This window comes from Paracoccus aeridis, from assembly GCF_004923205.2.
GTDB lineage: Bacteria > Pseudomonadota > Alphaproteobacteria > Rhodobacterales > Rhodobacteraceae > Paracoccus > Paracoccus aeridis.
The window spans coordinates 55090-158954 of record NZ_SELD02000037.1; the positions used below are offsets into that span (position 1 = coordinate 55090).

Consider the following 103865-nt stretch of genomic DNA (forward strand, 5'->3'; position numbering starts at 1 on the left):
GCGCCGCCCAGCAGCGTGTCGCGTCCGGCGTTGCCGGCGAGCAGGTCGTTGCCCGCTTCGCCCGCCAGCAGGTCGTTGCCGCCGCCGCCGGTCAGCACGTCGTTGCCTGCCCCGCCCGCAAGCTGGTTCGCGGCATCGTTGCCGATGATGGTGTTGGCAAAAGCGTTCCCCCCGATGTTCACCGCGCCGGTGCCGATGACGTAGGCGGCCTCGATGTTGGCCTGCATCCGCATGTGGCCCAGGGCGCGGACGGCGTCGTAGCCGCCGTTCGCCGCCTCGATGATGATGTCCTGCCCGTCCCAGACATAGACGTCGTTGCCCATCCCGCCGGTCAGCGTGTCCAGGCCCATGCCGCCGGTCATGGTGTCGTTCCCGATCTCGCCCGCGAGCAGGTCGTTGCCGGCGCCGCCGTTGATGACGTCGTTGCCCGCGCCGCCGAACAGCTGGTTGGCGGCGGTGTTGCCGGTGATCGCGTTGCTGGCCGCGTTGCCGCGGATCCAGACGGCGGCGGCGCCGATGGCGGTCGCCGCCTCGATCTCCGCCCCCATGGCGTAGCTGGCCGAGGTCTGCACGCTGTCATAGCCGCCCGCCGCCGCCTCGACGATCTCGTCGGCGCCGTCGGTCACGTAGACGTCGCTGCCGCCGCCGCCGACCAGGCGGTCGCGGCCGGGGCCGCCGATCAGCACGTCGTTCCCGGCAAGGCCCAGCAGCGTGTCGTTGCCCGCCATGCCGTGCAGCACGTTGGCCGCGTAGTTGCCGACGACGCGGTCGTTGCCGCCGCCGGCGTTCACGTTTTCGATCACCGTGCCCCGCTCGATCGACAGGTTGCCGAGCCGGCCGTAGACGTCCGAGATGGCCCCGGGCATGAGGTCGATCCGCATCGCGGCGGCGGCGTTGCGAAGGTCCAGCGTATCGACGCCGCCCTGGTCGAAGATGGTCATGCCGACGGCGCGTCCCTGCGTCAGCAGCGCCATCGCCGTGCCGAGCGCCCCCCCCACGTTGCCGTTCCAGCCCCAGATGCTGGCCCCTGCGAACAGGCCGGAGCGGACCCCGTAGAGGTCCTGCACGGCGAGATGATCGGCGATCATCGGGGTGATGACGTACACGCGCGACGCGTCCACGATCGTGTTCTGGGTCTGGTCGAAATACGACATGACCGTCGCCTGCCAGCTGTCGTTGCCGTAGAGGTTGTCCACCCCCCAGGTCGCGCTGCCGTTGTAGTTGCCGGCGTGGCCAAGCCCCAGCGCGTGCCCGATCTCGTGCAAGAAGGTCTGGTAGCGATAGCCGCCGAACCCCTCTGACGGGTTGTAGAACCAGTCCGGCGGGATGTTCACGACCGACTGCAGGATCGTCGCGCCCGTCATCCGGGTCGCACCGGCATAGGCGCCCTGCCCGGACTGCTGGAACACGATCTGCGCGCCCGCGCCCAGGCCCGAGTTCGTGTTGAAGTTGATGCCCGTGACCTGCGTCCAGGCGCCCAGCGCCATGCGCGCGTGCTGCTGCGCTTCCGCGTTCAGGCCGCCGAGATCGACCGTCAGCGTTCCACCCGGCTCGACATCGAAGGCGCGGCGGGTTTCGCCATTGCTCTGATGATAACCGTCCGTCAGCTGGTGGGCGATCTGGTCCATCGTCCAGATCGCCGTGCTTCCGCCGCCGGGTGGCGAGGTGACCGGGCCGCTCGTGCGCTCGTAGCCGACCACGTAGTCGCCCGACGAGCTGCCGTAGCCGCCGGCGCCCAGGTAGAACGTGCCGCTGCGGCCGGCCGTGAAGGTGAAGTACGACAGGTCGAGCTGGTCGCCGTAGTCGTCGTTCTCGGCAATCAGCGTGCCGGCCGCGTCGTACAGCTGAAGGACCGTGTCGGGCAGCGGGTTGCCGCCGTTCCCCGTCATCGTGAACCCGTAGGTCTGCCCGGCCACCAGCGTGATCGCGATCGAATCGGCGTCGCCCGCGGTGATCGTGCCGCCGAAGACCTGGCCTGCGGAGATCCGGTACGGGGTCGCGACCCCGAACGGCGCGTCCGCCGCCTCGGACACGTCGGGGACGATGTTCACCGCGCCGGGCGCGACATGGTGCAGCGGTTCATCCAGGGGCGGCAGCCCGGTTGCACGGAACGGGGCGGGAACGGCGGTCATCGGTTCACCTCACGGATCGTCGGGGGCGCGCAGCGCCGGGCAGGCATCGGCATGCGGCCGGGAGTGGGTTCGGCCTTCTAACTGCCTATCCGATGCAGGTTACCGATCTGTCAAAGCTTCGCTGCGAAATGCCGAAAAGTTTCCTTAGTTCCCCGCCGGGCGCGTTCACCTTTCCTGAACATCTTTCACCTAGTCAGGCCATCAACGGAATGACTGCAAGGACCCGCCGCCATGAACCTGACGCTCGACATGCTTCCCGACCGCGCCGTGGTGCGCATCGACGAGCCGCGGCTGGATGCGGCGATGGCGCTGTCGTTCAAGGAACGCATGCGCGAGATCGTGGCGCAGGCGCCCGGGCTGGTGCAGGTCGACATGGCGCAGGTGCAGTTCATGGACAGCTCGGGCCTGGGCGCGCTGATCGCGATCCACAAGGCGCTGCCGGGCGGCACGCGGATGGCGCTGTCCTCGGTCCACGCGAACGTCATGCGGGTGCTGCGGCTGACGCGGATGGACACGGTGTTCACGATCGTCGAGCGGCCCGAGGCAGCGGCGGCCGGGACGCAGGGGGATGACGAGGCGGCGCAGGCTCCGGGGCGCGCGCCCGCACCGGTCGCCGCCCGGGACACCGCCCCAGAAGCCGCCGCAGCCCAGGCCGCGGGTGGCGCGTCGTGACCGAAGCAGCGCTCGGCGTGCGGGCGCCCGAGCCGGCCGCGGCCGAGGCGCTGTTCAACCGCGTCCTGCCCGCCGACCATCTCAGCGTCCGCGGGGCGCTGACCGACCTGCACGCGCGGCTTTCGCCCCATGTCTCGGCCGACGTGATGGGCCGGCTGGAACTCGTCTTGGCCGAGGTGATGAACAACATCGTCCGGCACGGCGCCGATGCCGCGCGCCGCGACGGCCCCGTCCGGCCCCGACGCATCCACCTGTCCGCCGCCTGCCACCGCAACGGCGTCGCCTGCGCGGTGACCGACGACGGGATCGGCCTGCCGCCCGCCTGCCTCGTCGCGCCGCCGTCGCCCGCGCACCCCGCGGGCGAGCCCCTGCCGGAAGGCGGCTTCGGCTGGCTGATCATCCACGGGCTCACCCGCTCGCTGGTCTATTTCCGCGAGGACACGCGCAACCTGCTCGCCTTCAACATCCCCGCGATGGACGAGGCGGAGGGATGATGGGACTGCCTCCGTCGCCCCCGTCCGGGCGGCCCGTCGCGCGCGGGGCTGCGGCGCGACAGGGTGATGCGCGGCGGGACCCGGCTGCGCGCGTCCCGGCGATCCCGCAGCTTCAGGTCAGCGCCGGGCCGATCCCCGGATCGGGCTGCGAGGCTCCGGCAGGCCGGGATTGTGGCGGACGGCCGGGCGCGCGCAGACGACATGGTCGATCCGCCGAACCGCCCCCCTGCCAGCGACGCCTCTGGCGCTCACGCCACTGCGGGCGCTCGCGCGCCCTCTGGCGCACGCGTGATTCCCATGACAGGCTTGCCCGCATGCAGATCGGACCGCTCACCCTCGACCTTCCCGTCATCCAGGCGCCCATGGCCGGAGTCTCGACGCCCGAACTCGCCGCGGCGGTGAGCAACGCGGGCGGGCTGGGCTCGCTCGGGCTCGGCGCCAGCACCGTGGCGCAGGCCGAGGGCGACATCGCCCGCACCCTGGCGCTGACCGACCGGCCGTCCGGGGTGAACCTGTTCTGCCACCGCGCGCCGCGCCGCGACGCGGCCGTGGAATCCGCGTGGCTCGACCGGCTTTCGCCGCTGTTCGCGGGCTTCGGCGCGACCCCGCCCGCGACGCTCAGCGACATCTATCCCGGCTTCACCGGCGCCGGGCCGATGCTCGACGTGCTGTGCACGACGCGCCCTGCGCTCGTCAGCTTCCACTTCGGCCTGCCCGACGCCGCCGCCCTGTCGCGGCTGCGCGAGACCGGGGCCGTGCTGGCGGCCACCGCGACCTCGCGCGCCGAAGCCGACGCGATCGCGGCGGCGGGCCTCGACCTGGTGGTGGCGCAGGGATGGGAGGCGGGCGGGCACCGCGGCATGTTCGACGAGAACGCGGCGGACGACCGGCTGGGCCTGATCGACCTGCTGGCCGCGCTGCGCGGCACGAAGCTGCCGGTGATCGCCGCCGGCGGTATCATGGAGGCGGCCGACGTGCGCGCGGCGCTCGCCGCGGGGGCGGTCGCGGTCCAGTGCGGCACGGCGTTCCTGCGCGCGCCCGAGGCCGCGACGACCCCGGCCCATCGGGCGGCGCTGTCGTCGGGGCGAACGGCGATGACGCGGGCGATCTCCGGGCGGCCGGCGCGGTCGGTCGAGAACCTGTTCACGGCGATCGACGACCGGGCCGCCCCCGCCTATCCGGTGACCTACGACGCCGGCAAGGCGCTGAACGCGGCCGCGGTCGCGGCGGGCGAAACCGGCTACGGGGCGCAGTGGGGCGGCACCGGGGCCGCGCGCGCGGTCGCGCGTCCCGCGGCCGAAACGGTGGCCGCGCTTGCCGCCGGCGCCGCCTGAGGCGCGATCCGGTCAGGCGCGCACGAACTCGTCCTCGCCGTAGCCCTGCAGGTACAGGAGCGAGGTCAGGTCGCCGAAGTTGATCCGCAGCGGCGCCTGCGCCGCCACCACCGGCTTTGCGTGCAGCGCGACCCCAAGGCCCGCCGCCGCAAGCATGCCCAGGTCGTTCGCCCCGTCCCCCACCGTGATCGCGTCGGCAGGCGTCACGCCGCGCGCGGCGGTGATCGCCTCCAGCGCCTCGACCTTGGCCTCGCGCCCCAGGATCGGCAGCGCGACCCGGCCGGTGAGCTTGCCGTTCTCGGCCAGAAGGACATTCGCGCGCTGTTCGTCGAAGCCCAGCAGGTCGGCCACCGGCCCGGTGAAGTCGGTGAAGCCGCCCGACACCAGCGCCGTCCACGCGCCCTGCGCCCGCATCGTGGCGACCAGGGTGCGCCCGCCGCGGGCCAGCGTGATCCGGCTCGCCAGCACCTCGGGGATGACCGAATCGGCCAGCCCTTCCAGCAGCGCGACGCGCGCGACCAGCGCCGCGTCGAAGTCGAGTTCGCCGTTCATGGCGCGGGCGGTGATGGCCGCGACCGGCTCGCCGAACCCCGCGACGTCGGCAAGCTCGTCCAGGCACTCCTGCTCGATCATGGTCGAATCCATGTCCGCCAGCAGCACCGACTTGCGCCGTCCCGCAGTCGGCACGATGGCGAGGTCGAGGCCGTCTTCCTGCCATTCCTCCCACATTTGCTCGAAATCGGCGGGCAGCGCGGCCACCGGGAACTCGGCCGCCACCCCGTGCGACAGCCACAGCGCATGGCCGCCGTCCCAGCGCGACTTCAGCGCCGTCACCCTGTCGTCGACGAGGTCGGCGCGGTCGGGCGCGGCGAGCATGCAGACGGTGAACATCGGATCCCTCGCATTCGATCTTTCCGGCGGGCTTAGGGCCATTTCCGCGCTTGCGCCAGATCGTGCGCGGGCGTATCCACGCAAGTGGGACACCCCTCCCCAACGAGGGGCTATTTAGCTGGAAGGCTAACCATGCTCGATGCGACGACCCCGGCGACGCGGCCGGTCAATCCGCGTTTCTCCTCTGGCCCCTGCGCCAAGATCCCCCATTTCTCGCTGGACATGCTTGCAGGCGCGCCGCTGGGCCGCTCGCACCGCCACGCGGTCGGCAAGACCAAGCTGGCGCAGGCCATCGACCTCACCCGCGAGGTGCTGGGCGTTCCGGCCGACTACCGCATCGGCATCGTGCCCGGTTCCGACACCGGCGCGGTCGAGATGGCGATGTGGACCATGCTGGGCGCGCGCCCGGTCGAGATGCTGGCCTGGGAAAGCTTCGGCGAGGGCTGGGTCACCGACGCCGTCAAGCAGCTGAAGCTGGACGCGACCGTCCGCAAGGCGGATTACGGGCACATCGTGGACCTGGCGCAGGTCGATTTCGACCGCGACGTGGTCTTCACCTGGAACGGCACCACCTCGGGCGTGCGGGTGCCGGACGGCGACGCGATCCCGGCGGACCGCGCCGGCCTGACGATCTGCGACGCGACCAGCGCGGCCTTTGCGATGGACCTGCCGTGGGACAAGCTCGACGTGGTGACGTTCAGCTGGCAGAAGGTGCTGGGTGGCGAGGGCGCGCACGGCGTCCTGATCCTGTCGCCGCGCGCCGTCGAGCGGCTCGAGACCTTCACCCCCGACCGCCCGCTGCCCAAGATCTTCCGCCTGACCAAGGGCGGCAAGCTGATCGAGGGCATCTTCAAGGGCGAGACGATCAACACCCCCTCGATGCTGTGCGTCGAGGACTACATCGTCGCGCTGGAATGGGCGAAGTCGATCGGCGGCCTGAAGGGCCTGATCGCGCGGGCGGATGCGAACGCGCAGGCGGTGGCCGACTTCGTGGCGCGGCATGACTGGATCGAGAACCTCGCGGTCGATCCGGCGACGGCGTCCACGACGTCGGTCTGCCTGCGCTTCACCGACGCGCGGATCAGGGACGGCGAGGCCTTCGCCAAGGCCGTCGCCAGGCGGCTGGAAAAGGAAGGCGTGGCCTTCGACATCGGCGCCTATCGCGACGCCCCCGCGGGGCTGCGGATCTGGTGCGGATCGACGGTCGAGACCGCCGACGTGGCCGCGCTGATGCCGTGGATCGAGTGGGCCTTCCAGGCGGAACTGTCCGCCCAGGGCTGACCGCCGAGCGGGGGCCAGCCCCCGCACCCCCGGGATATTTCCAGACAGAAGACGGCCGCAGGCGAGCGCCGCCGTGCCCTGCCGTCCAGGAGAACACACATGGCACAACAGACCACCGCACCCAGGGTCTTGGTTTCCGACGCGCTGAGCGAGACCGCCGTCCAGATCTTCCGCGACCGCGGGATCGAGGTCGACTACATGCCCGACCTCGGCAAGGACAAGGACAGGCTGGCCGAGATCATCGGCAACTATGACGGGCTCGCGATCCGGTCGGCGACTAAGGTCACCGAGAAGCTGCTCGACCGTGCCGACCGGCTGAAGGTCGTGGCGCGGGCCGGGATCGGGGTCGACAACGTGGACATCCCCGCCGCCTCGAAGAAGGGCGTGATCGTGATGAACACGCCCTTCGGCAACAGCGTCACGACCGCCGAGCACGCCATCGCGCTGATGTTCGCGGTCGCGCGGCAGCTGCCCGAGGCGTCGGTTTCCACCCACGCCGGCAAGTGGGAAAAGAACCGCTTCATGGGGGTCGAGCTCTTCAACAAGACGCTGGGGCTGATCGGGGCGGGCAACATCGGCTCGATCGTCGCCGACCGGGCGCTGGGGCTGCGGATGAAGGTCGTGGCCTACGATCCCTTCCTGTCCGAGGAGCGGGCCGAGAAGATCGGCGTCACCAAGGTCGAGCTGGACGAGCTGCTCAGGCGCGCGGACTTCATCAGCCTGCACGTGCCGCTGACCGACAAGACCCGCAACATCCTGTCGGCCGAGAACATCGCCAGGGCGAAGCCCGGCGTCCGCATCGTCAACGCCGCCCGCGGCGGGCTGATCGACGAGGAGGCGCTGGCCGCCGCGCTGAAGTCGGGGCACGTGGCGGGCGCCGCGCTGGACGTGTTCGCGACGGAACCGGCGACGGACAGCCCGCTCTTCAACCTGCCGAACGTGGTGGTGACGCCGCATCTCGGCGCTTCGACCAGCGAGGCGCAGGAAAACGTGGCGCTGCAGGTGGCCGAGCAGATGGCCGACTACCTGCTGACCGGCGCGGTCCAGAACGCGCTGAACATGCCGTCCGTCACCGCCGAGGAAGCGGCGGTGATGGGGCCGTGGATCAAGCTCGCCGCGCATCTGGGCGCGTTCGTGGGCCAGACCACGGACGAGCCGATCAAGGCGATCAACATCCTCTACGACGGGGTCGCCGCGGGGATGAACCTGAATGCGCTGAACGCCGCGGTGATCGCGGGCGTCATGAAGGCCGCGAACCCGGACGTGAACATGGTGTCGGCCCCGGTGGTCGCGAAGGAACGCGGAATCCAGATCGCCACCACCACCCAGGACAAGGCCGGGGTCTATGACGGCTACATCAAGGTCACGATGGTGTCGGGCGACCGGGAACGGGCGATCGCGGGCACCGTCTTCAGCGACGGCAAGCCGCGCTTCATCCAGATCCGCGGGATCAACGTGGATGCCGAGATCGGCAGCCACATGATGTACACCCGCAACCGCGACGTGCCGGGCGTGATCGGGACCCTGGGCGTGACGCTGGGCGGCATGGGCGTCAACATGGCGAACTTCACGCTGGGCCGGACCCAAGGCGGGGGCGACGCGATCGCCATCACCTACCTGGACGAGCCGCTGCGCGAGGACGTGCGCCAGGCGCTGCTCGCCACCGGCAAGTTCGAGCAGGTGCGCGCGCTGCACTTCGAGGTCTGAGCGACGCGCGTCCGCAAGGAACCCCCGCCCCGGCCGATCCGTTGGCCGGGGCGGCAGGCAGAGGACAGGCGGCAGATGCGGATCTATGCGATCGGGGACGTGCACGGGCAGCTCGACATGCTGCGGGGCGTCCACGACCTGATCGAGCGTGACGGCGGCGCCGGCGCGCAGGTGGTCCACGTGGGCGACCTGATCGACCGCGGGCCGGACAGCGCGGGCGTGGTGCGTTTCCTCATGCAGGGCCAGGCCGAGGAGCGCGACTGGATCGTCGTCAAGGGCAACCACGACCGCGCGCTGCCGAACTTCCTGCGCGATCCGCACTGGATCGATCCGCGCGCGTCCGACCGCAAGCCGTGGACCCGGCGCGACGTCGGCGCGGGCGCGGCGCTGCAATCCTGGGGCATCGAGAACGCCGAGACCCGCCCCATCGACGAGGTCCACGCCGAGGCGCTGGAGAAGGTTCCGGCCGACCAGGCGCGCTGGCTGGACGGGCTGCCGATCTGGCACCTGACGCCGTGGGCGCTGTTCGTCCACGCCGGCATCCGTCCCGGCATCGACCTGCGCGCGCAGGTCGAGGATGACCTTCTGTGGCTGCGCAAGCCGTTCCTCGACGACACCCGCGACCACGGCGTGCTGGTCGTGCACGGGCACACGCCGGTCAAGAAGGTCCAGCATCGCGGCAACCGGATCGACATCGACACGGGGGCCGCGCATGGCGGCCCGGTCAGCGCGGTGCGGCTGGACGACGACGGGGTTTGGCTGCTGACCGACAGGGGCCCGAAACGGGTGGAGCCGCCGAAGCATGCTTGAGCGGCTCAGCCGGTCCCCCGCCGGCGCCTTCGCGATGATCGCGGGTATCGTTCTCGTCACCGCGTTGCTGCTGGCGGCGATGGGCCATTCGCTGGTCTGCAGCTGCGGCACCCTGCGGCTGTGGGACGGCCAGATCACGACCGCCGAGAACTCGCAGCACCTCACCGACTGGTACAGCTTCTCGCACCTGCTGTACGGGCTGATCCTTTACGCGTTCCTGCGCCTCGTCGCCCCGCACTGGACGCTGAACAAGCGGCTGGTGGTCGCGGCGATGATCGCGGCCGGGTGGGAGCTGGGCGAGAACACGCCCTTCCTGATCGAGCGTTACCGCGATGTCACCGTGTCGGTGAACTACCACGGCGATTCGATCGTCAACGCGGTGACCGACATCGTGGCGGCGCTGGCAGGCTTCGGGCTGGCGGCGGTCCTGCCGGTGTGGGGTAGCATCGCGTTGTTCCTGGGGACCGAGGCGTTAACCGCGTGGGCGGCCCGCGACGGGCTGGTGCTGAGCGTCGTCATGGTCACCGCGCCGCTCGAGGCGCTGCGCGACTGGCAGCTCGCCAGATGACGACAATGCGACCATTTGGCCGCCCGCGACACGATTTACTCGCGCCGCGCCGGGGTTTAGAAGTCCGACATCTGCAGGACCGGGGGGACGCCATGCGAATGGCAAAATTCAACATCGGGCAGGTCGTCCGGCACCGGAAGCATCCGTTCCGCGGCGTCGTCTTCGACGTGGATGCCGAGTTCGGCAACACCGAGGAATGGTACCAGTCCATCCCCGAGGAAGTGCGCCCGTCCAAGGACCAGCCCTACTACCACCTGTATGCCGAAACCGAGGTCAGCTACTACGTGGCGTACTGCTCGGAACAGAACCTGCAGCCCGATCCCTCGGGCGAACCGCTGGAGCATCCCCAGCTGATCGCGATCTTCGGCGAGTTCCAGGACGGCCGCTACCCGCCGCAGCACGGTCTGAATTGACCCGGGCGGCCGCGCGCCGGACCCGGCCGGAACCGATGTTCCAGTCGCCCCCGCGATCCTGATGTTCGATCTGGGTCTCGATGTCGTGGCGATTCTCGCCGCGACGGCCGCCGCTGCGGGTTTCATCGATTCGATCGCAGGCGGCGGCGGGCTCATCACCGTGTCCGCGCTGATGCTGGCGGGCCTGCCGCCCGACCAGGCGCTTGCCACCAACAAGGTGCAGGGCAGCTTTGGCGCCGGGACCGCGGCGATCGCCTATGCGCAAAGCGGGCTGGTGGACCTGCGCCAGCAGTGGGGCACGGCGCTGATCGCCTTTGCCGCCGGCGCCGCGGGCGCGGCGCTGGTGACGTGGCTGCCGACGCAGGCGCTGCGGGTGCTGCTGCCCGTGATCCTGCTGGGGATCGCGGCGTTCTTCGCGTTCCGCAAGGGCTTGGGCGACGCCGACCGGGCGCAGAGGATGGGCCCTGCCCTGTTCGCGGCGACGCTGGTCCCTGCCGTCGGCTTCTACGACGGGCTGATCGGTCCGGGCGCGGGCGCGTTCTACATGCTGGGCTTCGTGACGCTGGCGGGGTTCGGCATCCTCAAGGCGACGGCGCATACGAAGCTTCTGAACTTCTCGTCGAACCTCGGCGGGCTCGCGGTCTTCGCGCTGACCGGCAACCCGCTGTGGCTCGTGGGGCTGGTGATGATCCCCGGCCAGATTTTCGGCGCGATGCTGGGGTCGCGCATGGCCATGCGGGTCGGCGCGCGCGTCATCAAGCCGCTGCTGGTCGTCACCTCGACGGCGCTGGCGCTGCGGCTGCTGTGGCAGATGATGTGAGACCCGGGCCTTGAGGGAACGCCTCAGGCCGGGAACCCTGCGGCGGTCCGGAGCTCCGCCACCTCGAGCCCGCGCCAGTTCGTGAGGGGCGCTGTCAGCAGGCGGCGCGCGACGGGGTGGTCCGCGTCCAGCAGGCCCGCGTCGATCAGCAGCGCCGTGATGGCGGCTTCCGACGCGCGGGTGCCGCCATCCGCGATCTTCAGCGCGATGCCGATGCCGCGGTCGGGGGCGATGGCCACGAACACCGCCTCGGCCCCCGTCTTGACCGCGACACGCCCGCCCATGGCGCGCATCAGGTCGGTGCAGGCCCGCGTCTCGCCCGCGACCAGCTCCGGGTGCGCGACCATGGCCGCGACCAGCCGCCGCATGGCGTCGCCGCGCCCGCCGCCCTGCGGATTGGCGAACGCCGCCATCGCGCGCGCCAGCCCCTTGACCGAGGTGGCGAAGTTCGGGGCCGAGCAGCCGTCGATCCCGTAGCCGGGCGAGGGTTCGTCCGTCACCTCCTCGAACGCCGTGCGGACCGCCTGCTGCAGCGGGTGGTCGGGCAGCACGTATTCCGCGTCGGCCCGCATGTGCCGGTTCAGCGTCAGGAACCCCGCGTGCTTGCCCGAGCAGTTGTTGTGGATCTGGCAGGGCGCGGTGTCGGAACAGGTCAGGCGCCGGTGCTCGTCCTTGTCCTGCGGCATGTGGACGCCGCAGCGCAGGTCGGCTTCGGCAAGCCCCAGCCCGTCCAGCCACGCCTGCACCCGCGTGACGTGGATCGCGGCCCCGCTGTGGGACGCGCAGGCGAGCGCCAGCTGTTCGGTCCCCAGCCCGGCCGCGTCCGCCGCGCCGCTTTCGACCAGCGGCAGCGCCTGGATCATCTTGCACGACGAGCGCGGGAAGATCACCGCGTCGGGGTCGCCCCACGCCGCCACCATCCCGCCCGCGTCCCACACGACCGCATGGCCCCGATGGACGCTTTCCAGCATCCCGCCGCGCCACAGTTCGATCAGTTCCACGGTCGGCATCGGCGGCTCCTTTGACAAATTCGCGATTGTTCCTGCACGGGCTTTTCGGCGCGCGGGCTTTTTGGTTATCTTCCCGCTGCCGGTGTGACCTACACCATTCAATCGGACAACCCCGAAACGGGGACCAAGCAGGAGGCTCGAGCATGACCATCCTTTCGATCCGCGGCGCCGCAGTTGCCGCCCTGATGGCGGCGCTCGCCGCGCCGGCCGTCGCGGCTGAATCGCGGCTGCTGGGAAGCGAGGGCGACTGGTCGGCCTTCGGCGGCGACGACCCCAAGGAATGCTGGGCGGTGTCGCCCCCCAAGTCGACCCGCAACACGCAGGAAGGCAAGGAAGTCCAGGTCACGCGCAGCGACATCCGCCTGTACATCGCCTATCGCCCCGGCCAGGCCGGCGAGGTGTCGTTCCAGGGCGGCTATCCCTTCGCCCCCGACAGCACGGTCGAGGTTGACGTCGGCGGCACCAAGTTCCGCCTGTTCACGGAAGGCGAGAACGCCTGGGCCGGCTCGCCCGAAGAGGACACCCGCCTCGTCGCCGCGCTGCGGGGCGGATCCAGCGCGGTCGTGACCGGGCGCTCGGCCCGCGGCACCACGACCACCGACACGTTCTCGCTCGCGGGCGTCACCGCCGCCACCAACAAGGCGCGCGAGACCTGCAAGTAAGGGGCCGGAACCGGCCCTTCGGGGGCGGTTTTTCGGATTTCCCTGTTGATCGACGCAAAGCCGCCCCATATTAGGGCGGCTTTCACTTTTCCGCCCCAGCCTTCCCCATGCGCGGCAACGCGCACGGATCGCCCGCAATCGACCCGGACCGCGCCCATGAACGCCTTTGACAGCCCCGAACGCACCCTTCCCTCCGCGGGCCCGGCGCCGGTCGTGCAGGACGTGCTGACGATCCCGCGCAAGCTGCCCGCGTCCGACAAGGTCAACATCGTCGGCCTGACGCGCGAGCAGTTGAAGGACGCCCTGATCCAGGCGGGCACGCCCGAGAAGCAGGCGAAGATGCGCGTGGGCCAGGTCTGGCAGTGGGTCTATCACTGGGGCGTGCGCGATTTCGCGCAGATGACGAACCTCGCCAAGGACTACCGCGCGCTGCTGGCCGCGCGGTTCGAGATCGCCCTGCCCGAGATCGTGACCCGGCAGGTCAGCGAGGACGGGACCCGCAAGTACCTGCTGCGGATCGCGGGCGGCCACGAGGTCGAGACCGTCTACATCCCCGAGGAAGGGCGCGGCACGCTGTGCGTGAGCTCGCAGGTCGGCTGCACCCTCACCTGCACCTTCTGCCACACCGGCACCCAGAAGCTGGTCCGCAACCTGACCGCGGGCGAGATCGTGGGCCAGCTGCTCGTCGCGCGCGACGATCTCGGCGAATGGCCCCGGCAGGGCGCGCCCAAGGATGAAACCCGGCTCGTGAGCAATCTCGTGCTGATGGGGATGGGCGAGCCGCTCTACAACTTCGACAACGTGCGCGATGCGATGAAGGTGGTGATGGACCACGAGGGGCTGACCCTCTCGCGCCGCCGGATCACCTTGTCGACCAGTGGCGTGGTTCCGGAAATCGCGCGGACGGCCGAGGAGATCGGCTGCCAGCTGGCGATCAGCTTCCACGCCACGACCGACGAGGTGCGCGACAAGCTGGTGCCGATCAACAGGAAATGGAACATGGCGACGCTGCTGGATGCGCTGCGGGACTATCCGCGCCTGTCCAACAGCGAGCGGATCACGTTCGAATACGTCATGCTCGACGGGGTCAACGACAGCGACGAGGACGCGCGGCGGCTGGTCAGGCTGATCCGCGGCATCCCCGCGAAGATCAACCTGATCCCGTTCAACGAATGGCCCGGCGCGCCCTATCGCCGGTCAAGCTGGGACCGGATCGAGCAGTTCGCGGACATCATCTACAAGGCCGGCTACGCCTCGCCGATCCGCACGCCACGCGGCGAGGACATCATGGCCGCCTGCGGGCAGCTGAAATCCGCGACCGAACGGGGCCGCAAGTCGCGCGCCGAGGTGGCGGCGGAAGCGGGGCTGTAGGGGCCCGTCTCGTCTCCGTCGCGCTCAGTTGACCGCCACGACCGGTTCGCACGGCCGCGGCCCCTGCCGTGCTGGTCCCTCAGCATCGCAACCGGCTTGATGTCACTGGCAGTCCCTTACGGCCTGCTGCCAGTCCTCGAACGGCGGCCATCTGCTTGATGGCCGGAGCGCCGGACGCCGATCGTTCATCGGTACGCCTGCGGTTGCCGGTCTGGCCGCCGGGCGTTGCCGGAACAGCAACCCGTCCGCTTCAAAGCCGTGACATCACCCCCGCGTCAGCGACGCGACCCGCCGCAGTGCCAGCAGGTAGCCTTCCGTCCCGCATCCGGCGATCACCCCGTCCGCGCGCAGGCTGACGAAGGAATGGTGGCGGAAGTCCTCGCGCTTGTGGACATTTGAGATGTGGACCTCGATCACCGGCCCGTCGAACGCCGACAGCGCGTCCAGCAGCGCGACCGAGGTGTGGGTGTAGGCGGCCGGGTTGATGACGATGCCCGACGCGGAACCCCGCGCCTCGTGGATCCAGTCGATCAGCTGCCCCTCGTGGTTCGACTGGCGGAAATCGACCTCCACCCCCAGCTCGGCCGCCAGCGTCGTGCAGGCGCGATCGACGTCGGCCAGCGTCTCGCGGCCATAGACCTCGGGTTGGCGCTGGCCCAGCAGGTTCAGGTTCGGGCCGTTCAGGACAAGGATCTTGCGGGGCATGGGTGTTCCTGCGTGTGGGGGCGGCACCGATCATGCAACGCTTCGGCGTACCGGGCCAGATGCCGCGTTCGTTCCACATTCTGGATCATCTCAATCCATTCCGTCGCAGTTCTGCGAAGGCTCCGGAGCGGCTAGATCAGGGCCAGACGTTTTGCACGGCAACACATTCCACGAAAGGAACGCCACATGGCCAAGGTTCTGGTCCTTTATCACTCCACCTACGGGCACACCGAGGCGATGGCCGAGGCTGTCGCCGAGGGGGCCCGCAGCGCGGGGGCCGATGTCGACATCCGCCGGGTGCCCGAGACCGTCCCCGAGGACGTCGCCCGCAGCTCGGGCTACAAGATGGACCAGAAGGCGCCCATCGCGACGGTCCAGGAACTGACGAACTACGACGCGATCATCGTCGGCGCGGGCACCCGCTTCGGCCGCCTGCCCTCGCAGATGGCCGCGTTCTGGGACACCGCCGGGGGGCTTTGGGCCACGGGCGCGCTGAACGGCAAGGTCGGCGGGGCGTTCAGCTCGACCGCGACCCAGCACGGCGGCAACGAGCTGACGGTCATGTCGCTGATCCACAACCTGATGCATTTCGGGCTGACGATCGTGGGCCTCGACTACGGCTATGGCGGGCAGTCGGGCGTCGACCGGGTCCGCGGCGGCTCGCCCTACGGCGCGACGACGATCACCGACAGCGACGGCAGCCGGATGCCGTCCGAAGATGAACTCGGCGGCGCCCGCTACCAGGGCCGCCGCATCGCCGAGGTCGCCACCAAGCTCTTTGGCTGATGCGGTCCGCCCGCAGGGGCGGCCTTGCCGAAAACGTGGTTCCACCGGGGCCGGGCGCAGTGTTCAATGCGCCCGGCCCCGCCCGTTCCGGGGCGATGCGAAAGGACCGCCTCATGATCCCGCCCGACGTTTCCGGCCACCCCGTCTTCGACGTGCCGCTTGCCGCGCGGATGGGCGCGGTCAAGCCCTCGGCCACCGTCGGCATGACGCGGATCGCGAACGAACTGCGCCGCGCGGGCCGCGACATCATCGGCCTGTCGGTGGGCGAGCCCGACTTCGACACGCCGGAACACATCCGCGACGCCGCCAAGGCCGCGATCGACGCGGGCCAGACCCGCTATACCGACGTGGACGGCACGCCCGAGCTGAAGCGCGCGATCGCGGACAAGTTCGCGCGCGAGAACGGGCTCACCTACGGCACCGACCAGATCACGGTCGGGACCGGCGGCAAGCAGGTGCTCTACAACGCGCTGATGGCGACGGTCGAGGACGGCGACGAGGTGATCGTCCCCGCGCCCTACTGGGTCAGCTATCCCGACATGGTGCGGCTTGCGGGGGGCACGCCCGTCATCGTGCCCGGCGGCGAGAACCGGGGGTTCCTGCTGTCGGCGGACGACCTGCGCGCCGCGATCACGCCCCGGACGAAGTGGCTGATCCTGAATTCTCCGTCCAATCCCACCGGCGCGGCCTACCCGGCCGAGGCGCTGCGGGCGCTGGCGGACGTGCTGCTGGATCACCCGCACGTCATGGTGATGACCGACGACATGTACGAACACATCCTCTACGACGACGCGCCCTTCGCGACCATCGCCGCCGTCGAGCCGCGGCTGGCGGACCGGACGCTGACGGTCAACGGCGTCAGCAAGGCCTACGCCATGACCGGCTGGCGGATCGGCTATGCCGGGGGTCCGGCGACGCTCATCAAGGCGATGGCGACGATCCAGGGGCAGAGCACGACGAACCCCAGTTCCGTCAGCCAGGCGGCGGCGGTGGCGGCGCTGGACGGCCCGATCGGCTTTCTCGCCGAACGCAACGCCGTGTTCCAGGCCCGCCGCGACCTGTGCCTGCGGGAACTCAACAGCATTCCCGGCCTGGGCTGCCGCACCCCGGACGGGGCGTTCTACCTGTTCCCGTCCTGCGCGGGCGTGATCGGCCGCACGCGGCCCGACGGGCGCGTGATCGAGACCGACACCGACTTCGCCACCTACCTTGTCGAGGAGGCGGGCGTTGCCGTCGTGCCCGGATCGGCCTTCGGGCTGTCGCCGTTCTTCCGCATCTCGTTCGCGACCTCGACCGAGAACCTGCAGGCTGCCTGCGACCGCATCCGCGCCGCCTGCGGGAAGCTCGGGTGAGCGGCTAGTCCCGCAGGCGCCAGCCGGTCGCGAAGATCCAGCGGATGATGCCCATGCAGACGACGATCATCGCCGCGACGGCCAGCAGCGACACCGTCACCGGCACGTCGGCCAGGCCGAAGAACGACCAGCGGAACCCGGATATCAGGTAGAGCACCGGGTTCAGCTTCGCCACGCTTTCCCAGAACGGCGGCAGCATGTCCGCCGAATAGAACGCGCCGCCGAGGAACACGAGCGGCGTGACGACCATCAGCGGCACGACCTGCAGCTGCTCGAACGACTTCGCCCACAGGCCGATGATGAACCCCAGGAGGCTGAAGGCGAGCGCCGTCAGGAACAGGAACGCCAGCATCCACAGCGGGTGCAGGACGTGCATCTCGACGAAGAAATAGCTGGTGGCGAGGATCAGGAACGCGATCAGGATCGCCTTGACGGCGGCCGCGCCGACGAAGCCCAGCGTGATCTCGACCCAGCCCACGGGCGAGACGAGGTATTCGTAGATCGTGCCGCTGAACTTCGGGAAGTAGATCCCGAAGCTGGCGTTGCTGACCGACTGCTGCAGGACCGTCAGCATCATCAGGCCGGGAACGATGAAGGCGCCGTAGGGCACCCCCTCGACCGACTGGATCCGCCCGCCGATCGCCGACCCGAACACGACGAAGTAGAGCGCGGTGGACAGGACGGGCGAGGCGATGGACTGCCAGATGGTGCGGAAGAAGCGCGCCATCTCGTGCCGGAAGATCGCGGCTGCGCCGTGCCGGTTCATGCGGACACCCGCGGCGTCTCGGACACGAGGTTCATGAAGATCTCTTCCAGGCTGGACTGGGTGGTCGAAATGTCGCGCACCCCGACGCCGTTCTGGGCAAGGTCGCCCAGCAGGCGCGCGATCCCCGTCCGCTCGGCCTTGGTGTCGTAGTCGTAGGCGAGGCTCGCGCCGTCGTCCGACAGCGCGAGGCCCGGCCGCGCCAGGCCGGCGGGCAGCGCGGGCAGCGCCGTGTCCAGTTCGATCACCAGCGTCTTGCGACCGAACTCTCCCATCATCTCGGCCTTGGTCTGGATGAGGGCGAGCTTGCCCTTGTCGATGACGCCGATGCGGTCGGCCATCTCCTCGGCCTCTTCCAGATAGTGGGTGGTGAGGATGATGGTGACGCCGCTGCGGCGCAGGTCGCGCACGACATCCCACATCTCGCGGCGCAGGACCACGTCCACGCCGGCGGTGGGCTCGTCCAGGAACAGGACCTTGGGGCGGTGCGACAGCGCCTTGGCGATCAGCACCCGGCGCTTCATGCCGCCCGACAGCTCGCGCGTGGCCGCGTCGCGCTTGCCCCACAGCGCGAGGCTGCGCAGCACCGCCTCGACATGCGCGTCGTCCGGCGGCTCGCCGTAAAGCGCGCGGGTGTAGCGGACGGAATCGATGACGCTCTCGAACGGCTCGAGCGCGATTTCCTGCGGGACGAGGCCGATCAGCCTGCGCGCCGCGCGCCAGTCGGTGCGGATGTCGTGGCCGCCCACGCGCACGGTGCCGCTGGTCGGCACCACGAGGCCGCAGATGATCGAGATGAGCGTGGTCTTGCCGGCCCCGTTCGGGCCGAGAAGCGCGAGGATCTCGCCCTCGCGGATCGACAGCGACACGTCGTCGAGCGCCCTGGTGCCGCTGCCGTACTGCTTCGACAGGTTCTCGATCTCGATGATGCCGGACATGCGGAGAATCCTTCTGAAGGCGGCAGTCAGGTCAGCCCCGCCCTTTGGGCCATGACATAGGTGCGGGGCCGCGCGGGGTTCAAGGCGCGCATCGCCTAGCGCGGGGCGAAGGGCGCGGGGCACGGCCGGCCCGCCCGCGTCGCCCGTCCGGCGGACGGCGACGGGGCCGTGCCGATCCCTGCCCCTCAGCCCCAGTCCATCACGACCTTGCCCGCCTCGCCCGAGCGCATGGCGGCGAAGCCCGTCCCGAACGCCTCCGCGCCGATGCGGTGGGTGATGAGCGGCTGCAGGTCGAGGCCCGACTGGATCAGCGCGATCATCTTGTACCAGGTCTCGTACATCTCGCGCCCGTAGATGCCCTTGAGCGTCAGCATCTTGAAGATGACGAGATTCCAGTCGATCTCGAACCCCGCCGGGGCGATGCCCAGGATCGCGATCTTGCCGCCGTTGTTCATCTTGTCGATCATCTGCCGGAACGCCGGGGCCGCGCCTGACATCTCCAGCCCGATGTCGAACCCCTCGCGCATCCCGATTTCCGCCATGACCGTGCCGAGGTCGGTGTCGGCCACGTTGACCGCGTGCGCGATCCCCATGCTGCGGGCAAGATCCAGCCGGACCGGGTTCACGTCGGTGATGACGACCTTGCGCGCGCCTGCCGCCTTCGCGACCATCGCCCCCATGATGCCGATGGGGCCCGCGCCCGTCACCAACACGTCCTCGCCCACGCAGTCGAAGCTGAGCGCGGTGTGGACGGCGTTGCCGAAGGGGTCGAAGATCGCCGCGATCTCGTCGGGGATGTCGTCGGGGACCGGGATCACGTTGCTTTCGGGCAGGCACAGATAGTCTGCGAACGCCCCCGCGCGGTGGACGCCCACGCCCAGCGTGTTGCGGCAGAGATGCCCCCGCCCGGCGCGGCAGTTGCGGCAATGGCCGCAGGTGATGTGCCCCTCGCCCGACACGCGCTGCCCGCGCCGGAAGCGGGTGACGGCGCTGCCGGTTTCCGCGACGGTGCCGCAGAACTCGTGCCCCGTCACCATCGGGACGGGGATCGTCCTGGACGCCCATTCGTCCCAGTTCCAGATATGCACGTCGGTGCCGCAGATCGCGGTCTTGTTCACGCGGATCAGCACCTCGGTCGGGCCGGGCTCGGGGACCGGCACCTCTTCCAGCCACAGGCCGGGTTCCGGGCGCGCCTTCACCAGCGCGCGCATCATGTTGGTCATCCGATCACCTTCAGCTCGCGCCCCGTCTCGATGAAGGCCGCGATGGCGGCGGTGAGGTCGGCGTCGTCGTGGCCCGCCGACATCTGCGTGCGGATCCGCGCCTGCCCGCGCGGGACGACCGGGAAGGAAAAGCCGGTGACGTAGACGCCGCGTTCCAGCATCCGCGCGGCGAAGTCGCCGGCGAGCCGCGCGTCGCCGATCATCACCGGGATGATCGGATGCCCCGCGCCGCCCAGGGTGAAGCCCGCCGCGCCCATCTCGGCCCGGAACCGGGCGGCGTTCGCGTCCATCCGCGCGCGCAGGTCGTCGCCCGCCTGGGCGAGGTCGATCGCGGTCAGCGAGGCGGCCGTGATCATCGGCGCGAGCGCGTTGGAAAAAAGATACGGCCGCGACCGCTGCCGCAGCATCGCCACCACCGCCGCGGGCCCCGCGACATAGCCGCCCGACGCGCCGCCCAGCGCCTTGCCGAGCGTGCCGGTCAGGATGGCGACACGGTCGGCGACCCCGTGCAGCGTGGGGGTGCCGCGCCCCTGCGGCCCGGTCAGGCCGACCGCGTGGCTGTCGTCCACCACCACGGTCGCGTCGTATCGCTCTGCCAGATCGCAGATCGCGGGCAGGTTCGCGATGATCCCGTCCATCGAAAACACGCCGTCCGTCACGATCACCCGCGTCCGCGCGTCGCCCGCCTGCTGCAGGCAGCGTTCCAGTTCGCCCATGTCGTTGTTGGCATAGCGCAGCCGCCTGGCCTTGCAGAGCCGCACCCCGTCGATGATCGAGGCATGGTTGAGCGCGTCCGAGATGATCGCGTCCTCCTCGCCCAGGATCGTCTCGAACAGGCCGGTGTTGGCGTCGAAGCACGACGAATACAGGATCGCGTCCTCGGTCCCGAGCCAGCGGGCGATGCGCGCCTCAAGCGCCTTGTGGTCCTCCTGCGTGCCGCAGATGAAGCGGACCGAGGCCATGCCGTAGCCATAGCGGTCCAGCGCCGCCTTGCCCGCGGCGATCAGGTCGGGGTGGTTCGCAAGCCCGAGGTAGTTGTTGGCGCAGAAGTTCAGCACCGACCCGCCCGGCGCGACCTCGATCCGGCCGGCCTGCATCGAGGTGATGACCCGCTCGGGCTTCCACAGCCCGTCCTCGCGGATCTGGTCGAGCTCGGCAGACAGCCTGTCGGTCAGGGACATCGTTGCAACCTCGCATGGGGGCGCGGCACGGGGTCCGCGCGGCTGGCGCCAACTTCTGCGCGTTGGCCGCGACGGGCAAGCCGATTCCCTGCGGGGTTGCTGTCAGCGGTTACCCCGGGGGGCGTCGGCCGTGCCCGCTGCCGGACGGCTCGATGTTCAGCGGCTGGTGCGAGCCTCGGGATATTTCCGCATCTCCAGTTCGCAAGCGGCGGTCCCGCCGTTCCGCTCCCCCTCCGTCGCAGTGGGCCGACCCCGCCTCACCATCCATCGGCAAGCCCTCCCGACAGCGCCTGTCAGGAGAGGTCGGCCCCCACACCCTGCGGCCCCCGCCCTTCCAACCGCCCCGCCCGCTTCCTAGATGGAACGGGGGAGGAGTCGCGATGCGCCGGCTGTTCGCCCTGCTGATCCTGTCGGTCCCGCCCGTGGTCGCGCCGCCCGCCGTCGCCGTGGCCGAGGACCGCCCGCGCGCCGGGCTCATGTGGAACCGCAGCGGGCTGCCCGCGACCTTCCCGCTCGTCGTCAAGACGCCGGCCGGCGACGACTACGTGCTGTTCGTGGCCGACCCGCAGGACGGCCGCGCGGTCATGGCGGGTTACATCCGCGGCGGCGAGTTCTTCCGGCTGCTGCTTCCGCCCGGCGAATGGCGCCTGCGCTTCGCCCATGGCCGCGACTGGCAGGGAGAGGACGACCTGTTCGGCGCCGGGACGGCGTGGATCGAGCCGCCGCAGCCCCTTGATTTCCGGCTGCTGGGCCTGGACCGCCGCCGCGCCTATGTGGTCACGCTGGGCGAAGGGGACGACGGAACGACCGTCGCCGACGCGCGCGCGGACGCCGAATGCCAGCTGGTGCTTTGGGACAGCAGGAACCGCGACTGGCCTGCGGACGGGCCCGAGGACAGGCCCGGCACGAGCCCGGGCGACCTGGACCTGCTCGACCGCGAGCGGTCCGACGATCCCGGCCGCCCGCGCCTGCGCTACCTCGACCGCGAGTTCGGGATCCACACCCGGCTGTGCGGTTGAACGGCTGGCGGCGATGCTGTTACGGGCAGGCCTTGCGCGTGCCGTCCGGTGGGGTTGTCGCAGCAAAAGGGGGGATGAATGGCGATATTCGTGGATGCGGATGCCTGCCCGGTCAAGGCCGAGGTCGAGCGCGTGGCCACCCGCCACCGCCTGCGCGTCTGGATCGTCTCGAACGGGGGGATCAGGCCGTCGGCAAACCCGCTGATCGAGACGGTGATCGTGCCGGAAGGCCCGGACGAGGCCGACAAGTGGATCGCCGACCGCGCGGGCCCCGGAGACGTGGTCGTGACGGGCGACATCCCCCTTGCGGCGAGATGCGTGGAAGCCGGGGCGCAGGTTCTCAAACATGACGGCGCCTCGCTGAACGCGGGCAACATCGGCAACATCGTCGCGACCCGCGACCTGCTGGCGGACCTGCGCGCCGCCGACCCCTTCAGGCAGGGCGGCGGGCGCGGGTTCACGAAAGCGGATCGCTCGCGCTTCCTCGATGCACTGGAACTGGCGGTCCGCCGGGCGTCCCGGTAGATCGTGCCACGGGCCGTGTGGACGGTCGAATGTGAAGGCCGCCACGCCTCGGCTTCACGATGGCTTGGTCGCTCGGCCGCGCTCCACCGCCACCAGCGCCGCGCCGTTCAACCGTGGCGCTGCTGCACTATCCCCGGATGACGGCGCCGAAAGGGCTTCACATTCTTCGTCGTGATCCGACAGCGCCGTGGCCGCCATCCGGACGTCAGGCCGGCTGCCCCAGGTCATTCAGCGACAGACAGGCTCCCCGCCCCCAGCATCGGCGCAGCACGCTCCAACCTGAGGCTGCTGCGCGAAAAGCTGATCGGGGTGCGCAGGCCGGGGATGCCGTCCAGCTCGATCTCCAGCCGGCGCGAAACGATCTGGGGTTCGGCCAATGCATCGCCGACAGTGTTGATCGGACCGGCAGGGACGCCCGCCCTCTCCAGGACGGAAAGGATATCGGCTCGGGTCCGCGCGGCAGTGGCGGCGGCAATCCTCGCGCAGAGAGTGGCGCGGTTGCCGACCCGCGCCGGGTTGGTCGCAAATGCCGGGTCGGCGGCCAGATCGCCAAGATCGAGCGCCTGGCACAGGGCGGCGAACTGCCGGTCGTTGCCGCAGGCGATGATCAGGTGCCCGTCGGAAGCGGGGAAGACCTGATAGGGCACGATATTGGGATGCGCGTTCCCGAGCCGCTGGGGGACCGTCCCGCCGATCAGGTAGTTCATGGCCTGGTTGGCCAGCACGGCCACGCCGACATCCAGCAGCGAAAGATCGACGTGCTGGCCCTTGCCCGAACGTTCACGCTCGGCCAGCGCCGCCTGGATCCCGATGACGCCGTAAAGCCCGGTGAAGATGTCGATCCATGCAACCCCCACCTTCTGCGGCTCACCCCCCGGCTCACCGGTCAGGTCCATGATCCCGCTCATGCCCTGCACCAGGAAGTCGTATCCCGGCTGGGTCGCGCGCGGACCCGTCTGGCCGAAGCCGGTGACGGAAGCATAGACCAGACGCGGGTTCAACGCGGCGAGGCTGTCGTAATCAAGTCCGAAGCGCTTCAGGCCGCCAACCTTGAAGTTCTCGACCACCACGTCGGCCGTCGCGATCAGGTCCTTCAGCCGGGCCAGATCATCGGCGTTGGTGAAGTCGCACGTGATCGACGTCTTGCCGCGATTCGCCGCGTGGAAATATGCGGCGACGCGCTCGGTCGTACCATCTGGCCGCGGCCGGTCGATGAACGGGGGGCCCCAGCGACGCGTGTCGTCCCCCTCGGGCGCCTCGACCTTGATCACCTCCGCGCCCAGATCGGCAAGGGTCTGGCCGATCCACGGGCCGGCGAGGATGCGCGCCAGTTCGACGACGCGCAACTTCTGCAGGGGCGCCGCCCCGGTCATGCGAAGGCCTGCAGCCCGGTGATGGCGCGGCCCAGGATCAGGGCGTGGACGTCGTGCGTCCCCTCGTAGGTGTTGACCGTCTCCAGGTTCGCGGCGTGGCGCATGACCTGGAACTCCTCGGAGATGCCGTTGCCGCCGTGCATGTCGCGGGCCATGCGGGCGATTTCCAGCGCCTTGCCGCAGTTGTTGCGCTTCACCACCGAGATCATCTCGGGTGCGGCCTGCGCCTCGTCCAGCAGCCGGCCCACGCGCAGCGAGGCCTGCAGGCCAAGCCCGATCTCGGTCAGCATGTTGGCCAGCTTCAGCTGGAACAGCTGGGTGTTCGCCAGCGGCCGGTTGAACTGCCTGCGGTCGAGGCCGTACTGGCGCGCGGCGTGCATGCAGAACTCGGCCGCGCCCATCACGCCCCAGCTGATCCCGTAGCGGGCGCGGTTGAGGCAGCCGAACGGACCCTTCAGCCCCTCGACGCCGGGCAGCAGCGCGTCCTCGCCCACCTCGACGTCCTGCATCACGATCTCGCCCGTGACCGAGGCGCGCAGGCTCAGCTTGCCCTGGATCTTGGGCGCGGACAGGCCCTTCATGCCCTTGTCCAGCACGAAGCCGCGGATCCTGCCGCCATGCGCGTCGGACCTGGCCCAGACGACGAACACGTCGGCGATGGGGCTGTTCGAGATCCACATCTTCGTGCCGTTCAGCACGTAGCCGCCCGCGGTCTTCCGCGCCGTCGTCTTCATGCCGCCGGGATCGGAGCCCGCGTCGGGCTCGGTCAGGCCGAAGCAGCCGATGAACTCGCCGGTCGCGAGCTTCGGCAGGTACTTCATGCGCTGCTCTTCCGACCCGTAGGCGTAGATCGGGTACATCACGAGGCTCGACTGCACCGACATCATCGAGCGATAGCCCGAATCCACCCGCTCCACCTCGCGCGCGACAAGGCCGTAGGCGACGTAGGACGCGCCGAGGCCGCCGTACTCCTCGGGGACGGTCACGCCCAGAAGGCCCATCGCGCCCATCTCGCGGAAGATCTCCGGGTCGGTGCGTTCCTCGCGGTAGGCGTCGATCACGCGCGGCTGAAGCCGCTCCTGCGCGTAGGCGCGGGCCGCGTCGCGCAGCATCCGCTCTTCCTCGGTCAGCTGGTCGTTCAGGCGGAACGGGTCTTCCCAGTCGAACCGGTTCAGGTCGGGCGCGTCCTTGGGCTTCAGGGCCATTCTTTCCTCCTGCGTTGCAATCCCGGATAGAACGTCGGCCCCGGGGGTTCAATGGCACGGGGGCCGTTTCGCACGCCCGGCGCGCGCGGATCACGCCGCTGTCACGCAGTTGTCGGGAACGGCATCGGCCCGAGCCCGTTACGGTTGCAAGCCGGAAAGGCCACGACCCGACCGGATCATGCTGTCACGCGGAGGAACCATGCGTCGCATCTTCAACAACTCGACGGCCATCGCGGTGGGCGTGGCCCTGCTCATGCCCCACGCCGGGATCGCGCAGGCTGCCGTCTCGCCCACGCCGAACGCCGAGGCCGCGCAGGCGGCAAGCGACCGCGCGACCGAGATGCCGGACCTGCAGAAGGCGCTGCAGATGGAACTGGACGCGGGCCTGACCGCCGAACAGCTGACCTGCCCGATGAACGCGCCGACCCCCTGCCCCGCCGGCCTGCGCTTCACCCCGCGCGGGGTGGCGGTGGAAGTGGCCGAGGACGGCACGATCTTCCTCGCCCCGAAGATGATGCAGACGCACCAGGCCGACGCGCAGGGCAACCTGACCCTCGACCCGGATGCGGTCATGTTCTCGGCGCCCCGGCCTGGGACGGACAAGACGAGCGCCGCGGATCCGGTGGCGGTGCTGGCCCAGAACGAGGCCACGCCGCCCGCGACCGCGACCGACGCGGCCACGGTGCCGCCGGTCCCGGCTGCTGACCCGGCTGCTGGCACTGCGGCACCGGCCGAGCCCCCGGCGGCGGACGAGCCTGCGGCGGACACCCCCGCCGAGCACGCGGCAGAGACGACGGCAGAACCCGCCGCCGAAGCAGCGCCCGAACCTTCGGTCGAGCCCGCCGCGGAACCGGCCGCAGCCCCGGCCGATGCAGCGCCGGAAGCCCCGGCGGCCCAACCCGCGGCCGAGGCCCCCGCCGCATCCGACGCCGACGCTGCCGGCGATGCCGCTTCCGATGCCCCTGCCGACGACGCGCCTGCGGCGGATGCGACCGCGACTGACCGGCCCGACGCCGCCGCGCTGGAACGTGCGCTGAGCGCGGATCAGCAGGACGACGCGGCCGGCACCACTGATGCCGACAGGGGCAATGACGCGGCGACCGATGCGCCTGCGGCGTCCGATGCCGCGCCGGTTCCCCCCGCCGCCGATGCACCGGCGGCCAGCGACTCCGCAGCCGACACCACCGCGGCCGATGCCCCCGCCGCAGGTGAAGAACGCCCGGACGCCACCGAACTGGAACGCGCGTTGAGCGCGGACCAGGCGGATGATGCCGCGGCGCCGTCCACCGACGCAGCGACCCCCGCGACCGAGCCGGCAGATGCCGGCGCCGCCGGTCCGGCAAGCGTTACCCCCGACACTGCGCCGGAAACCGCGCCGGGCGGCTCCACGGACGGGTCGGCCCCGGCCACCCCCGCCACCCCGCCCACGGCGGGCACCCCCGGCGCAGCGGCCACGGCGCCCGGCGCCGCCGCACAGCCCGGCCAGCCGGCCGGCACCGCCTCGACCCCGACAGTAGACCAGCTCCGCGACGCGCTCGGCGCCGGCAGCGCGGCCGAGCCCGTGCCGGAGACCCGCGCGGCCGTGACGGAAGCCGCCAAGGAGGCCGCAACCGAGACCGCGCCGCCGACCGCCGCCGCGCTGGAAGCGCCGGCGGAGCCCACGGGCGAGGTGGTTGAAACCGTCGTCATGAACGAGAACGCGCGGTCCTCGGCCGAGGACTTCACGACCAGCATCCGCGACGCCGCCGCAGCGGCGGCCGCGGGCGCGGCGGCCGGTGCAGGTGCGGGCGCTGCGACCCAGACCACCGCCGGGCAAGGCACCGCCACTGCCGCCGCCGGGGCTGACGACGATGACGATGACCGCAACGACCTGGCGCGCATGGCGCTCGCCGGCGTGGCGGGGCTGGTCGTGGGGCAGATGCTGTCCAACAACCGCCAGGTCGCGCTGAACACCGGCGACCGCGTGATCGTCACCCGTCCCGACGGCAGCCAGGAGGTCATCAAGAACGACAACGCCCTGCTGCTGCGCCCCGGCTCGACCGTCCAGACCGAGAACTTCGCGGACGGGTCCAGCCGCACCAGCGTGCTGCGCGAGGATGGCAGCCGCGTCGTGACGATCCGCGACGCCGACCTGCGCGTGCTGCGCCGGTCGCTCGTCCGGGCCGACGGGACGGTCACGACGCTGATCGACGACACCGTCGAGGTGGAGCCGGTGGACGTGGCCGACCTGCCGCCGCCGGCGCGCCCCGTGCTCGACACCACCCGCCCGTTCACCGAGGACGAGCTGCGCGAGGCGCTGCGGCGCGAGGTCGGCGTGGACCGCCGCTTCACGCTGAGCCAGATCCGCAACATTCCCGCCGTGCGGGCGCTGGTCGCGCCCGTGGACATCCAGGCGATCACCTTCGACACCGGCTCGGCCGCGATCGCGCCCGAACAGGCGCAGCAGCTTGCGGTGCTGGGCAACGTGATCGCCGACGCGGTGCGCGACAACCCGAGGGAGATCTTCATCGTCGAGGGTCACACCGACACCGTCGGCTCGGACGCGTCGAACCTCGCCCTGTCGGACAGGCGCGCGGAATCGGTGGCGCTGGCGCTCACCGAATACTTCCAGGTGCCGCCGGAAAACATGGTCGTGCAGGGCTACGGCGAACAGATCCTGCGCGTCCCGGTCGAAGGCGACGTGCGCGAAAACCGCCGCGCCTCGATCCGCCGGATCACGGACCTGCTGGCGCAGCCGCAGCAGTAAGCCGGCCGCGTCGAGGACAACGGGGCCGCGGGGAAACCTGCGGCCCTTTCCCGTGACCGTTTCCCGTCACCCTTCCCGAAGGCGGATCAGCGCCGCCGCCAGACCGTCCGCACCGTTTCGACGTCCGGCCCGCCGTCCAGCGCCTGCGCCGCGGCTGCCATGTCGAAGCCGGGCAGCACGGCAAAGGCATCGGCCAGCGTCTCGGCCCCCGCCGCCTCGACCGGGATCAGCAGGGCCTCGCCGTCGGCGCTGCGAAGCCGCCAGTGGGGCTGGCCGCGCAGCGTCAGCAGCCGGACCTCGACCAGGTCGCGCAGCGCGATCTCGCCCCCCAGCGCGCGGGCGCCGTAGTAGCGGATCGCGCCCTCGATCAGCTCGACCACGCCGGGCGCGGCGATGTCGCGGCGGAACCGCATCCGCCGCCGCGCGTCGATCCCCCAGACGGCCGCGACCGCCAGCACGGCCAGCCCCGCGGGCTCGAACACCAGCCCGCCGAGGGTGAAGACCCAGGCCCCGAACACCCCGACCGCCGCCGCCGCGATGACCTCGCGCCAGGGGCGGAGGCGGGCGGCAAGCTCGGGCCGGATCAGCGCCACCGGATCACGTCAGAGCGGCCGCGTCATGTCGCGGTGCGGGATGCCCGCATCGTCGTAGACCGGCCCGAAGGCGGTGAAGCCCAACCGTTCGTAGAACCCCAGCGCATGCACCTGCGCGCCCAGCTTCGCGGTCGTGACCCCGGGCACGGCGCGCAGCTCGTCCAGCGCCGCCCGGATGAGCGCCGCGCCCAGCCCCGTGCCGCGCCGGTCGGCCAGCACCGCGACCCGGCCGATCTTGCCGACCTCGTCCCGGAGCAGCAGCCGCGCGGTTCCCGCCGGGCGGCCGTCCACGGTCGCGAGAAGATGGATCGCCTCGCCGTCGAGGTCGTCCATCTCCAGCTCCTCGGGGACGGCCTGTTCGTCGATGAACACGACGCGGCGGATCGCGTGGCAGGCGGCGAGGTCGTCCGTGCGGGTGATCTGCGCGGTCATCCGAAGTACCTCTGCAGGATAGTCTGGTAGATGTCCTTCAGCTGCCGCACCTGCGCCTGGGGCACGCGCTCGTCCACCTGGTGCATGAAGGCGCCGACGAGGCCGAATTCCAGAACCGGGCAGTGGTTCTTGACGTAGCGCGCGTCCGACGTCCCGCCCGAGGTGGACAGCACCGGCACCCTGCCGCACGCCTCGGCCACCACGTCGCGGACGAGATCCACGAACGGCCCCGGCGCGGTCAGGAAGCTTTCGCCCGAGACGTGGAAGTCAAGCTCGAACCGCACGCCGGTCCGCGCCTCGACCGCCGCCGCGCGCTCGCGCAACATCGCGGTCAGGCTGTCGCCCGAATGCAGGTCGTTGAAGCGGATGTTGACCGTCGCGCGGCCCTTTTCCGGGATCACGTTCGACGCGGGGTTGCCCACGTCGATGCTCGTGACCTGCAGGCCGGTCGGCTGGAAATGCTCGGTGCCGTCGTCCAGCGGCGCGGCGGTCAGGTCGGCCAGCAGTTCGATAAGCGGGTGCAGCGGGTTCAGCGCCTTGTGGGGATAGGCGGCGTGGCCCTGCTTGCCGTGGGCGGTGATGTTGACGGTCAGGCTGCCGCGGCGGCCGATCTTGATCATCTCGCCCATCACCTCGGGGTTGGACGGCTCGCCGACGATGCAGACGTCCATCCGCTCGCCATTGGCATCCATCCAGTCGAGGATCGCGGGCGTGCCGTCGCGCGACGCGCCTTCCTCGTCGCCTGTGACGGTCAGGATCACGGCGCCGTCGGGCGGGGTCTGCGCGACGAAGTCGATGGCGGCGGCGACGAAGGCCGCGACGCCCGACTTCATGTCGGTTGCGCCGCGCCCCCAGATGGTGCCGTCGATGACCGCGCCGGAAAACGGCGGATGGGTCCAACTGGCCGGATCGCCCGGCGGCACCACGTCGGTGTGGCCGTTGAAGCCGAAGGTCCGCGCCCCCTTGGCCCCCCAGCGGGCGAACAGGTTCGGGGTGCCGTTCCGGTCGACGCGGGTGCAGGCGAAGCCCGCGGGCTCCAGCAGCGACTGGATCAGGGTCAGCGCGCCGCCTTCCTCGGGCGTCATCGAGGGGCAGCGGATCAGGCGGGCGGTCAGGTCGGCGGCGTCGGTCATCAAGGTCATCCTGCTTGGCGGGGGCCTGGCCGCCGCCACGCGAACCTGCCCCCATGCGCGGGACGCGGCAAGGGGTTGCGCGGGACGCGGCAGCAGACGACGCGGGACGCGGCAAGGGGCGGCGCGGTTCCTGCCGGACGCGCCTCCGGTCCGGCGCTCGGCCGGATCGGCCGCGTCCCGCGTGACCCTTCTGCCACGACGACGCGTCCCCTTGACAAGATCGGGAACGCACGCCTTCACCGCGCGTTCGGCCAAGACGATGTTTCACCGGGGAAATTCAGCCATGAAGACTGCCATTCGCATTGCCGCGGCCGCTGCCGCCGTGGCGGCCATCTCTGCCTGCGACCAGCCCGCCGCGACTGGCGCCAGCACCGGCTGGGAAGGCGGCATTCCCTACGGCACCTACACCGTCGTGGGCTTCGGGAAAGAGGCGGTGCCGACCCGAGACGGCAGCATCCGCCTTGGCCCGGGCACGATCTCGGGCAGCGGGCCGTGCAACACCTTTACCGCCACCAACACCGCGACCCTGCCGCAGATCCACATTTCGACCATGAACTGGACCGACATCGCCTGCGGCCACAAGGGATTCGAAGGGCGGCTGTTCGAGGCGCTGACCCAGGCCCAGCAGGCGCAGTGGGAAGGGGGCGTGCTGAAGATCATCGGCCCGACCTACATCACGCTAGAACGCACCGGGAACTGACCCGGGCGCAGGACCGGGCGGCGCGGGGTCAGGCCCCGGATGACCCCTGCGCCGCCCGGTCCTGCGTCGTCCCGCCCCCGACAGCCGCCCGCGACAGCCGCCGCACCAGCCGGTCCCGCGCGGCGGGAAGCGGCTTGCCGATCTGCGACTCGGCGAGGTTGGCGTTCAGGAAATGCCCGGTCACGGCCAGCGCCTCGGCCAGCCCGCCGCCCGTCCCGCCCAGCAGCGCCGGCAGCGGCAGAAGGCGCGGCGCCCACTCCCCCGCCCCCTTGGCGGTGACGGCGTGGCCCGTGCGCGGGCTGACATAGGCCAGCCCCTCGGTCGCGCCGGTCACGGCGCAGCGGTCCAGCACCAGCCCGAAGCCGAGTTCATCGAGCAGCGTCAGTTCCCAGCGCAGGTAGCGCGCAGGCCAGTCGCCGCCTGCCTGCATGGCGTCCAGCAGGTCCTCGGTCCGGTCCCACAGATGGGGGTGGGGATCGCGCTCGGGCAGCGCATAGGCCAGCAGAGCCGTCACGGCGTTCAGCCCCGCGAGTGTAGCCGGGTCGTCCATCAGCCCCGCGCGCGACGCCAGCGGCTCGGCCGTGAAGGTGCCGAGCTGGTCGGCCAGCCGCGCCCGCCAGCGCAGCAACAGGCGGTTTCCCGGCTGCAGCATGGGACCGCGCCGCGCCCCGCCCGGCACGACGCCGTTGATGACGCCCGCGTCGCGCGCGAAGACGGTCAGGATCACCGCACTCTCGCCATGCTTGCGCCGGGCCAGAACGGTCGCGTCGCCCTGCCAGTCGAGCATCGCCGCGCCTCAGGGCAGCGTCAGCGCCCCGTTCGGCGAAAGCGGCCAGCCGGGGTTGTGCGCGATTTCCCAGACATGCCCGTCGGGATCGGCGAAGTAGCCCGAATAGCCGCCCCAGACCGCCTTCCCGGGCCGCTTGAGTTCGGTCGCGCCCGCATCAAGCGCGGCCTGGAACACGGCGTCCACCGGTTCCACATCCTCGCAGTTCTGCGCCAGGGTCATCGCGCCTGTGCCCAGGTCGCCTTCCGCGCGGTTCTGGTCGGCGGCAAGCTCAGCCCGCGAAAACAACGCAAGCGCCGCGCCCTGCATCTGGAACAGCGTCAGCCCGTCGGGCGATGCAGGATAGGGCACCCAGCCCCGTCCGGCATAGAACCTTGCCGAGGCGTGAATGTCGGCAACGCCCAGGGTGATCAGCGTGACGCGGTTGCTCGGCAGCATCTTCGGCCCCTTTTCACTCGGCTTCGGCGGACGATGCGCCGCCGTCACGGCGAACGTGGATGAACTCGGCCCGCCCGTCCAGCGCGGCGAACAGCTCGCGCCCCGTCCCGGTCAGCAGCGCCTGCGCGGGAAGCGCCACGATCTCGTCGTAAAGCGCGGCCCGGCGGTCAGCGTCGAGATGGGCCGCGACCTCGTCCAGCAGGAGGACCGGACGCGCGTGGGCGAGCGCGCGGGCGTTGGCGAGGACCAGGGACAAAAGCAACGCCTTCTGCTCTCCGGTCGAGCTCAGCGCGGCGGGCATGTCCTGCGGCCCCCAGTGCGCGCCAAGATCGGCGCGGTGCGGGCCGGTGAGCGTGCGCCCGGCGGCCATGTCGCGCGGGCGCGTCGTGGCCAGCCGCCCGGCGATCGACCCTTCGTCCGTGTCATCCGCCTGCCCGTCGCCCGCCAGGAGCGTCAGCGTCGCGGCCGGGAACGCCGTCTCGGCCCCGCGCTGCGCGTCGGCGATGCGGCCGATGGCGTCCAGCCGGTGCCGCGTGATCGCCGCCCCCGCCTGCGCCATCCGCGCCTCGAGCGCACGGTACCACCCGCCGTCCGCCACCGCGTCGCGCAGAAGCCGGTTCCGTTCGCGCATGGCCTTGTCATAGGCGAGCGTCTCGTCGGCGTGGCCGGGATGGAAGGACAGCGTGATCCGGTCGAGAAAGCGGCGCCGCGTCTCGGGCGCGTCGGTCCACAGCCGGTCCATCGCGGGCACGATCCACACCACCCGCATCAGCGCGCCCAGCGCCACCTGCGGCGCGGCCTTGTCGTCGATCAGGACGCTGCGCGATTCACCGGGCAGCGCCCCGGTTTCCACGGGCCGACCGCCCACCACCGCGCGGATGCGCCAGCCCGCATCGCGCCCCTGCCGCGCCTGATCGCCGGGCGCGGCGCTCCGCAGCCCCCGCCCCGGCGACAGCATCGAGACGGCTTCAAGGATGTTGGTCTTGCCCGCGCCGTTCGCGCCGTGGATCGCCAGCGGCTGCCCGCCAAGATCGAGGTCGAGCCGCGGCCACGACCGGAACTGCGCCAGCGACAGCCGCGTCAGCGTCACACGCGCATCGGCATGACGACATAGACGGCGGATTCGTCGCCGCCCTCGCGGATCAGGGCCGCGTCGCCCGAGCCGTTGAACAGGAACACCGCATTCTCGCGGTCGACCTGCTGGGCGATTTCCTGCAGGTACTTCGCGTTGAACCCGATCTCCAGCGGCTCGTCGGCATAGGCGACCGCCAGCTCCTCGTCGGCCGCGCCCGCGTCGGGGGCGTTGACCGACAGGACCAGCCGGTCCTCGTCCAGGGCAAGCTTCACCGCGCGCGACCGCTCCGAACTCACCGTGGCCACCCGGTCCACGGCGCGGGCGAAGTCGCTCGCGTCGACTTCCAGCTTGCGGGCGTTCGACTGCGGGATGACGCGGGTGTAGTCGGGGAAGGTGCCGTCGATGACCTTCGAGGTCAGCATGATCGTCGGCGTGGCGAAGCGCACCTTGGTCTCGCTGACCGACACGGCGATCTCGGTCTCGTCGCCGTCGAGCAGCTTCTTGAGCTCCGCCACCGTCTTGCGGGGGACGATCACGCCCGGCATCTCCTCCGCGCCCTCGGGCAGGCCCGCGTCGATCCGCGCGAGCCGGTGCCCGTCCGTCGCCACGCAGCGCAGAACGCGGCCGTCGGCGCCGTCGGCGACGTGCATGTAGACGCCGTTCAGGTAGTAGCGCGTCTCCTCGGTGGAAATCGCGAAGCGCGACTTGTCGAACAGCCGCCGCAAGAGCGGCGCGGGCGCCGAGAAGTTGGCGCTGTATTCGCTGGACGCCATGACCGGGAAATCCTCGCGCGGGAGCGTCGCGAGGCTGAAGTTGGACCGTCCCGCCTGCACGTTCAGCCGCCCCTCGGCGCCGTCGGTGGAAATCGACACCAGCGCGCCGTCGGGCAGCTTGCGCGCGATCTCGTTCAGAAGCGCCGCCGACACGGTCGTGGCGCCAGGGCGTTCGACCATCGCCGGGGCCTTGTCCACCACCTCGGTATCCAGGTCGGTGGCGCGGAAGCTGACGCCGTCGCCCTGCGCCTCGATCAGGACGTTGGACAGGATCGGGATCGTGTTGCGGCGTTCGACGACGGATTGCGCCTGGGCCACGGCTTTCACGAGCACCGCCCGTTCGATCGAGAATTTCATGGGTTCAGCCCTTCGCTGTCGTCGCACGCGCGCCGCGCCGGCGCGCGTCGGGGGACAGTTTGATCAATAGGTTGCGGCGGTCAAGCCCGACGCGCCCGTCCCTTGCGGCGCTCACGCCTCGAGCGTGCGGCGCAGCAGGTCGATGTCCTCGGCAAGGCTGCGGTCCTGGGCGCGCAGCTCCTCGATCTTGCGGACGCCGTGCATGATCGTGGTGTGGTCGCGCCCGCCGAAGCGGCGGCCGATTTCCGGCAGGCTGCGCGAGGTCATCTGCTTGGCGAGATACATCGCGATCTGGCGCGGCCGGGCCAGCGTGCGGACCCGCTTGGGCCCGATCATGTCGGACAGGCGGATGTTGTAGTGCTCGGCCACCTTGCGCTGGATTTCCTCGATCGACACCTTGCGGTCCGACGCACGCAGGATGTCGGCGAGGCATTCCTGCGTCATGTCCAGGTCGATCTCGCGCCCCATCAGGCTCGCGAAGGCGAACAGGCGCTGCAGCGCGCCTTCCAGCACCCGCACGTTCGAGGTGATGCGGTGGGCGAGGAACTCCAGCACGCCGTCCTTCAGGATCAGGCCGGGATAGGTCTGGCGGAACAGGTCGGTCTTGGACTGCAGGATCGACAGGCGCAGCTCGTAGTCGGTGGGGTGCAGGTCCACGATCAGGCCGCAGGACAGGCGCGACCTGATCCGCTCCTCCATGTCCTTGATCTCGCCCGGCGCGCGGTCGGCCGAGATGACGATCTGCTTGCCCTGGTCGACCAGGGCGTTGAACGTGTGGAAGAATTCCTCCTGGGTGGAATCCTTGCCGGCGATGAACTGCACGTCGTCGACCATCAGCAGGTCCACGGTGCGGAACAGCTCCTTGAAGTCCATGACGGTGCGTTCGCGCAGGGCCTGGACGAAGCGGTACATGAACTGCTCGGCCGAGAGATACAGGATCCGCGCCTGCGGGTCGCGCGCCTGCCGCTCGCGCGCGATGGCGTGCATGAGGTGGGTCTTGCCCAGGCCGACGCCGCCATAGAGGAACAGCGGGTTGAACGACACGGGGCCGCCTTCGGCCACGCGGCGGGCGGCGGCGTGGGCCAGCTCGTTCGGCTTGCCGACAACGAAGTTGTCGAAGGTGAACCGCGCGTCGAGCGTCGAGGTCAGCTCTTCCTCGGGGCGGCCGACGCGGGCCGGGGCGGGCTGGCCGGGTTGGGACGTGGTCTGGGGCGCGGCCTGCGGGGCGGGCTGCGGCGCCTCGGGCGCGGCCGCGGCACGGGCACCACCGGCGACGGCCGGATCGACGCGGAAGGTCAGGCGCTCGACCTCGCAGCCGTGGCGCACCAGCACGCTCAGGATCGGGTCGGCATAGTGGCGCGCGACCCAGTCGGACAGGAACTTGGTCGGCCCGACCAGGTCGGCCGTGCCGTCGCGAAGCGAGGCGAGCCGCAGCGGCTGAATCCAGTTGGCATAGTTGTTCGCGCCGACCAGGCGCTCCAGCTCGCTTTTCGCCTGGCTCCAGATTCCGTCCATCATCGTCCGTCCTTGTCCCCGATTCCCCGCCGGCAGGCCCGGCGGGGCAGCGAATCGCACGCCGTCAAGGGGATCACGAGGAAATGGTCATTCGCCCGGCAAAGCGCCGGTGAGATAGGGGCCGCGATGCGACCGATGACCATTCAACCCCGACCGAACGCTGGCAGACCGCTGGCAGGCGGTCGCATCGCATTCCCGGCAGCGGTCTTTCAACCTTGTCTGCCGGTCGCCCCGTCCCGGCGGCAGAACCGGGTGCGGGCGATCTGATCCCCTGATTAACAGCGCGACGTGAATCGCTTCGCCAAGCTACGCGCAAGGCCGGAACCCCCGCAACTCATCTTCGCGCTTGACAGCTTCTTTGCCCGGCCGAATCTGCGACGCGCGATGCAGGCGTGAAAACCGAACGAAAACAACACATTGCAACGAGAAAAGGCGCGCCTTGCGGCGCGCCTGAAACAGGTCGGAAAGTCATGGACGCGGTGGCGTTCACGCCGCCCGGCGTGCGCAGATCAGGCCGCCGAAAGCGCCTTCACGCGCGACGACAGGCGCGAGATCTTGCGGGCTGCGGTGTTCTTGTGGACGACGCCCTTCGACACGCCGCGCATCAGTTCCGGCTGCGCGGTCTTCAGCGCATCGGCCGCGACCTGGGCGTTGCCGCCGGCGATCGCTTCCTCGACCTTGCGCAGGAAGGTGCGGATGCGCGAACGACGCGCCTTGTTGACGGCGGTGCGGCGCTCGATCTGGCGTGCGCGCTTCTTGGACTGGGGCGAGTTGGCCATGTCTTGTGCGATTCCGTAGCGACTGGATAATTCTTGAAGACGTGCTTGTATGGGCGCGGACGCCGCTAGTCAAGCGCCTGACGGCATATCCCGGACGACGAGTTCGGGCCGGCAGGGCCTTGCGCGCCGGCGGGCGGGCGCATCCGCCCATCCTGCCGGGCCGGCGTCAGCGGTCGCGGAACTGCGCCTCGCGCTTTTCGAGGAACGCGCTCATCCCTTCCTTCTGGTCCTCTGTCGCGAACAGCGAATGGAACGCCCGCCGTTCGAACAGCAGCCCTTCGCGCAGGGTCGTCTCGAAGGCGCGGTTCACGGCCTCCTTCGCGACGCGGGCGGCGATGGTGGACTTGTTCGCGATCTTCCCGGCGGCGGCCCGCGCCTCGTCCAGCAGCCGGTCGGTCGGGACGACCCGGCTCACCAGCCCCGACCGCTCGGCCTCGGCCGCGTCCATGAAGCGGCCGGTGAGGTTCATGTCCATCGCCTTCGACTTGCCGATGAAGCGGGTCAGTCGCTGGGTGCCGCCGATCCCCGCGACGACGCCCAGGTTGATTTCCGGCTGGCCGAACTTCGCGTTCTCGGCCGCGATGATGAAGTCGCACATCATCGCAAGCTCGCAGCCCCCGCCCAGCGCATAGCCCGACACCGCGGCGATCACCGGCGTGCGGGTCCGCGCGATCCGGTCGATGTCGGCGCCGAACAGGTCCTCGTCCGAGACGTCCACGAAGGTCTTCTGCGCCATCTCCTTGATGTCGGCGCCGGCGGCGAAGGCCTTTTCGCTGCCGGTCAGGATGATGCAGCGGACCTTGTCGTCGACATCGAGCGCGCCCAGCGCGTCGGCCAGTTCGCCGATCAGCTGGCCGTTCAGCGCGTTCATCGCCTCGGGCCGGTTCAGGCGGACCAGCGCGATCTTGTCTTCGACCTCAACGATGAGCGTCTGGTAGGCCATGGCATCTCTCCCTCATGGATGGGCTGTGGTTAGCAAACGGCAGGGCCGGGCGGAACCCCGAAGCGCGGCGGCCCGCCGCCTGCCGGGTCAGCGCTGGCAGGCGGGGCAGTACCATGTCGATCGGCCGCCCTGCACGATCCGGCGGATGGTGCCGCCGCAGCCCTGCCGCCGGCACGGCTGCCCCTCGCGCCCGTAGACGCGGAAGCTGTGCTGGAAGTAGCCGAGCTCGCCCGACGCCTGGCGGTGGTCGCGCAGGCTCGATCCCCCCGCCTCGATCGCCTCCGCCAGCACCTCGCGGACCAGGCCGTGCAGCAGCGCGATGCGGTCGCGCCCGATCCGCCCCGCCGCCCGCGCCGGGTGGATGCCCGCGCGGTGCAGCGCCTCGCAGACATAGATGTTGCCCAGGCCCGCGACGATCCGCTGGTCGAGCAGCGCGGCCTTGATCGCGGTGCGCCGCCCCGCCAGCGCCGCCGCCAGCCGAGCGGGGGTGAAGGCGGGATCGAACGGCTCCGGCCCCAGCGCCGCCAGCAGCGGGTGATCCTGCCCCTCGCGCACGAGGTCCACCGCCCCGAACCGGCGCGCGTCGTTCAGCGTGATCGTCGTGCCTTCGTCGGTCGTCAGCACCAGATGGTCGTGCTGCGGCAGGATCGGCGGATCGTGGTGGAAGTCGCCCAGCTGCGCCCCCTCGACCCGCACCCGCCCCGACATGCCCAGGTGCAGCAGCAGGCAGCCGCCCCGGTCGAGGTCCGCAAGGATGTATTTCGACCGCCGCCTCAGCGCCGTGACCCGCGCGCCCGTCAGCACCTGCACCAGGTCCTCGGGCATGGGCCAGCGCAGGTCGGGCCGCCGCTGGTCCACCCGCGCGATCACGCGGCCTTCCAGGTGCGGGGCAAGGCCGCGGCGCACCGTCTCGACCTCTGGCAGTTCTGGCATTCCGGCCCCGTTCGTCGCATTGTGCCGCCCGAAACAGGCGACCGGACCCAGACCTATGAACGACGACGAGCCCAGGCAAACCCATTTCGGCTTTCGCGACGTGGCCGAGGACGAAAAGGCGGGGCTGGTCCACGGCGTCTTTTCCCGCGTCGCGTCGAAGTACGACGTGATGAACGACCTGATGAGCGTGGGCGTCCACCGGCTGTGGAAGACCGCGATGATGGACTGGCTCGCCCCGCGGAACGGCCAGCTCCTGCTGGACGTGGCCGGCGGCACGGGGGACATCGCGTTCCGGTTCCTCGACCGGGCGCCGGGCGCGCGCGTCACCGTCTGCGACATGACCGAATCGATGCTGGTCGAGGGGCGCCGGCGGGCCGAGGCCGGACGCCTGGAAGGTCGCCTCGACTGGGTCACGGGCGACGCGATGGCCCTGCCCTTCGCGGACGCGAGCTTCGACCGCTACACGATCAGCTTCGGGATCCGCAACGTGACGCGCATTCCCCAGGCGCTGGCCGAGGCGTTCCGCGTCCTCAGGCCCGGCGGGCGGCTGATGGTGCTGGAATTCTCGCAGCTGCCGGTGCCGGCGATGCAATGGGCCTATGACCGCTATTCGTTCAACGTCATCCCGCCCCTGGGCCAGATGGTGGCAGGCGACCGCGACAGCTACCAGTATCTCGTCGAATCGATCCGCCGCTTTCCGGACCAGGAAACCTTTGCCGGCATGATCCGCGACGCGGGCTTCGACCGGGTGCGGTTCCGCAACCTGTCCATGGGCATCGCCGCGCTTCATTCCGGCTGGAAGCTCTGAGACTTGCGCGGACCGCACAACATCTGGCGGCTGATCCGCACCGGCGCCACGTTCGAGCGCACGGGCGCGATGGGCGCCGCGCTTGACGCGATGGCCGCCCCGCCCCGCGTCCGCCTGGCGGCGCGGGTGCTGGGGTGGCCCTTCGCATGGCTGGGCTACCGTGGCGATCCGGCGCTGCCGCCGGTCACCCGCGCGATCACGGCGCTCGGCCCCGCCTACGTCAAGTTCGGCCAGATCCTGTCCACCCGCCCCGACGTGGTCGGGGTCGGGATGGCCGAGCAGCTGCGCGTCCTGCAGGACAGCCTGCCGCCCTTCCCGACCGCCATCGCCCGCCGCATGATCCGGGCCGAGCTGGGCCAGCCGGTCGAGGCGCTGTTCACGAGCTTTTCCGATCCGCTGGCGGCGGCGTCGATCGCGCAGGTCCACCACGCGCGCCGCGCCGATGACGGGGCCGAGGTCGCGGTCAAGGTCCTGCGCCCCGGGATCGAGGCCGCGTTCCGCCGCGATATCGACGCGTTCCACCTGGCCGCAAGCCTGATCGAGGGGCTGTCCCCCGCCAGCCGGCGGCTGCGGCCGCGCGACGTGGTGGCGCATTTCGAATCGGTCGTGATGGGGGAACTGGACCTGCGGCTGGAAGCCGCGTCCGCGTCGCTGTTTGCCGACAACGTCAGGAAGGACGCGGGGTTCACCGTGCCGCATCCGCACTGGCCGCTGTCGTCGCGCCGCGTCATGACCAGCGATTGGGTCCACGGCACGCCCATGGCCGATGTCGGTGCCATCCGCGCCGCCGGCCACGACACCGGCGCGCTCGCCTCGCGCATGATCCAGCTGTTCCTGTCCCACGCGCTTCGCGACGGGTTCTTCCACGCCGACATGCACCAGGGAAACCTGCGCGTGGCCCCGAACGGCGACATCGTCGCCTTCGACTTCGGAATCATGGGCGAGATCGACGAATACACCCGGCGCACCTACGCCGAGATCATCCTGGGCTTCATCCAGCGCGATTATCACCGCGTCGCCCGGGTCCACTTCGAGGCGGGCTACGTGCCCCGCGACCAGAACATGGCCGAATTCGCGCGCGCGCTCCGCGCCGTGGGGGAGCCGATCTTCGGCGCCGACGCCAGTCGCATCTCCATGGCGAACCTGCTGTCCTACCTCTTCGAGGTAACGGAGCGGTTCGGCATGCAGACCCGGACCGAACTGATCCTGCTGCAGCGCACGATGGTCGTGGTCGAAGGCGTCGCCCGCTCGCTCGACCCGCAGATCAACATGTGGCAGGCGGCGCGCCCCGTGGTGGAAGACTACGTGCGCGACAATCTCGGGCCCCGCGCCGCGGTCCGCGACATGCTGCGGGTCGCGCAGACCGTGTCGCGCTTCGGCCCGCTGCTGCCGGACATGATCGACACGAAGCTTCGCGACCTAGCCCGGACGGGGACCGTCGTGCGGGTCGAACGCGACCGGGGCACGATGAGGTGGCTCGCGGCTGCGGCCCTCGTCGTCGCCGGCGTCCTGGTGGGAGCGGCGCTCGGCTGATCGGGCGGCAGCTGGCCGCGTCGTCGCAGGGCCATGCGCGGGCCGGGGACACGCATGGCCGCGCAAGCCGCCAGCGCGACGATCCGGTTCCGCAAGCCGGCCGGACGAGAGCCGAAGCAGCAAGGCGAGCCATCGCATGACGGCGCTTACCACCTTGCGCCTGATCGCTGATGCCGCATCCGGGCCGCGCCTGTTCATCCGTCCGTGTCGCGCAGTGCCGTGACGTCGTCCTCCATCGTGCTGGCCCCGCCTTCCAGGGACAGGCGGACGCCGTCGGCCGTGATTTCGGCCCCGATCACGCGCGAATAAGCGCCGACATTCGCCCGGTCGATTACCGTTCCCGCCTTCAGGCTTTCAAGGCGGAAGCTGTAAAGACCGTCGGGCAGCACCGCCCCCGACGCGTGCCGGCCGACCCAGTCGACCTCGCCCTCGCCCAGGCCCACGTCCTCGCGCGAGACCTCCGCCCCGCGCGCATCCAGCGTCACGAGCACGACCTGATCGGCATCCGGCGCGTGGTCGATCGTGAGCGTCAGGGGGCTGCCGTCGAACGACACCGGGGCAGTCGTCCGAACCTCCTTCCCGATCCACTGCGACACCGCCGACAAGCTTCCCCCCGACTGCGCGGCGATCTGCGCCAGCAGGTCGTTCGTCCGCACCTGCTGCTCGACGCCCGAGAACGTCGCCAGTTGCACCGCGAAGTCCGACCCTTCCATCGGGTTCAGCGGATCCTGGTTCTTGATCTGCGTCGTGAGCATTTTCAGGAACGTCTGGAAATCGCCGCCCGAAAACGAGGCGGCGGGTGCCCCGGCGGCCGATCCGGTGACCGGCGGCGTGGCGGTGCTGACTGCATTGACCATGTCGTTCCTCATATCCTGATGTCGATGCGGGTGCCGTCGGTCCGCCCGCGCTGCGTCGCAGGTCTGGCGGGCTCCGCGACAATCCCCGCGGCCGACCCGCCGTGAACACCCCTGTCATGCTGGTCGGCAAACTGTGCCGCCTGCCGGCCGGCCGATTGCCCTCCGCTGCCCTGCGGATCGCCCTGCGCCATGAAGTCCAGCAGCGGCTGCTCGACCCCGCCTTGCCGCAGTTCCCTGACGAGGAGATCCGCGTGACGCCGGACGAGATCCAGCGTTTCGGGCCGCTCGACGACCAGCCCGACATGCAGAACGGCGCTGTCGCCCGAGATCGTGACCTTGACCCGCCCGAGCTCGTGCGGGTTCAGCATGATCTCCGTCGAGCCCTCGCGCTGCGCGACGATCACGTCCGCGATCTGCACGAGCGGCGCATGGGCGGCGTGAGCCGCGGCGCGCAGAGGGATGGCGGCGGGAGACGCTTCGGACGGCGCGACTGGCACCGCGAAGGACAGCGCGGCCGCGGCGAGCGGCTGGTCCGGAAGGGGAACGTTCCTGACCTCTGCCAAAGGCTCGGCCACAGCAAGGTCGCTTGGGTCCGGCGGCGTGGCAGCAACCACGTGCAGCCTCGGCCGGGCCGCGTCGAGCCGGTCCCGGAGTACCCGGCGATCAACAATCGCGTCGTCCCTATCGTGCGTTTCACTGCCGTCCCCCGGCGCGTCGCCACTTTGAGGCTTGCGTGCGGGATTGCCGATCTGTTCCAGCAGCCGAAGCTCCGCCTGTCGTGCTGCTGGTTCCCACGCCGGTATCTTGCCGGCCTCCTGCGTCAAGCCGGAACCCTCTGCCGCCACTTGCGTCGCGGAACGAACGGGCGCTGTTTCCCGCTGTGGAATCTCGGCCACAGGCTTCATCGACGTTTCTGCAGCCCGAGTCTCACGCGCACTAGGGCGGGTGGGGGCCAGATCCCGCTGCACGAAATCCGTCGTAGCAGCCGCCGCAGCCGCATTGAGAACCAGCGCGGCGCCGCCCTCACCAGAGGGCGCGGACCTTGCTGCGCCATTGGAGTTCACCTCCTGCGCCGGTAGCGAACTGGCAGGCTGGGGGACACGCAACAGGCTGCTCGGACCGGCCTCGGCCTGCGACGGTGACGAGGGCACGTCGGGTTTTTTTTCCAACGCGGTGGTCGGCCCCTGATCTGCCTGCATCGTGGGCAAGGTTCCCTGTTGCACCGTCGTACTATCGTCGGGAAGACGAAGCTCATGCAAAGGAACGCTTGCAGGCATCGTGAGCGCCCGTGCCCGTGCCGCGATCTCGTGCGACATCTCAGCATCCGCCGGTCCCCCACCGGCACCATCGGCCACCGCTTGCCGAGGCAGGCCAGGTTGCGGAAGCGCGGGCGAGACGAGGGGAAGGCCGATCGGCGGCACGGCCGGCTCGTCGACCTGGTCCGAGGGCTCGTCCACGGTCGCGGGATCGGCTTCGACGACCTGCTCCGTCGCCGTCGACGGTTCCTCGACGTGCCGGGGCTCGATCGCGGAGGTCAGGGCCGCCATCACCACCTCGAACGCACTCTCCGCAGCTGGCGGCGCCCTGTCGGCCCCGGGACGCGGGCTGGGGCCGGTCTTGAACTGGATCGCAGCTGCGTGCATCTGATTCCCACCTGAATACCTGTTCCTAGCATCCCCAGATTACCGAATTCTTTACCGCTTCCTGCTAATGCGGATCTTGCGACCAAGACAGGCAGGAACTCATGAAAATTGCATTCAATCCAGACGGCCCGCCGGCTGCAGTGCGCGGCAAGACACAGGCCGATCAACTCGAATCAGCTTTTTTGGCTGAAATGCTGAAATACACCGGCGTCGATGCCTCTGGGTCGTTTTCCGGGGGAATCGGTGAATCGCAATTCGCAAGCTGGCTGACCGAGCAACGCGCCGACGCGCTTTCGCGCCGGATCGACCTGAAGTTTGCCGAATCGCTGGTGGCACGATGATCGCGTTCGTGAAACGGCTGGACGAAGCCGGCGCGGCGCTTGACCGGCATGACCCCGAAACGGCGCTAACCCTGCTGCAATCCCTTGAAGACGGCGGACGCACGCTGGACCAGGCGGACGCGGCAAGGTGCCGCCGCTTGGTCCAGCGCATGGCAACGATTGCGGAAGCCCAGCGCCAAGGGATCAAGGCCGCAATAGACGGAGTCACGGCCGCCCGGCGTGCCGCGGCGAGCCTGCAGACCTACGACAATTCGGGCCGCAGGCAGATCGAAACCACCGCCTTTCCCAAGGCGCGGCGGTTTTGAATAAAGCTTTCCGGCTTTCGGATTTGAGCGGAGCTACGGAATTCACTAGCTCTTAAGGTGTCCCGTCTAGAACGGTGATCGCATCGAACGGTGCAAGGGCAAATGGAAGCCCATGGGTCAGAAGGCCTTTTCGTCAACAGTCGGGCTTGGCAGCCCATGAACGGAGGACAAAATGTCCAGCATTCTGACCAACAACGGCGCCATGGTGGCGCTGCAGACCCTCAAGGGGGTCAACGCAAACCTGGCGAAGACCCAGGACCAGATCTCGACCGGCAAGGCCGTTTCGACGGCCAAGGACAACGCCGCGGTCTGGGCGATCTCCAAGACGATGGAAGCGGATGTGAGCGGGTTCAAGGCGATCTCGTCCGGCCTGTCGATGGCCGGCGCCGCGGTCGGGACCGCCCGCGAGGGCGCGGAAGACATCCAGAAGACCTTGGGCAAGATCCGCGACACCATCATCTCGGCGCAGAACGCGACCTCGGACACCGACCGGGGAAAACTGCAGAACGACGTCGTCAACCTGCGCAGCCAGATCGAGAACATCGTGAAGGGTTCGCAGGTGAACGGGCTGAACCTGCTGGATGGCAGCGCCGGCACCGTGAACTTCCTCGCCTCGGTCGACCGTTCGGCCGCCGGCACGACCACGTCGACCATCGCGGTCGCAAGCCAGGATCTGTCGGTGGGCAACTACGTGGCGAAGAACATCTTCACCACGTCGGGCACGGCGTCGGCGTCGGGCGACAGCGCGGTGATGTCGCTGGACGCGGGCGACACGACGGGGGTCACGCTGACGGTCGGCGGGGGCGGTGACACGCTGGCCGCAGGCGACAGCATCTCGATCCGCATCGGCGACAAGGAAGCGACCTACACCGTCACCGATTCGGACGCGGCCTCGGCCACGCCGAACGATGTCGTGGCAGTCGGCCTGAAGTCGGCGATCGAAAAGCTGGGCGTGCCCGGTCTTGCGGTGGACTACGACTCGGGCAACCCGGGCGAACTGACGATCAAGTCGGGCGCGACCGCGACCACGAATGACCTCGCCATTTCGGCGCGGTTCCAGAACGCCGGATCCGGCGGTCTGGGCGCACTGGGCGCGATCAACGTCTCGACGGCAGCGGGGGCTACGGCCGCCATGGCGTCGATCGAGACGCTGATGAAGACCGCCACCGACGCGGCCGCGGCGTTCGGGTCGGCCGGCACCCGGATCGAAGGTCAGGCCAACTTCATCTCGAAGCTGACCGACTCGCTCAAGACCGGCATCGGCGCGCTGGTGGACGCCGACATGGAGGAGGCCTCGGCCCGCCTTCAGGCGCTGCAGACGCAGCAGCAGCTGGGCATCCAGTCGCTGTCGATCGCCAACCAGGCGCCGCAGTCGATCCTGTCGCTGTTCCGCTGACCTGAACAGACCGGGGCGCCAGGACGGCGCCCCGGCTTTCGCCACACAGTCGAGGGAACGACCCGATGAACGCGCACGCTCTTGCCCGCGCCGGCAGCCCGTTTGCCGCCACCCAGATCCGCACCGATCGAGACAACGAATACGACGCCTTCACCCGCGTCACCCGCCGCCTGAAGGCAGCCGATCCCTCGGGACGCGGCGCGGCCGCGGGCGAGGCGGTTCACATGAACACGCAGCTGTGGTCCGCGCTCGCGTCCGACCTTGCGTTGCCCGACAACGCGCTTCCCGACGAACTCAAGGCGCAGCTCCTGTCGCTGGCGCTGTTTTCGGTGCGCCACGGGTTCCGCGTCGCCGCCGGCGACGGCGACCTGTCCGCGCTGATCGAGATCAACAGCAGCATCATGGCCGGGCTGCGCGGGCCGGTGCGGGGATGAGCGGGCTCGTCATCAAGCTGGCCCCGAACGAACGGCTGCTGATCAACGGCGCCATCATCGAGAACGGGGACCGGCGCACGCGCATCTCGATCCGCAGCCCGAACGCAAACGTCCTCCGCCTGAAGGACGCGCTGCACCCTGACCAGGCGAGCACGCCGGTGGCGCGGGTCTGCTATGTCGCGCAGCTGCTTCTGTCGGGCGACGCCGACCGGGCCGAGGGGCATGCGCAGCTGCTCGTCGGGCTGGAACAGCTGAGCCAGGTCTTCTCGGACTACGACAGCCGGCTGATCATCGACGACGCGACCGCCGCGGTGCTGCAGTCCAACTACTACCAGGCGCTGCGCCGCCTGCGCGGGTTGTTGCCGCGCGAGGCGCGGCTGCTGGCCTCCGCGCGGCAATGACCGGGATCGCGGTGGGCCTGCCGGGCTACGCGGGCTGGCGGGTGCTGAACCGCACGATGGCGGCGCAGCAGGCCGTTGTCGCCCGCGACCCGGTGCTGAACCGCGATCACGACTACTTCCGCGAGAAGATGAAGACGATCGCATCTGCCGAGGAGTTCGTGGCGGATTACCGGCTGATGAAGCTGTCGCTGACCTCGGCGGGGCTCGAGGGCGACCTGCAAAGCCGCTTCTTCATCCGCAAGGTGCTCGAATCGGACCTGTCCGATCCGAAGAGCTTTGCCAACCGGCTGACCGACAAGCGCTACGCGGCCTTTGCGAAGTCGATCACCGCCGCGATGGGCAGCCCGGGCGGCGCCGCGATCGAGAACGTGATCGGGAACCACCGGCAGGCCGAACTGGAAGCGCGGGTCGGCGCCGTCGATCCCGATCTTCGCGTGGCGCTGTACGCCAGGCGCGAGATCGCGACGATCGCGTCGGCTCCGTCGACCGAGAACACGAAGTGGTACCAGATCCTGGGCAGCTCCCCGCTTCGCAAGGTCGTCGCGGGCGCGTTCGGGATCGGCACGTCCTACGCCAAGCTGCCGCTCGACAGGCAGCTCGATGAATTCAGGAACGCCGCAGGAAAGCTGTTCGGCACGTCGGATGCAAAGGCGATCGCCGAGCCCGCGAACATGGAAAAGCTGATCCAGCGTTTCCTGATCCGGTCGCAGGCGACGCAGGGGACGACAAGCAATTACTCGGCTGCCTTGCAGCTTCTGCGTTGACCGGAACGGCCTGACGGTCGCCGGTCCACCGTCCGGCCAGGTTCTGCCGGGACGACGCTGCGACACTTTCGTCCGGTCGCGTGGAAGGCGGGCGGCGTGTCGCGACGGGAACGCTCGCCGACGGTGGGTCGCCGCCCTCGTCCGCGCCGCCGCCCTGCCGCACCTGGCAGGTGTCCATGGGGGTCCGGCCCAATCCCGACAGGGCAGCGCGCGATACGGCACCATGACGCGGGAGGGTACGCGGAAAGCACGCGACGGTTCGCGTCGTCGTTGAGCAGAAGCCCGCCGCCTGCTAACATGACGAGGTTCCGCTCGACCGGACCAGAACCGACCGCCGGCGAAACGGCGGCTTTCCGAGGAGACAGATGATGCTGAAACCCGCAGTTATCGTGGCCGCCGTGTTGCTGACGGCTCCGTTCGCGGTCGCCGGCCCGATCGATTCGGCCTGCCACGGCTCTGACCGGCGCGGATCGGCCCGCCTGTGCGGCTGTATCCAGCAGGTCGCCGACATGACGCTGTCGCGCGCAGAGCAGCGCCGGGCGGCCAGCTTCTTCCGCGACGCAGAGAAGGCGCAGGCGGTGCGGATGTCCAAGCGCGACGCCGACAACGCGTTCTGGGCGCGCTACAAGAACTTCGCCAACACCGCGCAGGCCTATTGCTCGCGCTGATCCCGGTCCGGGCCGGCCCCCGGACCCGTCGGCCAGGCGCGCATACCAGCGGGCCGGCTTTCCCGAGCGCGTCGCGGGATCGGTGCAACACGCACCGGCGCGCGACGTGCAGCCTGCGGCGCATGGACCATGCGACATGCCGGCCCCTGGCAAAAGACACCTGACCGCGAGCCCGGGGGACAGCGACCCATGATCGACATCGTCGTCCTGACCGGTGCGGGGCTTTCGGCCGAAAGCGGGCTCAGGACGTTCCGCGACAGCGGCGGTCTGTGGGAGGATCACGCGGTCGAGGACGTGGCGACACCGGCCGCGTTCCGACGCAATCCCGACCTGGTCCACCGCTTCTACAACGAACGCCGGCGGCAGGCGCGGTCGGCGCAGCCGAACGCCGCGCACCGGGCGCTTGCGCGCCTGTCGCGCCAGCCAGGCGTCCTCGTCGTCACCCAGAACGTCGACGACCTGCTGGACCGGGCCGGCGCGCAGGGCGTGATCCACATGCACGGAGCGCTCAACCGCGGCATCTGCGCGGCCTGCGGCAATCGCTTCGCCGTGACGGGCGACCTTGCCACGGCAGATCCCTGCCCCGCCTGCGGCGCGGCGGCGCTGCGGCCCGACATCGTCTGGTTCGGCGAGATGCCGCAGCAGATGGAATTGATCATGGGCGCGCTGCAGACCGCGCGCACCTTCGCGGCGATCGGCACGTCGGGGCAGGTCTACCCGGCCGCGGGCTTCGTCGAGATCGCCAACGGCAGCGGCGCCGACTGCGTCGAGATCAACCTCGATCCGCACCGCAGCTCGCCCCTGTTCCATCGTCACATCGCGGGCCCCGCCACCACGACGGTCCCCGCCTGGGTGGATGAGGTCATCGGGCCTGCGGCGTCCGGCGACCGCTGACATCTCCGGCGCCGGGCGCGGTGCGGCGGGCCGCCGCTTCGTCGCCGCGCGCAGCGCCGAACCGCCTGAACGCATCGCTTTCAAGCACCGCCTCGACCCGCGCGGCCGCCTGTTCCTGCGCGGGCTCGTCCAGCCGGTCCAGCGCGATCTCCCCGATCTCCATCGAACTGTAGCGATCGCGGTGGCTCAGGTAGCGGGGGTCGTAGTGGTCGCGCATCAGTTCCAGCGCCAGCGCCTCCCACGCGCCCGCCTGGGCCATGCCGCGCCAGCTATCGATCCGGGCGGCGGGGTGCATCGGGGCCAGGCGCGCGATCGTGCGCTCGACCCGGCCCCGGTCCTCCAGCACGTCGGCATAGTCGCCGGTGGTGAAGGCGGCCCGCGCCGCGGCCGGCACCACCAGCCGCACGCGCGGCGCGGCGCAGAGCGCGCGCCACATGCCCCGCGGCACGACGATGCCGCCGATGCGCGAACTTTCCGCCTCGACCACGACAGGACGGGCCGGGTCCAGCCGCGCCATGGCAAGCGCAAGGCGCGTCTCGAACAGCTTCTGCGGCGGCTGGCCGCCGTCCATCGCGCCGAACAGGCTGCCGCGGTGGTTGGCAAGGCCTTCCAGGTCGATGACCTGCACCCCGCGCGCGGCCAGCCGGGCGAGAACCCGCGTCTTGGCTGATCCGGTATTGCCGTCGAGGACCAGCACCGGCGAGACGGGACCGTCCCGTTCCACCATGTCCAGCACCAGCCGGCGCCAGGTCTTCCAGCCGCCCTCCAGCACCGACGCACGCCAGCCGATCTGGGACAGGATCGTCGCGAACGACCCCGACCGCTGCCCGCCCCGCCAGCAGTAGAGCAGCGGCTGCCACGCCCCGCCGCGATCGGCAAGCGGCCCGGAAATATGCACGGCCGCGTTCGCCGCGACCAGCGCGCCGCCCACCCGGCGGCCGTCGAAGGGGGACACCTGCTTGTAGATCGTGCCGACGCGGGCGCGTTCGGCGTCGTCCAGCACCGGCAGGTTGATGGCGCCGGGGACATGGTCCTCGGCGTATTCGGACGGGGTGCGGACGTCGATGATGTCGTCGAACCCGGCCAGCGCCGGGTCCGTCAGGGATCGAAGCCGGAAGACACGCGGTCCGGACAGGGCGCTGCCCGCCGCCCGGTCAGTAGACGTAGACGGGGGTGCCGACCGGCACGTCGTCGTACAGGTCCATCACCGCCTCGTTCCGCATCCGGATGCAGCCGTTCGACACCGAGCGGCCGATCGACGAGGGGTCGGTGGTGCCGTGGATGCGGATCGCGGTGTCGTTGCCGCCTTCCGTGTGCAGGTACAGCGCGCGGGCGCCCAGAGGGTTCTGCGGGCCGCCGGGCATGCCGTCCTTGTACTTGCCGTACTGTTCGGGCTTGCGCTTGATCATCTCGGCGGTGGGCGTCCAGCTGGGCCATTCGACCTTGCGGCCGACCAGAGCGCGGCCGCGCCATACCAGCTCGTCCGTGCCGACGGCCACGCCGTAGCGGATCGCGCGGCCCGGCGCGATGACATGGTACAGGAAATAGTCGTCCGACACGACGACGATCGACCCGACCTCGAACCCCTCGCGGATCGGCACCTCTACCGGGGCGTAGGGGTCGGCGGCGTTCGCCCTGGCCTTGGGGGCGGCCTGCGCCAGCGTCACGCCCGGAAGGGCGACCAGCGGCAGGGCGAGGCCCAGCGTCAAAAGGTTGCGGCGAAGCATGTCCGTCCCTCCGGTTCTGTTTCGTTCTTGCCCGGCGAGTAGCTGCTTCGGCACGAAGCTTCAACTCAAAGCCCCGTGACGCAAGGGCGTTTGCGACCACCGCGCGGTTGAGCGGCGGGGCGCCGCCTATTAGGTCTGTCCGGCGCCAGGCCCGTCCGGCGCGGGGCCCGGCGGGCTTGAGGGAGGATGACGATGACTCGAACCAGCCGCGCCCGGCTTTTCGCCGCGACGCTTGCCGCGATGCTGGCGCCGCTTGCGTCCTGGGCGGACGCGCCCCGCATCCTCGCCTTCGGCGACAGCCTGACGGCAGGCTACGGCCTGCCCGCCGGCAAGGGCCTGGTGCCGCAGCTGCAGGCATGGCTGGATGCGCGCGGGATCGAAGCGACGGTGATCGACGCCGGCCTGTCCGGCGACACGACCTATGGCGGCCGGGTGCGGCTGCCGGTTTCAATCCGCCGCCACGCGCCCGACGCGGTGATCGTGGAACTTGGCGGCAACGACATGCTCATGGGCTGGTCGCCCGAGCGGGCCGAGGCGAACCTGGGGCCGATGCTCGCCACCGCCACGGAAGGCGGGCGGCCTGCGCTTCTGGTCGGGATCCACGCGCCAGGGCGCGACCGCGACCTGCGCCGCCGCTGGGCCGAGATCTGGCCGCGCCTTGCCAACACTCACGGAACGCTGCTGCTGCAGGATCTCTACGCGCCGCTCGCGGCGATCCCGCCCGAGGGCCGCGGGCCCTACCTTCTGCGCGACGGGATCCACCCGTCGGCAAAGGGTGTCGCGCTGCTGGTCGAGCATCTGGGGCCCGAGGTCGCGAAGCTCGCAGCGCAGGCGGCGGCGCGAGAGACGGCCGGCACGGACTGATCCGCGCCGGCCGGGATCGCGTCAGTTCGTCGGCGCGCCGTGGCCCGCGTGGGCGTCGTGGCTTGCCGGGGCGCCGTGGTCGCCGTGGCCCGCGTGGGCATCGTGGCCCGCGTGGTCGTCATGCCCGGCATGGTCCATCGCCTCGCCCTTCCCGCGTTCGTTGTCCACCGCCGCCTTCACCGGCACGGTGCCGCAATCGCCCAGATCGAGCGTCAGCGTGACCTCGTCGCCCTGCTGCAGAGGCGTTTCCAGCGCCATCAGCATGACGTGGTCGCCGCCACGTTCCAGCGCGGCGGTGCCGTTCGCGGGAATGGTCACCGCCTGAACCGGGGTCATCTTCATGACGCCGTTTTCCTCGACGTGGGTGTGCAGCTCGGCGCGGCCGGTCAGGTCCGAGGCGACGGCGGTCAGCTGGCAGTCCTGCGCGCCCGCGTTGGCGATCGTCATGAACGCGGCGCCCGAGCGGGGGTTGGCCGAGCGCACATAGGCGTCGGTCACGGTGATGTCCGATCCCGCTTGGGCGAGAACGGAGAGGGGGAGGGCCGCAAGGGTGGCGGCGAGGATCAGGGTTTTCATGGGTCTGTCCTTGGTGTGCGTGGCGTTTCAGGTCGGAAGGCCGCCGCCCGGCGGCCCCCGCGCCTGTGCCGCGACAGGCGGCAGGCCCGCTTCTTTCGGCGCCGCGACCACGACCGCAGCACGCGCGTCGGCCGCAGGCATCGGCAGCGCCACGGGCGGCAGGTCCAGCCCCGCCAGCAGCGACAGCGCCATGTCGGGGCAGAGGGTGACGTGACGCACGGGCGTGCCGTTCTCGTCCACCGTCACCGTCACGACGCGCTCGCCCGCGCACAGCACCACCTCGCCCGCGATCCGCGCCTGCCCGCGGGCATGGCCCAGCGACAGGCTGGTCGCGGCGACCAGCAGAATCAGCAGAAGGTGAAGGGCCGGGCGCATGGGGAACGCTTACGGGCCAGGGCGGCGAAAGGCAAAAGCCGGGCTGCCCCATGCTTCATCTTGCCGCGCCCATCCAGCGGAGCCCAAAGCGAAACGGCCCCGCTTCCGGGGAAGCAGGGCCGTCGAAAACATCCAAGGCGCCGGTCAGGCCTTCGCCAGCTCGCGCTTGATCTTCAGCACGCGGGGCGACAGCTCGTCGTCCTTGGCCTTCGCCAGGAACGCGTCCAGCCCGCCGCGGTGATCGACCGAGCGCAGGGCGTGGGCCGAGATCCGCAGGGAATACGACTGACCCAGCTTGTCCGAGATCAGCGTGACGTCGTTCAGGTTAGGCAGGAACCGGCGACGGGTCTTGTTGTTGGCGTGGGACACGTTGTTGCCGGTCATCGGCCCCTTGCCGGTCAGTTCGCACACGCGCGACATGATCTTCATCCTTCGTTGCAGCGGCGACGACCACGGCGGGAATCCGCGAGACGCCGAAAATGAAAGGGCGCCTGCCAAGGCGGCGCCCGAAATCGGTTGCGCGTGATTAGTTGACCGGCCCGCCCGCGTCAAGGCCGAATCGCGGCGCGGCCTGCGCCGCCGCCGCCAGCCTGCGTTCCACCTCGATCAGCGCCTGCTTGCGCCAGAGACCGCCGGCATAGCCCGTCAGCGTCCCGTCGGCGCCGATCACCCGGTGGCACGGGATCACGATCGCGATCTGGTTGGCGCCGTTCGCCCGCGCCACCGCGCGGGTCGCCGTGGGCTGCCCGATCCGCTGGGCGATGGTGCCGTAGCTGACCGTCTCGCCCGGCCGGATCCGGCGCAGTTCGTCCCACACGCGGCGCTGGAACGGGGTGCCGTGCATCGTGAGCGGGACCGAGAAGCCGCCCGGCTCGCCCGCGAAGAAGCGGGCCAGTTCCCGTTCGACCGTGTCGATCACCGGGGTGCGGCCCAGCCCGATCCGCCCGCCCGCGCCCCTGGACAGGCGCTTCAGCTCGGCAGGCAGTCCCTTGCGCTCCACGAACTCCAGCAGGTGCAGGCTGCGTTCGTCGGCGACCGCGATCATGCCCCCCATCGGCGTATCGATCCAGTCGGCGGACAGGCCCGGCGCATCCGCGCGCAGCGCCTGCGGCGGGTGGCCGAAAAGCCGCGCGAAGGCGTCGCGGAAGCCCGAGGCGCTGTCGAACCCGGCCTCCAGCTGCGCCTGGATCACCGGCTCGCCGCGCGTGAGCGCGACCACCCCCTCGCGCACCCGCATCTGGCGGGCGAGGTCGAGGAAGGTCATCCCGAAGTGCCGCCGGAAGGCGCGGCGCACGGTCGAGGGGTCGTAGCCCGCCGCCGCGACGTCGGCTTCGGTCCAGCGGCGCGCCGGGTCGGCCCTCAGCGCGGCCAGCAGGGGCGCGACCACCGGGTCGCCGTCGGCTTCCGCCCCCAGCGGGTGGCAGCGGCGGCAGGGGCGGAAGCCCGCCCCCAGCGCGGCCGCCGGCCCGTCGAACCAGCGGCAGTTTTCCGGCCTGGGCTTCCGCGCCGGGCAGGTCAGCCGGCAGAAGATGCCCGTGGTCGTGACGCCGACCAGCGCGCGGCCTTCGAAGGCGGGATCGCGGGCGAGCAGCGCGCGATAGAGCGTCTCGGGCTCGGGAAGGGAGAACAGCGTATCCATGCGACGGACCTTAGCCGATTCGCGGGCGCGTGTGGCCGGGGATCGGGCGTTTATTCCCGCCGCTCACCGCAGGCTGCCCAGCATCGCCGCCGCCGCCGCGACCGGATCGGCGCGCCCTGCGGCCACCTCGGCCCCCAGCTCGGCCATGCGCCGGGCCGCGTCCGCTTCGCCCAGACGGGCGAGAAGCCCCGCCCGCACCTCGGCCTGGAACCAGCCCCGCGCCTGTTCCGCCCGCCGCGCGGCAAGGTGGCCGTGCGCGCGCCGCCAGTCCGCGAGCGCCTGCATCTCGGCCCAGGCTGCGGCAAGCCCCACCCCCTCCAGCGCGGACACCGGCAGTGCCTTCGGAAAGCCCGGCGGGTCCTGCGGGCGCTTGCGCAGCAGCCGCAGCGCGCCGGTGTAGTCGGCGACCGTCCGCATCGCCGCCGCGCGCAGGTCGCCGTCGGCCTTGTTGACGAGGATCAGGTCCGCGATCTCCATGATGCCGCGCTTGACGCCCTGCAGTTCATCGCCGCCCGCGGGCGCCAGCAGCAGGACGAACAGGTCGGTCATGTCGGCGACCAGCGTTTCCGACTGCCCGACGCCCACCGTTTCGACCAGCACCACGTCGAAGCCCGCCGCCTCGCACAGCCGCACGACCTCGCGCGTGCGGCGGGCGACGCCGCCAAGCTCGGTCCGGTTGGCGGACGGGCGGATGAAGGCGCGGGGGTCGCGCGAGAGCTGTTCCATCCGGGTCTTGTCGCCGAGGATCGACCCGCCCGTCCGGGCCGAGCTGGGATCGACGGCCAGCACCGCGACGCGCAGCCCCTGCCCGGTCAGCATCAGGCCGAAGCCTTCGATCAGGGTGGATTTCCCGACGCCCGGCGTGCCCGACAGGCCGATCCGCAGCGCCTCGGCCCGGGGCAGCGCATCCAGCAGCCGGATCGCGGCGGCGCGGTGGTCCGCCCGCGTGCTTTCGACCAGCGTGATCGCGCGGGCGAGCGACCGGCGGTCGCCGCCTGCGACGGCGCGGGCCAGATTTTCGGGATCGTCCATCGTCGCGCTTCCCTCGACCGGGCGGGTCGCGACGTGGTAATCGGGCGCGGCCCCGATGTGAAGCCGCGGGGCCGCAACAACGGACGCCCGATGCGCCACCCGCTCGTTCCCGCCGCGATGTTCTGCGCGATGCTCGCCGTCATGCTCGCGTCCACGGCCGCGCAGGCCGACACCACCCTGCTGATGGTCGGGGACGAGGGCTGCCCCTACTGCCGCCGCTTCCGGGCCGAGATCCTGCCGGGCTACGCCGCCCACCCGCAGGGCCGCGCGGCGCCGCTGCGCGAGGTCGACATCGACGGCCCCTATCCCAACGGCCTTGCGCTCGACCGCCGCCCGCAGCTGACGCCGACCTTCATCCTGCTGGACGACGGGCGCGAGGTCGCGCGGATCGAAGGCTATCCCGGAAAGGACGCGTTCTGGCCGATGCTGGGCGACATGCTGGACCGGCCCCGCCCCTGAGCCGGGGCTTTTGCCGGCCCGCGCCTTGGGCTAATCGGGCGGGAACCGACGAAAGGGACCGCCATGCACGACATCCGCGCCATTCGCGACAACCCGGACGCCTTCGACGCGGGGCTTGCCCGGCGCGGGCTGGGCCCGATGTCGGCAGAGATCCTCGCGCTCGACGCCGACCGCCGCGCCCGGATCAACGCGGCCGAGGAGGCGAAGGCCGAACAGAACCGCGCCAGCAAGGAAACCGGCGCAGCAAAGGCCCGCGGCGACGAGGCCGAGTTCGAGCGCCTGCGCGCGCTGATCGGCGACAGCAAGGCCCGCATCGCCGCCATGACGGACGAGGCCGAGGCGCTGGACCGGCAGCTGGACGACCTGCTGATGACGATCCCCAACCTGCCGCTGGACAGCGTGCCGGACGGCAGGGACGAAACCGACAACGTGGAGATCCGCCGCTGGGGCGAGCCGCGCCGGATGAACTTCGCGCCCCTCGAGCATTACCAGATCCCGGCCGTGAAACACGGGATGGACTTCGCGACCGCCGCCAGGCTGTCGGGATCGCGTTACGTCGTGCTGACCGGCAGCGTCGCCCGCGTCCACCGCGCGCTCGCGCAGTTCATGATCGACCTGCACGTGGACCGGCACGGCCTGACCGAGACCTGGACCCCCGTTCTCGTCCTGACCGAGATGATGGTGGGCACCGGCCAGCTGCCCAAGTTCGGCGAGGACAGCTACCAGACGACCGAAGGATCGTGGCTGATCCCCACGTCCGAGGTGACGCTGACCAACACCGTCCACGGAGAGCTGGTGGACCACGCCAGCCTGCCCCGGCGGATGGTGGCCCATTCGCAGTGCTTCCGGTCCGAGGCGGGATCGGCGGGGCGCGACACCGCCGGGATGCTGCGCCAGCACCAGTTCGAGAAGGTCGAGATGGTGTCGATCACCGACGCCGCAAACGGCCTTGCCGAACACGACCGGATGACGAAATGCGCCGAAGCCGTGCTCGAGGCGCTGGACCTTCCCTACCGCACCGTCGCCCTGTGCGCGGGCGACATGGGGTTTTCCGCCCGCATCACCCACGACCTGGAGGTCTGGCTGCCCGGCCAGGACACGTTCCGCGAGATTTCCAGCGTGAGCTACGTCGGCGAATTCCAGGGCCGGCGGATGAACGCCCGCTACCGCCCCGAGGGAGGCGGCAAGCCGGAGTTCGTGCATACGTTGAACGGGTCGGGCCTTGCCGTCGGGCGGACGCTGATCGCGGTTCTGGAAAACGGCCAGCAGGCGGACGGGTCGGTGGATCTTCCCGCGGCGCTGCACCCCTATCTGGGCGGCGCGACGCGGCTGGGGACGGACGGCAGGCTGGCCTGAGGGCAGGCTGACGATACCGTGTCGGGGCGCGCAAACGCCCCGATGCAGGCAACCGGTCCCGTCCCGGTCGCGTTCGTCGGGCATGGGCAAGGTCATGCGGGCTGCGTTGGAATGTGGGGTGGTCGCGATGTTCGCGGCCAGCTGCCTCATGGTCGCGCTGCGGCCCGACGCGGTCAGGAACGCAACGGTCGCGCCCCATTCGACCCTGCTGGAAGACCTTGCCTACTGGGGCACGCAGACCCCGCTGCGGGCCGAGGACGACCTTGTCGGCATCGTCCAGAACCCGCCCAACATCGCGCTGCAATCGCTGCTCGCGGCCGTGCTGGTCGCCTGCGTCGTCTACATCGCCCTGCGCGCCCGGGTCCGGTTCGCCCCGCCGGTCCCTGCCGCGGCGCTTCTGGGCCTGACCGCCGGGGCGATCTGGCCGTGGCTCGGCACCACCCGGCCCGAAGCCGGGCTCGCGGTCGCCGCACTCGCGCCCGTGGCGATCGTCGGGGGCATGCTGTACGAGCGGCGGCCGCCCGGAACGATGAACTGGGCGCTGGGGCTGATCGCGGGCTGGCTTACCGTCAGCGGGATCGGCGCGGCGGCGGCGCTGGTGTTCATGCGGCTCGACGTGGAGAGCGAGCTGGTGACGCTGGCCGCGTTGCTGGCGCTGTCGCTGATCGGCGCGCAGGTGCAGCTGTCGCTGGGCCGCAACGTGGCCTATGCGATCGCGATCATCTGGGCGATGCTGGGCATCGCCGCGGCCAGCATGAGCCTCAGCATGACGGTGTCCACCGCCTGCGTGCTGGGGATCGCGACGATGGCGGTGGTGGTAGTGCGGGTCACGACCTGACGCGCGGCGTCAGGCTTCCCTGGGCTTCTGCCTGACCTTGTGCTTCGCCAGCGCCCCGGTCTGGCGCTTGTTCGACTTGTCCTTGTAGGGGTTCTTCGCCCCCTGGTCGCGGAAGGTGAGCCGGATCGGCGTGCCGGGCATGTCGAAGTCAACGCGCAGGCCGTTCACCAGGTAGCGCTGGTAGCTGTCGGGGATCTGGTCCACGTGCGTCGCCATCACCACGAAGGCCGGCGGGCGGGTCTTGACCTGCGTCATGTAGCGCAGGCGGATGCGGCGGCCGCCGGGCGCGGGCGGCGGGTGCGCCTCGGTCATGGCGCCCAGCCACTGGTTCAGCCGCGCGGTCGAAACGCGGCGGTTCCAGACCTCGTGCGCCTTCAGGATCGCGGCGTGCAGGCGGTCCAGCCCCTTGCCGGTCCGCGCGCTGACGGTGACGAGCGGCGCGCCCTTCAGCTGCGGCAGCAGGCGCTCGAACGCCTCGCGCAGCTCGTTCAGCTTGTGAGGCTTGTCGTCCTCGAGATCCCACTTGTTGGCGGCGACCACGACGGCGCGGCCCTCGGTCTCGGCAAAGTCGGCGATCCTGAGGTCCTGCTGCTCGAACGGGATCGCCACGTCCAGAAGGACGACCACCACCTCGGCGAAGCGGACCGCGCGCAGGCCGTCGGCGACCGACAGCTTTTCCAGCTTGTCGGTGATCTTCGCCTTCCGCCGCATCCCCGCGGTGTCGAAGATCCGCATCGGCGTGTCGAAGAACTCGGTCGTGACGCTGATGGAATCGCGGGTGATCCCGGCCTCGGGGCCGGTCAGCAGACGATCCTCGCCGATGATCCTGTTGATGAGCGTGGACTTGCCCGCGTTGGGCCGGCCGATGACCGCAAGCTGCAAGGGGCGCGCGGCCGACGGGCGCCAGTCCTCGGCGCCCTCGCCGGATTCCGCCTGCTCGTCGGTCAGCGTCACGTCGGTCTCGGGCGCGATCGGCGCGGGACGCTGCGCCTCGATCTCGTCCGCGAGGGGCGCGAGGACGCCGTAGAGGTCGTCGAACCCCTCGCCATGCTCGGCCGAGATCCTGAGCGGCTCGCCCAGGCCCAGCGCATAGGCGTCGAGCACGCCGGACTCGCCCGCCCGCCCCTCGGCCTTGTTGGCGGCAAGGATCACGTGGCGCGCGCGGCGGCGCAGGATGTCGGCGAAGTATTCGTCGGCCGCCGTCACGCCCGCCCGCGCGTCGATGACGAACAGGCAGATGTCGGCCTCGTCCACCGCGCGCTCGGTCAGGCGGCGCATCCGGCCCTGAAGGCTGTCGTCCTCGGCCATTTCAAGGCCGGCGCTGTCGATCACGATGAAGCGCAGGTCGCCCAGCCGCGCGTCGCCCTCGCGCAGGTCGCGGGTGACGCCGGGCTGGTTGTCGACCAGCGCCAGCCGCTTGCCGACGAGGCGGTTGAACAGCGTGGACTTGCCGACATTCGGCCGCCCGACGATGGCGAGTGTGAAGCTCATCGGACGGGCCTACCGGAACGCGTGCAGCCGGCCGTCGCGGCCGGTGACGTAAAGCGTGCCGCCCGACACGACCGGCGCGGTGGCCGCCCCGCCCGGGATCGCCCCCTGCCCCACCAGCGTGCCGCTGTCGGGATCGAAGATGCGCAGGACGCCGTCGCTTCCCGCGACGAACAGCCGCCCGCCGGCCAGCACGGGGCCGTAATGCGCGACGATGGAATCCTGACGCCGGACGCGGGTGTCGGTGTAGTAGGGCAGCTGGACCGCGAAGATGCGCCCGCCCGTCGCCGCGTCCACCCGCACCAGCTGCGCCTGGTCGTTGACCGCGAAGACGGACCCGCCGGCGACCAGCACCGGGCTCATCGCGCCGTCGCGTTCTGTCCAGTCAGGCAGCCCGGTCGCGAGGTCGAAGGCCGAGATCCGGCCCGAGGACGACCCCGCGATCACCCGGTCGCCCGCGATCACGGGATCGCCGGTCATGTCGCGGATGAAGGCGATGGCGCGGCCGGCGCGGTTGCCCGCGACCTGCGCCGTCCAGACCTGGGTGCCGGTCTCGGTATCCGCGGCCAGAAGCTGCCCCGACGAGAAGGGGAACACAACGGTCGAGCCGCGGACGGCAGGTGCCGACACGCCAGTCACGCCCGACTGGCCGGCGATCCCGGCCACCGTCCACAGGACGCGCCCGTCCGCGGCCCGCACCGCCCAGCCGGTCGCGTTCCGCGCGACGACGTAGACGACGCCGTTTTCCACGGTGGGCGCCCCGCCGATCGGGGCGTCCACCCGCTGGCGCCAGCGCACCCCGCCTGTCACCGCGTCCAGCGCCACCAGCTCGCCATAGCCGGTCGTCGCGTAGACGGTGCCCGCCTCATGGGCGAGCCCGCCGCCCGATGTGCTGTCGCCCGACTCGGCCGGGGGCGTCAGGTCGGCGGTCCATGCGGTCCCGCCCGACAGCGCCGTGGCCGTGACGCGGGCGCGGCTGTCCAGCGTGAAGATGCGCCCGCCCGCGACCACCGGCTCGGCGGTGATGCGGTGGCGCCGCCCCTCGGGCTGGCCGATCTGCGCCGACCACAGGCGCCGGGTTCCGCCCGACAATGTCGCGTGCGCCATCAGGTGCTGCGCGTTCGACGCGCGCTGCGGCCACTCGAACGAACGCGGCGCCTCGAGCGACAGCGCGGTCGAGGACACCGGGTTGGCGCCGACGACGGCCGGGCCGCCGGGCGAAAGCACCTCGCGCGGGTCGAGCCGCTGGCCCGGCAGGACCGGATCGCGGTCGACGCAGCCGGCCACCGCCAGCAGCGCGCAGACCGAGGCGACGGTCAGGTTGATCCGGGTCATCGCGGCATCCTTTCGATGGACGGCCCGGGCGCGGGCACGATGTTGATCGGGCGCGGACGTCGGGGCCCGGCGCGGGAAACGGGGACGGGTCAGCCGGCGGGCATCGTCGCGGGCACGCCGCCGGGCAGGTCTGCCACGGGTTCGGGATCGACCCCCAGCGTGATCATCATCTCGGACAGGCGGCGGCGCATCGGTTCGGACAGGCCGTCCTTTTCCCGGATCTGCCGGATCAGCGCGACCGCGTCGTCGGGCCGCTGCGCATTGATCAGCGCCACGGCCTTCAGTTCCAGCGCCATCAGCTCGAACGGGGCGCCGGGCGCGCTGAGGGTCGTCAGCGCGGCGTCGCGTTCGGCGGGGTTCATCCCCTTGCCCTGCGCCAGCACCGACTTGATGAGCGCGAGATGCTGGATCAGCACGTCGTCGTCGACCGCGGCGGCCGTCGCCGCGAGCCGTTGCCCGGCCCCCGCGGCGTTCCCCGCCTCGATCTCGGCCCCGGCGGCCAGCAGGTCGCGCACCGCGGCGCGACCCTCGTCCTCCGCCGGGATGGCGGCCAGCGCCTCGGCCCGGGCGGCCGCGTCGGGCAGCGCCTGCGCCGCCAGCACGGCGTCGCCGAAGTCCTGCGCGCGCCTGTCGGCCTGCGAGCGGGAATATTCGACCCATGCCGACGCGCCCACCAGCGCCAGGATCAGCGCGACGGCGATCCAGCCATAGCGGCGCATCGCCCGGAACAGCCGGTCGCGGCGAAGCTCGTCTGTCACCTCGTCGATGAAACGGTCGTTCTGGTTGGCCATGCAGTCCCCGGCGTGTGGTTTCGCCCCTTCTACACACCGCCCCCCCGCTTTGCCAATCCGGCCGATGCCGCAGCTTCCCTGCCCCGCACGGGACGCCCCCGGCGAACCCGCCCGCGATCCCGGCCGGGAACCCCCTGTCCGGGGGTTGCGTTCGAGCGAGAGCGGCGCCAACCGTTGCGCCAGCGAAACCGCTCCTGAGAGCATCCGAAAGGACACGACATGGCCTTCACGCTTCCCGACCTTCCCTATTCGCACGACGCCCTTGCCGCGGGCGGCATGTCGCGGGAGACGCTCGAGTTCCACCACGACAAGCACCACAAGGCCTATGTCGACAAGCTGAACGAGCTGGTCCAGGGGACCGAGTGGGAGAACGCCTCGCTCGAGGACATCGTCCGCGGCACCTACCAGGACGGTGCGGTCGCGCAGAACGGCATCTTCAACAACGCCAGCCAGCACTGGAACCACAGCCAGTTCTGGGAAATGATGTCGCCCAACGGCGGCGGCACGATCCCGTCGCAGCTGGAATCCGCCATCAAGGACAGCTTCGGGTCGGTCGAGGAATTCAAGAAGAAGTTCTCGGAAGCCGGAGTCGGCCAGTTCGGGTCGGGCTGGGCCTGGCTCGTCAAGACCGCGGACGGCAAGCTGGAGATCACCAAGACCGAGAACGGCGTGAACCCGCTCTGCAAGGACCAGACCGCGCTTCTGGGCTGCGACGTGTGGGAGCATTCCTACTACATCGACTTCCGCAACGCGCGGCCGAAATACATCGAGAACTTCCTCGACAAGCTGGTGAACTGGGATAACGTCGCCTCGCGCATGTGAGGCCGCAGTCCCGGCTGCCTTCCGGGCCCGTCCGCTTGCTGCGGGCGGGCCTTTCCGCATGGCGGGGTTGCGCCCGGCCGAACGCCCTTGCGGCCGCTCGCGAAGCGCCCCATCCAAGCGCAGGCGGCCGAACGACAGGCGGGGGAAATCGCGATGCAGGACCGGACCAGGGGCATCTTGTCGATGATCGGCGTCTGCGCGATCTGGGGCACCTCGCCGATCTTCTACCGCCTTCTGTCGCACGTCCCCCCGCCCGAGGTCCTGGCCCACCGCACGATCTGGTCGCTGGTGCTGTTCGCGGGCTTCCTCGCCTGGCAGGGCCATCTGGGCAGCCTGCGCGACGCACTGCGCCCGCCGCATGTCGGCCGGGTGGCGCTGGCGGCGCTGATGGTGTCGCTGAACTGGGGCGTGTTCATCTGGTCGGTCCAGAACGGGCACGTCGTGGAAAGCTCGATCGGCTACTACACCTATCCGCTGGTCGCGGTGGTCTTCGGCGTGGTGCTGTTCCGCGAACGCCTGCGGCCCTTGCAGCAGGCGGCGGTGCTGCTGGCGGCGACGGCGGTGGTGACGCTGTCGGTGGGCCTGGGCGCCGCGCCGTGGATCAGCCTGACGCTGGCGCTGACCTTTGCGCTTTACGGCGTGGTGAAGAAGGCGCTGCCCCTGGGGCCGGTGCAGTCGGTCACGGCCGAGGTGGCGCTGCTCGCCCCGCTCGCGCTCGGCTGGCTCGCCGTCGCGCATCTGCACCTGCTGCCGGGGCAGGACCAGCCCGCGGCCTTCGGGTGGGACCTGGCGACGACGCTGCTCCTGATCCTCTCAGGACCGATCACGGCGATCCCGCTGATGCTGTTCGCGCGCGCCTCGCGGTCGGTCGACATGGCGACGGTGGGGTTGATCGGCTACCTGAACCCGACGCTGCAGTTCCTGTGCGCGGTCCTGCTGTTCGGCGAGGTCTTCACGCGCTGGCACGCCATCGCCTTCGCGATGATCTGGTCCGCGCTCGGGCTTTACACCCTGTCAGCCTTTCGCGCGGTGCATGCCCGGAACCGGAACCTGCGGGCTGGCGTCGGCGGCTAGCGCCTCGCCCTGCCCCGCGGCGAGCGCCTCGGCCCGCCGTTCGACCAGCTCGACGATGTGATCGATCATCTGCGCGTTCGACAGCTTGTGGCTCTGCTTGCCGGCCATGTAGACCATGCCGCTGCCCGCGCCGCCGCCGGTGAAGCCGAGATCGGTCATCAGCGCCTCGCCCGGCCCGTTCACCACGCAGCCGATGATCGACAGGCTCATCGGCGTCTTGATGTGCTCGAGCCGCTGTTCCAGCGCCTCGACCGTCTTGATGACGTCGAAGCCCTGCCGCGCGCAGCTGGGGCAGCTGATGATCTGCACGCCGCGGGTCCGCAGGCCGAGCGATTTCAGGATCTCGTAGCCGACCTTGACCTCCTCGACCGGGTCGGCCGACAGGCTCACGCGGATCGTGTCGCCGATCCCCATCCACAGAAGGTTGCCCATCCCGACGGCGGACTTGACGGTGCCGCCGCGCAGGCCGCCGGCCTCGGTGATGCCGAGATGGATCGGCGCGTCGGTGGCTTCCGCCAGCATCTGGTAGGCCGCGGCGGCCAGGAACACGTCCGACGCCTTCACGCTGATCTTGAATTCGTGGAAGTCGTTGTCCTGCAGCAGCCTGATGTGGTCGAGCCCGCTTTCCACCATCGCGTCGGGGCACGGCTCGCCGTATTTCTCCAGCAGGTGCCGTTCCAAACTGCCCGCGTTCACGCCGATGCGGATGGAACAGCCGTGGTCGCGCGCGGCCTGAACGACCTCGCGGACGCGGGCGGCGTCGCCGATGTTGCCGGGGTTGATCCGCAGGCAGGCGGCCCCGGCCTCGGCCGCCTCGATCGCGCGGCGATAGTGGAAATGGATGTCGGCCACGATCGGCACGGGGCTTTCGCGCGTGATCTCGCGCAGCGCGCGCGTCGCGGCCTCGTCGGGGGTCGAGACGCGGACGATGTCGGCACCCGCCTCGGCGGCGGCGATGACCTGCGCGAGCGTGGCGCGCACGTCCGACGAATCGGTGTTGGTCATGGTCTGGACGCTGATCGGGGCGTCGCCGCCCACCGGCACGTTGCCGACCATGATCCGGCGCGACTTCCGCCGCTCGATGTTGCGCCAGGGACGGATCGGGTTGAGACTCATGCGCCTGAAGCCTTTGCTGTGTCGCGCCACAGATAGGCGCAGCGGCGCCCGGCAGCAACCGCGGCCGGGTCGGCTGTCACCAAGGGATGAAGGCGCGTGCGCCGCGGCAGGGCCGCCTCAGGGTCGGCGCGGCGGCCCGTCCGTCTGCGATGCAGCCTCGCCCGTCTCGACCCGATCGCCCAGGATCGGCGCGGCCGAGGCGACGGCGAACATCTGCGCCAGCTCCGGGTCCTGCGCCGGGTCGGCGGCGGCGTAGCGCGCGGTCAGCGCGGCGGGGGACAGCTCGACGTTCTTGACGACCTGCGCACCCGGCGCGGCGGGGCCGTAGGTCTTGCCGTCCACGGCGAAGTAGATCGCGCCCGAGTTGCCCGTGCGCAGCACCGGCGCCTGCTCCAGCTTGGGCAGCGGGAAACGCTCGCCCGCGTCCAGCGTCTTTTCCAGGATCACCGTGCCGTCCGGTGAACTCACGCGGACCCACGCGGGCCGCACCGCCAGCAGCTCCATCTGGGCGGCGTCCAGCGCCACGGTGCGGACGCCCTGGTCGGGCGAAGCGGGCAGCTGCGGGCCATAGGCCATCGCGGCGCTGCCCGGCAGGGCGGCCGCCGCGGCGGTCGTGCCCGGGGCGGGCACGGCCTCGACCGGCGCCTGCGCGGTCCGGACGGCGGGCGCGCCGGGATCGGGCAGGCCGGGGTCGATCGCGGCGATGGGGCCGTCGCGCGGCGTCATCACCGGCGCCTCCAGCGCCTGAGGGCGGTAAAGCCGGTCCAGCGCCTCGGGCTGGGACAGGTTCACCGCCGCCGTGTCCTGCGCCAGCTCGGGCGAGCGAACCTCCTGGACCGGGTCCAGCGCCGCGACGATGCCCGGCGCCTGGTCGGACGGGGTCAAGCGGACCTTCTGCACTTCCTGCAGCACCGACCAGCCGCCGAAGCCCAGGCCCGCCGCCAGCGCGACCATCACCATCAGCGAGCCCACGGCCCGCGGCTCGATCCCGGACCAGAAGCTTTCCGGCTGGGGGATGAACAGCGCCTTGGGGTTCGCCAGCGCCTCGACGGGGTCGGCCGGGCGGCGCTGCGGGCGCGGGCCGGACGCGGCGGGCGCCATGCCGTGGGTCGGCTGGAACCCCGATTCCTCGCAGAAGCGGCGGAAGGTCCAGTCCGGATCCATGCCGAGATAGCGCGAATAGGACCGCACGTAGCCGGCGATGAAGCTGGGCGCGTCGAAGGCCGTGATGTCGCAGTTCTCGATCGCGGCGACGTAGCTGGCGCGGATCCGCAGTTCGCGCTGCACGTCCAGCAGGGACTTGCCCAGCGTGGCGCGTTCGCCCCGCATCATGTCGCCCAGGCGCATTTCGAAGTCGTCGAAGCGCGGCGCTGCCTGCACCGTGCTGCGATTGTCGTTCGCCGGACGATCTGTCCGCATCCCGATCATCTGCGCCTGTCCCACTACCCTGCTTGCCAGTAACGCTTCAGAAGCGAATCTGGCACATTATCCTTGGGTATTTCTTATCACGCGGCCGAGAGCGGATCACCCGCTGATTGCGTCACGCGACAGCGTGGGCGCGATTCAGCGCACAACGTGACCAAAGCGCATCCATCGCCCGGACCAGCCGGTCGATCTGCCCCGCGTCGTGCACCGGGGACGGCGTGAAGCGCAGCCGCTCGGTCCCGCGCGGCACGGTCGGGAAGTTGATCGGCTGCACGTAGACGCCGAACTCGGCCAGCAGCATGTCGGACAGCATCTTGCAATGGACGGGGTTGCCCACGTGCACCGGGACGATGTGCGTGCCGCGGTCGTCGATCGGCAGGCCCAGTCCGCGCAGCCGCATCTTCAGGATGCGGGCGTGCAGCTGCTGGGCGTCGCGCAGGCGCTGCCCCTCGGCGGTCTTGAGGAAGGCGATCGACGCCGCCGCCCCCGCCGCGACCGCGGGGGGGATCGAGGTGGTGAAGATGAAGCCCGGCGCATAGCTGCGGATCGCGTCGCACATGCGCGCCGACGCGGCGATGTAGCCGCCGAAGACGCCGAACGCCTTGCCGAGCGTCCCGTTCACGATGTCGATGCGGTCCGCCAGGCCCTCGCGTTCCGCCACGCCGCCGCCGCGCGGGCCGTACATGCCGACCGCGTGCACCTCGTCCAGGTAGGTGAGCGCCCCGAACTCGGCCGCGAGGTCGCAGATCGCCGCGATGGGGGCCACGTCGCCGTCCATCGAGTAGATCGATTCGAACGCGATCAGCTTGGGCGCGTCCGCGTCTTCGGCCTCCAGCAGCGCGCGCAGGTGGGCCACGTCGTTGTGGCGGAAGATGCGCTTCTCGCCGCCGCCGCGCTTGATCCCCTCGATCATCGAGGCGTGGTTCAGCTCGTCCGAGAAGATCACGAGGCCGGGGATCAGCTTGCGCAGCGTCGACAGCGTGGCGTCGTTGGCGATGTAGGCCGACGAAAAGACCAGCGCCGCGTCCTTGCCGTGAAGGTCGGCGAGTTCGCGTTCCAGCCGTTTGTGATAGACCGTGGTGCCGGAGATGTTGCGCGTCCCGCCCGACCCGGCGCCGGCGGCGTCCAGCGCCTCGTGCATGGCCGAAAGCACCACCGGGTGCTGGCCCATGCCGAGATAGTCGTTGCCGCACCAGACCGTGATTTCCTGCTCCGTCCCGTCGGGACGGGTCCAGACTGCCTGCGGGAACCGGCCCTGGCGCCGTTCGATGTCGATGAACGTGCGGTAGCGGCCCTCGTCGTGGAGCCTGCCCAGCGCGTCGTCCAGCGCGGCATCGTAGTCCATCTGCGTCCCCTTGCGTCTCTGGCTGGGTGCGATCATCGTCCGATCGCCAACGTGGTGGCACTAGATACGCGCCGATGAACGCGTTTGACACCCCTAAAGATCATTTCTGCGACCAGATGGCGCAGGGTGAACCTGATGAAAAGACTTGGAAAGGCCGGAAAATGAAGGATGGTGCAGCATTGGACGACGTTCTCGGAAGGCTCGACGCGAACCTGCCCGCCGCGCTGGAACGGCTGAAGGACTTCGTGCGCATCCCCTCGGTCGGCACCGATCCCGCCCACGACGCCGACACCCGCCGCGCCGCCGAATGGCTGTGCGCGCAGCTGCAGGAGCTGGGGTTCGAGGCGTCGGTGCGCGACACCGCCGGCCAGCCGATGGTGGTCGGGCGGTCGGCGCCGGGCGGGTCGCGGACGCTGCTGTTCTACGGCCACTACGACGTGCAGCCGGTCGATCCGCTGAACCTGTGGGACCGCGACCCGTTCGATCCCCAGATCGAGGACACGCCGCAGGGCCGCGTCATCCGCGGCCGCGGCGCCTGCGACGACAAGGGCCAGCTGATGACCTTCGTCGAGGCGATGCGGGCGTGGAAGGACGTCCACGGCGCCGTCCCGCCCGGCCTGATCCTGCTGTTCGAGGGCGAGGAGGAATCGGGCTCGCCCAGCCTGCGCCCGTTCCTGACGGAAAACGCGGACGAGCTGCGCGCAAGCCTCGCGCTGATCTGCGACACCTCGCTTTACGCCGACGGCCGCCCCGCCATCACCACCCAGCTGCGCGGGCTGATGGGGGACGAGATCGTCATCCGCGCCGCCGACCGCGACCTGCACTCGGGCAGCTTCGGCGGGCTTGCGGCGAACCCGATCCAGATCCTCGCGAACGCGCTTGCGGCCGTGAAGGACGACCAGGGCCGCATCACGCTGCCCGGCTTCTACGACGGGGTCGAGGAGCTGTCGAACCAGCTCCGCGCCGATTGGGACGACCTCGGCTTCGACGCAAGCGAGTTCCTGTCCCGCGTCGGCCTGAAGGACCCGATTGGCGAGAAGGGCCGCACCGGCCTCGAGATGGTGTGGGCGCGCCCCACGTTCGAGATCAACGGCATCTCCGGCGGCTACGCGGGCGAGGGCTTCAAGACCGTGCTGCCGGCCGAGGCGCGGGCGAAGGTCAGCTGCCGCCTCGTCGCGGGGCAGGACCCGGACCGCGTCCGCGAGGCGCTGCGCGACCACGTCCGCCGCTTCGTCCCGGCCGACTGCACGGTCGAGTTCCACGGCCACGGCAATTCGGGCGCGAGCCGGATGGACATCTCGGACCCCGCCTTCCAGGCGGCGCGCGCGGCGCTGTCCAAGGAATGGGGCCGCGAGGCCGCCTATATCGGCGCGGGCGGGTCGATCCCGATCGGCGGCGACTTCCAGGAAATCCTGGGCATGGATTCGATGCTGATCGGCTTCGGCCGCGACGACGACCGGATCCACTCGCCGAACGAGAAATACGACGTGGAAAGCTTCGCCAAAGGCGCGCGCAGCTGGGCACGGATCATGGCGCGGCTGGCGTGACGCGTTCGGCGCCGGGCGGGCCTGATGGCCACGCCCGGTGCCCGCCGGCAAGGACAGGGGGCGCGCGGCGCATGGGCCGCAGCCGTGCGGTTCATTGCGGCGAGCCGACTTGGCAACCTCGGCGACGGGATCGTTGCGCTTGGGCCTGGGCGTGAACCGCATCGGTCCCGACGCGCCACCCGGGGCCGACGGTGAAGCAGAGTTAGCGCTTGGCGGAGCCGGCGGCCGCGGCGCGACCCTGTCGCGGCCGGTGCGGCGGGACGCGGGACCAGGCCGTGCAAGCGTTCACAATGCAGAAAAGGCCGCCCGGGGGGCGGCCTTTCGATTCGGATCGGGGCCCGCGCGATCGCCCGTGGCAGGCGCGCGGCGTTTCGGCGCGGCCGTCCTCAGGCCGCCTTGTCGCCGGCGGCGGTGAAGGCCATCCGCGTCCTGTCGGACCGGCGCAGCACCGCGCGGTCGGACATGCGGCGCACCTCGACCGCCTCCATCTCGGCCATGGACAGCGCCCGGCCCACGTTGAGCGCGAAGGCCACGTCGCCGAGATCCGCCTTTTCCAGGTCGTGGCGCCGCTGGCTGGCGAGGAACGTGGCGAGGATCTCCTCGCCCAGCACAGCCTCCAGCATGACCGGCTCGCCCGGGCGGGACTTGTCGCGCGCCCAGCCTTCCAGCCGGCAGGCGTCGTTGATGAAATCCAGGTGCCCCTGCAGCTGGCCCATCGCGGCGCTGGGAAGCGGCGCGACCGCCTGCCCGTCCTCGGCGCGCCGCACGACAAGGCGCAGCAGCTCGTGCGTGGTCAGCTTGCCCGACCCGTCGAAGACGAAGTTCAGGCGGCCATGGTCGCCCGCCTCCTTGCGGGGGGCGCAGGCGATGGTCTGGCCGATGACCTTGCCGTCCAGCAGCACGTCGAGCATCACCGGCTTGCCGCGATGGTCGGCATCCACGGCCCAGCCCTTGACGCGGCACGGAGCGGCCACGCCCTCGATCCGCCCCTCGAGACGTCCGGGCGCGACCTGCCCCTGCACGTCCAGCGCGCGGCGCGCGGTGTGGCTGATCGCGGCGTGCAGCGCCGGACCCCCGGTCGGGCGTTCCGCGCACAGGATCGGCGCATCGGGCGCGACGTGATCGGGGAAGCGGGCGCGGAAATCGTCGGCGTTGTCGAAGTCGTCGCGGAAGCTTCCGCAATCGGCAAAGCTTTCCGACCAGGTGCCGTTGGCAAGCACGAGATCGTGGACGCCTAGGTCCAGCTGGAAATACGACCACTCGGCGCGGGGCTCTTCACGGGTGATGGTGATGCCGTTGACCAGATCGTCCGCCAGCACCAGCGTCTCGCCGACCAGCATCGTATGACCGGGCGACACGAACAGCGGCTGGCGCGGCATCCCGTCGGCGATGGAGCCGGGGGCGAAGCGGATCGCCTCTTTCCCGGCGGCGCGGCGGCCGGCGAAGTTCTGGCGTCCGATCCAGCGGATGGGACGCAGGCCACCGAAGCGGCAGACGACCATGTCGCCTTCGCGCAGATCCTCGACCGCCACGTAGCCGCGATCCGCCGCGATCTGCGTGCCCTGAAGGTAGCAGATCAGGGCCGCGTTGTCGGAGGTCACAATCTTGCTGTTAGCGGTGTCGTAGCCGGCATTCCGGATGCTCAGGGTGGACGACAGGTTGCCAATGAATGAATGTGGGGCATCCGCGTTAGGGAAGATGACATACTGTTCCTTCCCGGTGCCGACGATCCTTTCCCCGAGCATGACGATCCTTGTGGTGGTACCGCCCATCTGCGTGGAGGTGAAGGTTCCGGCTCCCTTGAGGATGACGTCGATTTTTTCCGTCGGGCCAGGAATACCGAAGACGTGATTGGTCGATGTCAGCGTAATCGTATCGCCGACCTTCAGGATCTTGTCGTTGTCCGAGTCCGGATTGGCGAGCTGAGAGTCGCGGCCGTTGCCGAGGGTAAGAAGACCGTAATCGTCGTACCTGAACTGCGAAGTGGTCGGAGTCAGAGTAGTCGTCGCGCCTTGCGTCGGCGTCCCGACCTTGACGGTTCCGGTCTGGACTTTGAAATAGTTGATCGACGTGTCGATGATCGGCATAGCGCAGCCCGTTACCCTTGAGCGGATCCCTGCGGATGTCACCGGCCATCTCACTCGTGGCGGCTTGTTCAGTCAGGATTGCGCGGTGGAATTCGTTCGAGCGCGGAATCTTCCCGTTCTCTGACTGGATAAATTAACCGCAACTTGCAATCGGTCAACAAAGTTCCACTTCAGGTTGTCCAAAAGTACAGCAGCGGCAAAGATGCCACGACGGCTTCCCGTGCCTTCCCCCAGGATCGACTCCGGATCGAGGCGTCGAAACAGCGCCGCCCTCAAAAAAGGAACGGGGGCGGCTTTCGCCACCCCCGCATTCCCCAGCCCTTTCGTGCAACGGCGTCAGGCCGCGCGTGCGGTCAGCACCGCCTCGACCTTCTTCTGCGCGCCGCCTTCGTCCATGCCGCTGACGACCGCGACCTCGCGCGTCAGGCGGTCGAGCGCGGCTTCGTAAAGCTGGCGCTCGGAATAGCTCTGCTCGCGCTGGTCGTCGCTGCGGTGCAGGTCGCGCACGACCTCGGCGATCGACAGCAGGTCGCCCGAGTTGATCTTCTGTTCGTATTCCTGCGCGCGGCGCGACCACATCGCCCGCTTCACCCGCGCCTTGCCCTTCAGCGTTTCCAGCGCGCGGTTCACCATGTCGGGCGAGGCGAGGCTGCGCATCCCGATCTCGGCCGCGCGGGCGGTCGGGACGCGAAGGGTCATCTTGTCCTTCTCGAACGAGATCACGAACATCTCGAGCCGCAGCCCGGCCACTTCCTGTTCCTCGATCGACACGATACGACCGACGCCGTGCGCCGGGTAGACGACGAAATCATCGGGGCGGAATTCGTTCTTCTTGGTCTTCGTCATCAGGCTTCCTTCCAGGTGGCACCCATGCGGAGCGGGCACAAAAAGCCCCGGACGGGTCACCCCGCCCCGGGTCTTGTTGATCTTTTCACGAAGGTCCTGCCGGGCAGACGGCAGGACCGCGCAGTCCGACCGAACCGAAATGGCAGATGCCATGTCGGACCGGTCCTTGTGTGCCAGTCTTGTAACACGAATCGACGCTCGGAACAAAGAAAATCGGTTGACATCCGCCTGCCGCTGGTCAAGCGCGCCCGCGCCACGGGCGCCCCCTTCCGAAGCGCCCGAGCCATGCGCGATCCCGTTTGCAGGCGCCCGCGTCCAAGCCGCCCCCCGCGCACCAATTCGCGACTTGCCGCTGAGCCGCCGCGGCGGTTAGCGTTCCCCCGGACCGAAAGCCCGGGTCCTTCGCGCCCGAACCTTCAAGGGAAGACTCATGACGCATCTCCGCCCGACTGCCATGCTGCTGGCGCTGCTGACCACCCCGGCGCTGACCGCGCCCGCGTTCGCCGCGGATGGCGAGCTGACCGTGTTCGACTGGTCCGGGTTCGAGGACCCGCGCATCTTCCAGAAGTACGTCGACCAGCACGGCGCAGAACCGACCTTCGCGTTCTACGGCGACGACGACGAGGCGTACCAGAAGCTCGCCTCGGGCTTCAAGGCGGACGTGGCGCACCCGTGCAGCCAGATGGTGTCGAAGTACCGCGACGCGGGCCTGATCGAGCCGTGGGACACCGCGAGGATCACGAACTTCGCCGACATCGACCCGCAATTCCTCGACTCGCCCATCTTCAAGGACGACAGCGGCGTCTGGTACATCCCGACCGACTGGGGCGCGACCGCGATCGCCTACAACACCGAGAACGTCCCGGCCGAGGACGTGGCGAACCTGCAGGTGTTCGTGAACCCTGCCTATCAGGGCCGGACCAGCCTGCCGGATTCGGCCGACGACGTGTGGGCGCTGGGGTACCTGGCCACCGGCACGACCGACTGGACCAACGTCACGGACGAACAGTTCAACGCCGCCGCCGACTGGCTGCGCAAGGCGCACCAGAACGTCCAGGCCTACTGGACCGATCCCGCCTCGCTGAACCAGATGATGGCGCAGGGCGGCGTGGACGTGGCCTGGTCGTGGAACGACAGCCCGACGCAACTCGCGGTGGAAAACTTCCCCGTGGGCTTCCAGCGCGCCCCTGCCGAGGGCAGCTCGACCTTCTTCTGCGGGTTCGTGAACCTGAAGGACGGGCCCGGCAACGAGGACAAGGCCTACGACTTCATCAACGCCTGGCTGGACCCGTCGGCGGCGCAGGGCGTGCTGGACGTGGTGGGCTACGGCCACACCACCATGGCCGGGATGGAGCTGGTCAAGGACGACCCGCGCGTCGTCGCGGGGCTCGGCCCGGTCGACGTCCCCCTGCTGGCGCAGACGCCGAACGACCCAGCGCAGCGCGAACGCCAGCTGGCCGAGTTCGAGAAGATCAAGGCGGGCTTCTGACCGCAGGGCCGAACGGGCGCCCGGGCCCGTGCGGCCGGGCGCCGATCACGACCGTCGCGCCGCCCCCAGCGGGTCGGCGGCGCTGCATGACACAACGGGAGAAATAGACCATGAAGCGCCGCGATTTCCTGTCCACCGCCGGGGTCGGATCGGCCGCCACGATGCTGGCCGCGCCCGCGCTGGCGCAGGCCCAGCCGACCGTCAGCTGGCGGCTCACGTCGAGCTATCCGAAAAGCCTCGAGACGCTGTACGGCATTTCCGAGCAGTTGTCGCGGCGCATCGCCGAGATGACGGACGGCGGCTTCCGCATCCAGCCCTTCGCGGCGGGAGAGCTGGTGCCGGGGCTGCAGGCGCTCGACGCGGTGAGCGACGGGACGGTCGAATGCGCGCACACGCTGGGCAGCTACAACATCGGCAAGGACCCGACCTGGGGCTTCGACACCGCCCTGCCCTTCGGGATGAACACGCGCCAGCAGAACGCGTGGCTGATGTACGGCGGCGGGCTGGACCTGCTGAACGAATTCATCGCCTCCGCCAACGTCCGCACCATCCCGTCGGGCAACACCGGCGCGCAGATGGGCGGCTGGTACCGGGGCGAGATCAACTCGGTGGCCGATCTCAACGGGCTCAAGCTGCGGATCGCGGGACTCGGCGGCACGATCCTGTCGCGGCTGGGGGTCGTGCCCCAGCAGATCGCGGGCGGCGACATCTACGCGGCGCTGGAACGCGGCACGATCGACGCGGCCGAGTTCTCGGGCCCGCTCGACGACGAGAAGCTGGGGTTCCAGCGGGTCGCGCCCTACTACTATTATCCCGGCTGGTGGGAGGGCTGCGCGAACGTGGGCCTATACATCAACCTCGACCGCTGGAACGCGCTGCCGCCGCATTTCCAGGCCGCGCTTCAGGCCGCCTGCGCGGAAACGCTGGTCCATTCGGTCGCGAAATACGACAACGGCAACCCCGACGCGCTGTTGCGCCTGATCGGCGCGGGCGCGCAGCTGCGGGCCTTCCCGGACGACGTGCTGGCGGCGGCCTTCGCGGAATCGCGCAAGCTCTACGACGAATACGCCGCCTCGAACGAGAACTTCCGCCGGATCTACGAACACTGGTCCGCGTACTGGACCAGGCAGCAGCAATGGCTGCGGGTGGCGGAATTGCCCTACGACTACTTCACCTCGGCGCAGACCGGGGGCTGATGGGGGGCTGATCGGCGGCGGGCGAGGCCGCGCGTGGGCGGCGGCATGGTCGCGATGAACGCCGACCGTGCCGGTTTCCGGGGACCGGAGGGGGCGGACGCAGGTAGCGCTCCAGCTTCACCCTCGACGTCAGCAGCCACGAAAGCCGCGCCGCGCCTGCCGAGCGCGGCCCCGCCAGGCGAGGCCGTGCCTGATATCTGCTGCGGAGAGGCCGAAAGACGGCTCTCGCGCAGGCGCGCTCAGTCGCACCGGAACGTTACTTGCTGCGCCCCAATGTCTCAGGACCGGCTGCTGCCGGTGCGCGGGTCGATCTTCACCTCGACCTCGCTGCCGTCACGCCGCTTGTATTCGACTTCCCAGTAGCCGTCGTCGTCCCATTCGATGCTTTCGATATAGTGCAGGTTCTCGCCCGCCTCAGCTTCGACGGCAGTCGCGATCTCCGAGATCTTCATCGCGTTCTCGGGCGGCGGGGCCGCCATTGCGGCACCGGGCAGGGCAAGCGCAAGGGCGATCGGCAGGACGGTTGCACGCATGGTGATGTCTCCTTCGTGATGCAGTCTGGAAAGGGAACAACCCCGACGGCCCGGCCAGGGTTTCGTGACCGATGCGGGTGCCTTCGGCCCGCCAGCCCGCGCGCGTCGTCGCGATGCATCGCCGCCCTTGTCACGCGGTCCCCGCCGTCCTACATCTGCGGTGTCGGGGTTCGCTTCGACTATGGACATAAACGCGCAGGTAATAATCGGATCGGACCCGGGGGCGGTACCCGGCGGCTCCACCAGACATCCCTCGTTGGGGGCGAATGGGGCCGAAACAGGATCGACGAACGCCTAAAGCTGTTTGCTTTGTCTCGGTGAGCTACCACCGTTATCGGTGCAAAAAGTACAGTTGCCAACGACAACCGTGCTCCGGTGGCTCTGGCTGCGTAAGCAGTTCGAGTTATCGAAACCTAAGTCCTTGCGCTTAGCCGCGTAAGGCGGGGTTCGCAGGCACCTGGCAACAGAAGCCTGCACTTCCCCCTTTCGGATCTGCCGCAACGCTGCGCTTTCCATTGCCGCAGTGCCGTGCCACGCATCGCCCCGAACATGGGGGAGCGCCCGAGATGCTGACCATCCATCACCTGAACGAAAGCCGCTCGCAGCGGGTCATCTGGCTGGCCGAGGAGCTTTCCCTGCCCTACCGGGTCGAGCATCACGCGCGCAATCCGAAAACGAAGCTCGCGCCCGAAAGCCTCAGGCGCCTGCACCCGCTGGGCAAGGCGCCGCTGGTGGAACGCAACGGCAGGGTCCTGGCCGAGACAGGCTTCATCATCGATCAGCTGGCCCGCGGGACCGACCTGCTGCCGCCCGAGGGGACGGACACCGGCGACCGCGTGCGCTACTGGCTCCATTTCGCCGAAGGCTCGGCGATGCCGCCGCTGGTGACGAAGTTCGCGCTGAGCGTGGTTCCGGAGAAGGTGCCCGCGCTCGTGCGGCCCATCGCGCGGATGATCGTCAAGGGGCTGAACAAGGCGTGGCTCGACCCCGACCTCGCCCGCCTGACGGCGTTCTGGGAGGACACGCTCGCGGAAGGCGGCTGGTTCGCCGGCGACCGCTTCACCGCCGCCGACGTGATGATGAGCTACCCGGTCGAGATGGCGGCGCTGCGCGGCAGCAAGACCCGCCCCGCCACGGCGGACTGGCTGTCGCGCATCCACGCCCGCCCGGCCTACCGGCGGGCGCTGAAGGCGGGCGGCGCGGATTTCAGCGGCGCAAGGGCGGCCTGACAGCCGGCCCTTGCACCCGGACGTGGAAGCAGCCGTTGCTGGCGGACCGGACTTGGACGAAGGCGGCACCGGCAGCGCCAGAAGTAACTCGCACCGTGCCGGAATGTCTTGCGGGGCGGCCAGCTGCCACCGATCCCCGATTCGCCCAGTTCCATCGTGACCGGCGTAATCGTGGGCCCGGGCCGCGCGCCATGCGTCGTCAGCGCCGGCTCAAGCGCAGCACGGGCATCTTTCGTCTCCACCCCCCGCATGCGACCTGATAGCCTTCCGGCAGACGCCCTCCGGGCGTAACATCCGAAAGGCCGCTTCCATGCTCGACAAGTCGCCCGAGAGCGCCGACGACCTGATCGCCCGCATGGGCGCCGCCGCGCGCGAGGCCGCGGCCGTGCTGGCCACGGCGGGATCCGAACGCAAGCACGCCGCCCTGATCGGCGCCGCGCACGAGATCGCGGCGCGCGAGAACGAGATCCTCGACGCGAATGCCGAGGACCTGGTGAATGCCGAGGCGAAGGGCCTGACCCCTGCCATGATCGACCGGCTGACGCTGGACAGCTCGCGCATCCGCGCCATCGCCGAGGGGCTGCGGACGGTGGCGGAACAGCCCGACCCGGTGGGCCGCGTGCTGGCGGAATGGGACCGGCCGAACGGGCTTCACATCAAGCGGATCGCGACCCCGCTCGGGGTGCTGGGCGTGATCTACGAAAGCCGCCCGAACGTGACGGCGGATGCCGCCGCGCTCGCGGTCAAGTCCGGGAACGCGGTGATCCTGCGCGGCGGGTCGGATTCGATCCATTCCTCGACGCTGATCCACGGCTGCATGGTCACGGGGCTGCGACAGGCAGGCCTGCCCGAGGCGGCGATCCAGATTGTGCCGACCGGCGACCGCGCCGCCGTGGGCGCGATGCTGCGCGCGCAGGGGCTGATCGACGTCATCATCCCGCGCGGCGGCAAAAGCCTCGTGAGCCTCGTCCAGACGGAGGCGCGGGTGCCCGTCTTCGCCCATCTGGAAGGCATCTGCCACGTCTATGCGGGCGCCACCGCCGATCCGGAGAAGGCGCGCCGCGTGGTCGTGAACGCCAAGACTCGCCGCACGGGCGTCTGCGGCGCGGCGGAATGCCTGCTTATCGACTGGCGCTTCTACACGCAGCACGGTGACGTGCTGGTGCGCGACCTTCTGGACGCAGGCGTCGAGGTGCGGGCGGAGGGCGAGCTTGCCCGGATCCCCGGCACCGTGCCCGCGACGGCCGATGATTTCGGGCGCGAATTCCTCGACCGGATCATCGCGGTGAAGCTGGTGGACGGCGTGGACGAGGCGATCGCCCATATCCGCCGCTTCGGGTCCGGCCACACCGAGGCGATCCTGACCGAGGACGACGCGGCGGCCGAACGGTTCTTCACGCAGCTCGACTCGGCGATCCTGATCCGCAACGCCTCGACCCAGTTCGCCGATGGCGGCGAGTTCGGGATGGGGGCAGAGATCGGCATCGCCACGGGCAAGATCCATGCCCGCGGCCCGGTCGGCGCGGAACAGCTGACGAGCTTCAAGTATCTCGTCACCGGCGACGGCACCATTCGTCCGTGAGGGCCCGGCCTTGACGGCCGGACCACGCGTTCAGAACGAGATCTCGGCGCCGTTCCCGTCCAGCTCGCCCGCCAGCGGACGGCGCCCTGCGGCAGCGTGGGCGGCCAGCAGGGCGAACTGCACGTCCGAGGCGGCCGGCTCCTGCAGGCCCGCCGCCAGCCGCGGGGATAGCCACGCCCACAGCTCGGGCGCGGGGCGGGTGCGCTCGGCCTCGGCCACCAGCCGCCAGCCCTGCGTGCCGCGGCAGATCAGCACCCGCCCGCCCCACGGCAGCGAGGTCTCGAGGCACATGACGGCGAGCAGGATCATCCGCGCCTCGGTCCGCGGCAGATCCCCCTGCGCATCAAGCTGCAGCTGCAGGCGGCTGCCCTCGGCCATGTCGCGAAGCAGGCCCTGCAGCTCGTTCATCGACATGCGCTGGTCGGGCGCGGTGTGGCCGAACGCGACCCGGAATACCCGGATCCGCGCCCGCGCCGCGGCGACGCTGTCGGAAATCAGCGCCATCTCGGGCGATTTTCCCGACGCAGGCTGCCCCCCCATCTCGATCAGCTCGACCCCGTTGCCGATCGCGCCCAGGGGCGACACGAGATCGTGGCACAGCCGCGACGCGACGAGCGCCGCCATCCGTTCCGCAGCGATACCGGGCCGGGGCGGGCTGGCCGACGCGTTCATGGCGAACTAGCCTGCGCGCTGCGGCGGCAGAATGACACGGGTGGAGACAACTTCATGAACGAGATCCTGGAGCCTGGCATGATGGTCCGTCATCCCGGCGCGCCGGAATGGGGCGTGGGCCAGGTGCAATCGCGGATCGGGGACCGGATCGTCGTCAACTTTGCCGAGGCCGGAAAGCAGGTCGTCGAGGGATCGCGGGTGCAACTGCAACTGGTGGTCGAACGAACGGACATGGACTAGAACCTTAATTCAACCGTGGCTTGCGTCAAGCGCCAGCCATTCGCCTTCGGGGCAGGGCCGCGCGCGAGCCCGGCAATGTTGCAATGCGGCCGCTCTGACCCTAGGACAGCCGGATGATGGCCCGCCCCGGCCCCGCGCGGCGACGGGCCGACGCCCGAAGGACCATTCGATGACGCCAGAAAGCTCGTGGTTCGACATCCGGCTTGCGACGACGCCAGAGGATCTGCTGGCCGCGCAACGGCTGCGCTACCGCGTGTTCGTGAGCGAGCTTGGCGGCGACGGACGGCTGGTCGACCATGCGGCGGGGCTGGAACGGGACGAGTTCGACCCGGTGGTCGATCACCTCGTCCTGGTGGACACGCGGCGCGACGTGGCGTCGCTTGACCATGTCGTCGGCGTCTACCGGCTGATGTCGGACGAGCGGGCGCGTGATTTCGGCCGCTTCTACTGCGATTCCGAATACGACCTGTCGCGGCTCAAGGCGTCCGGTCGCCGCCTGCTGGAACTCGGCCGGTCCTGCGTGGACCCGGACTATCGCGGCGGGTCGGGGATGTTCCTGCTGTGGAACGCGCTGGCCGACTATGTGCTGGACCGCGGGATCGAGATCCTGTTCGGCGTCGCGAGCTTTCACGGCACCGACCCCGCCCCGCTCGCGCCCGCGCTGTCGCTTCTGCACCACCATCACCTTGCGCCAGGGGACATCAGGCCGGTCGCGCTGGCCGAAGGCTACCAGCGCATGGACCTGGTCCCCGAGGAGGCGCTCGACCGGCGGGGTGCCCTGCTGTCCATGCCCGCGCTCATCAAGGCCTACCTGCGGCTGGGGGGCGTCGTCGGCGACGGCGCCTTCGTGGACCGCGCGTTCAACACCACGGACGTGCTGCTGCTGATGGACACGCAGGCGATGTCCGCGCGCCACCGGCGCTTCTACGAAGGGCGCGGCCAGGAACCATGACCACGACCGATGCCGAAGGCGCGGCCGCCGACAGCGGCCCTGCCCGCGGCGCCCCTGCCGGCGGCGGCGCGCCGGTCGCGCCGGACGCCACAACTGTCCATCGGAACAGCGGGCCGTGGCGCGGCCGGGTGCCGCCCCCGCTGCCCGGGATCGGCCCGCTCGGCTGGGTGCTGGTCGCCACGCGCGGCGCGGCGGTCCTGTCGGTGCTGTTGGTCGGCGTGATCCTGATCCTGCCGCTGCGCGGGGCGGAGCGGCTGTTCAGCGGCCCGCGACGGCCGCTGACCGGGCCCTGGGTGCAGGGCGTCTGCCGGCTGAGCCTCTGGTGCATGGGGATCGGCTGGAAGCGCCGGGGGGCGGCGATGAAGGGGCCGGGCGCGGTGGTGGCGAACCATTCCAGCTGGCTCGACATCCTCGTCCTGAACGCCGCGATACCCGTGTTCTTCGTCAGCAAGGCCGAGGTCGCGGGCTGGCCCGGCATCAACATCCTGACCCGCGTGACCGACACCCACTTCGTCACCCGCGACCCGCGTCTGGCCCGCAAGCAGGCGGACGAGTTCGCCGCCCGCACCCGCGCCGGCCACCGCCTGCTGTTCTTCCCCGAGGGCACCAGCACCGACGGCCGCCGGGTGCTGCCGTTCAAGCCGACGCTGTTCCAGGCCTTTCTCGATCCCGGCCTGCCGGTCGGACTGGCGATCCAGCCGATGACGGCAAGCTACCACGCCCCACCGGGCCGCGATCCCAGCTTCTACGGCTGGTGGAACGACATGGAGCTTGGGCCGCATCTTCTGGCGGTGCTGGCCCAGCCGCGGCAGGGCCGCGTCACGGTGACGCTGCACCCGCCGATCCCGGTCGAGGGGCACGGCCGCAAGACCCTGTCGGCGCAGGCCGAAGCCGCCGTGCGCGGCGGGCTGGAGGGCTGACGCCTACAGCGGCCAGAACAGCGGGATCGCCAGGCAGGCCACGACGCCCGTCACGATGTCGAGCGGGATGCCCACCCGCATGAAGTCGCTGAAGCGGTAGCCGCCGGGGCCGTAGACCATCATGTGCGTCTGGTACCCGATGGGCGTCGCGAACGCGACCGAGGCCGAGAACATCACCGCCACGACGAACGGGCGCGGATCGTGGCCCAGCTGGATCGCAAGCTGGATCGCGATCGGCGTCAGGATCACCGCGACGGCGTTGTTCGACAGCACCTCGGTCAGGATCAGGCCCAGGAAATAAACGCAGAACAGCGTCCAGAACGGCGACAGCCCCTGCAGGTACGGCGCCACCGCGTCCACGACCAGCTGCACCGCCCCAGTGTGTTCCAGCGCCCCCCCGATCGCCAGCATCGCGAAGATCATGGCGAGCAGCCGCGCCTCGACGAAGTCGAACGCCTCGTCCGGATCGACGCACCGGGTGAGCAGGATCACCGCCGCGGCCATGAAGGACAGGACGAGGATCGGGGCCACGTCGAAGGCGGCCAGCCCGACCACCGCCAGCAGAGCCAGGGCGGCGATGGGGGCGTGGCCGCGGCGGAAGGGCTTGGCGGACGGGTGCGTCACCCCCGTCAGGTCCATGTCCGACACCAGCCGGGCGATGTCCTCGGGTGCGCCTTCCAGCAGCAGGGTGTCGCCGACGCGGATTTCCAGGTCGTCCAGCTGGCGGCCGATGTTCTGGTTCCGGCGGTGCGCCGCCACCGGGTAGACCCCGTAGCGCCGGCGCAGGCGCAGGTCGCCCAGGCGCCGCCCGATCATCCGCGCGCCGGGCGAGATCAGCACCTCGACCATCTGCGTCTGGACCGACGACAGCTTGTCGAGCGCGCGCAGGTCCTTGTTTTCCTGTATCTCGAGCAGGTCGGCCAGTTCCGACCGCAGCACGATGCGGTCGCCCGGCTGCAGGACGACGCTGTCCAGGTCGCGGCGCAGCGACGCGTCGCCGCGCAGCACGTCGATGACGCGCACCGCCTCTCGCTTGAACATCTTCACGTCGTTGATGTTCATGCCGACGATGCCGCTGTCTTCCGGGATGGCGATCTCGGTGAAGTACTTCATCTCGGCCCGGTTGGTCAGGAACCCCGACAGGCTGGCCCGGTCGGGCAGCAGCCGGTGTCCCACCAGCGCCATGAACGCGCCCCCGGCAAGCGTCACCACCAGCCCGACCGGCAGGATGTCGAAGATCCCGAACGGCTCCATCCCCTGCTTCTGGACGACGCCGTCGACCAGCAGGTTGGTCGAGGTGCCGATCAGCGTCAGCATGCCGCCCATGATGGTGAAGTAGCTGAGCGGGATCAGCAGCTTGCTGGGGGAAATGCCGGCCCGGCGCGCGACCTGGATCACGATCGGGATCATCACCGCGACGACGGGCGTGTTGTTCATCACCCCGGACGCGACCGCCACCACCGCGAACAGCGCGCAGATCGTCAGGACGGGACGCTGGCCGGCATGGTCCGCAACCCGGCGCGACAGCACGTCAAGCGCGCCGGTCCGCAAGAGGCCGCCCATGATGATGAACATGAACGCGATGGTCCACGGCGCGGCGTTCGACAGCGCCGACACCGCCTCGTCATAGGGCAGAAGGCCCAGCAGCATCATGACGGCGGCGGCGCCGATGGCGATGACCTCGGGCGGCTGGCGTTCGCGGACGAACAGCACGAAGGTCACGGCGACGATGGCGAGCGTGGCGATTGCCGCCCAGTCGCCCGGTAGAACGATCCCGAACATCAGCGATCCGATACAATCCGCGCGTGTGGTCCGCGCCAGCAGGTCGAATGCCGGAAAACGCGCGCCGCGACAAGTTTCCGCAATCGCGTGGCGCGCGGGAGGCGCGGGGTCCCGCCGGGGGCGCGCCGGCGCCGGGCAGGACGAGAGCGGAACGCGGCGCGGCGGAAGCCTGCGGGACGTCAGCCCTCGGGGTGCGTCTGCGCCAGCCTGCCGCCGTCGCGCACCATCTCGATCCTGGTGGCAAGCCCGGTGCGGTCGTCGGTGGTGACGAGCACGCCGGACAAGGTCGCCTCGCCCTCGGCCGGGGTGAAGCGGTCGCGGCCCATCCCCGTCAGGAAGCGGCGCAGCGGCTCGGCCTTGTCCATGCCGATGACGCTGTCGTAGTCGCCGCACATGCCCGCGTCGCTCTGGTAGGCGGTCCCGCGCGGCAGCAGCTGCGCGTCGGCGGTGGGGACGTGGGTGTGGGTGCCCACGACAAGGCTCGCGCGGCCGTCGCAGTAATGCCCCATCGCCATCTTCTCGCTGGTCGCCTCGGCGTGGATGTCGAGGACGGCCGCCTGCACCATGCCGCCGGGCGGGTGGGCGCGCAGCACGGCGTCGACGGCGCTGAAGGGATCGTCGAAGGGCCGCTTCATGAACACCTGCCCCAGCGCCTGAAGCACCAGCACCTTGCGCCCGCGCGCGTCCTGGTAGACCCGGTGTCCGCGCCCCGGCGCCTCGCGCGCGAAGTTCAGCGGGCGCAGGACGCGGGGTTCGGTGTCGATGAACGCGAGCATGTCCTTCTGGTCGAAGGCGTGGTCGCCCAGCGTCACGCAGTCGGCGCCGGCGTCGAGCAGGACCTTCGCGTGCCCGGCGGTAAGACCCGTGCCGCCGCTCGCGTTCTCGCCGTTCACGATCGCGAAGTCGGCCTTCAGCCGCGATTTCAGCACGCCCAGCCGCTCGGTGATCGCGCGGCGGCCGCTGCGGCCCATGACGTCGCCAAGGAACAATATCTTCATGGGCAAAGCTTAGACCGCGTGGATCGTGGCGTCCACGGGCCCGAGCTGCCTTCCGGCGGGGCGGGCGCGCGGGCCCTTGCCGAAGGGGGCGGCGTCGCTTGCCCCCTGCCCGCCCGGCGCGTAGAACCCCGCTCCGAAGGGCCCGGCCGGACGGGCCCCATGAAGGTGCCGCCAGATGACCCACCCCAAGCCCGTCGTGCTGTGCATCCTCGATGGCTGGGGCATCTCGGACCGGCCGGAACAGAGCGCACCGGACTGCGCCCTGACCCCGAACATGGACCGGCTGCGCCGCGACTGGCCCAACGCGACGCTGGTGACCTTCGGTCCCGACGTGGGCCTGCCGCGCGGCCAGATGGGCAATTCCGAAGTCGGGCACATGAACATCGGCGCGGGCCGGGTCGTGGCAATGGACCTCGGCCAGATCGACCTTGCCATCGAGGACGGCAGCTTCTTCCAGCACCCCGGCATCCGCGCGTTCGTGGACCGGATCAAGGCGGCGGGCGGGATCGCTCACCTGATGGGCGTGGTGTCGAACGGGGGCGTCCACGGCCACATCCAGCACGTCGTCGCCGCCGCCCGCGCGATGACGGAACAGGGGCTGCGCGTCGTCGTCCACGCCGTGACCGACGGGCGCGACGTTCCGCCGCAGTCGGCGCAGGGCTTCGTGACCGAGCTTCAGGGCGCGCTCGTCGACGGCGCGAGCGTGGGCACCGTGATCGGCCGCTACTTCGCGATGGACCGCGACAACCGCTGGGACCGCGTGGGCCGCGCCTACCACGCCATGATCCGGGGCGAGGGGCTGCCCGCCGACAGCGCGGACATCGCGGTCGTGAACGCCTACGCGCGCGGCGAGACGGACGAGTTCATCCAGCCCACCGTCATCGCCGGCTACGACGGCGCGCGCGACGGCGACGGGTTCTTCTGCCTCAACTTCCGCGCCGACCGCGCGCGCGAGATCATGGCCGCCGTCGCCCAGCCCGACTTCGCCGACTTCCCGGTCGAGGGGCGGCCGCGATGGTCGGGCGTGCTGGGCATGGTGGACTATTCCGCCCGGCACGACACCTTCATGCAGGCCGCCTATCCCAAGAAGCAGGTCGAGAACACGCTCGCCCACTGGGTCGCGTCGAAGGGGCTGCGGCAGTTCCACATCGCCGAGACCGAGAAATACCCGCACGTCACCTTTTTCCTGAACGGCGGGCGCGAGGAGCCCGAGGCCGGCGAGGACCGCTTCATGCCCGCCAGCCCCAAGGTCGCGACCTACGACCTTGCCCCCGAGATGGCCGAGCCGGAGGTGGCCGCGCGGCTGGTCGCGGCCATCGGCGAAGGCTACGACCTGATCGTCGTCAACTTCGCCAACCCCGACATGGTCGGCCACACCGGCAGCCTGGCCGCCGCGACCCGCGCCTGCGAGGCGGTGGACCGCGGCGTGGGGCAGATGCTGGACGCGCTGGACCTGGCCGGGGGCGCCGCCGTCATCATCGCCGACCACGGCAACTGCGAGACGATGGTCGACCCCGTCACCGGCGGCCCCCACACCGCCCACACCACGAACCCGGTGCCGGTGATCGTCTATCGCGGGCCGCCGGGCGCCGCCGTCGCGCCGGGGCGGCTCGCCGACGTCGCGCCGACGGTGCTGGACCTCATGGGCCTCGACCTGCCGCCCGAGATGACCGGCCGGTCGCTGATCCGCCGCGCATGATCCGCCTGACCGCACGTCCCCTGGCGCTCGCTGCCGCGCTTGCGCTGTCGCCGCTGCACGCGCCCGCGGCCCAGCCGGTCGTCCCCGCCGCCCCGGCGCAGGGGATCACCCCGGCCGAGGCCGCCGCCCGCGACGCGGGCCTTGCCGCCGAACAGCTGCGCGCCGCGCTTGGCCGGATGGACCAGGCGCTCACCAAGGACGACCAGGTCGTCGCGCTGACGGAAATCATCCGCGCCTACGAGACCGGGCTGGCCGCGCTGCGCGACGGGCTGCGCCGCGCGGGCCTGCGCGAGGCCGAGGTCCGGGCAGAGTTCGACGCCCGCCGCGACCGGCTGGGCCGCGTGCTGGGGGTGATGACGACGATGCAGCGCTCGCCCGAAACCGCGCTGCTGCTGCACCCCGCGGGCGCAGGCAGCACGGCGCGGTCGGGGATGATCCTGAACTCCGTCGTCCCGGCCCTGCAGGCCGAGGCGGACACGCTGAAGGCGGGCCTCGACGAGATCGCGACCGTCCGCGCGCTGGAAACCAGCGCGGCGAACACGCTCGCGCAGGGCCTGGGCCAGGTGCAGGAGGCGCGGCGGCTTCTCGCCTCGGCCGTGACGGACCGGTCGTCGCTGCCGGTGCGGTTCGGGGACGACCCCGAGGAACTGCGCGTGCTGGTCCAGTCCGCCGACACGCTGGACGCGTTTGCCGACGGGATCGTCGGGATGGAACAGGACGTCGGCGCGCCCATGGCCGACTTCGAGGCGGCGCAGGGCAGCCTCGCCCTGCCGGTAATCGGCACGGTGCTGCGCGGCTACAACCAGCCCGACCCGGCGGGCGTGGCGCGCCCCGGCCTCACGATGGCGACCGGCCCCGCCGCGCTCGTCACCACGCCATGGCCCGCCACCATCCGCTATCGCGGACCGCTGCTGGATTACGGCAACGTGATGATCCTGGAGCCCGCGCGCGACTATCTTCTGGTCGTCGCGGGCCTGGAAACGGTCTTCGGCGAAGTCGGGGACGTGCTGTCGGCTGGCGAGCCGCTGGGACTGATGGGCGGCCAGGAAGGCGCCGCCGCGGAATTCGGCCCCGCCTTCGTCGCCCGCGCCGCGAGCGGCGACAGCGCAGGCCAGTCCGAGACGCTGTATGTGGAACTGCGTCGAGGCAAGGAAACGCTGGACCCTGCGGACTGGTTCGTGATGAATCCGGTCGTGGGTCAGGCAGAGCAGGTCAGGACATCGGAATGAAGAACTATCTGATTGCAGGGATCGGCGGCACGCTGGCCGGGCTGCTGGTCACGACGCAGCTCGCCGGACCGCTGATCGCGCAGGAAGCAGCGACCGGCTCCGGCTCCGCGGAATCGTCGCTCTACGAGGATCTCGACCTGTTCGGCAGCGTCTTCGAACAGGTCCGCCGCCAGTATGTCGAGGAAGTCGACGACAAGACCCTGATCGAGGCGGCGATCAACGGGATGCTGACCTCGCTCGACCCGCATTCAGGCTTCGTCGCCGCCACCGACTACGAGGACCTGCAGACCCAGACCCGCGGCACCTTCGGCGGCCTGGGGATCGAGGTCGGGCAGGAAGACGGGCTGGTGAAGGTCATCTCGCCCATCGACGACACGCCTGCGGCGCAGGCGGGCGTGCAGGCGGGCGACTACATCACCCACGTCAACGGCGAATCGCTGATGGGCCTGACGCTGGACGAGTCGGTCGAGAAGATGCGCGGCCCGGTCGGGTCGGAAATCACCATCACCCTGCTGCGCCAGGGCGAGACCGAGCCGTTCGACGTCAAGATCGTCCGCGACACGATCAAGCTGCAGGCCGTCAAGACCCGCACCGAAGGCGACGCGGTGGTGCTGCGCGTGTCCACCTTCAACGACGAGACGTTCTCGGCGCTGGAATCGCAGATCAAGAAGGCCATCGAAGAGGCGGGCGGCATCGACAACGTCACGGGCTTCGTCCTCGACCTGCGCAACAACCCCGGCGGGCTGCTGGACCAGGCGATCATGGTCAGCGACGCCTTCCTCGACGCGGGCGAAATCGTCAGCACCCGCGGGCGCAACCCGCAGGACAACGATCGCTGGAACGCGGAAGCCGGCGATCTGGCGCAGGGCAAGCCGATGGTCGTCCTGATCAACGGCGGCTCGGCCAGCGCGTCCGAGATCGTCACCGGCGCGCTGCAGGACCACCGCCGCGCGATCGTCGTCGGCACGAAAAGCTTCGGCAAGGGCTCGGTCCAGACGGTGATGAACGTGACCCCCGACAGCGCGATCCGCCTGACCACCGCGCGCTACTACACGCCGTCGGGCCGGTCGATCCAGGCGCTGGGGATCAACCCCGACATCATCGTGCAGCAACCCCCGCCCAAGCCCGAGGAGGACGCCGACGCCGACAAGCCGCGCAGCGCGTCGAACTTCTCGACCTCGGAAAGCGATCTCCGCGGGGCGCTGAACAACGATTCGATCTCGGACGAGCAGAAGCGCCAGATCGAGGAAGAGGCGCGCCAGGTCGAGGCGACGGCCAAGCTGCGCGACGAGGATTACCAGTTGGCCTACGCCATCGACATCCTGAAGGGCCTGTCGGCCGTGGACTACCGCGCCTCGGACGTGCCGGCCGAGGCGAAGCCCGCCCTGACCGGCGAGGATGCGACCAGCGAGGACGCGGTGCAGGGTGAAACCGACGCGCAGTCCGGCGCGGGCGGCAGCACCCCCGAAGCGGGTGCCGGCCCCGCCCCGGCCGCAGGCCCCGCCGCAGGCGCGGGCGACGGCGCGACTGGCGGCACGGCCCCGGTGGCTCGTCCCGCCCAGAACCCGGCCCAGAACCCGGTCGACGCCCCGGCCCCGGCTCCGGTGCGCCCGTGACGGACGCCCGGCCCGACGAAACCGGCGCGGCGGACACCGGCCCCAACGGCCTGCCCTATCGCCCCTGCGCGGGCGTGGTGCTGGTCAACGACCGGGGCCTCGTCTTCGCGGGCCAGCGGATCGACAATCCCGGCGACGCCTGGCAGATGCCGCAGGGCGGGATCGACGCCGGTGAAACCGTCCGCGAGGCTGCCCTGCGCGAACTGGGCGAGGAAACCGGCCTGTCCCCCGACCTGGTGGAGATCGAGGCGGAGACCGCCGGCTGGATCTGCTACGACCTGCCGCCCGAGCTTCTCGGCCGGATGTGGAAGGGCCAGTTCTGCGGCCAGCGCCAGAAATGGGTGCTGATGCGGTTCCGGGGCTCGGACGCCGACGTGAACCTTGACACCGCGCACCCCGAATTCAACCGCTGGGCCTGGATGGACCCCGCCGACCTGATCGAGCGCATCGTCCCCTTCAAGCGCGGCGTCTATGAACAGGTCTTCGCCGAGTTCGCCGACCGGCTCGCCTGACCCCTCTCCACTCGGCCCCGCCCTGCCCGGCCCCGCCCCGCCGGCCGCGTCCTGCCCTGCCCCCATCAGACGGACCGCGTCCCCCGCTTGCGGGCGGCAACGGCCTTTGCCATGAAAGCCGCGCATCCCGCCCGCCCGGCGCGGCCGCGAAAGGGGCTTCATGGACGATCCCATCATCCCGTTCGACCTTGCCCGGATGTTCGTGGGCGACCATCCGGCGCTGTTCTACCTGGAAATCGTCGTCCGTACCGGGATCATCTACCTGTACACCCTTCTCTTGCTGCGCTGGATCGGAAGCCGCAGCGTGGCGCAGCTGTCGATGGTGGACTTCCTCCTCGTCATCGCGCTGGGATCGGCCGTGGGCGACGCGCCCTTCTATCCCGACGTGCCGCTGCTTGCGGCGATGGCGGTGATCACGACGGTCATCGGCATCAACAAGGGCATCGACCAGATCACCGAACGCTGGAACGGCGCCGCCCGCGTCGTGGACGGGGCGGCGATCGCGGTCGTCAGCCAGGGCAGGCTGCTGCCCGACGGGATGGCGCGGCGCGACTTCAGCGCGCTGGAAATCACCTCCATGCTGCGCCGCGCGGGCATATCCAACCTCGGCCAGGTCGAGGCCGCTTATCTCGAGCCGAACGGCGGCCTGTCGGTGTTCCGGCGGGAAAGGCCGCTGCCCGGCCTCAGGATCGTGCCCCCCGCCAACGTGCAGCCGCCGCAGCCGCTGCTGCATCCGGGCGCGGCGATCGAAGGGCGGGCCTGCTGCACCAACTGCGGCGAGCTTCGCCGCGCCGAAGCGGTGCTGCCGGACCGGCCCTGCCGCACCTGCGGCAACCCCCGCTGGACGCACGCGGCCCTGGCTGGCGACAGCGAGCCGGGACTTCTGAACTGACCAGCCTCGGGCGGTGAAGCGGCCAGCGCCGCCTCCACCCTTGCCAAGCTGCGGCTCATCGCGCATCCCCCCTGACGGACGCGGCACCATCGCAGGGGGCGGAACATGGCACAACAGGTCTACACGCTGCTGGTCGAGGTCGGCCGCGCCGCGGGCGACGGCCTGCCGGAGGGGTCCACCGGGGCGGGCCTCGTCTGCTACGCCTCGGGCGGAACCCAGGACGAGGCCGTGCGCGAGACGATCGCGGTGCTGAAGCAGGCTGACCTTGCCCCCCTTGAAGTGCAGGCCTACGGCACGCTGGACGAGCGGTTGGCCGAGGGGCACGAGATCCCGGACGAGGAGCGCGCGCTGATGACCCGCGCGCTCGACGAAAACGCCGTCATCGTGGCGCAGATGGAGCCGTTCTTCCCCGGCGACTGACCTGCACGCGTAGGTTGCGCGGAAATGCCCGTTCTTCTTGCCTCGGGCGCCGGGCCGCGGTTAAGCTCGGCGCAACAAAAAACACATGACGGCGAGGCAGTGACATGACATCAACCATCGGCCGGATCGCGGCATCCGCGGCCATGATCGCGATCCTGGGATCTTGCGGCGTGCGCGTCGCGAACGGTCCCGTCGGGCCCGTCGGCAGCAGCGTGACCCCCGCCGCGATCCCGGCGGCATCCCCCGGCGACGAGGCCGGGCTGCAGCGCTGGGTCCAGAACTTCCGCCCCCGCGCGCTGTCCCGCGGCATCGACGCGGGCACGTTCGACCGCGCCATGCTGCTCGCCCGCTACAACCCCGAGGTGATCCGCCTCGATCGCAAGCAGGCCGAGTTCTCGCGCCCCGTCTGGCTTTATCTCGACGGCGCGGTGTCCGAGGAACGGGTCCGCACCGGCCGGGCGATGGCCGCGCGGTACGCCGGCGTCCTGTCCGCGATCGAGCGGCAGTACGGCGTCCCCCGAGAGATCGTGCTGGCGGTCTGGGGGATGGAATCGAACTACGGGTCGAACCGCGGCCGGATGCAGCTGATCCCGTCGCTGACGACGCTGGCCTATGACGGCCGCCGCGCCGAGATGTTCGAGAACCAGCTGATCGCCGCGCTGCGGATCCTGCAGGCGGGCGACACCGACCCCGCGCACCTGCTGGGGTCTTGGGCGGGCGCGATGGGCCACACCCAGTTCATGCCGACCTCGTTCCTGGAATACGCCGTCGACTTCACCGGCGACGGCCGCCGCGACATCTGGTCGGACGACCCGACCGACAGCCTCGCCTCGACCGCCGCCTACCTTGCGCGGAACGGCTGGCGTGCGGGCCAGCGCTGGGGGACCGAGGTGGTGCTGCCGGACGGCTTCAGCGCCGTGGGCAAGGGGACCCGCCGGTCCACCTCGGACTGGGCGGCCGCGGGCGTGCGCCCGATCAACGGCGGCTCGCTGCCGGCCGGCACGGGGTCGATCATCCGCCCCGCCGGCGCGCGCGGCCCGGCGTTCCTGATCCTCGACAACTTCCGGTCGATCCTGCGCTACAACAACTCGGACAACTACGCGCTCGGCGTGTCCTACCTGGGCGAGGCGATCGCGGGCCGTCCCGGCATCCGCGCCGCCTGGCCGCGCAGCGACCGGCCCCTGACGCAGGCCGAGCGGGTGGAGATCCAGCGCCTGCTGACCCGCCGCGGCTTCTACCGCGACGAGATCGACGGCAAGATCGGCACCGGCACGATGGAATCGATCGCCGCGTTCCAGCGCTCGATCGGACAGCCGCCGGATGGCTACGCCACCTCGGTGCTGCTGGGGCAGCTGCGCTGAGCGTCCGCAAGCTGACGTCGGACAAGGAAGCAGAAGGGGGCCGCCGGGGCCCCCTTCGTCATTTTTCCGGCCGCTGTTCGTTCCCGTTAAGCTTGTGGAAACGAGTGGTTCCCTACGGTCGATGAAAGGACGGCGAACGGAGGGAATCAGATGGGTCGGAACACGACGGGGGAAACAGATGCCCGGCCCTGCCGGGTTGGTCGGGGCGAGACCACGCAGTCGCCGCGGCCGGCGGACGTGCTGTTGTTCCTGCTGGCCCTCCTGGGCATCCGGCTGATGCGGCACGGCCAGGTGCCGTCGCGCGCGGCAGCGGGCCGGACCGTCGCGGAAACGCCCGGCTGGCGACAGGGTGGTTCTGCTGGGTGCCGCGGCGATGAGGTCGCGTCTCGATCCGACGCACGACCCGGATTTCTCTTGCGCGGGCGCTGCGCATGGGCGCGGGAGGTTCCGTCATCGGAACTCCGGTAGCACGGCGCCCCGGCGGAACGTGCGCTGGGTTCCGAGCGGCGCAGACCGCTGAAAGCTGGAAAGGTCTGGGGGAAACTGGGGCGGCGAGGACCAGCCAGCGCGACACACTCGTCACGATCCTGCCACGTCCAGGCATGACAGCAGCCGTGCCGGCGGGGACGCAGGCCCCGGAAAGCTTCGGCGCACCCGCACGAATGCACGGGTGCGCCGTGGTCACATCCGTACCGCCTTCGTCAGCGACGGACGGCGCGTACGATCCAGATCAGGATGATGGCGCCGATCAGGCCCGCCAGACCCTGGGCCAGCCAGCTGCCGGCAGCGAAGTTGATGCCGAACAGCCCCAGCAGGAAGTTGGCGACGACCGCGCCGACGATGCCGAGGATGATGTTCATGAAAATGCCGGTGTCCGACTTCATGATGTTGCTGGCGATCCAGCCAGCGAGGCCGCCAACGATGATGGCCGACAGCCAACCCAAGCCTTCCATGGGAGTATCTCCTTTGAGGAACTTCGACGGGGGAACGCCCCCAAAGTGGCCCAGGTTCAAGGACAAGGGGGATTTTATGCGTCAGCGCGCGCGGTTTGGGCCGGACTGTTGCAGGCTTGCCATCAATCCCGCAGCAACTCGTTGATCGAGGTCTTGGCCCGCGTGCCCGCATCCACCCGCTTCACGATCACCGCGCAGTACAGGTTGACGCCGTTCTTCGACGGCAGCGATCCCGCCACCACCACCGACCCCGCCGGCACCTCGCCGAAGGTCACGGCGCCGGTCTCGCGGTCCACGATCTTCGTGGACTGGCCAAGGAACACGCCCATGCCCAGGACCGACCCCTCGCGCACGATCACGCCCTCCACCACCTCGGACCGGGCACCGATGAAGCAGTCGTCCTCGATGATGGTGGGGCCGGCCTGCATCGGTTCCAGCACGCCGCCGATGCCGACGCCGCCCGACAGGTGGACCCGCGCGCCGATCTGCGCGCAGGATCCGACGCTGGCCCAGGTGTCGACCATTGTCCCCTCGCCCACATGCGCGCCCACGTTGACGAAGCTGGGCATCAGGACCGCGCCCTTGCCGATGAAGGCCGAACGGCGGACGATCGCGCCGGGCACCGCGCGGAACCCGGCCGCGCGCCACTGGTTGTCGCCCCAGTCCTTGAACTTGCTGTCGACCTTGTCCCACCACGCGGTCCCCTGCGGCCCGCCCGGCATCTGTTCCATGTCGTTCAGGCGGAAGCTCAGCAGCACCGCCTTCTTCGCCCACTGGTTCACGTGCCAGCCCGTCCCGCGCCGCTCGGCCACCCGCAGGCGGCCGCCGTCCAGCGCGCCGAGCGTCGCTTCCACCGCCTCGCGCGCCTCGCCCGTCGTCGCGGACGAGATGGTGTCGCGGGCGTCCCACGCCGCCTCGATGGCGGCTTCAAGCGCGGCGTCGGTCATGGTTGCTCCTGTCGCATCAGGTGGAATTTCCCTGCTCCGGGCTATAAGCGGGGCATGGGGCCCGTGCAACGCCGCGCCCGCGAACGGGTGAGACAAGGGTATCCGATGACCGCCGACGACGACCACCGCAACGTGTTCCGCCAAAGCGGGCAGGACGCGCGCATCACCGCCCACGACCCCGACACGCCGCAGACCCGCGCCCCGTCCTACCGCCTGGCCTATACCGACACCGAGTTCCTGGTGCGCGACGAGCTGCGCCCGGTGCGGCTGCAGCTCGAACTGCTGAAGGCCGGCATGATCATGGACGAGCGCGGGGTCGAAAGCACCGTGGTGATGTTCGGCGGCGCGCGCATCCCGTCCCCCGACCAGGCCTCGGGCGCGCGGACGCCCACGCTTGCCCGCCTGTCGCGCTACTATGCCGAGGCCGAGCGGTTCGCGCAGGCCATGACGCGGCGCAGCATGGAAGCGGGCGGGCGCGAGTGGGTCGTCTGCACCGGCGGCGGACCCGGCGTGATGGAGGCGGGGAACAAGGGGGCGCATGACGCGGGCGGGCAGTCGATCGGGCTGGGGATCGTCCTGCCGCACGAGCAGGCGCCGAACGCATACGTGACGCCCGGCCTGTCGTTCAACTTCCACTATTTCGCGATCCGCAAGATGCACTTCCTGATGCGCGCCCGGGTCATCACGGTCTTCCCGGGCGGCTTCGGCACGCTTGACGAGATGTTCGAGGCGCTGACCCTGATCCAGACCCAGCGGATGAAGCCGGTGCCCTTCCTGCTGTTCGGGCGCGAGTTCTGGCACGGGATCATCAACTGGCAGGCGCTGGCCGAGGCGGGCACCATCGGCGCCGCCGACCTCGACCTGATCCGGTTCGTGGAAACCTCGGACGAGGCGATCGCGGCGATCGACGCCTGGACGGCGCCGCCGCCGCCGATGACGCGGTGACGCGGTGATGCGCTAGACCCGGTGATACGGGCTGCCGGCCAGGATGGTCGCGGCGCGGTAGAGCTGTTCCGACAGCATGACGCGCGCCAGCATGTGCGGCCACACCATCTGCCCGAACGACAGGACGAGGTCGGCGCGGTCGCGCAGACCGGGGTCCAGCCCGTCGGCCCCGCCGATCAGGAACACCGCTTCCCCCCGGCCGTCGTCGCGCCAGCGCCCCAGCTGCGCGGCAAGGTCGGGTGAGCCCAGCAGCCGCCCGCGTTCATCCAGCGCCACGACCGCGGCGCCGTCGGGGATGTGGCGGGACAGCAGCGCGGCCTCGGCCGCCTTCGCCCCGGCCCCGCCCGCGGCCTTTCGGTCCTCGACCTCGGTCACCGTCGCCGGGCCGAGACCCAGCGGCCGGCCGGTCTGGCCGAAGCGGGACAGGTAGTCGCCGATCAGCGCCGCCTCGGGCGCGCGGGCGTTCAGGCGCCCGACCGCGCAGATGCGGACCCGCAGCATGGCGGTCCCCCGTCCGGGCGCGCCGGCGGCGCTACTGCGTCACGTGCAGGCCGGACGCCGGGTTCACCCCATGCTCGGCCCGCAGCGTGCCCAGCGCGTCGGCGGGCATCCACATCTTCTCGAGCTGGTAGAATTCACGCACTTCGGGGCGGAACACGTGGACGATGACGTCGTCGGTGTCGATCAGCACCCAGTCGCCGGTGTCCTTGCCCTCGATGCGGACGATCCGGCCAAGTTCCTGCTTCAGCCGGTCGGCGAGCTTCTGGGCGATGGATCCGACCTGGCGCGAGCTGCGGCCAGAGGCGATGACCATGTGATCGGCCATGGCCGAGCGGCCGCGAAGGTCGATGGTCACGATATCCTCGGCCTTGTCGTCTTCGAGCGAGGACAGGATGCGGGCCAGCAGCTGGTCGCTGGTTGCCGCGGCGGTCGCGGTCGGCTTTGCAGCCGACGGGACGGTGGTGGACAGGGGACTTCCTCCGGACAGCGCGCCGGTATTCCCCGGCGCCGGGACAGGTGAAACATAGCATCCCCCGGCAGCTTTTCAATGAAGCGGCGAAACGGCGGCCCGGACCCAGCGGCGCCCGGCCGACGGGCCGGGGCGGGGATCACTCCGTGGGCACCGAAGCGGCCCTGCGCGACGCCGCGCGGTCGGCGGCCGATGGCTCGTCGGCAGAGATGGTGGTCCCGGTTTCCCGGTCGTGCAGGATCCGCACCTCGGTCTGCGGGAAGGGGATCGTGATGCCGTGCTCGCGGAACGCGTCCCACAGCGCCAGGAACACCTGCCCGCGCACGTTCGTCAGCCCCTGCTGCGCGTCGGTGATCCAGAAGCGCAGCAGGTATTCGACCGAGCTTTCGCCGAAATGGGTGATCCAGCAGACAGCGCGGCGGTCCGCGCAGACACGCGGGACGCGGGTCGCGGCCTCGATCGCCAGCCGGCTGACCAGGTGCGGGTCGTCGTGGTACGAGGCGCGGAAGTTCAGGTCCAGCCGGACGTAGTCGTTGGTGTGCGACCAGTTGACGACCTGCCCCGTCACCAGGTCCTCGTTCGGGATCAGGTATTCCTTGCCCTCGCGGGTCACGACGCTGACATAGCGCGCGCCCAGCGCGTCGATCCAGCCGAAGGTGTCGCCCAGGCTGATGACGTCCCCGGGCTTGATCGACTTGTCCAGCAGGATGATGATCCCGCTGACGAGGTTCGACACCACCTTCTGCAGCCCGAACCCCAGCCCCACGCCGATCGCGCCGGAAAACAGCGTGAGCCCGGTCAGGTCCAGCCCCAGCGCCTGCAGCCCGATCACGACCGCCAGCGCGAACAGGACCACCTGCACCAGCTTCGAGATCAGCACCCGCGCCGAGGGCGACAGGTCCGCGTTGCGGGCAAGGCTGCCCGATATCAGACGCGACGCCAGCCGCGTCAGCGCAAGCAGCAGCCCGGCGACGACGACCGCGCGCAGCACCGTCAGCAGCGACAGCCGGTAGTTCCCCACGTCCAGCGCGATGCTGTCGAGCACCGCGCGCGCGGGCGCCAGCAGGCCCAGGAAATACAGCGTGGCCCAGACCCACGCGCCCCAGCGCACGATCCGGCGCAAAAAGGGGTTCGCAAGGACGCGGACCCCGAACTCGATCACCACCCACGCGGTCGCGATCGACGCGGCGAGCGCGATGAGCTGGCTGCGCGAGGGCCAGGTCTCGGCCCGCATGAGCCACACGACCCCCCAGGCCAGCGCCGCGAACAGGATCGCGCGCAGCCGCCGCCGGATCAACAGCCCCACCCTGAGCCGCCACTTGGGCCAACCCTTGCGCGACCGCAGCCACGCGTCGAGCCGCGGCAGGATCAGCGACCGCAGCACCTGCGCCGCGCCGATCAGCAGCACGATCCCGAGCAGCTGCCACAGCCGCCACGGCAGCAGCATGAGTTCAAGGAAGGTGCTGACCTGCGACCACAGGCTGCGTCCGGCATCGACGACCGCGGGGCTCAGCCTGTCCATCCCGTGCGCCCCCTTTCCCCCGCGCCTGCCTGCAGGACGATCACAACACCGCCGCCGCGCCTGTCGCAAGTGCCGCCGGGCAAGGCGTGATACGATGCGGCGTCCGTGCCGGAGTGTGGACGGTGCGAATCACGGCCGACGTCGCAACGCTGCCCGGGACCGCCGCCATGACCGGCGGGGCGGGCGGGCACCACATCGTCGTGGACCGGCCCGAGGGGCGCGCGGGCGGGCGGGGCCTCGGCTTCAACGGCGCGCAGCTTCTGGCTCTCGCGCTCGGCGGCTGCTTCGGCAACGACCTGCACTACGCCGCCCATGCGCTTGGGCTGGAGGTCGAGGACGCCGCGATCCGCGTGACCCTGACCCTCGGGGGCGAGCCGCTGGTCGCCACCCGCGCGACCGTCCGCGTCCGCTGCCGGGCCGCGGGCGGCGAGGGCGACGCGACCGCCATCGTCACCCGCGCCATCGCCAACTGCACCGTCGCGAACACGCTTTGCCGCTCGTTCCCGGTCGAGTTCACGGGCTGGGACGACGGCGCGGACGACTGACGCCGACCTTGCCCGGCGGCGGCGGCGGCGCTACAAAGAACGCATGATGGGCTTCATCTACTTCGACATCCACGACCGGGTGCGGCTGCCGGGCCGCTTCTTCGGCGAATGCCTGAGGGTCACGGCCCGGGGCTGACGGCGCGGGTCCGATCGCCGCCGCCGATCCGCTCGGCGGCCCGTCCAACTGCCTGATACCGGAAGCCAAGCCATGACAGCCAATTCCGCAGCCGACACCACCGGCCCCCGCACGCTCTACGACAAGATCTTCGACGCCCATGTCGTCGACCGCCAGCCCGACGGCACCTGCCTGCTGTACATCGACCGCCACCTCGTCCACGAGGTGACGAGCCCGCAGGCGTTCGAGGGGCTTCGCATGGCCGGCCGCCGCGTCCATTCGCCCGAACGCACCATCGCCGTTCCCGACCACAACGTCCCCACCACCCCCGACCGCGTGAACGGGATCGAGAACCCGGAAGGCCGGGTGCAGGTGGCCGAGCTCGACAGGAACGCGCGCGAGTTCGGGGTCAACTACTACCCGATGGACGACGTGCGGCAGGGCATCGTCCACATCGTCGGCCCCGAACAGGGCTGGACCCTGCCCGGCATGACCGTCGTCTGCGGCGACAGCCACACCGCGACCCACGGCGCGTTCGGCGCGCTGGCGCACGGGATCGGCACGTCCGAGGTGGAACACGTCCTCGCCACCCAGACGCTGATCCAGAAGAAGTCGAAGAACATGAAGGTGGAGATCACGGGCCGGCTGCGCCCGGGCGTCACCGCCAAGGACATCACCCTTGCCGTGATCGGCCACACCGGCACCGCCGGCGGCACCGGCCACGTCATCGAATACTGCGGCGAGGCGATCCGCGGCCTGTCGATGGAAGGCCGCATGACCGTCTGCAACATGGCGATCGAGGGCGGCGCCCGGGCCGGGCTGATCGCGCCCGACGAGACCACCTTCGCCTATGTGAAGGGCCGCCCCCACGCGCCCGCGGGCGAGGCGTGGGAATCGGCGCTCGCGTGGTGGCGGACGCTTGCCTCGGACGAGGGCGCGCACTGGGACAAGGTCGTGACGATCCGGGCCGAGGACATCGCCCCGGTCGTGACCTGGGGCACCTCGCCCGAGGACGTGCTGCCGATCACCGGCCGCGTCCCCGCCCCCGAGGACTTCACCGGCGGCAAGGTCGAGGCCGCGCGCCGGTCGCTCGACTACATGGGCCTGACCCCCGGCACGCCGCTGACCGACATCGCGATCGACGCGGTGTTCATCGGATCGTGCACCAACGGCCGGATCGAGGACCTGCGCGCCGCGGCAGAGGTGCTGCGCGGCAAGCACCTCGCCCCGAACGTCCGCGGGATGGTCGTCCCGGGATCGGGCCTCGTCCGCGCCCAAGCCGAGGCGGAGGGGCTGCACCAGGTGTTCATGGACGCCGGGTTCGAATGGCGGCTTGCGGGCTGTTCGATGTGCCTGGGCATGAACCCCGACCAGCTCGCGCCGGGCGAACGCTGCGCCGCGACCTCGAACCGCAATTTCGAGGGGCGGATGGGGCGCGGCGGGCGCACGCACCTGATGTCGCCGATCATGGCGGCGGCGGCGGGGATCGCGGGACACCTGGTCGACGTGCGCGACGTGCAGGCCGTTTCGGCCTGACCGGCGATGGCTGCCATCACCGATCCGGCCGGGCACCCGGCGCGGTCAGCCGCGCCCGGTGACGCCTGCGGCGCGGCCGCGCCTGCGCGACAGGATCGCGGCCGCGTTCAGCGCGATCAGCACGAGCCCCGTGTTCTCGAACACGAAGTTCGCGCTGACGCCCAGCTGCCGCCGCCCGATCAGGACGTCGACGTGGTGAAAGCCGATCGCGCGGACCATGACGAAGCCCGCCAGCACCACAAGGCCGACCAGCGCCACCCCGCTTTCGCGCAGGTTGCCCCGAAGGCTGCGCCAGCCGATCCACAGCCCGCCCGCCGTCAGGCCCAGGAACGCCGCGATGAAGGCAAGCTGCACGATGCGGCGCTGTTCGTACCAGCCCTGCGCATGGGCAAGGCAGCGGGCGGTCGCGGTCAGCGCCGTCTGCAGGTCCAGCTGCTTGTTGACGGCGAGAAACAGCGTCCCCACCGCCAGCAGCCCCCAGAAGCGCCGCCCGCGTCCGCGCGGCTGGCCGCGCCAGACCGCGCAGGCCAGCGCGGTGCAGACCAGGTAGGCCAGCACCGTCAGCCATCCCGTGGCCTCCGGGTCCCCGATCTGCGGCGTCCAGTCCTGCGACACGCATGTCCACAACCCTGCTGGCAACATCGACCCGTCTCCACCTTCTCATCAAGCCTGTCCGCCCGCGCGGGCAGTACAGGAAACCTCTCACCCGAAAGGACGCCATGGACAAGTTCACAACGCTGACCGGAATCGCCGCGCCCATGCCGCTGGTCAACATCGACACCGACATGATCATCCCCAAGCAGTTCCTGAAGACGATCCACCGCTCGGGGCTGGGCAAGAACCTGTTCGACGAGATGCGCTACAACGCCGACGGGTCGGAAAACCCCGACTTCGTGCTGAACAAGCCCGCGTGGCGGGACGCGCAGATCATCGTCGCGGGCGACAACTTCGGCTGCGGATCGTCGCGCGAACATGCGCCCTGGGCGCTGAAGGACTACGGGATCCGGGCCGTGATCTCGACCAGCTTCGCGGACATCTTCTACAACAACTGCTTCCAGAACGGCATCCTGCCGGTGGTGCTGCCGCAGGACGCGGTGGACGCGCTGATGCGCGACGCGGGGAACGGCGCGAACGCGCGGATCACGGTGGATCTGGAACGCCAGGTCGTGACGGGCGCCGACGGGGCGGAGTATCCGTTCCAGATCGACGCCCACCGCCGCCACAACATGCTGGAGGGGCTGGACGACATCGGCCTCACGCTCGAGAAGTCGCCCGCGATCGGCGGCTACGAGGACCGGATCGCGCAGTCCCAGCCGTGGGTCTGATCCGGGCGGGGCTGCTGGCGCTCGCCCTGGCGGCGCCAGCGTCCGCCGAGACATTGCGCGTCGCGACCTTCTCGCCCGAACTCACCCGCAAGGGGCCGGGCCTGCTGCTGCGCGACATCCGGTCGGGCAAGGACGACCAGGTCGCGGCGGTCGTGCAGGTGATCGCCGCCGCCGACGCCGACGTGCTGCTGCTGACGGGTTTCGACTGGGACCACGACGGCGCGGCGCTGTCGGCCTTCGCCGAGGCGCTGGACGCGGCGGGCGCCCCCTACCCCCACCGGTTCGCGGGGCCGCCGAACAGCGGCGTTCCGACCGGTCTCGACCTTGACGGCGACGGGCGCGACGGGACGGCGGACGACGCGCAGGGCTTCGGCTTCTTCACCGGCGCGGGCGGTATGGCGGTGCTGTCGCGGCTGGCCCTGGGCAAGGTCACGGACCACTCCGCCGCGCTCTGGCGCGACCAGCCCGGCAACCTGATGCCGAAGGCCGCGCCCGAGGTGGCCGGCGTGCAGCGCCTGTCGTCGACCGCGCACTGGAACGTGCCCGTCGCCGCGGGCGCGACGACCCTGCACCTGCTGGCCTTTTCCGCCACGCCCCCGGTCTTCGACGACCCGCGGACCGACCGCAACGGCCGCCGCAACCACGACGAGATCGCCTTCTGGGCCCGGCACCTGCCCGATGCCCCGTTCGTGATCCTCGGCGACTTCAACCTCGATCCCGTGGACGGCGACGGCCGGCGCGAGGCGTGGGACGCGCTCAGCCCCCATGTGCAGGACCCGTCCCCGGCAAGCGAGGGCGGGCGCGCCGCGCCGCAGGACGGGGCGAACGCCGTGCAGAAGGGCGACCCCGCGCTGGACACCGCGCAGTTCGCCGCCGCCGACGGGCCGGGCAACCTGCGGGTGGACCACGTCCTTCCGGCGCGGGGCCTGACCGTGCGGGGCGCGGGCGTCCTGTGGCCCGCGCCCGGCGCAGCCCTGGCCGATACGGTGGCCGCCGCCTCGCGGCACCGGCTGGTGTGGGTGGACCTCGACCTGCCCTGACGGGCGGGCAGGGCGCGAGATCCCGCCGCGCCCTTGCGCGAACCGCTTCCGAATCGCCCCGGCCGCGCGAACCCCGTCCCGTCAGGCGGGGAGGAGAGCCGGAGAGCCGCATGGGCGCCGAGTCCCGCGTCCGCCGCGGGCCAGAACGGCCTTGGCGCGCATGCCGACGTGATCATGGACGTCCATTCACGGCCAGGACCGCATCGGCCTGAACGGGATGGACGCGAACCTGGCGGCGTCGGGCGATCAGGCCTTCGCGTGGTCCGGGCGCGCCCGGCCGCGCACGCGGCATGGGTCACCCTCGGCACGGGCGGGTGCATGCTGTCGGGCGACGTGAACGGCGACGGGCGCGCGAGTTTTCAGGTCTGGCTCGCGTAGGCCCGCCGGGGCCTACTGGGACTGCGCAATCGGCGTGGTGTCGCCGCCCATCCGGACCAGGCGGTCGATCAGCGGCCGCGCGGTCGGGCCGATCCGGTCGCAGGCGCCGGGGTCGTCGAGCAGCTTGAACGCCGGCCCGTAATAGGCGCGGTCATAGCTCGCCGCGTCCAGCCCCAGCCGCGCGGCCAGCCGGTCGCCGGTCCCGGTGACGAGCGTCCATTCCCCGTCCGAGATCGCGTAGCCCGGGCAGTTCGACGTGATCACGTTGACCTGCGCCAGCTGCGCGATCAGGGCCTTCGCCTCTGCCTCGGACAGGGCCGACACGTCGGGCAGCTGCACGGTCATGCCGCCGTCCGCCCGCCCCGCGCCGGCCATGCTGCCCGCCACCATCGCCGCGGCCAGCACGGCCGGAAATCTGGTCTTCATCGCTGGCCTCTCGTTTCTCGCCCTCGGGCCCGCATCCCGCCCCATCCGCGCCCCGCCTGGCAACCCAATTCGGCGTGACTTGACCCCGCCCGACCCCACGTCTACGCGAGGATCGACACGACGCGAGGGACAAGAATGAGCGACCGGTTTTCCCTTCTGATCCTGCCCGGCGACGGCATCGGCCCCGAGGTGATGGCCGAGGTCCGCAAGGTCATCGACTGGTTCGGCGACCGCCGCGGCCTTCACATCGACGTGGACGAGGACCTGGTGGGCGGCTGCGCCTATGACGCGCACGGCACCCCCCTGACCGACGCCACCATGGCCAAGGCGCAGGCCGCGGACGCGGTGCTGCTGGGCGCGGTGGGCGGGCCGGCCTACGACAACCTCGACTTCAGCGTGAAGCCGGAACGCGGGCTCCTGCGGCTGCGCAAGGAAATGGACCTTTACGCGAACCTGCGGCCCGCGCAGTGCTTCGACGCGCTCGCGGACTTCTCGTCGCTCAAGCGCGAGGTCGTCGCGGGGCTCGACATCCTGATCGTGCGCGAACTGACCTCGGGCGTCTATTTCGGCGAGCCGCGCGGGATCCACCCCGACGACAACAACCCCGACAACGAAGGCGGGCGCGTCGGCATCAACACCCAGCGCTACACCAGCGGAGAGATCCGCCGCGTCGCCCGCGCCGCCTTCGAGCTGGCGCGCAAGCGCAAGAACCGGGTCTGCTCGATGGAAAAGGCCAACGTGATGGAATCGGGCATCCTGTGGCGCGAGGAAGTCCAGTGGGTCCACGACAACGAATACCCCGATGTCGAGCTGTCCCACATGTACGCCGACAACGGCGCGATGCAGCTGGTCCGCCGCCCGTCGCAGTTCGACGTGATCGTGACCGACAACCTGTTCGGCGACATCCTGTCGGACGCGGCGGCGATGCTGACCGGCAGCCTGGGGATGCTGCCCTCGGCGTCGCTCGGCGCGCCGATGGAAAACGGGCGGCCGAAGGCGCTCTATGAGCCGGTCCACGGCTCGGCCCCCGACATCACGGGTCAGGGCAAGGCAAACCCGATCGCCTGCATCCTGTCGTTCGCGATGGCGCTGCGCTATTCCTTCGACCGGGGCGAGGACGCGAACCTGCTGGAGCGCGCGGTGGAACAGGTGCTGGCCGACGGCGTCCGCACCGCGGACCTGATGGGCGCGGAAGGCGGCACCCCCGTCAGCACGGCCGAGATGGGCGACCGCATCGTGCAGGCGCTCGGCGCGCTCGCCTGACGGCATGGCCCGCGGGGACCAGCGCGGGGCAGGAACCAGCGCGGCGGCGGGCCGGCGGGTGGCGTCGGCCTCGTGGGGTGCGTCGGCCCCGCGGGTGGCGTCGGCCCCGCGGGGTGCGTCCAACCTTCGGGGCGCCGCGCTCGGCCTGTTCTGCATGGCGCTTTACGCCGGGCACGACGCGATCCTGAAACTGCTGGGCGGGTCGTATTCCCCGTTCCAGATCCTGTTCTTCGCGGCGGTGCTGTCCTTCCCCGCCGCGACCATCCTGCTGCTGTCGCGCCGCGACGGCGGGTCGCTGCGTCCCGCGCATCCCGGCTGGGTCGCGCTCCGCAGCGCGGCGCTGTGCCTGAACGCCATCGCCTGCACCGCCGCCTTCGCCGTGCTGCCGCTGGCGCAGGTCTACGCCATGCTCTTCACCATGCCGCTGATGATCACCGTGCTGGCGATCCCGCTGCTGGGCGAAAGGGTGGGCCCGCACCGCTGGGCCGCGATCGCCCTGGGCCTTTTCGGCGTGCTGATCGTCCTGCGGCCCGGAGCCGGCGCGCTGTCCTGGAGCCACGCCGCGGCGCTGCTGGGCGCGGCGGGCGGGTCGCTCGCGGCGGTCATCGCCCGGCGCGTGGGCGGGGAGGAGAAGGCGATCGTCCTCGTCCTGTGGCCGATCGTCCTCAACGTCCTGGTGACGGGCGCCGCCCTGCCCTTCGTCTACCGCCCGATGTCCGGCGCGGACCTGGGCCTTGCCGGCGCGGTCGCGATGCTGGCGCTGGCGGCGGCGGCGGTCAACGTCATGTCCTACCGCACGGCCGAGGCCGCGGTCGTCGCGCCCATGCAGTACAGCCAGATCGCTTGGGCCGCGTTCTACGGCTGGATCCTGTTCGGCGAACTGCCCGACGCCATGACCATCCTCGGCCTTTCCGTGATCGCCGCCGCCGGCGTCTACATCCTGTGGCGCGAGGCGGGCGGCAACAGCCGCGTGAGCCCCGTCACCACCTCGGACGCGGCCGGCGACGCGCAGATCTCGCCCCGCACGTCCTTCGGCCCGCGCGTCTTTCCGCCCCGCCTGACTCGCCTGCGCATATTCCCCCGCCGGCGCTGACCCCCCTTGCAATCCCGCCCGGCCCGCGCTACCTGCCCCACCTACGGTCGGAGCGTAGCGCAGCCTGGTAGCGCACCTGCTTCGGGAGCAGGGGGTCGGAGGTTCGAATCCTCTCGCTCCGACCATTTCCCGCCTGATAAGAGGCAGATAGTTCTGCCTTTTTGATCACAGAAGTTGCCTCTTATAGCAAAACTTCTCTCCCTAAGGTGTTGAAGTGTTGATTTCCACCCGGAACTGACCCGGGTTTTCCATCGAGAAGT

Annotated in this window: 103 protein-coding genes, 1 tRNA gene, 1 other RNA gene and 1 pseudogene (1 of these 106 running past the window's edge); 57 read left to right on the forward strand and 49 right to left on the reverse strand. The window is 70.5% G+C overall.

All coding sequences use genetic code 11. The features are described 5' to 3' along the window. On the reverse strand, window positions 1–2132 hold the 5' portion of the coding sequence (locus tag ELI80_RS11575; RefSeq protein WP_136652079.1) for a M10 family metallopeptidase. Its footprint begins 562 nt before the window's first position; the window shows 2132 of its 2694 coding nt (coding positions 1–2132); its start codon is at window positions 2130–2132; its stop codon lies beyond the left edge, outside the window. Window positions 2133–2363: 231 nt separating this feature from the next. On the opposite strand from ELI80_RS11575, the gene ELI80_RS11580 reads away from it, so the two are divergent. The 3 genes from ELI80_RS11580 to ELI80_RS11590 all read left to right on the forward strand — a co-directional run bounded on the left by ELI80_RS11580 (window position 2364) and on the right by ELI80_RS11590 (window position 4632). After that, window positions 2364–2804 (forward strand): STAS domain-containing protein, encoded by a 441-nt coding sequence (locus tag ELI80_RS11580; protein WP_136652080.1) that lies wholly within the window; start codon window positions 2364–2366, stop codon window positions 2802–2804. Further along, complete coding sequence (locus tag ELI80_RS11585; RefSeq protein ID WP_136652081.1) at window positions 2801–3298, forward strand: ATP-binding protein; 498 nt, start codon at window positions 2801–2803, stop codon at window positions 3296–3298. The genes ELI80_RS11580 and ELI80_RS11585 overlap by 4 nt, the downstream gene beginning before the upstream one ends. Window positions 3299–3612: 314 nt before the next feature. Further along, on the forward strand, window positions 3613–4632 hold the full coding sequence (locus tag ELI80_RS11590) for an NAD(P)H-dependent flavin oxidoreductase (RefSeq protein ID WP_136652082.1): 1020 nt from the start codon (window positions 3613–3615) through the stop codon (window positions 4630–4632). Window positions 4633–4644: 12 nt separating this feature from the next. On the opposite strand, the gene serB is transcribed toward ELI80_RS11590, so the two are convergent. Further along, on the reverse strand, window positions 4645–5523 hold the full coding sequence (gene serB, locus ELI80_RS11595) for a phosphoserine phosphatase SerB (RefSeq protein ID WP_136652083.1): 879 nt from the start codon (window positions 5521–5523) through the stop codon (window positions 4645–4647). Between the two features lie 132 nt (window positions 5524–5655). On the opposite strand from serB, the gene ELI80_RS11600 reads away from it, so the two are divergent. The 6 genes from ELI80_RS11600 (at window position 5656) to ELI80_RS11625 (ending at window position 11122) form a co-directional block, all read left to right on the forward strand. Beyond that, window positions 5656–6804, forward strand: coding sequence for a phosphoserine transaminase (locus ELI80_RS11600; RefSeq protein WP_136652084.1), 1149 nt, complete (start codon window positions 5656–5658; stop codon window positions 6802–6804). Window positions 6805–6903: 99 nt separating this feature from the next. Beyond that, window positions 6904–8511 carry a phosphoglycerate dehydrogenase gene (serA, locus tag ELI80_RS11605; RefSeq protein ID WP_136652085.1) on the forward strand — a complete coding sequence of 536 codons (1608 nt, stop codon included), beginning with the start codon at window positions 6904–6906 and terminating at the stop codon, window positions 8509–8511. Window positions 8512–8586: 75 nt separating this feature from the next. After that, complete coding sequence (locus tag ELI80_RS11610; RefSeq protein ID WP_136652086.1) at window positions 8587–9321, forward strand: metallophosphoesterase family protein; 735 nt, start codon at window positions 8587–8589, stop codon at window positions 9319–9321. Beyond that, a complete protein-coding gene (locus ELI80_RS11615) occupies window positions 9314–9889 on the forward strand; it encodes a DUF2585 family protein (RefSeq protein ID WP_236641466.1) in 576 nt (191 codons plus the stop codon). The genes ELI80_RS11610 and ELI80_RS11615 overlap by 8 nt, the downstream gene beginning before the upstream one ends. Window positions 9890–9981: 92 nt before the next feature. After that, window positions 9982–10302, forward strand: a complete 321-nt coding sequence (gene hspQ / locus ELI80_RS11620; protein ID WP_136652087.1) for a heat shock protein HspQ — start codon at window positions 9982–9984, stop codon at window positions 10300–10302. Window positions 10303–10363: 61 nt separating this feature from the next. Further along, on the forward strand, window positions 10364–11122 hold the full coding sequence (locus ELI80_RS11625; protein ID WP_136652088.1) for a TSUP family transporter: 759 nt from the start codon (window positions 10364–10366) through the stop codon (window positions 11120–11122). A 23-nt stretch (window positions 11123–11145) separates the two neighbouring features. Here ELI80_RS11625 and ELI80_RS11630 read toward each other — a convergent pair whose 3' ends face one another. Beyond that, complete coding sequence (locus ELI80_RS11630; RefSeq protein WP_136652089.1) at window positions 11146–12132, reverse strand: asparaginase; 987 nt, start codon at window positions 12130–12132, stop codon at window positions 11146–11148. A 143-nt stretch (window positions 12133–12275) separates the two neighbouring features. On the opposite strand from ELI80_RS11630, the gene ELI80_RS11635 reads away from it, so the two are divergent. Together ELI80_RS11635 and rlmN are read left to right on the forward strand one after the other, a co-directional pair. Next, window positions 12276–12794: an invasion associated locus B family protein gene (locus tag ELI80_RS11635; RefSeq protein ID WP_136652090.1), complete on the forward strand. Its 519-nt coding sequence runs from the start codon at window positions 12276–12278 to the stop codon at window positions 12792–12794. A 156-nt stretch (window positions 12795–12950) separates the two neighbouring features. Continuing rightward, on the forward strand, window positions 12951–14165 hold the full coding sequence (gene rlmN / locus ELI80_RS11640; RefSeq protein ID WP_136652091.1) for a dual-specificity RNA methyltransferase RlmN: 1215 nt from the start codon (window positions 12951–12953) through the stop codon (window positions 14163–14165). 264 nt (window positions 14166–14429) lie between these two features. Here rlmN and aroQ read toward each other — a convergent pair whose 3' ends face one another. Continuing rightward, window positions 14430–14870 carry a type II 3-dehydroquinate dehydratase gene (gene aroQ, locus ELI80_RS11645; protein WP_136652092.1) on the reverse strand — a complete coding sequence of 147 codons (441 nt, stop codon included), beginning with the start codon at window positions 14868–14870 and terminating at the stop codon, window positions 14430–14432. 186 nt (window positions 14871–15056) lie between these two features. On the opposite strand from aroQ, the gene wrbA reads away from it, so the two are divergent. Next, on the forward strand, window positions 15057–15656 hold the full coding sequence (gene wrbA / locus ELI80_RS11650) for an NAD(P)H:quinone oxidoreductase (protein WP_136652093.1): 600 nt from the start codon (window positions 15057–15059) through the stop codon (window positions 15654–15656). A 113-nt stretch (window positions 15657–15769) separates the two neighbouring features. Continuing rightward, on the forward strand, window positions 15770–17008 hold the full coding sequence (locus ELI80_RS11655; protein WP_136652094.1) for a pyridoxal phosphate-dependent aminotransferase: 1239 nt from the start codon (window positions 15770–15772) through the stop codon (window positions 17006–17008). Between the two features lie 4 nt (window positions 17009–17012). Here the strand turns inward: ELI80_RS11655 and ELI80_RS11660 are convergent, their stop codons facing one another. From ELI80_RS11660 to ELI80_RS11675, 4 genes are all read right to left on the reverse strand, one after another. Further along, window positions 17013–17774 carry an ABC transporter permease gene (locus ELI80_RS11660; RefSeq protein WP_136652095.1) on the reverse strand — a complete coding sequence of 254 codons (762 nt, stop codon included), beginning with the start codon at window positions 17772–17774 and terminating at the stop codon, window positions 17013–17015. Then, window positions 17771–18709, reverse strand: a complete 939-nt coding sequence (locus ELI80_RS11665; RefSeq protein WP_136652096.1) for an ABC transporter ATP-binding protein — start codon at window positions 18707–18709, stop codon at window positions 17771–17773. Before ELI80_RS11665 ends, ELI80_RS11660 begins: the two co-directional genes overlap by 4 nt. Window positions 18710–18894: 185 nt before the next feature. Next, window positions 18895–19920: an L-threonine 3-dehydrogenase gene (gene tdh, locus ELI80_RS11670; protein ID WP_201740626.1), complete on the reverse strand. Its 1026-nt coding sequence runs from the start codon at window positions 19918–19920 to the stop codon at window positions 18895–18897. A gap of 8 nt (window positions 19921–19928) precedes the next feature. Continuing rightward, window positions 19929–21113: a glycine C-acetyltransferase gene (locus tag ELI80_RS11675; protein ID WP_136652098.1), complete on the reverse strand. Its 1185-nt coding sequence runs from the start codon at window positions 21111–21113 to the stop codon at window positions 19929–19931. Between the two features lie 380 nt (window positions 21114–21493). Between ELI80_RS11675 and ELI80_RS11680 the strand changes: the two genes are divergently transcribed. After that, the gene (locus tag ELI80_RS11680; RefSeq protein WP_136652099.1) at window positions 21494–22132 is read left to right on the forward strand and encodes a hypothetical protein; all 639 of its coding nucleotides are present in this window, start codon (window positions 21494–21496) and stop codon (window positions 22130–22132) included. Window positions 22133–22210: 78 nt separating this feature from the next. Next, a complete protein-coding gene (locus ELI80_RS11685; RefSeq protein ID WP_136652100.1) occupies window positions 22211–22657 on the forward strand; it encodes a YaiI/YqxD family protein in 447 nt (148 codons plus the stop codon). A 224-nt stretch (window positions 22658–22881) separates the two neighbouring features. Here ELI80_RS11685 and ELI80_RS11690 read toward each other — a convergent pair whose 3' ends face one another. Both ELI80_RS11690 and ELI80_RS11695 read right to left on the reverse strand, forming a co-directional pair. Next, the gene (locus tag ELI80_RS11690) at window positions 22882–24030 is read right to left on the reverse strand and encodes a CaiB/BaiF CoA transferase family protein (protein ID WP_136652101.1); all 1149 of its coding nucleotides are present in this window, start codon (window positions 24028–24030) and stop codon (window positions 22882–22884) included. Further along, complete coding sequence (locus ELI80_RS11695) at window positions 24027–25235, reverse strand: acyl-CoA dehydrogenase (RefSeq protein WP_136652102.1); 1209 nt, start codon at window positions 25233–25235, stop codon at window positions 24027–24029. The genes ELI80_RS11690 and ELI80_RS11695 overlap by 4 nt, the downstream gene beginning before the upstream one ends. Before the next feature lie 199 nt (window positions 25236–25434). On the opposite strand from ELI80_RS11695, the gene ELI80_RS16575 reads away from it, so the two are divergent. After that, complete coding sequence (locus tag ELI80_RS16575) at window positions 25435–27981, forward strand: OmpA family protein (protein ID WP_328592250.1); 2547 nt, start codon at window positions 25435–25437, stop codon at window positions 27979–27981. Window positions 27982–28067: 86 nt separating this feature from the next. Here ELI80_RS16575 and ELI80_RS11710 read toward each other — a convergent pair whose 3' ends face one another. From ELI80_RS11710 to dapE, 3 genes are read right to left on the reverse strand one after another with little or no spacing between them, the layout of a single operon-like run. Further along, complete coding sequence (locus tag ELI80_RS11710; RefSeq protein WP_236641467.1) at window positions 28068–28574, reverse strand: hypothetical protein; 507 nt, start codon at window positions 28572–28574, stop codon at window positions 28068–28070. Window positions 28575–28583: 9 nt separating this feature from the next. Beyond that, the gene (locus tag ELI80_RS11715) at window positions 28584–29006 is read right to left on the reverse strand and encodes a GNAT family N-acetyltransferase (RefSeq protein ID WP_136652103.1); all 423 of its coding nucleotides are present in this window, start codon (window positions 29004–29006) and stop codon (window positions 28584–28586) included. Beyond that, a complete protein-coding gene (dapE, locus tag ELI80_RS11720) occupies window positions 29003–30148 on the reverse strand; it encodes a succinyl-diaminopimelate desuccinylase (RefSeq protein WP_136652104.1) in 1146 nt (381 codons plus the stop codon). The genes ELI80_RS11715 and dapE overlap by 4 nt, the downstream gene beginning before the upstream one ends. Window positions 30149–30422: 274 nt before the next feature. Between dapE and ELI80_RS11725 the strand changes: the two genes are divergently transcribed. Beyond that, the gene (locus tag ELI80_RS11725; RefSeq protein ID WP_161596462.1) at window positions 30423–30839 is read left to right on the forward strand and encodes an META domain-containing protein; all 417 of its coding nucleotides are present in this window, start codon (window positions 30423–30425) and stop codon (window positions 30837–30839) included. Window positions 30840–30867: 28 nt separating this feature from the next. Here the strand turns inward: ELI80_RS11725 and recO are convergent, their stop codons facing one another. The 8 genes from recO to mutM form a co-directional block, all read right to left on the reverse strand. Continuing rightward, on the reverse strand, window positions 30868–31626 hold the full coding sequence (gene recO, locus ELI80_RS11730; RefSeq protein WP_136652106.1) for a DNA repair protein RecO: 759 nt from the start codon (window positions 31624–31626) through the stop codon (window positions 30868–30870). Window positions 31627–31635: 9 nt separating this feature from the next. Beyond that, window positions 31636–32061, reverse strand: a complete 426-nt coding sequence (locus ELI80_RS11735) for a VOC family protein (RefSeq protein ID WP_136652181.1) — start codon at window positions 32059–32061, stop codon at window positions 31636–31638. A gap of 16 nt (window positions 32062–32077) precedes the next feature. Beyond that, on the reverse strand, window positions 32078–33154 hold the full coding sequence (gene recF, locus ELI80_RS11740) for a DNA replication/repair protein RecF (protein ID WP_136652107.1): 1077 nt from the start codon (window positions 33152–33154) through the stop codon (window positions 32078–32080). Beyond that, window positions 33151–34269: a DNA polymerase III subunit beta gene (gene dnaN, locus ELI80_RS11745; RefSeq protein ID WP_136652108.1), complete on the reverse strand. Its 1119-nt coding sequence runs from the start codon at window positions 34267–34269 to the stop codon at window positions 33151–33153. The genes recF and dnaN overlap by 4 nt, the downstream gene beginning before the upstream one ends. 111 nt (window positions 34270–34380) lie before the next feature. Next, complete coding sequence (gene dnaA, locus ELI80_RS11750) at window positions 34381–35787, reverse strand: chromosomal replication initiator protein DnaA (RefSeq protein WP_136652109.1); 1407 nt, start codon at window positions 35785–35787, stop codon at window positions 34381–34383. A gap of 506 nt (window positions 35788–36293) precedes the next feature. Then, window positions 36294–36563, reverse strand: a complete 270-nt coding sequence (rpsT, locus tag ELI80_RS11755) for a 30S ribosomal protein S20 (protein ID WP_136652110.1) — start codon at window positions 36561–36563, stop codon at window positions 36294–36296. Window positions 36564–36729: 166 nt separating this feature from the next. Further along, complete coding sequence (locus ELI80_RS11760) at window positions 36730–37506, reverse strand: enoyl-CoA hydratase (protein ID WP_136652111.1); 777 nt, start codon at window positions 37504–37506, stop codon at window positions 36730–36732. Between the two features lie 87 nt (window positions 37507–37593). Beyond that, window positions 37594–38439, reverse strand: coding sequence for a bifunctional DNA-formamidopyrimidine glycosylase/DNA-(apurinic or apyrimidinic site) lyase (mutM, locus tag ELI80_RS11765; protein WP_136652112.1), 846 nt, complete (start codon window positions 38437–38439; stop codon window positions 37594–37596). Window positions 38440–38494: 55 nt separating this feature from the next. Between mutM and ubiE the strand changes: the two genes are divergently transcribed. Beyond that, window positions 38495–39247, forward strand: a complete 753-nt coding sequence (ubiE, locus tag ELI80_RS11770) for a bifunctional demethylmenaquinone methyltransferase/2-methoxy-6-polyprenyl-1,4-benzoquinol methylase UbiE (protein ID WP_136652113.1) — start codon at window positions 38495–38497, stop codon at window positions 39245–39247. 3 nt (window positions 39248–39250) lie between these two features. After that, a complete protein-coding gene (gene ubiB / locus ELI80_RS11775; RefSeq protein WP_136652114.1) occupies window positions 39251–40780 on the forward strand; it encodes a 2-polyprenylphenol 6-hydroxylase in 1530 nt (509 codons plus the stop codon). Between the two features lie 194 nt (window positions 40781–40974). On the opposite strand, the gene ELI80_RS11780 is transcribed toward ubiB, so the two are convergent. Continuing rightward, window positions 40975–41637: a flagellar hook capping FlgD N-terminal domain-containing protein gene (locus ELI80_RS11780; protein ID WP_136652115.1), complete on the reverse strand. Its 663-nt coding sequence runs from the start codon at window positions 41635–41637 to the stop codon at window positions 40975–40977. A gap of 8 nt (window positions 41638–41645) precedes the next feature. Further along, complete coding sequence (gene fliK / locus ELI80_RS11785; RefSeq protein WP_136652116.1) at window positions 41646–43184, reverse strand: flagellar hook-length control protein FliK; 1539 nt, start codon at window positions 43182–43184, stop codon at window positions 41646–41648. Window positions 43185–43381: 197 nt separating this feature from the next. Between fliK and ELI80_RS11790 the strand changes: the two genes are divergently transcribed. The 8 genes from ELI80_RS11790 (at window position 43382) to ELI80_RS11825 (ending at window position 48483) form a co-directional block, all read left to right on the forward strand. After that, on the forward strand, window positions 43382–43621 hold the full coding sequence (locus ELI80_RS11790) for a rod-binding protein (protein ID WP_136652117.1): 240 nt from the start codon (window positions 43382–43384) through the stop codon (window positions 43619–43621). Beyond that, the gene (locus ELI80_RS11795) at window positions 43618–43926 is read left to right on the forward strand and encodes a hypothetical protein (protein WP_136652118.1); all 309 of its coding nucleotides are present in this window, start codon (window positions 43618–43620) and stop codon (window positions 43924–43926) included. The genes ELI80_RS11790 and ELI80_RS11795 overlap by 4 nt, the downstream gene beginning before the upstream one ends. Window positions 43927–44098: 172 nt before the next feature. Continuing rightward, window positions 44099–45322: a flagellin N-terminal helical domain-containing protein gene (locus tag ELI80_RS11800; protein WP_136652119.1), complete on the forward strand. Its 1224-nt coding sequence runs from the start codon at window positions 44099–44101 to the stop codon at window positions 45320–45322. A 65-nt stretch (window positions 45323–45387) separates the two neighbouring features. Next, window positions 45388–45756, forward strand: coding sequence for a flagellar biosynthesis regulator FlaF (gene flaF, locus ELI80_RS11805; RefSeq protein ID WP_136652120.1), 369 nt, complete (start codon window positions 45388–45390; stop codon window positions 45754–45756). Continuing rightward, window positions 45753–46157: a flagellar biosynthesis repressor FlbT gene (gene flbT, locus ELI80_RS11810; protein WP_136652121.1), complete on the forward strand. Its 405-nt coding sequence runs from the start codon at window positions 45753–45755 to the stop codon at window positions 46155–46157. The genes flaF and flbT overlap by 4 nt, the downstream gene beginning before the upstream one ends. Further along, on the forward strand, window positions 46154–46921 hold the full coding sequence (locus ELI80_RS11815) for a DUF1217 domain-containing protein (protein ID WP_136652122.1): 768 nt from the start codon (window positions 46154–46156) through the stop codon (window positions 46919–46921). Before flbT ends, ELI80_RS11815 begins: the two co-directional genes overlap by 4 nt. Window positions 46922–47289: 368 nt before the next feature. Continuing rightward, entirely contained in the window at window positions 47290–47589 is a 300-nt protein-coding gene (locus tag ELI80_RS11820) for a hypothetical protein (RefSeq protein ID WP_136652182.1), read from the forward strand. 189 nt (window positions 47590–47778) lie between these two features. Next, window positions 47779–48483 (forward strand): NAD-dependent deacylase, encoded by a 705-nt coding sequence (locus ELI80_RS11825; protein WP_136652123.1) that lies wholly within the window; start codon window positions 47779–47781, stop codon window positions 48481–48483. Here ELI80_RS11825 and mnmH read toward each other — a convergent pair. Together mnmH and ELI80_RS11835 are read right to left on the reverse strand one after the other, a co-directional pair. Beyond that, a complete protein-coding gene (mnmH, locus tag ELI80_RS11830; RefSeq protein ID WP_136652124.1) occupies window positions 48452–49618 on the reverse strand; it encodes a tRNA 2-selenouridine(34) synthase MnmH in 1167 nt (388 codons plus the stop codon). The genes ELI80_RS11825 and mnmH overlap by 32 nt on opposite strands. Before the next feature lie 19 nt (window positions 49619–49637). Then, window positions 49638–50210 carry a L,D-transpeptidase gene (locus tag ELI80_RS11835; protein ID WP_136652125.1) on the reverse strand — a complete coding sequence of 191 codons (573 nt, stop codon included), beginning with the start codon at window positions 50208–50210 and terminating at the stop codon, window positions 49638–49640. 192 nt (window positions 50211–50402) lie between these two features. Between ELI80_RS11835 and ELI80_RS11840 the strand changes: the two genes are divergently transcribed. Continuing rightward, window positions 50403–51074: an arylesterase gene (locus tag ELI80_RS11840; RefSeq protein WP_236641468.1), complete on the forward strand. Its 672-nt coding sequence runs from the start codon at window positions 50403–50405 to the stop codon at window positions 51072–51074. 21 nt (window positions 51075–51095) lie between these two features. Here ELI80_RS11840 and ELI80_RS11845 read toward each other — a convergent pair whose 3' ends face one another. The 5 genes from ELI80_RS11845 to meaB all read right to left on the reverse strand — a co-directional run bounded on the left by ELI80_RS11845 (window position 51096) and on the right by meaB (window position 54696). Next, a complete protein-coding gene (locus ELI80_RS11845; RefSeq protein ID WP_136652126.1) occupies window positions 51096–51650 on the reverse strand; it encodes a copper chaperone PCu(A)C in 555 nt (184 codons plus the stop codon). Between the two features lie 27 nt (window positions 51651–51677). Then, a complete protein-coding gene (locus ELI80_RS11850; RefSeq protein WP_136652127.1) occupies window positions 51678–52025 on the reverse strand; it encodes a hypothetical protein in 348 nt (115 codons plus the stop codon). 144 nt (window positions 52026–52169) lie between these two features. Continuing rightward, window positions 52170–52445: a 50S ribosomal protein L28 gene (gene rpmB / locus ELI80_RS11855; protein ID WP_136652128.1), complete on the reverse strand. Its 276-nt coding sequence runs from the start codon at window positions 52443–52445 to the stop codon at window positions 52170–52172. 106 nt (window positions 52446–52551) lie between these two features. Beyond that, on the reverse strand, window positions 52552–53664 hold the full coding sequence (locus ELI80_RS11860) for a bifunctional transcriptional activator/DNA repair enzyme AdaA (protein ID WP_136652129.1): 1113 nt from the start codon (window positions 53662–53664) through the stop codon (window positions 52552–52554). Between the two features lie 63 nt (window positions 53665–53727). Next, window positions 53728–54696 carry a methylmalonyl Co-A mutase-associated GTPase MeaB gene (gene meaB, locus ELI80_RS11865; protein ID WP_136652130.1) on the reverse strand — a complete coding sequence of 323 codons (969 nt, stop codon included), beginning with the start codon at window positions 54694–54696 and terminating at the stop codon, window positions 53728–53730. A gap of 90 nt (window positions 54697–54786) precedes the next feature. On the opposite strand from meaB, the gene ELI80_RS11870 reads away from it, so the two are divergent. From ELI80_RS11870 to ELI80_RS11880, 3 genes are all read left to right on the forward strand, one after another. Then, window positions 54787–55155 carry a thioredoxin fold domain-containing protein gene (locus ELI80_RS11870; RefSeq protein ID WP_236641469.1) on the forward strand — a complete coding sequence of 123 codons (369 nt, stop codon included), beginning with the start codon at window positions 54787–54789 and terminating at the stop codon, window positions 55153–55155. 63 nt (window positions 55156–55218) lie between these two features. Beyond that, a complete protein-coding gene (gene serS, locus ELI80_RS11875) occupies window positions 55219–56511 on the forward strand; it encodes a serine--tRNA ligase (RefSeq protein ID WP_136652131.1) in 1293 nt (430 codons plus the stop codon). Window positions 56512–56629: 118 nt separating this feature from the next. Further along, a complete protein-coding gene (locus ELI80_RS11880) occupies window positions 56630–57349 on the forward strand; it encodes a hypothetical protein (protein ID WP_161596463.1) in 720 nt (239 codons plus the stop codon). Between the two features lie 9 nt (window positions 57350–57358). Here ELI80_RS11880 and der read toward each other — a convergent pair whose 3' ends face one another. The 3 genes from der to ELI80_RS11895 all read right to left on the reverse strand — a co-directional run bounded on the left by der (window position 57359) and on the right by ELI80_RS11895 (window position 60963). Then, entirely contained in the window at window positions 57359–58840 is a 1482-nt protein-coding gene (der, locus tag ELI80_RS11885) for a ribosome biogenesis GTPase Der (protein WP_136652133.1), read from the reverse strand. A gap of 9 nt (window positions 58841–58849) precedes the next feature. Further along, window positions 58850–60172 carry a PQQ-like beta-propeller repeat protein gene (locus ELI80_RS11890; RefSeq protein WP_136652134.1) on the reverse strand — a complete coding sequence of 441 codons (1323 nt, stop codon included), beginning with the start codon at window positions 60170–60172 and terminating at the stop codon, window positions 58850–58852. 89 nt (window positions 60173–60261) lie between these two features. Further along, entirely contained in the window at window positions 60262–60963 is a 702-nt protein-coding gene (locus ELI80_RS11895) for a tetratricopeptide repeat protein (protein WP_136652135.1), read from the reverse strand. A gap of 219 nt (window positions 60964–61182) precedes the next feature. Here ELI80_RS11895 and ELI80_RS11900 point away from each other — a divergent pair, with 219 nt between their 5' ends. After that, window positions 61183–61785: a superoxide dismutase gene (locus ELI80_RS11900; protein ID WP_136652136.1), complete on the forward strand. Its 603-nt coding sequence runs from the start codon at window positions 61183–61185 to the stop codon at window positions 61783–61785. 153 nt (window positions 61786–61938) lie between these two features. After that, a complete protein-coding gene (rarD, locus tag ELI80_RS11905; RefSeq protein ID WP_136652137.1) occupies window positions 61939–62859 on the forward strand; it encodes an EamA family transporter RarD in 921 nt (306 codons plus the stop codon). On the opposite strand, the gene ispG is transcribed toward rarD, so the two are convergent. The 3 genes from ispG to hemA form a co-directional block, all read right to left on the reverse strand. Next, window positions 62800–63975: a flavodoxin-dependent (E)-4-hydroxy-3-methylbut-2-enyl-diphosphate synthase gene (ispG, locus tag ELI80_RS11910; RefSeq protein ID WP_136652138.1), complete on the reverse strand. Its 1176-nt coding sequence runs from the start codon at window positions 63973–63975 to the stop codon at window positions 62800–62802. The two genes, rarD and ispG, sit on opposite strands and share 60 nt — an antisense overlap. Before the next feature lie 117 nt (window positions 63976–64092). Then, window positions 64093–65403 carry a helix-turn-helix domain-containing protein gene (locus tag ELI80_RS11915; protein WP_136652185.1) on the reverse strand — a complete coding sequence of 437 codons (1311 nt, stop codon included), beginning with the start codon at window positions 65401–65403 and terminating at the stop codon, window positions 64093–64095. A gap of 112 nt (window positions 65404–65515) precedes the next feature. Further along, window positions 65516–66745: a 5-aminolevulinate synthase gene (hemA, locus tag ELI80_RS11920; RefSeq protein ID WP_136652139.1), complete on the reverse strand. Its 1230-nt coding sequence runs from the start codon at window positions 66743–66745 to the stop codon at window positions 65516–65518. Window positions 66746–66906: 161 nt separating this feature from the next. On the opposite strand from hemA, the gene ELI80_RS11925 reads away from it, so the two are divergent. Continuing rightward, on the forward strand, window positions 66907–68292 hold the full coding sequence (locus tag ELI80_RS11925) for a dipeptidase (RefSeq protein ID WP_136652140.1): 1386 nt from the start codon (window positions 66907–66909) through the stop codon (window positions 68290–68292). A gap of 386 nt (window positions 68293–68678) precedes the next feature. Here the strand turns inward: ELI80_RS11925 and ELI80_RS11930 are convergent, their stop codons facing one another. Further along, window positions 68679–70379, reverse strand: coding sequence for a Hint domain-containing protein (locus ELI80_RS11930; RefSeq protein WP_136652141.1), 1701 nt, complete (start codon window positions 70377–70379; stop codon window positions 68679–68681). Between the two features lie 336 nt (window positions 70380–70715). Next, window positions 70716–71225: a CarD family transcriptional regulator gene (locus ELI80_RS11935; RefSeq protein WP_136652142.1), complete on the reverse strand. Its 510-nt coding sequence runs from the start codon at window positions 71223–71225 to the stop codon at window positions 70716–70718. Window positions 71226–71655: 430 nt separating this feature from the next. Between ELI80_RS11935 and ELI80_RS11940 the strand changes: the two genes are divergently transcribed. Continuing rightward, window positions 71656–72714 (forward strand): extracellular solute-binding protein, encoded by a 1059-nt coding sequence (locus tag ELI80_RS11940; protein ID WP_136652143.1) that lies wholly within the window; start codon window positions 71656–71658, stop codon window positions 72712–72714. A gap of 110 nt (window positions 72715–72824) precedes the next feature. After that, window positions 72825–73910, forward strand: coding sequence for a TRAP transporter substrate-binding protein (locus ELI80_RS11945; RefSeq protein WP_136652144.1), 1086 nt, complete (start codon window positions 72825–72827; stop codon window positions 73908–73910). A gap of 278 nt (window positions 73911–74188) precedes the next feature. Here ELI80_RS11945 and ELI80_RS11950 read toward each other — a convergent pair whose 3' ends face one another. Further along, a complete protein-coding gene (locus ELI80_RS11950; protein WP_136652145.1) occupies window positions 74189–74443 on the reverse strand; it encodes a PepSY domain-containing protein in 255 nt (84 codons plus the stop codon). 123 nt (window positions 74444–74566) lie between these two features. Between ELI80_RS11950 and ssrA the strand changes: the two genes are divergently transcribed. The 3 genes from ssrA (at window position 74567) to ELI80_RS11965 (ending at window position 77254) form a co-directional block, all read left to right on the forward strand. After that, window positions 74567–74921: a transfer-messenger RNA gene (gene ssrA, locus ELI80_RS11955) on the forward strand. An 88-nt stretch (window positions 74922–75009) separates the two neighbouring features. Continuing rightward, window positions 75010–75672 carry a glutathione S-transferase gene (locus tag ELI80_RS11960; protein WP_136652146.1) on the forward strand — a complete coding sequence of 221 codons (663 nt, stop codon included), beginning with the start codon at window positions 75010–75012 and terminating at the stop codon, window positions 75670–75672. A 310-nt stretch (window positions 75673–75982) separates the two neighbouring features. After that, a complete protein-coding gene (locus ELI80_RS11965) occupies window positions 75983–77254 on the forward strand; it encodes a glutamate-5-semialdehyde dehydrogenase (RefSeq protein ID WP_136652147.1) in 1272 nt (423 codons plus the stop codon). Window positions 77255–77284: 30 nt separating this feature from the next. Here ELI80_RS11965 and ELI80_RS11970 read toward each other — a convergent pair whose 3' ends face one another. Next, a complete protein-coding gene (locus ELI80_RS11970) occupies window positions 77285–77926 on the reverse strand; it encodes a histidine phosphotransferase family protein (protein WP_136652148.1) in 642 nt (213 codons plus the stop codon). Window positions 77927–77980: 54 nt separating this feature from the next. On the opposite strand from ELI80_RS11970, the gene ELI80_RS11975 reads away from it, so the two are divergent. From ELI80_RS11975 to olsA, 3 genes are all read left to right on the forward strand, one after another. Next, the gene (locus ELI80_RS11975) at window positions 77981–78166 is read left to right on the forward strand and encodes a DUF3553 domain-containing protein (protein ID WP_136652149.1); all 186 of its coding nucleotides are present in this window, start codon (window positions 77981–77983) and stop codon (window positions 78164–78166) included. Window positions 78167–78335: 169 nt separating this feature from the next. Continuing rightward, the gene (olsB, locus tag ELI80_RS11980) at window positions 78336–79118 is read left to right on the forward strand and encodes an L-ornithine N(alpha)-acyltransferase (RefSeq protein WP_136652150.1); all 783 of its coding nucleotides are present in this window, start codon (window positions 78336–78338) and stop codon (window positions 79116–79118) included. Beyond that, entirely contained in the window at window positions 79115–80038 is a 924-nt protein-coding gene (olsA, locus tag ELI80_RS11985; protein ID WP_136652151.1) for a lyso-ornithine lipid O-acyltransferase, read from the forward strand. The genes olsB and olsA overlap by 4 nt, the downstream gene beginning before the upstream one ends. Window positions 80039–80041: 3 nt before the next feature. On the opposite strand, the gene ELI80_RS11990 is transcribed toward olsA, so the two are convergent. Next, window positions 80042–81820 carry an SLC13 family permease gene (locus ELI80_RS11990; RefSeq protein ID WP_136652152.1) on the reverse strand — a complete coding sequence of 593 codons (1779 nt, stop codon included), beginning with the start codon at window positions 81818–81820 and terminating at the stop codon, window positions 80042–80044. Between the two features lie 179 nt (window positions 81821–81999). After that, window positions 82000–82818 (reverse strand): TIGR00282 family metallophosphoesterase, encoded by an 819-nt coding sequence (locus tag ELI80_RS11995; protein WP_136652153.1) that lies wholly within the window; start codon window positions 82816–82818, stop codon window positions 82000–82002. A gap of 175 nt (window positions 82819–82993) precedes the next feature. Here ELI80_RS11995 and gpmI point away from each other — a divergent pair, with 175 nt between their 5' ends. From gpmI to ELI80_RS12030, 7 genes and pseudogenes are all read left to right on the forward strand, one after another. Then, complete coding sequence (gene gpmI, locus ELI80_RS12000; RefSeq protein WP_136652154.1) at window positions 82994–84517, forward strand: 2,3-bisphosphoglycerate-independent phosphoglycerate mutase; 1524 nt, start codon at window positions 82994–82996, stop codon at window positions 84515–84517. Beyond that, window positions 84514–85746 (forward strand): murein hydrolase activator EnvC family protein, encoded by a 1233-nt coding sequence (locus tag ELI80_RS12005; protein ID WP_136652155.1) that lies wholly within the window; start codon window positions 84514–84516, stop codon window positions 85744–85746. The genes gpmI and ELI80_RS12005 overlap by 4 nt, the downstream gene beginning before the upstream one ends. Beyond that, window positions 85743–87089 (forward strand): annotated as a pseudogene (locus tag ELI80_RS12010) (S41 family peptidase); the annotation flags it as partial. The gene ELI80_RS12005 and the pseudogene ELI80_RS12010, both read left to right, overlap by 4 nt. A 269-nt stretch (window positions 87090–87358) precedes the next feature. After that, window positions 87359–87874 (forward strand): RNA pyrophosphohydrolase, encoded by a 516-nt coding sequence (locus ELI80_RS12015; protein ID WP_136652156.1) that lies wholly within the window; start codon window positions 87359–87361, stop codon window positions 87872–87874. 160 nt (window positions 87875–88034) lie between these two features. After that, a complete protein-coding gene (locus tag ELI80_RS12020; RefSeq protein ID WP_136652157.1) occupies window positions 88035–88766 on the forward strand; it encodes a DUF421 domain-containing protein in 732 nt (243 codons plus the stop codon). Window positions 88767–88871: 105 nt separating this feature from the next. Next, window positions 88872–89186, forward strand: coding sequence for a DUF8846 family protein (locus ELI80_RS12025; RefSeq protein ID WP_136652158.1), 315 nt, complete (start codon window positions 88872–88874; stop codon window positions 89184–89186). A 104-nt stretch (window positions 89187–89290) separates the two neighbouring features. After that, window positions 89291–90547: a lytic murein transglycosylase gene (locus tag ELI80_RS12030; protein WP_136652159.1), complete on the forward strand. Its 1257-nt coding sequence runs from the start codon at window positions 89291–89293 to the stop codon at window positions 90545–90547. Window positions 90548–91248: 701 nt separating this feature from the next. Here ELI80_RS12030 and ELI80_RS12035 read toward each other — a convergent pair. Together ELI80_RS12035 and dapD are read right to left on the reverse strand one after the other, a co-directional pair. Continuing rightward, entirely contained in the window at window positions 91249–91500 is a 252-nt protein-coding gene (locus ELI80_RS12035; protein WP_136652160.1) for a GlsB/YeaQ/YmgE family stress response membrane protein, read from the reverse strand. A 122-nt stretch (window positions 91501–91622) separates the two neighbouring features. Further along, complete coding sequence (gene dapD, locus ELI80_RS12040) at window positions 91623–92447, reverse strand: 2,3,4,5-tetrahydropyridine-2,6-dicarboxylate N-succinyltransferase (protein WP_136652161.1); 825 nt, start codon at window positions 92445–92447, stop codon at window positions 91623–91625. A 105-nt stretch (window positions 92448–92552) separates the two neighbouring features. On the opposite strand from dapD, the gene ELI80_RS12045 reads away from it, so the two are divergent. Next, entirely contained in the window at window positions 92553–93392 is an 840-nt protein-coding gene (locus ELI80_RS12045) for an LOG family protein (protein ID WP_136652162.1), read from the forward strand. A gap of 12 nt (window positions 93393–93404) precedes the next feature. Here ELI80_RS12045 and rlmH read toward each other — a convergent pair whose 3' ends face one another. The 3 genes from rlmH to ELI80_RS12060 all read right to left on the reverse strand — a co-directional run bounded on the left by rlmH (window position 93405) and on the right by ELI80_RS12060 (window position 95884). Continuing rightward, entirely contained in the window at window positions 93405–93890 is a 486-nt protein-coding gene (gene rlmH, locus ELI80_RS12050) for a 23S rRNA (pseudouridine(1915)-N(3))-methyltransferase RlmH (protein ID WP_136652186.1), read from the reverse strand. 34 nt (window positions 93891–93924) lie between these two features. Next, the gene (gene rsfS / locus ELI80_RS12055; RefSeq protein ID WP_136652163.1) at window positions 93925–94362 is read right to left on the reverse strand and encodes a ribosome silencing factor; all 438 of its coding nucleotides are present in this window, start codon (window positions 94360–94362) and stop codon (window positions 93925–93927) included. A gap of 139 nt (window positions 94363–94501) precedes the next feature. Next, window positions 94502–95884, reverse strand: a complete 1383-nt coding sequence (locus tag ELI80_RS12060) for a mechanosensitive ion channel family protein (RefSeq protein WP_136652164.1) — start codon at window positions 95882–95884, stop codon at window positions 94502–94504. Window positions 95885–96006: 122 nt separating this feature from the next. Here ELI80_RS12060 and ELI80_RS12065 point away from each other — a divergent pair, with 122 nt between their 5' ends. Both ELI80_RS12065 and leuC read left to right on the forward strand, forming a co-directional pair. Further along, window positions 96007–96429: an OsmC family protein gene (locus ELI80_RS12065; protein WP_201740625.1), complete on the forward strand. Its 423-nt coding sequence runs from the start codon at window positions 96007–96009 to the stop codon at window positions 96427–96429. 208 nt (window positions 96430–96637) lie between these two features. Further along, on the forward strand, window positions 96638–98080 hold the full coding sequence (leuC, locus tag ELI80_RS12070; RefSeq protein ID WP_136652165.1) for a 3-isopropylmalate dehydratase large subunit: 1443 nt from the start codon (window positions 96638–96640) through the stop codon (window positions 98078–98080). Window positions 98081–98125: 45 nt separating this feature from the next. On the opposite strand, the gene ELI80_RS12075 is transcribed toward leuC, so the two are convergent. Continuing rightward, window positions 98126–98695, reverse strand: a complete 570-nt coding sequence (locus ELI80_RS12075) for a hypothetical protein (protein ID WP_236641471.1) — start codon at window positions 98693–98695, stop codon at window positions 98126–98128. 104 nt (window positions 98696–98799) lie between these two features. Here ELI80_RS12075 and leuD point away from each other — a divergent pair, with 104 nt between their 5' ends. Further along, window positions 98800–99405: a 3-isopropylmalate dehydratase small subunit gene (leuD, locus tag ELI80_RS12080; protein WP_136652167.1), complete on the forward strand. Its 606-nt coding sequence runs from the start codon at window positions 98800–98802 to the stop codon at window positions 99403–99405. After that, window positions 99396–100445 carry an endonuclease/exonuclease/phosphatase family protein gene (locus ELI80_RS12085; protein ID WP_136652168.1) on the forward strand — a complete coding sequence of 350 codons (1050 nt, stop codon included), beginning with the start codon at window positions 99396–99398 and terminating at the stop codon, window positions 100443–100445. The genes leuD and ELI80_RS12085 overlap by 10 nt, the downstream gene beginning before the upstream one ends. Window positions 100446–100835: 390 nt before the next feature. Here ELI80_RS12085 and ELI80_RS12090 read toward each other — a convergent pair whose 3' ends face one another. Beyond that, entirely contained in the window at window positions 100836–101249 is a 414-nt protein-coding gene (locus tag ELI80_RS12090) for a hypothetical protein (RefSeq protein ID WP_136652169.1), read from the reverse strand. 135 nt (window positions 101250–101384) lie between these two features. On the opposite strand from ELI80_RS12090, the gene leuB reads away from it, so the two are divergent. The 3 genes from leuB (at window position 101385) to ELI80_RS12105 (ending at window position 103730) form a co-directional block, all read left to right on the forward strand. Next, complete coding sequence (leuB, locus tag ELI80_RS12095; RefSeq protein WP_136652170.1) at window positions 101385–102512, forward strand: 3-isopropylmalate dehydrogenase; 1128 nt, start codon at window positions 101385–101387, stop codon at window positions 102510–102512. 4 nt (window positions 102513–102516) lie between these two features. After that, the gene (locus tag ELI80_RS12100) at window positions 102517–103605 is read left to right on the forward strand and encodes a DMT family transporter (protein ID WP_136652171.1); all 1089 of its coding nucleotides are present in this window, start codon (window positions 102517–102519) and stop codon (window positions 103603–103605) included. Window positions 103606–103653: 48 nt separating this feature from the next. Beyond that, a tRNA-Pro gene (locus ELI80_RS12105) sits at window positions 103654–103730 on the forward strand. Window positions 103731–103865: the final 135 nt, after the last annotated feature.

Bases quoted from the DNA above. Each gene is read 5' to 3' on its own strand.
- ELI80_RS11795 (WP_136652118.1), top strand. From the start codon at position 43,618: ATGATCGCGTTCGTGAAACGGCTGGACGAAGCCGGCGCGGCGCTTGAC.
- leuD (WP_136652167.1), top strand. From the start codon at position 98,800: ATGGACAAGTTCACAACGCTGACCGGAATCGCCGCGCCCATGCCGCTG.
- ELI80_RS11780 (WP_136652115.1), bottom strand. From the start codon at position 41,637: ATGGTCAATGCAGTCAGCACCGCCACGCCGCCGGTCACCGGATCGGCC.
- ELI80_RS11690 (WP_136652101.1), bottom strand. From the start codon at position 24,030: ATGACCGGGGCGGCGCCCCTGCAGAAGTTGCGCGTCGTCGAACTGGCG.
- dapE (WP_136652104.1), bottom strand. From the start codon at position 30,148: ATGACCTTGATGACCGACGCCGCCGACCTGACCGCCCGCCTGATCCGC.
- ELI80_RS11995 (WP_136652153.1), bottom strand. From the start codon at position 82,818: ATGAAGATATTGTTCCTTGGCGACGTCATGGGCCGCAGCGGCCGCCGC.
- ELI80_RS11960 (WP_136652146.1), top strand. From the start codon at position 75,010: ATGCTGACCATCCATCACCTGAACGAAAGCCGCTCGCAGCGGGTCATC.
- rarD (WP_136652137.1), top strand. From the start codon at position 61,939: ATGCAGGACCGGACCAGGGGCATCTTGTCGATGATCGGCGTCTGCGCG.
- ELI80_RS11845 (WP_136652126.1), bottom strand. From the start codon at position 51,650: ATGAAAACCCTGATCCTCGCCGCCACCCTTGCGGCCCTCCCCCTCTCC.
- ELI80_RS11820 (WP_136652182.1), top strand. From the start codon at position 47,290: ATGCTGAAACCCGCAGTTATCGTGGCCGCCGTGTTGCTGACGGCTCCG.
- dapD (WP_136652161.1), bottom strand. From the start codon at position 92,447: ATGACCGACGCCGCGCTTGAAGCCGCCATCGAGGCGGCGTGGGACGCC.
- ELI80_RS11760 (WP_136652111.1), bottom strand. From the start codon at position 37,506: ATGGCCTACCAGACGCTCATCGTTGAGGTCGAAGACAAGATCGCGCTG.
- ELI80_RS11860 (WP_136652129.1), bottom strand. From the start codon at position 53,664: ATGGATACGCTGTTCTCCCTTCCCGAGCCCGAGACGCTCTATCGCGCG.
- ELI80_RS12030 (WP_136652159.1), top strand. From the start codon at position 89,291: ATGACATCAACCATCGGCCGGATCGCGGCATCCGCGGCCATGATCGCG.
- tdh (WP_201740626.1), bottom strand. From the start codon at position 19,920: ATGCGCGCGCTGGTGAAGGCGCGCCCGGAACCCGGCCTGTGGCTGGAA.
- ELI80_RS11840 (WP_236641468.1), top strand. From the start codon at position 50,403: ATGACTCGAACCAGCCGCGCCCGGCTTTTCGCCGCGACGCTTGCCGCG.
- ELI80_RS11630 (WP_136652089.1), bottom strand. From the start codon at position 12,132: ATGCCGACCGTGGAACTGATCGAACTGTGGCGCGGCGGGATGCTGGAA.
- ELI80_RS11600 (WP_136652084.1), top strand. From the start codon at position 5,656: ATGCTCGATGCGACGACCCCGGCGACGCGGCCGGTCAATCCGCGTTTC.
- ELI80_RS11940 (WP_136652143.1), top strand. From the start codon at position 71,656: ATGACGCATCTCCGCCCGACTGCCATGCTGCTGGCGCTGCTGACCACC.
- ELI80_RS11610 (WP_136652086.1), top strand. From the start codon at position 8,587: ATGCGGATCTATGCGATCGGGGACGTGCACGGGCAGCTCGACATGCTG.
- ELI80_RS11825 (WP_136652123.1), top strand. From the start codon at position 47,779: ATGATCGACATCGTCGTCCTGACCGGTGCGGGGCTTTCGGCCGAAAGC.
- ELI80_RS12020 (WP_136652157.1), top strand. From the start codon at position 88,035: ATGGACGATCCCATCATCCCGTTCGACCTTGCCCGGATGTTCGTGGGC.
- rpmB (WP_136652128.1), bottom strand. From the start codon at position 52,445: ATGTCGCGCGTGTGCGAACTGACCGGCAAGGGGCCGATGACCGGCAAC.
- mutM (WP_136652112.1), bottom strand. From the start codon at position 38,439: ATGCCAGAACTGCCAGAGGTCGAGACGGTGCGCCGCGGCCTTGCCCCG.
- ELI80_RS11660 (WP_136652095.1), bottom strand. From the start codon at position 17,774: ATGAACCGGCACGGCGCAGCCGCGATCTTCCGGCACGAGATGGCGCGC.
- olsB (WP_136652150.1), top strand. From the start codon at position 78,336: ATGACGCCAGAAAGCTCGTGGTTCGACATCCGGCTTGCGACGACGCCA.
- ELI80_RS11695 (WP_136652102.1), bottom strand. From the start codon at position 25,235: ATGGCCCTGAAGCCCAAGGACGCGCCCGACCTGAACCGGTTCGACTGG.
- ELI80_RS11970 (WP_136652148.1), bottom strand. From the start codon at position 77,926: ATGAACGCGTCGGCCAGCCCGCCCCGGCCCGGTATCGCTGCGGAACGG.
- ispG (WP_136652138.1), bottom strand. From the start codon at position 63,975: ATGAGTCTCAACCCGATCCGTCCCTGGCGCAACATCGAGCGGCGGAAG.
- ELI80_RS12045 (WP_136652162.1), top strand. From the start codon at position 92,553: ATGACCGCCGACGACGACCACCGCAACGTGTTCCGCCAAAGCGGGCAG.
- rpsT (WP_136652110.1), bottom strand. From the start codon at position 36,563: ATGGCCAACTCGCCCCAGTCCAAGAAGCGCGCACGCCAGATCGAGCGC.
- ELI80_RS11895 (WP_136652135.1), bottom strand. From the start codon at position 60,963: ATGGCCAACCAGAACGACCGTTTCATCGACGAGGTGACAGACGAGCTT.
- ELI80_RS12025 (WP_136652158.1), top strand. From the start codon at position 88,872: ATGGCACAACAGGTCTACACGCTGCTGGTCGAGGTCGGCCGCGCCGCG.
- ELI80_RS11665 (WP_136652096.1), bottom strand. From the start codon at position 18,709: ATGTCCGGCATCATCGAGATCGAGAACCTGTCGAAGCAGTACGGCAGC.
- ELI80_RS11615 (WP_236641466.1), top strand. From the start codon at position 9,314: ATGCTTGAGCGGCTCAGCCGGTCCCCCGCCGGCGCCTTCGCGATGATC.
- serA (WP_136652085.1), top strand. From the start codon at position 6,904: ATGGCACAACAGACCACCGCACCCAGGGTCTTGGTTTCCGACGCGCTG.
- aroQ (WP_136652092.1), bottom strand. From the start codon at position 14,870: ATGCCCCGCAAGATCCTTGTCCTGAACGGCCCGAACCTGAACCTGCTG.
- ELI80_RS12100 (WP_136652171.1), top strand. From the start codon at position 102,517: ATGGCCCGCGGGGACCAGCGCGGGGCAGGAACCAGCGCGGCGGCGGGC.
- ELI80_RS11850 (WP_136652127.1), bottom strand. From the start codon at position 52,025: ATGCGCCCGGCCCTTCACCTTCTGCTGATTCTGCTGGTCGCCGCGACC.
- leuB (WP_136652170.1), top strand. From the start codon at position 101,385: ATGAGCGACCGGTTTTCCCTTCTGATCCTGCCCGGCGACGGCATCGGC.
- ELI80_RS12035 (WP_136652160.1), bottom strand. From the start codon at position 91,500: ATGGAAGGCTTGGGTTGGCTGTCGGCCATCATCGTTGGCGGCCTCGCT.
- serS (WP_136652131.1), top strand. From the start codon at position 55,219: ATGCACGACATCCGCGCCATTCGCGACAACCCGGACGCCTTCGACGCG.
- ELI80_RS11870 (WP_236641469.1), top strand. From the start codon at position 54,787: ATGCGCCACCCGCTCGTTCCCGCCGCGATGTTCTGCGCGATGCTCGCC.
- ELI80_RS11655 (WP_136652094.1), top strand. From the start codon at position 15,770: ATGATCCCGCCCGACGTTTCCGGCCACCCCGTCTTCGACGTGCCGCTT.
- hspQ (WP_136652087.1), top strand. From the start codon at position 9,982: ATGCGAATGGCAAAATTCAACATCGGGCAGGTCGTCCGGCACCGGAAG.
- wrbA (WP_136652093.1), top strand. From the start codon at position 15,057: ATGGCCAAGGTTCTGGTCCTTTATCACTCCACCTACGGGCACACCGAG.
- ELI80_RS11580 (WP_136652080.1), top strand. From the start codon at position 2,364: ATGAACCTGACGCTCGACATGCTTCCCGACCGCGCCGTGGTGCGCATC.
- hemA (WP_136652139.1), bottom strand. From the start codon at position 66,745: ATGGACTACGATGCCGCGCTGGACGACGCGCTGGGCAGGCTCCACGAC.
- ELI80_RS11680 (WP_136652099.1), top strand. From the start codon at position 21,494: ATGCGCCGGCTGTTCGCCCTGCTGATCCTGTCGGTCCCGCCCGTGGTC.
- leuC (WP_136652165.1), top strand. From the start codon at position 96,638: ATGACAGCCAATTCCGCAGCCGACACCACCGGCCCCCGCACGCTCTAC.
- ELI80_RS11815 (WP_136652122.1), top strand. From the start codon at position 46,154: ATGACCGGGATCGCGGTGGGCCTGCCGGGCTACGCGGGCTGGCGGGTG.
- ELI80_RS11915 (WP_136652185.1), bottom strand. From the start codon at position 65,403: ATGATCGGGATGCGGACAGATCGTCCGGCGAACGACAATCGCAGCACG.
- ELI80_RS11685 (WP_136652100.1), top strand. From the start codon at position 22,211: ATGGCGATATTCGTGGATGCGGATGCCTGCCCGGTCAAGGCCGAGGTC.
- der (WP_136652133.1), bottom strand. From the start codon at position 58,840: ATGAGCTTCACACTCGCCATCGTCGGGCGGCCGAATGTCGGCAAGTCC.
- ELI80_RS11835 (WP_136652125.1), bottom strand. From the start codon at position 50,210: ATGCTTCGCCGCAACCTTTTGACGCTGGGCCTCGCCCTGCCGCTGGTC.
- ELI80_RS11800 (WP_136652119.1), top strand. From the start codon at position 44,099: ATGTCCAGCATTCTGACCAACAACGGCGCCATGGTGGCGCTGCAGACC.
- dnaA (WP_136652109.1), bottom strand. From the start codon at position 35,787: ATGATGGACGGAATCTGGAGCCAGGCGAAAAGCGAGCTGGAGCGCCTG.
- ELI80_RS11625 (WP_136652088.1), top strand. From the start codon at position 10,364: ATGTTCGATCTGGGTCTCGATGTCGTGGCGATTCTCGCCGCGACGGCC.
- ELI80_RS11950 (WP_136652145.1), bottom strand. From the start codon at position 74,443: ATGCGTGCAACCGTCCTGCCGATCGCCCTTGCGCTTGCCCTGCCCGGT.
- ELI80_RS11890 (WP_136652134.1), bottom strand. From the start codon at position 60,172: ATGACCCGGATCAACCTGACCGTCGCCTCGGTCTGCGCGCTGCTGGCG.
- recO (WP_136652106.1), bottom strand. From the start codon at position 31,626: ATGCTCGACTGGCAGGGCGACGCGACCGTTCTGGCCCGGCGCAAGCAT.
- ubiE (WP_136652113.1), top strand. From the start codon at position 38,495: ATGAACGACGACGAGCCCAGGCAAACCCATTTCGGCTTTCGCGACGTG.
- ELI80_RS11930 (WP_136652141.1), bottom strand. From the start codon at position 70,379: ATGCCGATCATCGACACGTCGATCAACTATTTCAAAGTCCAGACCGGA.
- flaF (WP_136652120.1), top strand. From the start codon at position 45,388: ATGAACGCGCACGCTCTTGCCCGCGCCGGCAGCCCGTTTGCCGCCACC.
- ELI80_RS11935 (WP_136652142.1), bottom strand. From the start codon at position 71,225: ATGACGAAGACCAAGAAGAACGAATTCCGCCCCGATGATTTCGTCGTC.
- olsA (WP_136652151.1), top strand. From the start codon at position 79,115: ATGACCACGACCGATGCCGAAGGCGCGGCCGCCGACAGCGGCCCTGCC.
- ELI80_RS11635 (WP_136652090.1), top strand. From the start codon at position 12,276: ATGACCATCCTTTCGATCCGCGGCGCCGCAGTTGCCGCCCTGATGGCG.
- fliK (WP_136652116.1), bottom strand. From the start codon at position 43,184: ATGGCGGCCCTGACCTCCGCGATCGAGCCCCGGCACGTCGAGGAACCG.
- serB (WP_136652083.1), bottom strand. From the start codon at position 5,523: ATGTTCACCGTCTGCATGCTCGCCGCGCCCGACCGCGCCGACCTCGTC.
- ELI80_RS11965 (WP_136652147.1), top strand. From the start codon at position 75,983: ATGCTCGACAAGTCGCCCGAGAGCGCCGACGACCTGATCGCCCGCATG.
- ELI80_RS11975 (WP_136652149.1), top strand. From the start codon at position 77,981: ATGAACGAGATCCTGGAGCCTGGCATGATGGTCCGTCATCCCGGCGCG.
- ELI80_RS11900 (WP_136652136.1), top strand. From the start codon at position 61,183: ATGGCCTTCACGCTTCCCGACCTTCCCTATTCGCACGACGCCCTTGCC.
- ELI80_RS11945 (WP_136652144.1), top strand. From the start codon at position 72,825: ATGAAGCGCCGCGATTTCCTGTCCACCGCCGGGGTCGGATCGGCCGCC.
- ELI80_RS16575 (WP_328592250.1), top strand. From the start codon at position 25,435: ATGCGTCGCATCTTCAACAACTCGACGGCCATCGCGGTGGGCGTGGCC.
- meaB (WP_136652130.1), bottom strand. From the start codon at position 54,696: ATGGACGATCCCGAAAATCTGGCCCGCGCCGTCGCAGGCGGCGACCGC.
- ELI80_RS11790 (WP_136652117.1), top strand. From the start codon at position 43,382: ATGAAAATTGCATTCAATCCAGACGGCCCGCCGGCTGCAGTGCGCGGC.
- gpmI (WP_136652154.1), top strand. From the start codon at position 82,994: ATGACCCACCCCAAGCCCGTCGTGCTGTGCATCCTCGATGGCTGGGGC.
- dnaN (WP_136652108.1), bottom strand. From the start codon at position 34,269: ATGAAATTCTCGATCGAACGGGCGGTGCTCGTGAAAGCCGTGGCCCAG.
- ELI80_RS11925 (WP_136652140.1), top strand. From the start codon at position 66,907: ATGAAGGATGGTGCAGCATTGGACGACGTTCTCGGAAGGCTCGACGCG.
- ELI80_RS12005 (WP_136652155.1), top strand. From the start codon at position 84,514: ATGATCCGCCTGACCGCACGTCCCCTGGCGCTCGCTGCCGCGCTTGCG.
- ELI80_RS12090 (WP_136652169.1), bottom strand. From the start codon at position 101,249: ATGAAGACCAGATTTCCGGCCGTGCTGGCCGCGGCGATGGTGGCGGGC.
- ELI80_RS11990 (WP_136652152.1), bottom strand. From the start codon at position 81,820: ATGTTCGGGATCGTTCTACCGGGCGACTGGGCGGCAATCGCCACGCTC.
- ELI80_RS11715 (WP_136652103.1), bottom strand. From the start codon at position 29,006: ATGACCGCGCAGATCACCCGCACGGACGACCTCGCCGCCTGCCACGCG.
- ELI80_RS11675 (WP_136652098.1), bottom strand. From the start codon at position 21,113: ATGTCCCTGACCGACAGGCTGTCTGCCGAGCTCGACCAGATCCGCGAG.
- rlmN (WP_136652091.1), top strand. From the start codon at position 12,951: ATGAACGCCTTTGACAGCCCCGAACGCACCCTTCCCTCCGCGGGCCCG.
- ELI80_RS12060 (WP_136652164.1), bottom strand. From the start codon at position 95,884: ATGGACAGGCTGAGCCCCGCGGTCGTCGATGCCGGACGCAGCCTGTGG.
- ELI80_RS11725 (WP_161596462.1), top strand. From the start codon at position 30,423: ATGAAGACTGCCATTCGCATTGCCGCGGCCGCTGCCGCCGTGGCGGCC.
- flbT (WP_136652121.1), top strand. From the start codon at position 45,753: ATGAGCGGGCTCGTCATCAAGCTGGCCCCGAACGAACGGCTGCTGATC.
- ELI80_RS11590 (WP_136652082.1), top strand. From the start codon at position 3,613: ATGCAGATCGGACCGCTCACCCTCGACCTTCCCGTCATCCAGGCGCCC.